We start from the raw sequence: 110,734 nt of genomic DNA, 5'->3' as shown, positions 1-110,734 counted from the left end.
TTCTCACGCTACTTGCCTGGCCGTTGGCTGATGAAGAATCAGAACGACGCATGGTCGAATCTTTTATCGGGAGGTGATTGCCCCTTCTGCCTCCGCAGCGATGCGTAGATCGCGCTTGAGGACCTTACCGGCAGCAGAGAGGGGCAGAGCGTCGACGAACTGCATCGAGCGGGGTGCCTTGTACGCGGAGACAAGCGATTTCACGTGATCGCGAAGTTCCTCGAACTCGACGTGAACGCCGGGATGCAGAACCACCACGGCATGTACTCGCTCGCCCCACTTCGGATCGCGCACTCCCACAACAGAACACGCAGCGACAGCAGAATGCCTGGCCAGCGCGTTCTCCACCTCCGTGGAATAGACGTTCTCACCTCCGGTGATGATCATGTCCTTGATCCGGTCGACGATGAACAGATAACCGCGTTCGTCGAGGTATCCAGCGTCGCCGGTGTGCATCCAGCCGCCGGCGAGAGCCTCGGCCGTCTCGGCGGGAAGATTCCGGTATCCGAGCATCAGATGGTCACCGCGAGTAACTATTTCGCCGACGGTTCCGGTTGGTGCCTCGTTTCCGGCGGGATCGACGATCTGCACTTCGCAATGCGGAAGTGCGCGACCGGCAGAGCGAAGCAATTCGCCGCCTTTCAGGTGATCTGCAGCGCTCAGGACGGTGATGTGCGCTGTTTCGGTCATCCCGTAACCCTGAGTGAAACCGCTATGCGGAAACACCTCCATGGCGCGTTCGAGCAGAGCCGGCGAAATGGGGGAGGCGCCGTACCTGACGACTTGCACACTCGAACGGTCGTAGGAATCGAGATCGTCTGCGGCAACCAACATGTGAAGCATTGTCGGTACGACGCCCACCGTGGTGGGACGATGTCGGTCGATCGCCTCGAGCATGGCCCTGGCCGAGAACACCGGCAGGAATACCTGCGTGCCGCCCATGAGGTTCTGCGCCATCCAGCTCGCGATGCCGGCGATGTGGAACAGTGGATTCGCAAGCAGATTCACGCCGTCGGCGATGGCGGGTTTGCCGGCAGCCAGCGTTCCGAACGTCGACGTCATCAGGCCTTTGTGGCTGACCATCACCCCTTTGGAACGGCCAGTCGTTCCACCTGTGTAGAGCAGAAGCGCAACGGCGTCGTCGCCGATCCGTAGGTCGGGGACAGGTTCCGATTCGGCGATGAGACGGTCGTAGTCGATCATGCCCGTGGGGACAGCCCCCGAGCCGGCGTACACGACGCGGTCCAGGGTGGGGCAGAGTTCGCGGAGTTCGGGAACCAGTGGGGCGGAATTCTCGTCGACGATCAGAATCGTGGATCCGGAATCCTCGAGGGCAAAGGCGATTTCCGGCGCGGTCCACCGTGAGTTGAGCGGGCTGACCGTTGCGCCTGACCACCAACCAGCCAAGATCGTCTCGTGACATCGATCCGAATTGAGCGACAGGAGTGAGACGCAATCGCCCGTACCGGTGCCCAGTCCGTTCGCGAGTCGCGCCACGCGATCAGCAGATTCGGTGGTGCTGAAGGTTCGATCGCCGAACACAGTCATGGGGCGTCCCGGCGATTCGCGCAGGGACCGATGAATGAACTGGGTCAAAAACATGACTGTCCTCCGGCGGCAGTGAATCAACGACTCCGAAATCATCGCATCAGGCCTCCACCGAGCGATTTTTCGGACTATTCCGACTGGTTTCGAAATCCTGGTCTATTCGAACAAGATTTCGATTAGAGTGGGGGGATGTTCGATTCGGGGGTGGGGAGTTTCGGTATCTCGGCACAGCTGAGTGGTACCGAAACTGATTGCGCCCTGGTTGATTTGATGGCCGAATTGCATTCGTGCGAGGCGATGTTGGTCGAGCGGAAACTGGCCGTGGTGGCGGAGTTTTTCACCCGCCGCAGCGCCGAGCATGTCGAGGGTGGCACGTGGACGTCGTCGGCGCACGAGCTCGCCGAATCCGAGGTCGGCGCGGTCCTGACGATGGGGCGCGCTGCTGCCGGGAAGCTCATCGGTTTGGGTTTTGCGTTGAAGACGCGGTTGCATCGCACTCGTGCGGCTATGGCCCGCGGTGAACTCGATTTCTACCGGGTGGGGTTGATCGAGTCGGCGACTGCGAATGTCAGCGACGGGTTGATCGACGAGGTCGAACGCTTGTTGCTCGAGCAGGTGTTGGCTCCACCGGTGGACGGTGGGATGGGGTTGACGGGTCGCCGGTTGACGGCGGCGATCGACCGGATCGTCGCCCGCGTCGATCCGGAGGGGATGCGGGAACGACGCCGCCGGGCCCTGGCGGATCGGTTCGTGGGGGTCAGTGCCGCCGAGGACGGGATGGCCCGCATCTTGGGCAGTATCCCGGCGGAGCAGGCCCGCGCCTTTGACGGCCGGTTGCGGGAGTTGGCGATGTCGGTGTGTCGCCGTGATTCCCGTACGTATGAGCAGCGGCGCGCGGATGCGTTGGGCGCTTTGGTGAGTGGTTCAACGGTGTTGGTGTGCGACTGCGAGCGCGGTGATTGCCCGCAGGACCGCAGTGGTTTGGTGATCATGCGCCGGCCGTTGGTACATGTCGTAGTACACGATTCCACCCTGAGCCCAGGATCGAACGAACCTGCACATCTCGACGGCTTTGGCGTCATCAGCGCAGAGCATGCCCGCAACATCGCGAAAGACGCAGACGTTCGGGAAGTGCGAGTCCCGGCAGATGCTGAACCTGAACCTGAACCTGAACCGACACCTGAGCCGGCATCGGCGTTGGTGTACCGCCCCGGCGCGGCACTCGACACGTGGCTGCGGATCATCTCGGGCAGCTGCCAATGGCCGCACTGCGATGTCCCCGCCTGGAATTGCGACCTCGACCACAACGACCCGTTCAACCACACCGACCCCGCCCAGGGTGGCAAGACGGTTGCGTCGAATCTGAGCGCGTTCTGCCGCAACCATCACCGCCTCAAGCACTCCGGGAAGTGGCAGCTCAATCCGAACCCGGATCGGAGCATCACCCTGACCTCGCAGACCGGTCATTGCTACCGCACCAGAGATGCCGGACTACTCGCCGGTCAACAGGAACCGCCGCCACCGGAAGGCGGAACCCGGCGACGGACACGACTCGAAAACAAAGTGGCCCAAATCCGAAGCGAACGAAAACACCGTCGCGTCAAGATTCAACACCGGGCGGCACAACATGCCGAACGGAAACGCCGCCAAACCTTCCCGATTTCCACACCCCGCAAGCCCATGCCCCGAGAAACCATCGACTACGGCAACGACCCACCCCCATTCTGAGGTGTCACAGCCTCCACGAATTTGCCACGACAGGCACAATGGGCACATGCGCAGTGTTACGTGGAACCCCGAAATCTACGGTCGATACGCCGACGAACGCTCACGCCCCTATATCGACTTGACTTCGCGGATAGCGGCGCAGGCGCCGGCGCGAGTCGCGGACCTCGGATGCGGATCAGGGTCACTGACCGGGATACTCGGTGAGCGTTGGCCGGATGCTCGTGTGGTGGGGACTGATTCGTCGCCCGAGATGGTGGCACAGGCGCCCACCGATCTGCCCGGCAACGTCACCATCACGCTGCAGGACATCAATGAGTTCGATGCCACCGGCTACGACGTCATTGTGAGTAATGCTGCATTGCAATGGGTTCCGAACCATCGTGAGCTGATCGACGGATGGGCCGAGACCATGGCGCCCGGAGCGTGGATTGCGTGGCAGGTTCCCGGTAACTTCGACGCCCCGTCGCACGCTTTGATGCGTGAACTTGCCGAGTCGTCCACATGGCGTGATCGTGTGGGTGGAGTTTTGCGTGGCCCTGAGGGTGTTGACGACCCGGCGCACTACGCAGCCAGACTGCAGGCTCACGGGTTCGACGTCGATGCCTGGGAAACCACGTACATCCATGTACTGACTGGCGAAGACCCTGTGCTGGGCTGGGTTCGGGGGACAGGCCTGCGTCCGGTGCTTGATGTGCTCAGTGAAGCCGACTCGCTCGAATTCGAGCAGGAGTACTCCGCAAGGCTCCGCGAGGCCTATCCCTCCACGGCCGCAGGCACACTGTTCCCGTTCCGAAGAGTCTTCTGCGTGGGGCGAAAGAATGAGTGACTAGTCCGCTGTCACAAACCCTTCCGACACCATCCAATCTCGGGCAACTTCTGCGGGTTCCTTGCCTTCGACGTCCACTTGGCGATTCAGTTCGGTCATCACCTCGTCGGTGAGACGAGCCGAAATCGGCGCCATGACCTCAGCTACCTGCGGATGATCCTCGGCAAAGCTCGCACGCATGACAAGGGCTGGATTGTATTTGGGGAAGAAGGACAGATCGTCCTCGAGGAGTTCGAGGTCGAGGGCGATGATGCGTCCGTCGGTGGTGAACACCTCGCCGAACTTGCACTGATCACCGTCGGCTGTCGCCTGGTAGATGATGCCGGTCTGCAATATCTGGCGCTGGGCACGCGAAGCGTCGAATCCGTATTTTTCTGCGAGACCGGGGTATCCGTCTTGACGGACGTTGAACTCGGTCTCGACGCATGTCACCGCAGCACCGGGATCGGATTCGACCAACTTCGCGTAGTCGGAGACGGTCTTGACTCCGGTCTTCTCGGCCGTCTCCTTGCTCATCGCCAAGGCATACGTATTGTTCATCGGCGCCGGATCGGTCCACACCATGTCGTTTGCAGCCAGATCCGCATCGCGGACTGCCTCGAACTGAGCCTGCGAATTGGGAAGCGGGGTCTCGTTACCGAGGTAGTTGATCCATCCGGTGCCCGTGTACTCGTAGGCAAGATCGATCTGCCCGTTGAGTTGCGCGTCGCGGGTGCTGTTGGAGCCCTGGATGTTGGTGAGGTCGCGAACCTCGGCGCCGGCCGCAGACATCGCGAATTCGATGATGTATCCCAGGATGATCTGCTCGGTGAAGTCTTTGGAACCGACGGTGATCTTCACGCCTTCGAGTTCCGGAACTGGCTGGATACTTCCCGGACCGACCGCGAGGGGTAGTGCGCCGCCGGATTCCAAACCACACGACGCCACAAGGGCAAACCCGAGTGCGGCTGCGGTAATTTTCCAACCGCGTGTGCGTCGTCGATTCATCGCAATCCCTTTGGCCCGAGGAACTGTTCGGCGAGTGCGCCCAACCAGTCGATGAGCAAAGCGAGCGATACTGCAAGCACCGCGCCTACTACCAGCGTCACGTTGTCGCGCAGTTTGTACCCGGTGTCGATCATGATCCCCAGTCCGCCGGCACTGACCAGGAAACACAGCGTTGCTGTTCCTACGGCAAGAACCAATGAAGTACGAAGACCGGCAAGGATATAGGGCACTGCCATCGGGAATTCGAGCTGTCGCAAAATGGTGAACGTTGACATGCCTTGGCCGCGCCCGGCGTCGATCAGTGTCTCGTCCACCTGCTGATAGCCGAGAATCGTGTTGCGCAGCACCGGAAGCAGTGAATAGAACGCGATGGGGAATACACCGATCCAGAATCCGGTGGTGCGGGTGGCGAGATAGAACAGGACCAGTAGGCCGATGGCCGGTGCAGCTGCGCCGATGTTGGCTATTCCCACGAAGAACGGCGCCAGACGGGTGAATCTCGGTCTGGTCAGCAGCGTGCCGAGCGGCACGGCCACCGCGACGACGATGATGACCACCGCGGCCGTGAGCAAGATGTGCTGCCAGGTGAGCGTCGTAATGTTGTCGACGTTGATACTGGCTTTCTGCGTTGCGTTGAGATCGCGGCTGAAGGCCCAGACCAGTACTCCGACTACAAGTATCAGGACGACAACCGGCTGAACCAGTAGCCGGATCCTCTCTGCTCTACGTGTGGCGGCATTTTCGGCGGCACCGAGATCCGCGCCGCCATCGAGATCTGCGGCTCCAGCAGCGGGCGGCGCTGCCAGGTCCTCCGTCGACGCGCTCACTCCGGAACATCCTCGTCATGATCGTGTGCGTGTTCCTCACGCATCTCCGAAAGATGGCTGACCAGTGTGTCGATGGTGATGAGACCGACGTATTCGCCGCGCCGGCCCGTGACTACCGTCGATGCATTGCTTTCGGCAAGCAGCGCTTCGAGTGCATCTTGCAAGGTCGACTGAACGGACACGGCCTCACCGATCTCGTTGCCAACGCCACGCAGCGACGACGCGTGTGCCAGATGTGACGGTGAGACCCAGCGGAGTGGGCGTCCGCGCTGATCGAGAATGAGGGCCCACTTCCACTTACGTGCTGCGAGTGAACTTCTCAGCTCGTCCACCGAGTCGGTCTCCCGCGCGGTGAGGCATTGCTTGAGTTTGATCTGCCGCACCCGCGTCAACGTCAGCTGCTTGAGGGAGGCGTCGGCGCCGACGAAGCCCGCGACCATGTCATTGGCCGGATTGGCGAGGATCGCTTCTGGAGTGTCGTACTGCATGATCGTGGATTGATTGCCCAGCACGGCAATTCGATCGCCGAGTTTGACTGCTTCGTTGAAATCGTGGGTGACGAATACGATCGTCTTCCCGAGTTCCGTTTGCAGACGCATCAACTCGTCCTGCAGGAGTCCGCGCGTGATGGGGTCGACAGCACCGAAGGGCTCGTCCATCAACAGGACTGGGGGATCAGCGGCAAGTGCCCTCGCGACCCCGACACGCTGCTGCTGACCACCGGACAGCTGCCGGGGATAGCGGTCTCGATACGTATCCGGATCCAGCCCCACGAGGTCCAGCATCTCGTCGGTGCGGGCAGCAATCCGCTTCTTGTCCCAGCCGATCAATCCCGGCACCGTCGCCACGTTCTTGGCAATCGTGAAGTGTGGAAACAGGCCGGCCTGTTGGATCGAGTAGCCGATGCCGCGTCGCAGCTTGTCCGGGTCGATCGACAAGGCATCTTTGCCGTCGATGGTGATCTTTCCGGACGTGGGTTCGATGAGACGATTGATCATGCGCATCGTGGTGGTCTTGCCGCAGCCGGACGGGCCGACGAAGACAACGATCTCACCTGCAGGAACAGTGAGGGACACGTTGTCGACTGCCGCGTCTTTCTGTCCTGGGTATCGCTTGGTCACGGATTCCAGAACGATCTCGACTCCGGAAACCGTGGGATCGCTGGTGACGTCATGGGGGATGGTTTCAGTCACTGGAGACCCTTCGAGGTAGTGAGCCGACCGATGACGACGTAGATGGCGTCGAGTATCAGAGCCAGAATGACGATGAGTACCGTGCCGGTCAGTGCTTGAGGAACAGCTGTTGGGCTGCCGACGCGAGATAGTCCGGAGAAGATCAAGTTGCCCAGACCTGGGCCTTTTGCGTACGCCGCGATAGCCAGAATGCCCATGAGCATCTGAGTGCTGACCCGCATACCGGTCAGGATCGACGGCCACGCGAGAGGCAGTTCGATGCGGCCGAGTACACGCAGTCGATTCATACCGACACCGCGTGCAGCATCGGTGATGGCCGGATTCACCGAGTCGAGACCGATGATGGTGTTTCTGATGATCGGAAGTAGTGCATAGAGAATCAGTGCGGTGATGGTCGGCGCGACACCCAGACCGAGAATCGGAATGAGAAGTCCGAGAAGAGCGAACGACGGAACCGTCAAGATCGTGCTGGCCAGCGCTGTTGCCACTGATGAACCAATAGGACTGCGATACACGAGAATTCCGATGGCAACCGCGGCAATGGTTGCAATAATCACCGACTGAATGACGGCCGAAACATGGAGATACGAATCGGTCAATAGCTGTTGTCGTCGTTCGACGACAAATTCCCACAGTGCGCCCATTTTCCGAACCGACCCTCTTTCGGACTGTTGCTGACTCGAACGTGTACCCATCCCGCAGTTCGGATACACAGGCGTCGTTCGAGTCGTGAAGTGTTTACGTCGACCCTCGTCCAAAAAGTTCAGTACTGCAACTATTTCGGATAGCTGCGTGTCGGATGTTGCTCAACAGACGAAAAGCCGGCGTCACCCGCAGGTATATGCGGTGTGACGCCGGCTGTTCGGCAATCGTAGGTTCGGGTCAGATTGTCGCTCTGGATAAATGACGGACTACGGGCTGGAAGTTCCTACTGCAACTGGCTCGTCCGCTACTTCGCTGGAGGTGGCCTTGGCTCGTCTGAGGTTGTCCAAAGCAGCAGCGCCCGGCCCGATGAAGACCAGCAGGAGCAAGGACCAGCAGAACAGCACAACCGAGTCTCCCTCGTTCTGGATGGGGAGCAAGCCGTCGGGCTGATGCTTCCAGAAGTAGGCAACGGCCATGGAACCCGAGGCAATGAAAGCTGCTGCGCGAGTGCCGAGTCCGATGATGATCAACGTGCCGGCCACCAGCTCGATCGTCGCTGCCCAGCCGCCGGGCCAGTCCGTCCACGACGATGTGTTTCCGCCCCATGGAGCTACCGGCCATCCGGTCAGTGTCGACAGGCCATGGCAGAGAAACAGGAAACCGACAACGATGCGGAATGCTGCAATGCCCCACGGCGCCGCTGCGCTGGAAATGTTTTTCACCGGAGGAGCATTACACACTCGAGTATGGTTTGCCTACCCTAAAAACTGGACGGGTGTCCGAGGTCCTTCCGTGTGGGTTTACATCCCAAATGTGCGGCAAGGTAACTGAGGCAAGGGCGTCGGAGATTTTGCTGCGAGTTCAAAGAATGCGGCCTAGGGTAAATCCACCAATCCGCCCTTATGGGAGTGTGACATGGACAAGCCGAATACGGAGACCACACCCGAGCCCGACAAGTCTGCAGTCAAGAACAAGTGGGCCGCCCTGATCGTACTGGTCGGCGGTCTGGCGATGATCGTCATCGACGGCACCATCGTCGGAGTAGCGCTCCCGGTTCTGATCGACGATCTGAAGTTGAATTTCGACGACGCGCAATGGGTCAACAGTCTCTATTCGGTGATCTTTGCTGCGCTTCTGCTCACTGCAGGTCGGTTAGGCGACAGATTGGGCCGCCGACGTCTGTACGTCGTCGGTATCGCGATATTCGTGGTCGGTAGCTTGTTGGCCTCTACCGCGGACGGCGCAACCAGCCTGATTGTGGCCAGAGCGATTCAAGGCGTCGGTGGTGCGTGCGTACTGCCCGCCACGCTGTCCTCGATGAACTCGATCTTCAGAGGCAAGGACAGGGCGGTGGCGTTCGGCGTGTGGGGTGCCGTCATCGCCGGCGTTGCTGCGATAGGTCCGCTACTCGGTGGCTGGATCACCACGTACTTCACCTGGCCGTGGATTTTTGTCATCAACGTGCCGATCGGCATCGCCCTGATGATCGCGACATACATGGTGGTTCCCGAAACCCGAGCCGGGGTCGTCGAACCGGGGCTCGATGTTCTGGGACTGTTCTTGAGCGCCTTCGGTTTCGGTGCGTTGATCTTTGCACTTATCGAGGGTGGCACACTCGGTTGGTGGACTCAGAAGGCGGATCTGCATCTCTTCGGTATCACGTGGTCCGCCGACGCACCACTATCCGTGGTTCCGACGATCGGCACGATCGGTATCCTCCTGCTGCTGGGATTTGTGTTGTGGGAGAGGCATCGTGGACGAATTCACCGATCTGCGATTCTGGACATGAATTTGTTCTTCACGCCCACCTTCAGCTGGGGCAACGTGACTGCCATGACGGTCGCGATCGCCGAATTCGGCTTGTTGTTCGTACTGCCGCTCTATCTCGTCAACGCATTGGGCCTGAGTACGATGGGCGCAGGCTTCGTGCTTGCCGCGATGGCCGGTGGCGCTTTCATATCCGGTTCGCTCGCAAGGCATCTCACTGCGCTGATCGGCGCACCCCGAACAGTGATTCTGGGATTGCTCCTGGAAGTTGTCGGTGTTGTCGTAGTTGCTGTTTTTGTCAGTTCGACTGTCGCGCCGTGGCTTCTGGCGCTGCTTCTGGTGGTCTACGGAACCGGCCTCGGATTGGCCTCCGCGCAGCTCACCGGAATTACCCTGGCAGACATACCGACCGAAGAATCCGGTCAGGGATCAGCGACGCAGAGCACGGTTCGCCAGCTGGGCTCGGCCATCGGAAGTGCCGTCGTCGGCGCAGTATTGGCGTTCGGGTTGTCGAGAAACATGCCAGGCACGCTCGAATCAGGGGGAGTGCCGTCGTCCGAAGCAATCCAACTGTCCGACGCGACACGAGAATCCGCAGGCAGTTCTATCGGAGTCCTGCGGGAGCAGGGGACGCACGGACAACTGGGCGAAGCCGGCCCAGATGTCGTGCGTCTGCTCTCCGACGGATTTGCGGAAGCGACGCGCTACTCGCTTTACGTGTCGGCGGCGTTCCTCGTCCTGGGTCTGATCGGAGCGTTTCGAGTGCAGGCGAGCGCCAGACTCAGGCCCAGCTGAGTGCGTCTTCGTTGGACAGGCGCGGCAGGCGGTCGAACCACGGGTTCTCGCCGGGATGGCCGATGTTGACCACGAGAGTGGTCTTGAAGCGGCCGTCGGCGAAGAACTCGCCGTCGATGCCCGCAGCGTCGAATCCGGCCATCGGGCCGGCGACCAGGCCCTGTGCGCGGATCGCGAGAATCACGTAGCCGGCCTGCAGGGCGGCGTTGAACCGACTGGTCGACGTGGCAGCAGCCTCGTCGGACGCGAAGTGGTCCTTCATTTCCGGGCGGATCGGGAAGAGCGCCGGGATGTGCTCGTAGAACTTGGTGTCGACAGCGAGGACCGCGACTGCCGGCGCGGAAGCAGTCTTGGCTTTGTTGCCGTCGGCCATGTGCTCTACAAGGCGCGCTTTACCCTCCTCTGTCCGTACGAACAGCACGCGAAGCGGGTTGGTGTTGGCTGCGGTCGGCGCCCACTTCGCGAGTTCCCAGATCGCGGTGAGTTCGTCGTCGGTCACTGGTTCGTTGGAGAAAGAGTTGGCCGTGCGAGCTTCGGTGAAGAGAAGTTCGCGGCTGGCGGTGTCGAGCTGCTTTGCGGTAAATGGGGTGGCTGCGTCGATTGACATCGGTGGTTCCGTTCCGTGATGGCTTGCCAGGCATCTCCGGCAAGACGAGTTGCTAGTAAAAACAAAGTGACTATGAGTACGTTAGCACTGACGCTAGGATGGTGAAGTGGAGAGTAAGAGTGGAACTGATCATCAACCCCGCGTCTGTGATGCGGCGTTGGCACGGGCTTTCCGCTTTCTCGGCAAACGCTGGAACGGTGTCATCCTCGCAACGCTGCTCGGTGGGCCTGCGGGATTTGCCGAACTCAAGCGTGCTGTCGGGGGAATCAGCGACTCCGTGCTCTCGGACCGATTGACCGAACTGGCTGGTGCCGGCCTGGTCACACGGACCGTCGACGCCGGTCCGCCCATCGCGGTGGAGTACGAACTCACGGCGTCGGGGCAGGCGCTGCTCCCCGCTCTCAGCGAACTGACAACGTGGGCCGCCGAAAACCTGCCACCCGAGAGTTGCTCGAACTGACCTACTGCGTGTGAATAGTCTTGTGAGATTCGTACCAGGTGTCACCTGTCGGTTCTCCGCCCAAGTTCCAACTCCACGAGACCGTCGGTGTGATGCGTGAGTAGACCCCGGGGCCGACCATGCCCACCCTGTCGATCGGCGGTTCGGCAATGCCGTAGATCCTGATTCCGCGCGCGACGAATGGCTCGAACGACGGCATGTCATCGATGACCAGTGCAACCTCGTAGTGCCCTGAGCGGATGTTGCGGAATTTGCGGGTATTGACGACGGCCTCGCCGACCCCACCTATCCATAGGTGAGTGCCGTCGTATTCGAAGGCCAACGGCACGACGTCCGGTTGACCGTCTGGGCCCACAGTGGCAACTCTCGCAAGAGGTTGCGACGCCATGTACTCGATTTCCTGGTCTGTGAACGACATCAATTGATCCTTCCGCAGGTTCGCGACAAGTCCGCAACGTAGTTGCAACGTATGCGCCAATAGTGTTCTGGATCACACCGAGTTTCCACCTCGGAAACTGGTGCGCAGTATCGGTCCAGGTTCGCTACCGGTGGCGATCACGGACAAGGCTCCGTGGGTTGAGAACACAGCCCACGGAACCGTCCCCTCCGGCCAGGTGGGGCGAACCGCCCGGACACCGGCCGACAAGGAGTCCAGGTGTCTGTCGCGGCGGATACGTCTGTAGTGGAGCTCGGGTGCTCCGAGCTTCCCGAAACTTTCCCCGAGCTTCTTCCCGGCCCGCCGTCGTTGGCGATGTGCCTGACGGAACCGCCGCGCGGGCTCGCCGACATTGCGTCGCTGGTGCTCGCGGCACCGTGGTTGCTCCGTTCGCCGCGAGGTGACGGACACCCGATTCTGGTCCTGCCGGGATTGTTGGCGTCCGACACGTCGACGATGGCACTGCGCGCGTACTTGCGGTTTCTCGGATATCGAGTCCACGGCTGGAACCTCGGCATCAACACCGGGCCGACGCCTCAGGTTGTCGACGGTCTGCCTGGGGTCCTCGCAGGTCTGGCGGATCGCTACGACAAACCGGTGTCGGTGATCGGGTGGAGCTTGGGCGGAATCTATGCCCGCCAACTTGCGCGGGATCTCCCGCACGCCGTGCGCCAGGTGATCACCCTGGGAAGTCCATTCGGGCTGAGTAACCTGCAGCAAACGCGTGTCGGTGCGCTGTACTCACGTATGTCCGGCAACCATGCGATTCTTCCACCCGTCAACGGTATCGAGTGGGAACTCGGTCACCCGTTACCCGTTCCGGCAACGGCGCTCTACTCCAAGCGGGACGGTGTGGTTCCGTGGCAGGTGTGCCGCGACTTCCCGTCGGATCGTTCGGAAAGTGTTGCGGTACATGGCAGTCACATGGGGTTGACGCACAATCCTTCGGCGTTGTGGGCCGTGGCCGACCGGCTCGCGCAGGCCGCAGATACCTGGAATCCGTTTGTCGTTCCCAGGCATCTGCGGCGACTGTATCCGCGCTGAACCGTCGTCTGGCCTCTAGGCCTTGGGTACGCGGACGATCAGTGCGTCGCCCTGCCCGCCGCCGCCGCACAGTGCGGCCGCGCCGATGCCGCCGCCGCGGCGCGCCAACTCGAGTGCCAGGTGCAGCGCGATCCGGGCACCGGACATCCCGAGGGGATGCCCGACGGCGATGGCGCCGCCGTTGACGTTCACCTTCGCCGGATCGAGGCCGAGCTCACGCGTGGAGGCGATACCGACGGCCGCGAACGCCTCGTTGATCTCGACGAGATCGAGATCGGCGGGCGCGATGCCTTCCTTCGCGCAGGCCTTCGCGATGGCCCGCGCCGGCTGGGACTGCAGAGTCGAATCGGGTCCGGCGACCACACCGTGGGCACCGATCTCCGCGATCCACGCCACACCGAGTTCTTCGGCCTTGGCCTTGCTCATCACGACCACGGCGGCGGCGCCGTCGGAGATCGGCGACGCGGAGCCGGCGGTGATGGTGCCGTCCTTGCTGAACGCGGGACGCAGTTTGCCGAGGGATTCGACGGTGGTGTCGGCGCGGATGCCCTCGTCCTGCGTGAAGACGATCGGATCGCCCTTGCGCTGCGGGATGGAGACGGGGACGACCTCGTTGTCGAAGAGGCCGTCTTTCCAGGCGCGGGCGGCGTTCTGGTGTGAGGCCGCGGCAAAGGCGTCCTGCTCCGCGCGGGTGATGTGGGTGTCGTCCTGCTGGTTGACCTGTTCGGTGAGCAGGCCCATCGCCTGGTCGGTGAAGATGTCGTGCAGGCCGTCGTACGCCATGTGGTCACGCATCGTGACGTCGCCGTACTTGAACCCTTCGCGGCTTTTTTCGAGCATGTGCGGTGCGCGGGACATCGATTCCTGCCCGCCGGCGACGACGACGTCGAATTCGCCGGCGCGGATCAGCTGATCGGCCAGGGCGATGGCGTCGACACCGGAGAGGCACACCTTGTTGATGCTCAGGGCGGGAACGCTCATCGGGATGCCCGCGGCGACGGCGGCCTGGCGGGCCGGCATCTGACCGGCGCCGGCGGTGAGAACCTGACCCATGATGACGTACTCGACCTGCTCCGGGGCGACACCGGCCTTCTCGAGGGCGCCCTTGATGGCGATGCCACCGAGATCGGACCCGGACAGGTCCTTCAACGAACCCATGAGTCGACCCATCGGGGTACGGGCTCCGGCAACAATCACAGAACTGGTCATGTCAGGTCTACTTTCAATTCGGTGCCGGTGGCACTGACAACGTCATCGACAGTGACGCCGGGGGCCAATTCACGCAAGGTAAGTGTGCCGCCGTCGGTGACGTCGATGACTGCAAGGTTGGTGATGATGCGATCTACGACGCCTTGGCCGGTCAGCGGCAGGGTGCATGCGTCGACAATCTTGGGGTTGCCGTCGCGATCGGTGTGTTCCATGACGACGATGACACGGCGGGCACCATGGACAAGATCCATCGCGCCGCCCATGCCCTTGACCATCTTGCCGGGCACCATCCAGTTGGCGAGGTCGCCGGTCTTCGAGACCTGCATGCCACCGAGAACTGCGGTGTCGATGTGGCCGCCGCGGATCATGCCGAAGGAAAGAGCGGAATCGAAGTATGCCGCACCGGGATTGACGGTGACGGTTTCCTTGCCCGCGTTGATGAGATCCGGGTCGACGTTGTCCTCGGTGGGATACGGGCCGGTGCCCAGGATTCCGTTCTCCGAGTGAAGAACTACCCGAACGTCCGAGCCGAGGTACCCGGGGATCAAGGTGGGGAGACCGATTCCGAGGTTCACGTATTCGCCGTCGATCATCTCGGCCGCGGCACGGGCCGCCATGTCGTTGCGGGTCCAACCGGTCACTGTTGCTGATGCGGTCATCGTGTTGCTCCTTCGGACGCGCTGACGGTTCGCTTTTCGATTCGTTTGTTCTGGGGCCCGGTGTGGACAACACGCTGGACGAAAACCCCAGGAAGATGAACTGAAGCCGGGTCGATCTCGCCAGGCTCGACAAGCCGTTCCACCTGGGCGATGGTGATTCGCCCCGCCATAGCAGCGAGTGGGTTGAAGTTCATCGCCGTCTTGTCGAAGACGAGGTTGCCCTCGGTGTCACCCATGACGGCGTGAACCAGGGCGTAATCGGCCGTGATTGCTTCTTCCATCACGTATCGCTTGGTTCCGAAGGTGCGAGTTTCCTTGGGCGGGGACGCAATTGCGATGGAACCGTCGCTGTTGTAGCGCCAGGGCATGCCGCCGTCGGAGATAGGGCTACCGACACCTGCCGGAGTGAAGAACGCCGGGATTCCGGTTCCGCCGGCGCGCAGGCGTTCTGCCAGTGTTCCTTGCGGTGTCAGTTCCACTTCGAGTTCGCCAGCCAGGTACTGACGCGCGAATTCCTTGTTCTCGCCGACGTACGACGCCGTCACGCGCCGAATCCGACCGGCAGACAGCAGGATTCCGAGTCCGTGATCGTCAACGCCGCAGTTGTTGGAGAACACTTCGAGTTCCCGTGCGCTGGTTGCCGCGATCGCTTCGATCAAGGCGTCAGGGATTCCGCACAGTCCGAATCCGCCGACGGCCAGGGTCGCGGCGTCGGTGATGTCGGCGACCGCATCGGTCGCGGACTGGTACACCTTCGTTGCCATCGTCATCTCCCCATCTTGCGTTCATCTGACGAACGCATTGTTTTTCTCTGGATGAATTCAACTATGCGCAGATCCAGCAATCAATGACGATGGGAAAGATGATAGAAAATGGTCTCTGGGCGACCAATTCTCGTTGATACGTTCATTCAGTGAACGCTAGGATGGACACATGGCATCGAGGGAGCAAGCGCCGCACATGGTGGCTCGGGTGGCAGCGGTATTGCGTGCGGTCGCCGCGTCGGAACCAGACGGTGCAACGACCACTGAGCTGAGCAAGGCGGCCGATCTCGCTCGTCCGACGGCTCACAGGCTGCTTACGTCGCTGGCGGAAGAGGGTCTGGTGGACCGCGACGCGAAGAGCGGTCGTTGGTCTCTGGGGCCGGAGTTGTATCTCCTCGGTACCGCTGCGGGCAGTCGATATGACATCACCGACTCGGCGCGCGATGTTCTCGAGGATCTGGCCCGATTGACGGGGGAGAGTGCCTTCTTGTCCGCACGGCGCGGCGACGAAACAGTGTGTGTCGTGAGGCAGGAGGGGAGCTTTCCTCTGAGATCCCATGTGCTCTATGAAGGAAAACGATTTCCACTAGGCGTCGCGTCGGCTGGTCTGGTGATCCTGAGTCACTCGCCTGCCAGTGAGGTCGACAGTTATTTCGCGCGTAGAGATCTCGCCGCGGAGTGGGGAGACGGCCACAGTGAGGAAGCCGTTCGCCGTCGAATCAGCCTGACCCGCGCCGCCGGCTACGCGGTCAATCCGGCTCTCCTCGTCGAGGGGAGTTGGGGAATGGGCGCCGCCGTCTTCGACCGACGGGGACGGCCGGCGTGGGCCCTGAGCTTGACCGGTGTCGAGACTCGGTTCCGGCCGGACCGGATCCCCGAACTGGGAAGACTCCTGCTCGAGCAGGCACATGTCCTGACGACTCGGCTCAAAACCCACTCCGTACCGTAGAACTTGCCGCGTCACTACCGGAGGAGGAACTCGAGCGTGACTCGTTCGAATGCTTCTTTCGCTTCGACCATGACCCAGTGCCCGCAGTTCGGGAAGATGTGCAACTCGGCGTTCGGTATGAGTCGCATCGGGATCATCGGCATGTCGGGCGGGCACTGACGGTCGTCGAGGCCCCAGGTCAGCAATGTCGGGCATTGCACGCCGTGCATCATGGACCAGTACGGTGGCCGATTCGACTCGGACGTCATTTTCTGCTGCGCGGCAAAGGATTTGGACCCGTACATCGCTGCGAGGCTCTTGTGGGATTCCGGATCCTTGGCGCTCTCCCAGCGTTCCTCGATGCGTTCTTCGGTAATGATGCCGGGGTCATGCACCATGCATCGAAGCCATCGAATCAACTTCTCCCGAGTGGGACCGTCGGCAAATTCCTGAAGCAGTCGAGTGCCCTCGCTCGGGTTCTGGCTGAAAATGTTGGGGCCAACACCGCCGATCGTGACCAGTTTCTTCACTCGCTCGGGGTGCCGCATCGCCACGTTCGACCCGACGACACCGCCCATCGAGTTGCCGATCATCGCAGCGGATTCGATGTCCAAAGCATTCATGAAGCGAGTGACTGAGGAACCTGCGGTGACGACGGGATGCCCGTCGACGGGATCGCTGATGCCGAAGCCGGGGAATTCCAGTACGTAACAATGGAAGTGCTGCGCGAAGGTGGCAAGATTGCCGCGGTAGTTTCGCCATCCACTGACTCCGATTCCGGATCCGTGTAACAGAATCAGCGGTGGACCGTCGCCCGCCTCGTGATAACGCAATACCCCTTTGTCGGTAGCGATTTCTCTCTTGGTTCCCTCGTAGCTCACATCCATTCGGCAATGCTAGAACAGGTTTCAGTTTTGAGGTGTGTTTCTGTCGGGGTCAACCCTGATTGCGACTCGGGGTAGCACTGATACCTGAGGATGAGCCGCGGCCGGAAAGATGGGTCCTGCGCCCGATGTGCGGCGCGGCAGTTCGGCGGATAGTTGATGTCAACGCGGCAGTCGCCGCGACACGTACCGAAAGGTCAGTCCATGACGTCATCGATGAAGACCCGCAAGCTCACTCGTGCACGATCGGGTGCAATGTTCGGCGGTGTCTGCGCCGGCATTGCACGCTACTTCGGGTGGAAGGCGTCGACTGTTCGGTTGCTGTTCGTACTGTCGTGCTTGCTGCCCGGACCGCAGTTTCTGATCTACCTCGTGATGTGGATTTTCATTCCGCGCGAGGCGATCTGAGCGCGCTGTTCAGCGTTTGCGCGACTTCATGATCAGCTTTGCCTGATGCAGCTCGTCCGGCGTCAGGGGCGGCAAAGGTAAGGGGTCTCGGTGTTTGCCCTCGGCGCGGAGTCCGTCGAGCATCACCGACAGGAACCGGCGCCACACCGTCGGGTTGACGGGTTGGGCGAACTCGGTGACCGCTCCCACCATGAAGATGAGTCCGAAGAGATCGGTGGACACCGCATCGGGGCGCAGCATTCCGGCGTCTCGTGCTCGCCGAAAGATCTCTTCGACGGCAGGTTCGATGATGGATCGCTGACTCGCGACCTGCTCGCATCCCTCGTCTGTTCCGTTGAGTACGTCCTTGAGCCCGCGGTTGACAGACATTCGGCCACAAGCGAATTCGGCAAATGTCACCAAGGCGTCCCAGGGGTCCGGGTTGGCGAGTGACGCCTCGGTGGCAGCGGCCATGTCGGCGAAGTTCTGCTGGAAGACGCCGTCGATCAATTCTTCTTTGTTTGAGAACCGTCGGTACACCGTGCCGACGCCGACGCCGGCTCGGCGAGCCACGTCGTCGAGTGTGACGTCGATGCCTTCTTCTGCGTACAACTCACGCGCGGCGTCGATGATCAATCGCCTGTTGCGGGCGGCGTCGGCGCGAAGAGGGCGCTCCATTGCGGTGCTCATGATGTCCAGTTTACTCGCCAAGTGGAGACATGATCTCCATTTGGGTGTACCGTTTTTGCTAACCGGAGAAGCCATCTCCGCATAGCTCGGGCGAGGGAACATGTCAGAAACTGCTGAGTGGACTGAAATCGACAAGTCCCCGGCGCCTTCAGGGGACAACCACGCAAAACGGTGGCTGATTCTCGCGGTTCTGGGAATTGCGCAGCTCATGGTGGTCTTGGACGCCACCATCGTCAACATCGCGCTGCCGGCAGCGCAGCGTTCATTGGAATTCGGTGATTCCGATCGTCAGTGGATCATCACCGCGTACGCCTTGGCCTTCGGCAGCTTGCTGCTGCTCGGTGGCCGGTTGAGCGACCTGTTCGGCCGCAGGCGCACCTTTATCGTCGGGCTGATCGGATTTGCGGTTACCTCGGCAATCGGCGGCGCGGCGGTCAATTTCGAAATGCTGGTCGCCGCGCGTGCAGGTCAGGGCGTCTTCGGTGCGCTACTTGCTCCGGCGGCACTGTCACTACTGTCGGTGACCTTCACGGATCCGGCAGAACGGGCAAAGGCGTTCGGCATCTTCGGCGCAGTGGCCGGCGGCGGCGGCGCTATCGGATTGCTCCTCGGCGGTGCGCTTACCGAGTGGGTGGACTGGCGCTGGTGCCTGTATGTGAACCTGTTCTTCGCGGCAATCGCGCTGGTCGGAGCCGTGCTGCTGTTTGCGCCCCACGTCACTACCGGAGCCAGGCCGAAACTCGACATCCCCGGAACCGTTCTGGTGTCGATCAGCCTCTTCAGCATCGTCTTCGGATTCTCGAAGGCTGAATCGAACGGTTGGGGTGCCGGTACCACCATTGCGTGGCTGACCGCGGGCGTCGTATTCATGGCCGCATTCATCTACTGGCAGACCAAGTCCGACCATCCGCTGCTCCCGCTGCGAGTGGTCACCGATCGAATCCGCGCCGGCTCGTACCTGGCTATCTTCCTTTCCGGCGCAGGCATGTTCGCGGTCTTCTTGTTCTTGACGTACTACATGCAGTTGATCCTCGGATACACGCCGATCGTGACCGGTCTGGCCTTCATGCCCATGGTGTTCGGAATCGTCACGGCGGCAACGCTGTCCACGGCAGTACTTCTGCCGAGATTCGGTCCTCGTATCCTGATCACCAGCGGAATGGTCATCGCCGCAATCGGAATGACAATTCTGGCGCAGATTTCGGTGGACAGCACGTACGCCGTCCACATTCTGCCCGGACTGGTCGTCACCGGCCTCGGTATGGGCAGCATCTTCGCGCCGTCGATGCAGGGCGCAACCTCGGGTGTGCGCTACGAAGATGCCGGAGTTGCGTCGGCAACGGTCAACACGATGCAACAGGTGGGCGGTTCCATCGGGACAGCGCTACTGAGCACCATCGCGGCATCCGCGTCTACGAATTACCTCGTCGGTCGTGAGGTCAACCCCATCACGCAGGCGCAGGCCGCCGTCGAAAGTTACACCACGACGTTCTACTGGGCTGCAGCCATTTTTGCGGTCGGCGCTGTGCTGACGGCATTGGTTGTTCGGAGTGGACTACTCCCGACGGCACCTGAGGGTGAACCGGTTCTGGTGCACTGAGACAATGGTCGGGGCCGCTGTCTGAATGAACTGGTCAGCGGGCGGCCCCGACCTCCTCGACTCAGCAGGGGCCGTCCGGTCCACTTCCGTAACGGTGCATGACGTGGTCGAGTTGTTCGGTCGTGAGGGCCGGCACGGGAAGTTCACGGTGCGTGGTCCGCGATGCCCGCAAGCCGTCGATGATGAAGCCGAGAACGCGGCGGTATGCCTCCGGAGCATCGTCGCCCGTGAAATTCTGCGACAGCTTGATGGTCTGGATGAGAAGTGGAACGTCGCTGATTTCGAAGTCGTCGCGCAAGGTGCCCTCATCCTTCGCACGGTTGACGAGGGCGGCGGTACTGCGAGTGATGCTGGCACGGGCACGGGTGAACGCGTCGGACGTGAAACGGGCGTCCATCAGAATGTCGCCGAATCCGCGACTGTCTGCCATACGACGCGAGATCGCTTCGAGGTAGTGGACAAGCCCGTCCCAGGCGCCGGGAATCTCGAGTGACGTTGTCGCAAGGGATTCGATCTCCGCGCAGCGGGAGTCGAACAAGGCCTGGATCAATTCGTCCTTGCTGGCGAATCGTCGGTAGACGGTGCCGACTCCGACGCCCGCGTGACGAGCGACATCCGCCAGCGTGGCATCGAGGCCCTGGGCCCCGAAGACTTCACGCGCGGAACAGAGGATGCGTTCGAGGTTCGCTTGGGCGTCGGCACGCAGACGTGGCTGTCCGCAAATGTCCGACGATCCCACTAGTGCATCGGGGTGACTTGTCGGCATCCTCACAGTCTACGACACTAAGCGGAACATACGGTTCCGCTAGTGTTATATTGCTAAGCGGAACGAATGGTTCCGATTAACTTCACGAGAGAAGCCATTTATGAGCACGTCTGACATCTGGGTCGGGAGTAAAACGACCTCGATGATGGGTACGCGGAATATCGGCTTCTCGGGCCGCGCACTGCGGGCTCTCTCCGGTGACGGTGCGTTCATCCAGCTCATCCGATTCGCTCTTGTCGGCGGCATCAGTAACATCCTGTACTTCGCCGCGTTCCTTGCTCTGCATGGCGACGGAGTCCTTGTCGCCAACGCCGTGGGCGCGGTGCTCAGCACTATTCTTGCCAACGAACTTCATCGGCGGCTCACGTTCCACGCCGCTGACCGCGTCCACTGGTTCACCGCGCAGTGGGAAGGCGGCGGACTGGCACTTGTCGGACTGCTCGCCAGCTCGGCTGCCATCAGCGCACTCGGTTTCCTGTTCCCCGGCGCAACTGGCGTTGTACAAGCCGGCCTCGTGATCGGAGTCAGCGCACTCGTCGGAGGCCTGCGCTTTGTCGCCCTCCGCGGATGGGTGTTCTGACCGAACCAGACGCAGCGTGCGGAACACTGTGAGTCATGAGCATGTCGATAGCCGACTCCGGTATCCGTCTCGGGCTGCTCTGTCTGGCGATGGCGGTGTTGGCGGCGCTCGTTTATCGCTTCACTCGCATCGGCAGTGTTCGTGTCGTCCCCGGTGCGCTGGTGCGCGGCGCCATCCAATTGGCAGCGATTTCCTTGATCCTGGCTGCTGCTCTCGCTCACCTCTGGTCGGCGGTACTCGTGCTGATCGGGATGTTTGCGGCCGCGTCATTCACGGCTGCGCGTAGATCGAACTCCGGTCGCTCCGGCGTTTGGCTGAGTGCCGCTGTGCTCGCGGGCATCGCCGTTGTGCTCCCACTCATGCTCATATCAGGGGTGGTTCCCTTGGAGGGGGTTGCGATCGTGCCGATCGGCGGGATCGTGATGGGCGGCGCTATGACCGCGACATCGATGGCCGCTAAACGTGGACTCGACGCCGTCGACTCCCGATACGGTGAGGTCGAAGCTGCCCTCAGCCTTGGTTTTTCGCAGCGCGACGCCCGGTGGGAGGTGGCGAGAACTGCCGCCGCCGACGCTTTGCTGCCAGGAGTCGACCAGACGCGAACCGTCGGCCTGGTGACTTTGCCCGGAGCGTTTGTCGGCGTTCTGCTTGCGACGGGATCCGCGGTGCAGGCCGGGGCTGTGCAGATCCTCGTATTGGCAGGGCTGTTGTTGGCGCAAACCTGCGCGGTAGCTGTTGCCGTGGAGTTGGTTGCGCGAGGCCGCGTCTACCGAGGTAGGAGAGTCAGAGCTGCGCGAGTTCGTTGATCTTGTTGCTGCGCAGGACCCGATCGGGCAGATCAGGGGCGTTCGACGCGAGAGTGATCATTGCCGTACCGATGTTCTCACTTGTTGTGACGCTTGCCGGCAGCACAATGCGCAGCAGTGGGTACAACCCCGCTGACAGTTGATAGAACGCCTTGTACCACCACGTCTTCGACGGTGATCCGGGGTGCGGGCGGATAAACCCCGGCCGGAAGATGTAGACGGTCAGAGGTAGTGCCAGCAGTGCGTTCTCGGTTGCGCCACGTACCCGCTTCCACATGGTCGTGCTGGTCTCTGTGGAGTCGGCACTCTCGCCGGAAACGTAGACGAACACCATGTGCGGATTCAGCCGTGCGAGTGTCGTCGCGGCAGCGAGTGTGAGGTCGCGGGTGATCCGGGTGTAGTCGGTTTCGTTCATTCCGGCAGACGAGGCACCGAGGCAGAAGAAGCAGGCATCGGCGCCGATGAGGTCTCCCTCGATGCTCGTGAGATCAAGCAGATCGCGATGAACGATGTCGACTATTTTTGCGTCGCCGATCGTGATCGGATTACGGCCGACGGTCACTACCGTGTCGATTCGCGAATCCGTCAGGCACTCGCGCAGAACACTGTTGCCCACCATTCCCGTTGCCCCGAAAATTACGACCTTCATCTGTGTTGCCCCCCGTTGTCGAATTCTGCGTTGTCGAATTCTGCGAACACACTACGCAGCGGTGTCGGGGCGGAGTATGCCGGAGCGCCAACTGAACGTTTGACCTGCAACGATTGGTCTCTTTCATCCAACTTGCGACCAAAGTCCCTACAAACCGTCCGGACGGTAGGGAGAGGATGGGTGCATGGACGAAGCGGGGGACGAGCTACATGTGCTCGGGTCGGAAACCGCCGGTCGATGTGTGGAGGCGTTGACCATCATCGTTTTCGGCGCGCTGTGTGCTGTTGTCGCAGGTTCCGCGATGTGCCTTCTCATCGGTGTGGTGGTGGGACTCGTTCGACTGGTCTACCTGTTTGCGCGCGAGTTGTTCTTCGAGAACGACATGTGGTCGTTGATGCTCCCGAACGTCGAGTGGAAGCGATCCAGGATGTAATTCTGACGCATGTTCCAGGGCGACTTCGATCCTTGCTTCGGGAATTGTTCGACGGCACGCATCACATATCCCGACTCGAGATCGAGAATGGGGCGTTGATCCATGTCCTCGGTTACCTGCGGAACGCAGGTGGAGTATCCGCGCTTGTCCATCTCGGCGAGCAGGCGGCACACGTACATAGACGTCAGGTCTGCCCGCAGCGTCCACGACGCGTTGGTATACCCGACGCACATCGCGAGATTCGGAACTTCGCTGATCATCATGCCTTTGTAGACGTATCGATCGCCAAGGGATACCGGCTCACCGTCTACGTCGAGGGACATTCCGCCACAGGCTTCCATCTTCAATCCTGTTGCTGTGACCACGATGTCCGCGTCGAGTTCAGTGCCGGACATCAAGCGAATCCCGGACTCGGTGAACGTCTCGATGCGATCGGTTTCGATGGAGGCCTTGCCGGATTTCAGCGCCTTGAACAGATCGCCGTCGGGTACGACGCATAGTCGCTGATCCCACGGGTCATAGGCGGGCGTGAAGTGCGGATCGATCGGAACATCATGGGGGAGTTGCCGCTTGGCGGCTATGCTCAGTAGCTTCTTCGCGCGTGCCGGGCTGCGACGGCACAGTTGGTAGAAGCCGAGATTGACCAGGACGCTTTTCCACCGGGCCACACTGTGTGCCACCTTGCTCGGCAGGTACTTGCGGAAGGAATCCGCGATCTTGTCTTTCGACGCCAACGTGAGAATGTACGACGGCGACCGCTGCAGCATCGTGACGTGCTCGGCGCTCTTGGACATCGTGGGGACCAAAGTGACTGCGGTAGCGCCACTTCCGATCACAACCACCTTCTTGCCGGTGTAATCGAGATCGTCCGGCCAGAACTGTGGATGCACGACGGTTCCGCCAAACGTTTCCAAGCCTGGGAAATCGGGTGTGTATCCGGCGTCGTAGCTGTAGTAGCCGCTGCAGAGATAGAGAAAATTGCAGGTGAGTGTGTGTTCCCGATCCTCGGACACGACAGTGAGCGTCCAGACCGACGTTTCCGACGACCAGGACGCGGCAGTCACTTTCTGGTTGTACCGAATCTTCTGATCGATACCGTTCTCCCTGGCGGTGTCCCGGACGTATTGCAGGATCGACGGGCCGTCGGCGATTGCCTTGGCATCGGTCCACGGGCGGAACGGATACCCCAGCGTGAACATGTCGGAGTCGGAGCGAATGCCGGGATACTTGAACAGATCCCAGGTTCCGCCACTGTTCGAGCGAGCCTCGAGAATGGCGTACGACTTTCCGGGAAGCTCGGTTTGAAGGCGATACGCAGCACCGATACCCGACAGGCCTGCACCGACGATCAGTACATCGAGGTGTTCGGTGCTCATCTGTGTACTCCGTATCGAGTGCGCCGTCCCGGTGAAAAGGTGGTCGAAACCCAGCCTACTGACCGATGCGCCGGCGATCGAAATCGGAACCTCGCGCCGCGAAGCTCCACAATTCACGGCTGTTATGGCAGATGATGGGATGTCCGAGTACACGTCATGGGCATTGTTATGGAGAAAAGAAACATGGGCTGTTCGAGTAGGGTCGGCGCGGCACTGGTGGTTGTGTGTACAGCGCTGTCACTGAATGCGACAGTTGCGCGCGCGGAAGAACCGATCGCGGGATCGGTTGTCTCTCATATGCCACTCGCCGCGGCGACGCTACCGATTGGAGCCGCCGTTTCCGAACAGATTGTCTACCGAACTCTTCGGACGGCCGATCGGCAAGGAATCTCGTCGGGTTCGATATTCCTGCCGGAGGGGGCACCGCCGACGGGTGGGTGGCCGGTGATCTCGTACGCCCACGGAACGGTGGGCAGCGCTGATCGCTGCGCGCCTTCGGTGGCCGGGTTCTACGAGACCGAACGACGCCCCATCGAGCGATGGTTGGCGGAGGGCTACGCAGTTGTGGCGACGGACTACTCGGGACTCGGGACCGAGGGCGCTCTGGCCTACCTCGACGGCCCAGCCGCGGGTGCCAACGCAATCGACATCGTTCGCGCCGCGCACGAGGTGTACGGCGACGTGCTGGACGAACGCTGGATGGTGGCGGGTCTGTCGGAAGGTGGGCATGCTGCCTACTTCGCCGGCCATGAAGCAAGTTCCCGCGCACCGGAATTGGATTTCCGGGGCACAGTGGTTGTTGCCGGACCTACTCACCTGGAGGGGTTGTTCCCGCTCGGTGGCCCGTTGTTCCCGGAGTTGGGTATTCCCGGCCTCGTGGTTTATGTCCTCTACCTTCTCGGTGGGATCGATGATCAGCGCCCGGAAGAGAATGTCCGACAGTATCTTTCGCCCCTCGGAATTTCGTGGATGGAGAAGGCTGCGACGCAGTGTGCGGTCGATATCGGTAAGACTGTTGCAAGCGAGAGGGTTCCCTTGGGCGCTCTCTTTTCTCAATCGCTGTGGACGCCACACATTTACGAATTGATGCGAGAGATGCTTCAGGTTCCTGTCGACGGTTACGACCGGCCGTTGCGCATCGTTCAGTCCACCGCCGACACAACACTCCCCATTCCGTTCACCTGGGCGCAACTCGTCGATCTACGTTCCAGAGGTACGCAATTCGAGTATCAAGAAATCCAGGGAGTCCCCCACAGTCAGTCCGTGATTGCATCGATGGATCAGACTGTCGAGTTCACGCAGCGAGTATTGCGCTAGCGCATGCGGCGATGAAAATCGCTGTCGCCGGTCTGCGCGAACCACACTATTGCCGCGATCGCGTACAGGATGACGAAGATCAACAGCAGCCCGCCCGCTATCACGAGTGATATCTGTCCAAGCCTCTTGACCCGGTCCGATGCGTAGCGTGAACCGTCCGCGTCGCCGTCCGCCCACAACGGATACACGTTGAACGCGTGGTTGAAAGCCGAGAAGGCCAGCGGCCAGAAGAAGAGCAAGGACACCACCGCCCACCCGGCATTGACCGGTGGGCGGTCGGGGTTCCGCGGGAAGGCTGCAGACGTGGGTTGCGCAGCGGTGGGTTGCGCAGCGGTGGGTTGCGACCGAGGGGGTTGTTCCGAACTTGTCATGATGGGCTCCTGACATGAGGGTTCTCCTCGACGCTACTGCGATTCAGCTCGAGAATCATCGGAGTAACCCAACTAGGCGGAAACCGATGTGTGATCCGCGAGCAACCTGGCTACCGGAAGAACGTCCTTGACGGCCATGTCGATACGTTCGAATACCTCAGGGTTGAGGATGGTCGTCCCGTCGAAATCACCGGCGCTGAGATAGATGCCGACAGGAGCCGTCCATGCTTGGAAGAACGCAAAGAGTGGCCGCAGTGCCTGGTCGAGAACCAGTGCATGCCGATCACTTCCACCGGTTGCCGCGAGAATGACAGGCGTGTTCGCGAGAGCATATTGATCGACGAGATCGAAGAAATGCTTGAACATTCCGGTGTACGAACCGCGGAACACAGGCGACGCCGCAATCACGATGTCTGCGTTTTCGACCGCGTTCAGCGCGTCGGCGGTGGCTGCGTCGACGTGGTCACGATCGAGTGCGCCGGCCAAGCCGGGTACCAGATCCACGATCTCGATCACCCGAGCGTCGACTTGCTCGACATCTCCCATCGTCTCGATGACGAGGTCGACCAGTGCCCGGGTTTTCGACGGCCGGGACATGCTGCCGACAACGGCAACAACTTTCAGGGGTGTTGTCATGAGTTGTCCTACTTCTCGGTTGGTGTCAGGGATTCGATTTCCTTGCGGACGACGGGAGCGACTTCGGTGCCCAGGATCTCGATGGCTCGGAGCATGTCCTTCTGGGGAACGTTGCCGAAACCCATCTGGATCATGATCCGGTCGTGGTGAAACAGTTCGTACTGCGCCATTGTCTTGTCGATGATCTCTTGCGGACCACCGAGGAAGAAGGCTCCGGCTGTTGTCGCCTGCGCTTCGTATGCCCTGCGCGGCATGGGAACTCCATTGCCACGCTGGTGGTGGTTCTGCATCCAACCGGCTTGGAAGTACGGGTACGACGTATCGAGAGCGGCCTGCTTCGACGTGTCGACGAAGCCTGGCGACGCAATCGAAACCTTCAGGTTCTTCGGGTCGTGGCCGAACTCCACGGCGGCCCGGCGGTACAGGTCGACAAAGGGCTCGAACTGCTGGTAACTACCGCCGATGATGGCCAGCGACAACGGAAGTCCCAGCTTGGCTGCCCGAACTACCGACGCCGGGGTGCCGCCGACAGCGATCCACACCGGGATCTGACGGTCAGGCCGAGGTGTTACGTCACCGTCGACGAGGCTGGGACGCAGGTGTCCCTCCCACGTGATCGGATTCTCGTCCCGCAGTTTCAGGAGCAGATCGAGCTTTTCGGCAAAAAGCTCGTTGTACTGGGACAGGTCGTATCCGAACAGTGGGAACGATTCGGTGTAGGACCCGCGTCCGGCGATGATCTCCGCTCGTCCCTCGGACAGGAGGTCGAGCGTCGAGAACTGCTGGAAGACGCGGACCGGATCGTCTGAGCTGAGTACGGTGACAGCGCTGGAGAGTTTGATGGAGTCGGTGGCCTGCGCCATCGCGGCGAGCACCACAGCGGGCGACGAGACCGCGAAGTCCGTCCGATGATGCTCGCCGACTCCGAAGACGTCCAACCCGACCTGGTCGGCAACGGTTGCCTGCTCCACCAAATGTCGAAGGTGGACACCGGGGTTCATCGTCTTGCCGGTTTCGGGGTCGGGCGTGAGTTCGCCGAAATGGTAGATGCCGAGTTCGAATGCCATGGTGATTCTCTCTATCGTGTCGTGGGGGTGATGGGGAGGCGCGTGCCGCCGACATCACAGGTGTCAGTTGTTGTGGTGTGGTGAGCCGCGAGGCGGCTGAAGAAGCGATCGAGGACCGGAAGTTCTTCCGCTTCGACCAGGTCGGCGAAGTACTCCGCTATTCCGCGCGAATGAATGGCAGATGCGGCTCGCAGAGTTTCCTTGCCTGCGGGCGTCATCGAGACCGTGACGACCCGTCGGTCGGCGTCGGGGCGCACCCGCTCTACCAGTCCGGCGTTGACTAGTCGATCCGCGACTCGGGTGACGCCACTGGTGGTAACCAGGACTTGCTGGGCGAGGTCGCCCATACGCAGTGAATTGCCGGGGGCTTCGTGCAGTCGCAGCAGTACGTCGTACTGACCGAGCGTCAGCCCGGTGCTTGCGCGCAGGTCAGCCTCCATTTTTCCGAGGATGACGCTGTGCGCGACGACAAGATTGCGCCACACCCGGCCGCGCGTCCGTTTGTCCTGGTCCATCGCCCGCGCTCCTCGATTTATTTGCTTACGCAAGTATTGCTTACTCAACTATTACGCCGGGAGTGTGGAATCTATTCCCGAACGCTCTGAGAGGTCCGGATCTCGATAGTGTTCCCGCATGGAGTTGGTACGCGGAGCGAACACAACGGTCGACGGACACACGCTGAGAGTGGCGGTGACGGGTGCCGCCCCTGGCAGCGTCGACCTGATGGTTTTCCAGCTCGACGGCAACAACAAGGTCCGCAGCGACGCGGATTTCATCTTTTTCAATCAGCCGAATTCGCCGGAAGGTGCGGTACGCCTGAGCGACGGAGGAGTTGTCGAGATCGACAGCGCCGGCGTGCCGGCCGACATCATGATGCTCAGCGTTGCGGTCGCGCTCGACGGCAATGTGTCCGGTGCTCTTGCCGACGTGCCGCAGTTGGGGGCCATGGTTGATCAGGCAGGGGGCGATCAGGCAGGCGGTGAACGGATCGCTGCCCCCGCGCTGGGCTTGACCACCGAACGGGCGGCTGTGCTGGTCGAGATCTACCGCCGCGGTGAGGCATGGAAGATCCGCAACGTCTCAGCCGGGTGGGACGGGGGATTGGCGGACCTGGTAACGACTTTCGGGGTCTCGGTAGACGATGAGCCTGCAGAAGCGTCGACGGACGGTATTCGCAGCGTTCCCGACGAAGCCAAGCTGTCGATGGTCAAGCGCGAGAAGCTCGACCTTCGTAAACGCGAAGTCGCGAAGGTGCTGTTGACCAAGGGCGGCAACGGAATCCGCGCCCGCGTGATCCTGGTGATCGACAAAACCGGCAGCATGAGCAAGCAGTACAGGTCGAAGGTGGTGCACCGGGTCGTCGAGCGAATGGTCCCCGTCGCGATTCAGCTCGACGACGACGGCAAGCTCGAGCCGTACCTGTATGCGGTTGGCTTCCGCAAACTTCCGGAGATATCGGTGCACGACGCCGAATCCTGGTCGGAGGAATACCTGCACCTGCGCGGATCGCACGGCGGATTCGACTACGACGCGATCGGTGCGTCCAACCGCGAAATTCCGATCATGACGGAAATCGTCTCCGGCTTGCGCTCCGGTACGGCGCCAACGCTTGTCCTCTTCTTCACCGACGGAGGATTCACCGAGCGTCGGGAAATTACGGCTCTGATGCGCGACGCGTCGGCGCTACCGGCGTTCTGGCAGTTCGTCGGGATCGGCAAGGCCAAGTACGGAGTGCTCGAGAAGCTCGACGACATGGACGGGCGAGTGGTCGACAACGCCGGGTTCTTTGCCCTCGACGACATCGATTCCGTTTCCGACTCCGAGCTCTATTCACGGTTGTTGAGCGAATTCCCGGACTGGCACAAGAGTGCCGTCGCAGCCGGAATCACGAGATAGCGTCTCGCGGTTCGAGTGCTTCGGCGATGAAACGTAGAGCGTCGTCGAAGCTGCCGGTGTTATCCGTGTTGTCGGCTGCTGGCGGCCGCGAGTACTGAACCGATGAGATATACACGGCAGCAGCTGTCTGAGCGAGAAAATGGGCCGAGAAGTCCGTGCGCACTTCGCCGTCGACGATTCCGCGATCGAGTAGTCGACGGATTTGATCGTGGAACTGCTCGGTGCGTTCGGGACTGATCTGTTCGCGCGCCGGGTCTCGCTCGAGTTCGCCGGCGCGGAGGTACTCCCTGAATCTGTGCGTTGCGTCGGTGACGTCTTCGAGGACGAGGCGAATCCGTTCATTTGTCGTCATTTCACGCTCGAGCAGTCCGTCGATCAGAACGCCCAGCTTCTGCATGTGGCCGTCGTGTAGTGCCGAGACCACCGCATCCTTGCTGGGGAAGTAATTGAAGAACGTCGCGCGCGAGACATCGGCTGCCTCGGCGAGGTCGTCGATCGTCGTACCTGAAACACCCCTTGCGGCAAACAACGTGCGGGCTGCGCTCAGGAGTCGCTGGCGTGTCTCGTACTTGTTGCGCTCGCGGCGTGAGAGCGGCATCTGTTCGTCGGTCATCAATTCTCCCGAAAACCTTCCACAAAACTAAACTCAAGTCTATATTTGGCCTGCAGTACAGAAAGTTTAGCCCAATCACGGAACTTTTGACGCTGCCGGCGATTTTCTCGGAGTCGAAGATGCGGCGCGAACGTGAATCAAGTGAAGGAAGGCTCCCTGAAGTGACAACGAGCATGCCGGACGACGTGGAAGCGTCGATCACCACAACGGAGACCGACCTCGAGGTTGTCTCTGCGCAACTCGAAAAGTGGCTTGTCGGAACGCTCGGCGCCGCCACCGATGTGCGTGTGTACAACGTGAGCAGGCCGGCCCATTCGGGAATGTCCAGTGTCTCAGTGCTGTTCGATCTGGACTGGACCGAGGAAGGAGCCCCGCAGTCGGCACAGTTGGTGGCGCGACTGGCACCTGAGGTCTCGGCATTTCCTGTTTTCCCCACGTACGACCTCCAATATCAGTTCGACGTCCTGACCGCGGTACGCGAGCGAAGTGACGTGCCCGTCCCGCACGTTCGCTGGGTCGAGACCTCGTCGGAAGCCCTCGGGACCCCATTCCTGGTCATGGACCGAGTGACCGGCGCAGTCCCGGTGGACAACCCGCCCTACGTATTTGGTGGATGGCTTCTGGAATCGAGCAGTGAAGACCAGGCGCGTGTTCAGTCGAGCAGTATCGATATTCTGGCGCGGATTCACGGAATCGGCGCAGAACTGCCCTTTCTGAGTGGCATGTCAGGCCTGTGCCGACACTTCGAGGGCGAGCGTGCATACTACGACTGGACCCGCCGCGACGACGGACTACGAATCCCGCTGTTGGAAGCTGCTTTCGAATGGCTCGAAGCCCACTGGCCGAAAGAGCCGAGTGCAGATGTGTTGTGCTGGGGTGACTCTCGGGTTGGCAATATCATGTTCCAAGGGACCACTCCGGTCGCGGTCCTCGACTGGGAATCAGCAGCCGGGGCGCCGCGCGAAGTTGATCTCGGTTGGTTCATATTCTTCCACCGTCAGTTCCAGGACCTGGCGGAACAGTTCTCCATGCCCGGATTGCCGAAGATGTTCCGACGCGAAGACGTAGTCGCACAATACGAGCAGGCGACGGGTGTGACGGTTCGTGACCTCGACTTTTATCTGGTGTACGCGGCGTTGCGGCACGGAATCGTCATGTCACAGATCGCTCGACGTCGAATCCACTTCGGGGAGATAGAGGCTCCGGAGAATCCCGACGAATACGTACTGCATCACCGCATGCTTGCAGACCTCATCGATGGAACCTACGAATGGGACAAGAAATGAAGCCGATCGATCTGGACGAATACCCAGTGCACCAGGCGCCGCTGTCCATGGCGCGCGTTGCCAGCACGGACCGCAATTTCTACGACCGATGCTACTTCAACGCCCACGACCGCACCGGGGACGTCTTCCTCGTGACCGGACTCGGGGTGTACCCCAACCTCGGCGTCGTCGACGCATTTGCCACCGTCCGCACCGGTGATACGCAAGTGGCAGTGCGGTTTTCGGATGCGCATGACGGTGCATCGACCAAAACCGAAGTGGGTGGGTACCGGGTCGAGGTGATCAAGCCGCTGCAGACCTTGCGGGTTGTCTGCGAACATGAAGACCTTTCCTTCGACATGACATGGGAGGGTGCCTTCGATTCGGTTCTCGAGGAACACCACACTTTGATGTCGGGTCCGCGAGCGATCCTCGACGCCACCCGCTTTGCGCAGGTCGGAAGCTGGTCCGGCACGATGAGCGTGCGCGGCACCGATATTGCCGTCGATCCGGCAGTCTGGACGGGAAGTCGTGACCGCTCGTGGGGGATCAGACCCGTCGGCGAGCCGGATCCAGCGGGCCGCATGGGCGACGAGCCCCCCGGCGGTCACTGGTGGACGTATGTGCCGCTTCGATTCGACGATTTTGCGCTGATGATCATCGTGCAGGAAAGCCCCGACGGCTACCGCACTCTGAGCCACGCGACGCGGACCTTCCCGGACGGACGAGTCGAGCAATTGGGTTGGCCGCGTACCGAAATCGCGTACCGACCCGGGACCAGGCATCCCGAGAGCGCACGTATTCACCTGACTACGCCGGCCGGTGAGGCTCTGGTTGTCGATATCGACACCATCGGATTTGTTGCTCTCAACGTCGGTGCCGGCTACGGCGGCGACAGCGACTGGACGCATGGAGAATGGCGCGGCCGTAACTGGAGCTCGTCGTCGGTGTACGACCTCACCGACCCGGCGATCGTTGCCAAGCTTCCCTACGGAACAATCGACCACATCGCGCGGGCAACCTGCAACGGGTCCGAGGGGTGGGGCATGTTCGAACACGCCGTCATGGGGCGCCACGACCCGTCCGGCTTTGTGGGTTGGCTCGACATGGCGAAGTGAACGTGTATCTAGAGAGCCGTAACCATCTGCTGGGTAACGTCTTTCAAGAAGCTGTCGATGTGCGCCCAGGTGGAGTTCTCTGACGTCGGGCCGGCCACAATGCCGAGGTGGCTTCCCGGCACCTCCTCGAATCGAACGGACGGTGATCCGGTCAGGACCGACCGGATTGCCGCCACCGAGGCGGCGGGTGCGATGACATCGGATGTTCCGCCGATGGCGAGTACCGGCACATTCAGTTCGGACAGGTCGATGCTTCGGCCTCCCAGAACGATTGTGTTCTTGTACAACCCGTTTCCCAGGATGAGTTGCCTACAGATCTGCCTGAATGCCCGCCCGGGGTAGCCGGGCATGTCCGCCATGAAGGTGTCGATCGATTCCATGCGGGCAAGGGTCTCGGTGTTGTGCAGGTTCTTGGCGATGAACCACGGCTTGAGTAGTTCCCGTTGTGGCGCGGTCACGCGATAACTAGCTTGCACCAGGGGAGCAGGAAGCCCGCCGATCAGATCGGTGGCCGTCGTGAGTGGGCGATCGCCGGTGTATCCACCGATCAGCCGAAGTGGGCTGATTGTGGGAATTTTGGTGTAGTCGACCGGGGTGCCGATCGCTGTGATCGACGCTATCGGCAGGTCGGAGTGAGCCGACGCGGTCAACAGCGTCATGGTTCCACCGAGGCTCCATCCGATGACGGAAATGTCTGTGCCGTCGTGCAATTCGGAGACCGCGCGTATGGCGTCGGGGATGATGCCGTCGATCCAGGATTCAAATCCCATGTGCCGATCTGTGTATTGCATCGTTCCGTAGTCGAGCGCGTACGGCGTATGTCCACCTCGAACGAGATGGGAAGCGAGACTCTGGCCGGGCCGGAGATCGTAACAATATGCGGGGACAGCCAACGGGGGCACCAGGAGTACGGGTCGTCCCTGGATTTCTCCGAAGCGGTACAGATCGCGGTGCGGACCTTCGGAGATCAGGGTGGACGGGGAGTGCCGGCGCCCTTCGATGCCGTCGCCGAAGGTCAGACCCCACGCGTTACGTGCACTCGTGATCAAACGCCTCGTATCCAACACAGCTGTCCCCTCGCAGTCGGCAGCCGTGCTTCGGCCACAACGAGTGTATGTTACCTACGATCACATACACCCGCTGCAGTGTGTTCGAATCAGTCCAGGAACAGATCAAGCTGCGGATTGTCGCCGCCGCCGTAGACCGACAGGTCCGTGATTCCCGACTCGATGAGTACATCGGCGTCGATGAAGCAGTTGCCGGTGGTCTTCGTGGACGGCTGGGAGAAGATCTCGACGGCTGCGTCGGCCATGATTTCCGGACTACGTGACGAGGACAGCAGGCTGTCTCCGTCGGCCATGTTGGCGACCGCTGCAGTGGCGATGTACGTCTGTGGCCACAAGCAATTCGCGGCGATGCCGGCGTCGGCAAATTCTGCCGCAAAGCCCAAGGTGAGCAGGCTCATTCCGTACTTCGAGAGCGTGTATGCGGGGTGCGCGCCGAGCCAGTACGGGTTCATGTTCACCGGTGGTGCGATGGTGAGGATGTGTGCGTTTTCCGACTCGCGCAGGTGTGGCAGGGCGGCCTGTGTGAGTAGGAACGTGCCTCGCGAATTGATTTCCTGCATGAGGTCGTACTTCTTTGCCGGCAGGTTTTCCGTGCTTTCGAGGGCTATTGCACTCGCATTGTTGACGCAGATGTCGACGCCACCGAAATTCTCGACCGCGACGGCGACAGCGCGCCTGGCGTCTTCTTCTTTCCGGACGTCGCCGACGACGGCAACGGCCTTTCCGCCGGCAGCTTGGATGCCTTCGACGGCTGTGTGCACGGTTCCCTGAAGTCTCGGGTGTGGTTCGCCTGTCTTGGCGAGCAGAACGACGTTCGCTCCGTACTTGGCTGCTGCGGTGGCGATGGCAAGGCCGATTCCACGGCTTCCGCCGGAAATGACCAAGGTGCGATCGGTGAGTGCGTTCTGGCTGGGCATCGTTCTCCTAAGTTCTCGTTCTCTGGAATGGTATTGGCATTCTCATTTTTTGCAAGTACCGTATTCAACGATGAACGACTTCACGGAAACCTCGTCCGGCATCCCTCTCGCTCCGGTCTACGGACCGGAGGACAGGACTGTCGATCCGCCCGCACCGGGCGCGTACCCCTTCACCCGCGGCAACTTCTCCTCGGGATATCGAGGGCGCTTGTGGACTTTTCGGCAGTACTCCGGGTTCGGCACCGCGGAAGAGTCCAACGCTCGCTATCGCTATCTCCTCGCGCAAGGCGGCACCGGACTCTCGGTTGCCCTCGACCTGCCCACCCAATGCGGCTACGACTCCGATGACCCAGAGGTCACCGAAGAAGTCGGGCGCGTCGGTGTAGCCGTCGATACCCTTGCCGACGCGGAGGTGCTGTTCGAGGACATCCCGCTCGACAAGATCAGCACCAGTTTCACGATCAACGGAACGGCCGCGATTCTGCTGGCGTTCTATGTGGCTGCTGCTGAACGCAAGGGTGTTCCGCGGGAGAAGCTCACCGGGACAATCCAGAACGACATCCTGAAGGAATATGCCTCCCGAGGTACGTGGATCTGGCCCCCGGAGCCGTCGCTGCGGTTGATTGCCGACACCATCGAGTTCTGCGCTGCCGAGGTGCCCAGGTTCAATGCAATCTCGGTGGCCGGAGCGCACTTCCGTGATGCCGGCGCCACCGCCGTCCAGGAGATGGCCTTCACACTCGCGGACGGTGTCACCTACTGCGACACAGTGGTCGAGCGTGGACGCATGACCATCGACGAGTTTGCGCCGCAGATTTCGTTCTTCTTCTACACGCACGGCGACTTCTTCGAGGAGATCGCCAAATATCGTGCCGGACGCCGTCGTTGGGCCACTATCGTCCGGGAGCGTTACGGCGCCACCACCGACAAGGCGTCGATGTTCCGCTTCGGTTGTGTCGCCGGTGGCGCGTCGCTGTACGCGCCTCAGGCGCAGAACAACCTCGTGCGTGTGGCGTACGAGTCCATGGCGTCGGTACTCGGCGGCGTCCAGTCCATGTTCACAGCGGCCTGGGACGAGCCCTTTGCCCTTCCCAGTGAAGAGTCCGCAACGCTGGCCCTGCGTACCCAGCAGATCCTCGCTTACGAGACCGGAGTGACGCGGGTGGCCGACCCGCTCGGTGGGTCCTACTTCGTCGAAGCCCTTACGGACGCAACGGAAGAGCGACTCATCGAGATCATGGCGGATCTCGAAGCGCACGGCGGCATGGTTCGAGCCATCGAGGACGGCTACCTGCAGGGGCTGATCGCCGATGAGGCCTACCAACTCCACAAGGACGTCGAATCGGGCGTAAAGCCGGTTGTCGGTGTCAACCGGTTTGTCTCCGAGGAACCCGCGCCGGAGATTTCGACTTACGAGCTCAACGCCGAAGGGCGTGAGCTGCAACTGAAACGGCTCGCGAGGGTCAAGGCGGACCGTGATCCTGACGAGGTGGCGAGGTCACTGACGGCACTGTCCCGAGCAGCGGAAGGAACGGACAATCTGATGCACAAGTTGATCGACTGCGCCAACGCGTACTGCACAGTCGGCGAGATGGTTTCGTCCCTCAAGGCAGTATGGGGCGAATTCCAGCAGCCGGTGGTGTTCTGATGAGCGCCCGCGTTCTTGTTGCAAAGCCAGGCCTCGACGGCCATGACCGTGGTGCCAAGATCGTCGCACGAGCGTTGCGCGACGCCGGATTCGAAGTTATCTATACCGGTATCAGGCGGACGGTCGAAGACATCGTCACCATTGCGCTGCAAGAAGATGTGGCCGTTGTCGGACTCAGTATTCTCTCCGGTGCCCACGTCGCGCTCACAACTCGAACCGTCGAGGCCCTTCGGGCTGCGGACGCAGGAGACATCAAAGTTGTTGTAGGAGGCACAATCCCGCAGTCGGATGTGCCGCGCCTGCTCGAGGCCGGTGCCTCGGCAGTGTTTCCCACCGGCGCTTCACTGGAAGAACTGGTCAGCGGAGTACGCGCATTGACTGAAACATCGGCAACAGCAAATCTGGAGGAACCGTGCGCATCGGAGTGATGATCGGCCCCGAGCGGGGCGACTCCGCGAAGAAGGTCGCCCGCATGATGGCGGACGTGGAGTGGGCAGAGGCCGCCGGTCTCGACAGTGTCTGGGTGCCGCAGGTTCCCAGCGACTTCGACGCGTTGACGGCTGTGTCCCTGATGGGCACGCGGACGTCGAGAATCGAAATCGGCACAGCCGTGGTTCCGCTGCAGGCACAACATCCGATTGCACTGGCGCGGCAAGCGCTCTCGGCTCACGCAGCAACCGACGGGCGGTTGGCGCTCGGTGTCGGTCCGTCGCATCACTGGATCATCGAGGACATGCTCGGCTTGCCCTACGACAAGCCGGCCGGGCTCACCCGCGACTACCTCGAGGTCCTTGCCGCTGCCCTCAACGGCCCCGGTCCGGTAGACGTGGAGAACTCGACGTTCACGGTGCACAATCCGCTCGAGATCGGTCCCGTATCTCCGATGCCAGTTCTGGTTGCCGCTCTCGGACCAGTCATGCTGAAGATCGCCGGCGAGCGCGCCGACGGAACCATACTGTGGATGGCAGACCAGCGTGCGATCGAAGATCACGTCGTTCCTCGGATCAGCAAGGCAGCAGCCGACGCCGGCCGTCCCGATCCGCGCATCATCGCCGGCATCCCGGTCTGTCTGTGCAGTCCGTCCGAAGTCGACAAAGCGCGCGAGCGAGCCAACCGGATCCTCGGTGAAGCCGAGGTGTCGCCGAACTATCAGAAACTCTTGGAAAAGGGTGGCGCCAAGGACATTGGTGATCTGTGCGTTGTGGGTGACGAGAATGCGATACTCGAGGGATTCCGCAGCTACGAGGCTGCCGGGGTTACCGATCTTTCGATGCGACTACTCCCCATCGGTGACAACCGGGACGAGCTGATCGCCTCCAAATACCGGACGCGCGAAGTGATCGCACAGATCGCAGCGGAGTTCCGGTGACCTCCGGGCCGCTGGCAGGCATCCGGATCCTCGAGATCGGGCACATGCTCGCCGGACCGTACGCGACCATGATGCTGGCTGATCTCGGCGCCGACGTCATCAAGATCGAACCGCCGAGCGGAGACATATCGCGCCAGGTCAGCGATTCCTACTTCGCGAGCCTCAATCGTGGCAAGCGGAGTATCTGCATCGACCTCACGACAGAGGCCGGGCAGGCGCGTCTCGGCGAATTGGTGGAGGAATCCGATGCGCTGCTGGCAAACCTGAAACCGTCGGCCATCCACCGGTACGGCCTGACCTACGAGGCTCTGCGTAAATGGAACGAACAAATCGTATGCGTTGCACTCACCGGATTCGGGCTGGCCGCCGGTGACGATCCTGCCTTCGACTACGTCATTCAGGCAGCAACCGGCGTAGCTTCGCTGACCGGTGACCCGTCCGGTCCGCCGACGCTTCCCGGATACTCCTCGGCAGACAATTCCTCCGGGCTTACTGCGGCTCTTGGACTTCTGGCGCAGATCGTATCGGGTAGTGGGGGACAGGTCGAGGTGTCGTTGCAAGACGTCATGCTCTCGCAGCTCAACTATCGAGCGTCGTCCTACCTCAACGACGGTGTGGAGCCGCGTCGACTTCCTTCAGGCGCGCATTCGTACTATGTTCCCGCTCAACTATTTCCGACGGCAGACGGACACCTCGCACTGTTCATCACACACGACGGTTTCTGGCGCTCGTTTGCCGGCGAAGCCGGCATCGTGGGATTCGAGACGATGGCTGAGCGAGCTGAGCGCAGAGACGAGGTACTGGGCGCCGTTACCGAAGTGTTGGCCACGGACACCGCCGCCAACTGGGAATCTCGCCTGCGCCCATTAGGAGTGCCCGCATCTGCAGTGCGTTCACTACCGGATGCGCTGAATGCCATTCCGGAGGCGATAGTGACCGCCGGGGACTACCGTCTGGTCGGAAGTCCGATCCGCGTCGCTGGTTACGAACCCGAGTACGGCCCGCCGCCCCTGCTCGGTGAGCACGGGGACATTCCTGCTCGCATTTGACGTCACGCCGGCCGTGCACCGAGCTCGAATTGCGCTACTTGCGGAAAGTTGTCCGTGAAATATTCTCGCGCAAGGGATTTGAATGCGTGCACGGTCGGGGGAACCGAGTGACTTCGGTTGATGACTCCGATCTTCGTGGGAATCGGGGGATTGATGGAGTCGATTCGAAACCCCGGCAAGCCGAGTACCGATACTCGGTCTGCAATCGTGGAACCCAAACCCATTCGTGCCATGTCCACGCGTGACTCGAAATTCTCGCTCTCGATGCAGACCTTCATCTGCAATGACTGTTCGATGAAGATACGCTCCAACCCCACCCGCACAGGGCTGCCCGCAGACGGTGCGATCAACTCCAACTCCGCGACGTCTGGCCAACTGAGAACTCTCGGCGGGCAGTCGTCGGCAGTAGCGGCGCTCAGCACCACCAGTTCGCTCTCGTACAAGACCTGGAAGTCGAGCCCGGGTAAACGTCCGCCGATCCGGCAGAACCCCACGTCGCACTTGCCTTGATCGACAGCGCCGAAGACCTCCTCGTCGGTCATCGGATCCGTGACGTCGATGGAGACCAATGGGTACTTCTCGTGAAAGCGGCGCACCAACTCGGTGGTCGTACGCATGAACGTCCGGCGTGTGGCGATCCGCAATGCACCCGTCGTGACGCCTTTGATGCTGTCGACGACGGAATTCAATTCGCCGAGACTGTGCAACACTCGCCGGGCTGAATCGACAACTCTGGCGCCGTCCACGCTCACTTCCGCCCCGCGCGGGGTCCGAACGAAAATCTTGAGCTCTAGTTCCTTCTCGAGCTTCGCGATGGCATTGGACAGTGCCGGTTGAGTGAGGTGCAAAGACTGTGCGGCGCGGGTGAAATGGGCGTAGTCGGCAACGGCGACGATGCAGCGGAGTTGCTGTACTTCCATGCGCGCGAGTCTACCTGCCGGGATGTCGTGTCCCGGCAGGTAGAACGGTGCCCCGCTACTCGACCTGGAGCGCGATTCTGATGACATCCTTCTCCGGAATGATCTGCGTACCGGCCTCGATCCGAACCTGGTGCAGCACTCCGTTCCACGCGAAAGGCGGACGGTAGCTGTTACTGACCGGGAGGCCGCGGTCGCACCCGAGCGTCATCGATGTGCCGCCGTGTTGCCAGGCATGGGGCAGAGAATGATCGCTGTGCCCGGTCCCGACAATGTTGCCGTCGATAAAAATCTGCACGCGCGCACCGCCTTCGGGTACAGGACTGAGAACACACCCGAGCTGATGACGTCCACTGGTGAGTTTCCGATCGGCGGAGAGCAGGATCTCCCCGCCCGGCGTCGCCACCGTGACGGTAAGGACCCCGTCGCAGACGTACGCCGCGAAGCCACCGGTCCAATCTCCGAGAGCAAACAGAACGCCCTCGGGATTCTCGGCTGCCACATCGACGTCGGCGGTGATACGCCCGCCGGCAAAAAGACGGGGAATCGCCTCGTCCGAGACCGGACCGCCCTTCGGATAGAGCGTGATGTCCGAGCCGACGGGATAGTCCCGCGGCACAATGCTTGCTGTGCGGCCCCGCAGGTTGTCGGCGATCGGTGTGACGTTGTTGCGTTCCGCCTCGGCGAACCAGAGCTGCTCGAGTTTCGCTACGACTTCGGGGAATTCGTCGGCCACGTCGTTGGCTTCGGAGAAGTCGGATTCCAGGTTGAACAACGACCAACGGTCGTTGTCGAAATCGCGACTGCCCTCCATCAGCAGTTCCTCGTCCATCACACCCATCGACACGTGATTGGTTGTTGCCTTCCACCCGTCCGCCACGATCGATCGTGAACCGAGCATCTCGAAATACTGAACAGTCCGCGGGTCGGGAGCAGATGCGTCGCTGAACGTCGACAGCAGGCTTGCCCCGTCGACCGACTGCTGTGCGACGCCTCCGACTGTATCGGGAGCGGTGACGCCGCAGGCTTCCAAGATTGTGGGGAAGACGTCGATAACGTGCGCGAACTGCCCACGCACCGCGCCGCCAGAGCTGATGCCCTTGGGCCAGTGCGCAATCATCGGGACACGAGTACCGCCGAGCCAGGTGTATCGCTTCCACAGTTGGAACGGAGTGTTACCGGCCCAGGCCCAACCCCAGGCGTAGTGCGGGTATCCGTGAATTCCACCCCAATCCTCGAGTTGATCGAGACTCTCCTCGATGTTGTCGTGAATGCGGTGCGTGAACCGGTGTTCGTTGGATGTGCCGGCGACCCCACCCTCAGCACTGGCGCCGTTGTCTGACATCACGAATATCAGTGTGTTGTCGAGGATCCCCAATTCCTCGAGACTGTCCACGACGCGGCCGATCTGAGCGTCGGTGTGTGTCAGGAACCCGGCGTACACCTCGTGCATACGTGAGTACAGGCGCCGCTCGTCAGAGGTGAGCTGCTCCCAGTCCGGAACCCACGACGGTCGCTCCGTCAGTATCGTATCGGCGGGGACGATTCCTTCGGCCACCTGCCGCTCGAAGACGTTCTGGCGCCATCGATCCCAGCCGAGGTCGAATTGACCGGCGTAGTCGTCCGCCCATTTCCTCTCGACATGGTGCGGCGCATGCATGGCGCCGGTGGCGAAATAGAGGAAGAAGGGTTTGCCCGGCGCCGACTCCTGCTGGTTGACCACCATCCGAATAGCCTCGTCTGCAAGATCTTCGGTGAGGTGATAGCCGTCCTCTGGGCCGCTCGGAGGATCTACGTACGAGTTGTCGCGGACCAACTCGGGAGCCCAGTGGTTGGCGTCGCCGCGCAGGAAACCGTAGTACTTCTCGAAGCCAAGTCCCGACGGCCACCGATCGTACGGTCCGGCGCTGCTGCGTTCACCGGACGGGAGTAGGTGCCACTTGCCGACGGCCATCGTGTTCCACCCAGCGTCACGCAGGATGCGGGGGACGGTTGCCGCTTCCGGCGGAATCTTGGCGGTGTAGCCGGGATCCGACGTCGGGATATCGGCGAGAAACCCCATTCCAACGGCATGGTGATTGCGCCCGGTCAAGAGGGCGGCACGCGTCGGCGAGCACAGAGCGGTAACATGAAATCGGTTGTAGCGCAGTCCACCCTGGGCCAGTTTGTCGATGTTCGGAGTCTCGATATCCGAACCGTAGCAGCCGAATTGGCCGAAGCCCAGATCATCGAGAACGATGACGACGACGTTGGGTGAACCTTCTGGTGCCTTGCGGCTGTGCGCATTCGCGGACATCCCACTCCTTCGGTGAACGGTGTGTTGACGGGTCAGTTCTGGAACCAGAGTTCCTCGGGTAGGGGAGATCCAAGGCCGTACATCTGCGCGCCATGTACATTTTTGCCGGTGATGACGGACGGCGACGACCGCACGTACCAGATCCCGGGATTCAATGCGACCAGACGATTCTGCACTGTTTCGTACGCTTCCTTGCGCGCAGCCGGGTCTTCGGCAACGCGGCCGGCGTCCAGCGCAGCGGTGAGCTCTCGATCGTCGACGCCGATCGTGTTTCCGCGTGAGGTCGAGTGAAAGGCGTTCCACAGACCGGAATCCGGATCCTGGATGAGCGCAGACGTGATGGTCATATCGAAATCGTGCGCCGCGGTGCGCGCCGTGGCGGCAGCAAAGTCGACGACATCGATCTTGGCTTCGACGTTCTCGAATGCACTCAACTGGGCCTGAACGCTCTCGGCCGTTGCTTTGGCTTCCGGCGTCGGGTAGGTGGTGAAGGCAAAGGAGACAGGCTTGCCTTCTGCTGCCAGTTCGTCGAACAGTTTCTGAGCTTCGGCCTTGTCCGGACTCGGCAGCGCAATATCGGTGAAGTAGGGGGAGTTCTTCTGGAACAGGGTGGCGGGAACTTGCCCCTTGCCGTTGTACACGGCGACATTGACCGATTCCGGATCGATCGCGAGAATGACTGCCCGGCGAGCCCTGGGATCGTCGAAAGGTGCTCGGCGGAAATTCATTCCGATGAACTGGCCGCCGCCCAGCGGCACCGTCTGAGTGGGGAATCCGGCCTCTTCTGCCTTTGCGAGGTTCGCCCAACTCGTTTCTGCAGCGACGTCGACAGCGCCCGTCGTGACCGCGTTGAGTCGCTGAGCGTTATCGCTCGCGGCGCGGAGGGTAATGCTGTCGAGGTATGGACGTGGCGCGTCCCAGTAACCCGTGTTCTTCGACAGCTCGATGACATCTTGGCGCATCCACTTGGTCAGGGTGAATGGACCGGCTCCGACGGGTTCCGCGTCGAATGCCGCCTGTCCTTTCTGTAGTGCCGTGGGTGAGGCTATCCAGTTCATGGCGCCGGCGAGCAGGTTCTGCGGGAAGTGCGGACTAGGGGAGGTCATGGTGACGCGAAGTGTGGTTGCGTCCACCACATCGTTGCTCGCGACCTGCGCGGCCTGTCGGAGCGACGTCGATGCCAACGCAGGGTCGCGCAATCGGTCCCAGTTGAACTTCACGGCAGCGGCATCGAGCGCAGTGCCGTCGGTGAACTGAAGCCCCGGGCGAAGTTTCAACATGAAGGTCCGGCCACCGTCGGTGGTAGAGAAGTCCGTGGCCATCTTGTACTCGATCGCGAGGGTATCGACGTTGTTGACGATCAACGTTCCGTACAGTGCGTTACCCAGAACCGCCTGGTGTGCCCACGTGTTGGACAGTGCTGCAGGGTCGAGGGTGCGAGGCTCGCTGTTGTACGTGAGCGCTGCGCTGCCGCCGGCCACCGGATCTCCTGCAGTGGTCGATGTTTGATCGACAGCAGTTCCGCCGCCGCAAGCACTCAGGAAGAGCACCGCCGCACACGCCAAGACTAGTGTCGTTCTTGCTTGCCGTGTGGGTCGAAACTTTCTCAAAGACACTCGCTGCGCTCGAGTCATCGTCAGCCTTTCGGAGGAATCGCGTGCCGGGGAAGTTGCCTGATCGGCAAGGGATGCTTGTTATTACAAGTCAGCGCCAGGCGGTACGTCCAATAGACATTTCGTATCGAGACAATCATTGGAATGTATCGACGCCGCGTGTCCTGTGACTTCGGCCTTGCCGGACGACGAAGATGGTCCCGCGAGTTCGCAACTCGCGGGACCATAGTTGTGTCTTCAGTTGTGTGGAAGATCAGTTGGTCATCCAGAACTCCTCGGGCAGTGGTGATCCGAAGCCGTACATCACAACGCCATGTGCATTCTTTGCAGTGATGACCGACGGTGCAGACTTTGCGTACCAAATACCCGGATTGAGTGCTACCAGACGATTCTGCACGGTTTGGTACGCCGCGCGGCGTTCCTCGATCGTCTTCCCGACACGGCCGGCGTCCAGGGCGCCGGTGAGTTGCTGGTCGCTGATTCCGGTGATGTTTCCCTGCGAGGAGGAATGAAATGCGGTCCACAGCGCGGCATCGGGATCCTGGAACAATGCCGATGCAATGATCATGTCGAAATCGTGAGTGGCATTGCGGGAATTTCCGGTGGCGGCGTCGACAACCTCGATATCCATCGAAACGTTCTTGAAGGCGCTCAGTTGCGCCTGCACAGTTTCGGCGGTTGCCTTGTTCTCCGGCAGTGCATAGGTGGTGAAGGTGAAGGACAGGGGTTTGCCCTCGGCTGCCAACTCGTCGAAAAGTTTCTGCGCCGTTTCCTTGTTCGGAGTTGTCAGTGGAATGTCGGAGAAGAACGGTGACGTTTCCGGGAAGAGTGTTTGCGGGACAACGCCTTTGCCGTCGTTGATCACGGTGTTGACTGCTTCGAGATCCACAGCCATGGAGACTGCCCGACGGGCGCGTTCGTCGTCGAACGGAGCGCGCCGCACGTTCATGCCCATGTAGAGTCCGCCGCCGAACGATACTGTGTCGGTGGACAAACCGGCGTCCTGCGCCTGAGCCAGGCTCGCCCAGTTCGTTTCCATGGCAAAGTCTGCGCCGCCCGCGATCATCGTGTTGAGGCGTTGCGTGGCGTCAGCGACCGTTCGGAGGGTCAGCCCGTCGAGGTACGGCTTCGGTGCATCCCAGTACCGCGGGTTCTTCTTCAGCTCCATGACGTCCTGGCGTGTCCACCTCGTCAGCGTGAAAGGCCCGGCACCGACGGGGTTTTCGTCGAAGGCGGCTTGCCCCTTCTGCAATGCAGTTGGTGAGGCGATCCAGTTCATGGCACCGGTCACCAGCGCCTGTGGGAAGACCGGACTGGGCGCTGCCATCACGACGTTCAGAGTCGTCGCGTCCACCACCTCGGTGGACGCCACCTGCGACGCCTGCCTGATCGAATCGGATGGATTCGCAGGATCACGCAGACGATCCCAGTTGAACTTCACGGCAGCCGCATCCAACGGTGTTTCGTCGGAAAATGTCAGCCCGGGGCGAAGTTTCAGTGTGAACGTCGATCCACCGTCGACTGTGGAGAAGTCTGTCGCCATGGTGAACTTCATGTCGAGCGTCGAGGGATCCTCGATCATCAACGTCCCGTACAGCGCGTTTCCGAGAAGGCTTTGCCGCGTCCACGAATTACCCAGTCCAGCCGGGTCGAGAGTGCGAGGTTCGCCGATGACAATGGCACGCGCCACCCCACCCGCTACCGGTTCACCGGCATCGGCGCTGGTTCCTGTGGTTTCTGCGGGGCTGGTGCCGCACGCACTGACAAAAACTGCCACGGAACACACCGCGGCCAGAGTCGCGGCTAGTGCGCGCCTCGTTCGGATCATGGTCGACCTTTCAGAAGTAATGCAGCTGGCAAGTCGAGTTCACCCGGCGACGCTGTCCACCAGAAGGTTCTTGCTCGCCGGAGCCAGGGGGAAGTGACACGCTGCGAACTGGCCGGGACGAACCTCTCTCATCTCAGGTTCCTCCGTAACGCAACGTTCTTCGACTTGGGGGCACCGGGTGCGGAATCGGCATCCGCTCGGCGGTGAAAGCGGCGACGGCACATCCCCTTCCAGCGCTGGCCCGGCAAAGCCCTTCTCCGGATCGGTCAGCGGTACGGAATCGAGTAGTGCGCGGGTGTAAGGGTGTGCGGGGTCGTCGTAGACCTCGACGGAGTCGCCGAATTCGCAGACTTTGCCCAAGTACATGACCATGACGTTGTCGCTGACCGTTCGCACCACACCGAGGTCGTGGGCGATGAAGACAACGGTGAGGTCGAACTCGCTCTTGAGTACCTCGATGAGGTTCAGGATCTGTGCCTGCACGGAGACGTCGAGTGCGGAGACGGGTTCGTCGCAGATCAACAGTCGTGGGCTCAGTGCGAGTGCGCGCGCGATCGCTACACGCTGTGCCTGGCCGCCGGAAAGTTGGCGCGGCAACATCTCTGCGAACCGCGTACCGGACAGGCCGACCTGTTCGAGTACCGATGCCGAGGTGGTGACTTTTTCTGCGGTGGGGGCGCCGGCGACTGCCATGCCCTCGACGACGATGTCCTTGACGGAACGCCGCGGGTTCAGCGACGCTACCGGATCTTGGAAGATCATCTGCATGTCGCGGCGCAGTTTACGCATCTGCGATTCGTCGGCGTTTTCGATCCAGTCCTCGCCGAAGCGGATTCGGCCTGCGGTGACTCGGTCCAGACGCAGAACTGCGCGTCCGGTGGTGGACTTTCCGCAACCGGATTCGCCGACGATGCCGAGGGTTTCGCCGGGCAGGACGTCGAAACTGATCTTGGATACGGCCTGAACGGTTCCGGAACTTGTGTGGTATTCCACGACAAGATCTTGAACACTCAGGAGAGCGTCGTCGCCCCGTAGATGGGCGCTACCACTACCAGCCATGAGATTCTTTACCTTCCGGACATTGCCGACGCCGGAACGGCGACCGGGTTGAGGCACGCCACGTCATGGTCTGCGCCAACTGATTCCAACTGCAGGCCGGGAGTGGAACACTCTGCGACGGCCTGACCGCAGCGTGGCTCGAAGCGGCAACCCTCGGGTGGGGATGTGGGGTCGGGGAGCGATCCGTCGATCAAACGCAACGGTGAGTGGCGTTCGTGGTCGATGGTGGGCGTTGCTCCCAGGAGGGCGTGGGTGTAGCGGTGGCGTGGCTCGTCGAATACTTCTCGGGTGGAGCCGATTTCGGCGATCTTTCCGGCATACATGACGGAGACGCGGTCGGTTCGGCCGGCGACGACAGCCAGGTCGTGGCTGATCAGCAGCATCGAGGTGCCACGTTCGCGTTGGATGCGTCGCAGCAGGTCCAGGATCTGGCGCTGAATCGTCACGTCCAATGCCGTGGTGGGCTCGTCGGCGATCAACAGATCCGGCTCGCACGCGAGTGCGATCGCGATCATGACGCGTTGGCGCATGCCGCCGGACATTTCGTGGGGGTAGTTGCTCAGACGTCGTTCGGGGTCGGGCACCCCGACCTCCTTGAGGAGGTCGAGGGCCCGACTGTGAGCTTCGGAACGGCTGACTCCGAGATGGCGGCGCATCCCTTCGGTCATCTGTCGTTCCACTTTGACTACAGGGTTGAGTGATCGGCCCGGATCTTGGAAGACCATGGCGATCTGGTTGCCCCAGATCTCGAGCTTTTCCTTCTTCGTCAGCGACAGTAGATCACGTCCTTGGAACGTGACTTCCCCTGATCGGCCCGAACGCGGTGGCATCAGGCCCATGATGGCCCGTGCCATGACGGACTTGCCGGAGCCGGATTCACCGACGATTCCCAGTGCTTGACTTCGGTCCAAGGTCAAGGAGACCCCGTCCACGGCACGCACGATTCCGCGTGGTGTGCCGATGTGGGCACGTAGGTTCCTCACTTCGAGGAGTGGCTGAGAGTTCATGGTGATCCGGCCCTTTGATCTGTAGTCGGCTACTGCGTCGAATTGCTTTCGGCTACTTCGCGATCCACATAGCGTCGGTGAGCGGCGAGCCCGAGCCGTACATGGTGACGCCCTGTACGTCCTTGCCCGTCACGGTCGACGGTGCTGCGCGGATGTACCAGAGTCCGACGGTGAGGTCGGCGAGGCGCTCCTGCACGGTCGTGTACGCGGCCTTGCGCTCGTCCTGCGACTGCGAGGTACGGCCGACATCGAGTGCGTCGCTCAGTTCCTGATCGTCGACACCGATGATGTTGCCAGGGGACTTGTTGTGGAAGGTCGACCACATGGAATCCGGATCCTGGATGATCGCGGAGGAGATCACCATGTCGAAGTCCTTGGTGCCCATCTTGGCGGTAGCGGCGGCGTAGTCGACCACGTCGACCTTGGCCTCGACGTTCTTGTAGGCGCTCAACTGTGCCTGCAGTGCCTCACCGGCGGTCTTGCTCTCTGCCGTCGGGTACGACGTGAAGGTGAACGAGACAGGCTTGCCTTCAGCGGCGAGCTCGTCGAAGAGCTTCTGCGCTTCGGCCTTGTTGTACTCGCCCAACTTGATGTCCGCGTAGAACGGGGAGGATTCCTGGAACAGGGTCTCCGGGACCTCGCCCTTGCCGCTGTAGACGACGGTGTTCATGGCGTCGAGGTCAACTGCGAGTGACACTGCACGACGGGCACGCTCGTCGTTGAAGGGGGCGCGTCGGAAGTTCATGGACAAGTACTGGCCGCCGCCCATCGGAACGATTTCGGTCGGGAAGCCCGCGGTCTCGGCGGTATCCAACGTCTGCCAGTTCGATTCGTTGATCAGATCAGCGCCACCGGTCGAGAGTGTGTTGTAACGCTGATTGGTGTCAGCGGCCACACGGATGGTGAGGGTATCCAGGTACGGGCGCGGTGCGTCGTAATACGTGGGGTTCTTTGCCAATTCGATGGAGTCCTGTCGCGCCCACTTGGTGAGCGTGAACGGTCCGGCACCGATGGGGTTCTCGTCGAATCCGGCCTGACCCTTCTGCAGTGCGGCCGGTGAGGCGATCCAGTTCATCGAGCTGGCGATGAGGGTCTGCGAGTAGTGCGGGGTAGGCGTAACCATCGTGACCGCGAGGTTGGCCGGATCGACGACGCTCAAGTTGGCGATCTGTGCGACGTAGCGAGCGGACGTCGAACCGAGAGCCGGGTCCTTGAGGCGCTCCCAGTTGAACTTGACCGCCTCGGCGTCGAGAGGTGTTCCGTCCGAGAACTTCAGGTTCGGGCGAAGTTTCAGGTTGAACGTGGCACCACCGTCGGCGGTCGAGAAGTCCTCGGCCATGGTGTACGTGACATCGAGGGTCTTGGTGTCGTTGATCATCAACGTGCCGTACAGCGAGTTGCCGAGGATGCCCTGGTGTGCCCAGGTGTTGGACAGCGTGGCCGGGTCGAGGGACCGCGGCTCGCCCGCCATGATCGCGCGGCCGGCACCGCCGGATACGGGATCGCCTGCAGCCGTGGTGCCCTCGTTGCTGCTGCCGGAATCGGAGCCGCAGGCGGTCAGCACGAATGCTGCGGTACACACCATCGCGACCGCTGTCAGTAAGCGTCTTTTTCGGATCATGGAAAGCCCTCTCAGGTGGAACGTGGAAATGAGTACGTCGTGTCGAGCGGGAAAACGGTCTTGGTCGTTCAGTCGTGCAGTCCTCGAGGTTCAGTCGTGCAGAGTGCGGTCGAACTTGTTGCGGAGGAAGTCACCTGCCTGATTGAGGGCGAACACCGTGAAGAAGATCGCCAACGAAGGAACGAAGACCAAGTATGGGTAGTCGGCAATGTAGTTCTTGCCGTCGCCGATCATTCCGCCCCAACTGGGCTGTGGCGGTGGGATTCCCAGGCCGAGGAAGCTCAGTGAGCCTTCGGCGACGATCAGGGCGGCCATGATGATCGGCAGGAACGCAGCCAGGGGAGCGAGGACGTTCGGCAGGATTTCCTTGAACAGGATTCGCCAGTGGCCGGCGCCCATGTTCCGTGCGGCCCGGACGAATTCCCTCGAGCTCCACGCCATTGTGTTGGCTCTGGCCAGACGGATGAATCCGGGGATGACGACCAAGGTCAGTCCGAGCAGCATGGTCGGAATGGAGGGTGTCAGGACGGACGCCAGCGCCAGCAGCAGGATCAACGGCGGGAATGCGAGCATCGCGTCGGCAAGGAGGGTGACGCCGGAATCGAGACGCCTACCGAAGTAGCCGCCGATCAGGCCGATGAAGGAGCCCAGCACAAATCCGATCAATCCGGCTACAGTGCCGACAAGGAGCGAGACACGGGCGCCGTAGATGATGCGGGAGAGCATCGATCGCCCGAGGGTGTCCGTCCCCAGCAGCAGATCGAGGGATTCGAACGACGGTGAAAGGCGCGGTGCGCCAACCGGAACGGAGTAGGAAGCAATGGGCAGGACATTTGCCAGCGCCGCTGCGAGAAGCACAGTGACGAGCCAACCGAAGGAGAGGTACACCAGAATGGATCGTGACTTCTTCGCCGGTGGCACCAGAGGTGCCGGCGGGTCCGACGGTTGCTCGTCCTGCGAGCCGGTCCGGTCTTCGACTACTGATCGCGTCATGCTCCGACAACCTTCCTGACCCGTGGGTCGATCAATCCGTAGCTGAGGTCGACCAGGGTGTTGATACCCACGTACACAATCGCGATGAAGACCACGATTCCCTGGACCATGATCACGTCGCGCGACGTGATGGACGAGGAGATGAGCTGTCCCAAACCGGGTAGACCGAAGAGTGTTTCGACGATGACGGTGCCACCGATGAGTCGACCGAGACTGATGCCGGCAACGGTGATCAGGGAGAACGACGACGGTCGGAGCGCGTGCCGGAACATCACGTACCACCCGGGCATTCCCTTCGCCCGAGCCGCTGCCACGTAGTCCTCGCGCAGGGTTCCGATCAGGTCGGTGCGCAGCAGACGGTGGAATGCGGCGATCTCGGTCAACGCGATTGCGATCGCGGGCAGCAGTGCGCTCTGGAGGTTTGCACCGAGGCCTTCGCTCATACGCGACCAGCCTGTCACCGGGAAGAGCTGGAATTTGATCGCGAAGTAGTAGATCAGGACCGGGCCGGCGATGAACGCGGGAACCGAGAGGCACACAGCCGAAACGACATTGATGCCGCGGTCGAGCTTGCTTCCTGGGCGCGACGCGGAGGCGACGGCCATCAGGACGGCAACAACCAGAGCAATGATCAGGCCCATAGCGGCCAACTGCAGAGTGACAGGGAGGCGCTCGACGATCGCCTCGCTGACTGACTGTCCGGTGAGCGGTGAGGTTCCGAAGTCTCCGCGGAATGCGTCACCGAGCCAATTGAAGTACTGAGTCCAGACGGGAACGTCGAGTCCCATCTTTGCTTCCATCGCCGCAACGGCCTCGGGGGTAGCGTTTTCACCCAGGATCACCTCGGCGGCAGACCCGGGCGCCAGGCTCAACAGCAGAACAGCTGCTGCCGCTACCAACAAGACGACCACCAAGCTGCGGCCTACACGCCTCGTAATTGTGAGAATCATCCAACTCGACTTTCATCATGCAAGCACGGCCAAAGTTCCTTGTATGCAGAGATTTTGGACTGTTACGAAGCTTGCGTGTGATTATGCGCACTCTTGGCGCACCTGGATTTGTTGTAATATATTCAATGATCGCTGCGAATAGCAAGAGAAACCTGGATCGAACTCCCGTTGGTGCATTTCGACGTTCGCTGATTTCCAGTTAATGATCTTGTAATTCAACAGGATTGAGGGTCTTCAAAGTAGCGCCCTCAGCGTGTCTGCCGAAATTGGGCGCGGCGATGTTGCTCATGTCGGCGAGCTGATGGCCCCGAGCGAATGCGTCAATTCTGTTGTTTTACAACGACTTTTGGCCTGGAATCTCCTGTCTCACTCGTACTTCACCGTGATCGACTCGGAGTCGGGTATTGCCTGGCAGGTCAGAACGTAGCCGTCCGACACCTCCTCGTCGGTCAGTGCGTCATTGATTCTCATCACGGCGCTTCCCGAGGTGACGTGTGCCATGCAGGTTGCGCAGTTTCCGGCTTCGCAGGAGAACGGCGGCGTAAGTCCAGCGCGCCGAGCACTTTCCAGCAGAGTCTCGTTGGGGTGTCGTGGTACCGAGGTCTTCTTTCGCCCGAGAACGATGGTCACTGTTCCGGTGACTTCGGTGGAAGTTGGTTCGGTAGCGGCAGATTCACCGGTGCTCACCGGTTCGGCCACAATCGGTTCGGCCACAATCGGTTCGGCCGCACTGCCGAATCGTTCGCTGAAGACGCGGCCCGGTCCGGGTAGGGCCGATTCGATCAGGTCCATGAAGGGTTCGGGGCCGCACAGGTAACTGTCGGCTCCCACGTGCTTGCCGACAAAGTCGAGTACTGCGGCCTTGTCGAGGAATCCGTTCTTGTCGTCGAGGTGGCGTGTGACGGTGAGTCGACCGGGGTAGCGGTCGACGAGTTCCGAGAGAACGCGCTCGAAGATCATCGAGTCGTGATCACGATCGGCGCACAGAAGGTGAACCTCGCGATCGGTGGTGGCGAGAGTGGTCTTGGCGAGCGACAGGATCGGGGTGATGCCGCTGCCGCCGCTGAACCCGAGCAACGGCGCCTCGGATTCGCGAAGGCGAAACGTGCCGGCCGGCCTGGTGACGACCACCTCGTCGCCTTCGGAGACATTGTCGTGTAGCCAGTTCGAGACCTTGCCTCCGGCGACACGTTTGACGGTGGTCATCAATTCGTTGTCGGTGTCCGGTGAGCTCGACATCGAGTACGAGCGGAACAGTTCGGTGCCGTCGACCTCGACGCGGAACGTGCAGAACTGCCCGGCGCTGTAGGTGAACGGACCGTCTGCCGGAGCGAGAACAAATGTGCGCGCGTCGGAGCTCTCTTTGACGATCCGGGTGACGGTCGCTCGTTGGAACAACGGTGGTCTCGCCATGGCTACCTCCTGCTGATATTGAGATTCTATAAGTTTGAGAATACTATTCTCTCAAACGAGATAGGATCTTCTCAATGAAGCATTTGTACACGCGAGACGGGGGATGCGCTAGCCCCCATCCCCCAGTGAGGAGCCAAGGATGAGCGGGCAGAGCGTCCTTGTGTTCGACGAACAGAAATACAGCCGAGACGAGCTGGAGGCGCTAGCCGACGCGCTTGCATCGCGGCTGGTTCGGGATGGTGTCACTGCTGGTCAACGCGTTGCTCTCATGTCGTCGAATCGTCCGGAGTTTGTCGTCGCGGTACTTGCGATCTGGCGCGCGGGCGCCGCTGTCGTGCTGATCAGTCCGGCGTGGAAGAGCGTCGAGGTTGCGCACGCACTGGCGACAACGAGCCCCGTGTATGCAATCGGAGACAATCCTGTGCTAGCGGAACTGATGCCGATGCTGAGCCTTGACGAGTCGGTCACGTGCAGCGCCGATACCGAAACGTTCGGCGAGCCCGATCCCGCGTCGGATGCCGTTCTCGTCTTCAGTTCGGGAACAACCGGCTTACCCAAGGCAGTCCGGCACACTCATGCGTCGTTTGCCGTTGCCGTCGAGCAGTGGCGAGACGTGCTGGAGCTGACGGAACGCGATCGCATGCAGATCGTGACTCCGCCTTCGCACATACTCGGGCTGCTCAACATCGTGACGGCACTCGAGTCCGGTGCATGGCTGCGGCTTCACCGCCGATTCGATCTCGATACGATGCTGCACCACATCGAGGTAGACCGGATTACCGTCGAAATGGCCGTGGCGCCCATCGCTCTGGCAATCGCCTCGCATCCGAAACTCGAATCGTACGATCTCTCGTCGCTGCGCTACATCATGTGGGGCGCAACGCCGGTGACACCCAGCGTTGCCGAGGAAGTCACGCGGCGAACAGGTGTCGGGTGGATGCCGGCGTACGGTGCCAGCGAGCTGCCCGTCATCGCGTGCAACCCCGTCGAGGGTGCACAACTCGACAGCGTGGGGCGTGCGGCACCGGGCGTGAGCCTTCGAATCGTGTCCACCGAAACCGGCGAGGTGCTCGGCACCGGCGAGACCGGAGAAATCCAGGCACTGTCGGCTTCGGTCATGGCTGGGTATCTTCCCGACGAGGAAACCGCCGGTGCGTTCGCCGGCGGTTGGTACCGCACCGGTGACGTCGGACATCTCGACGACGGCGGTTGGCTGCGAATCACCGACCGCCTCAAGGAAATGATCAAGGTTCGCGGCTTCCAGGTAGCCCCGGCCGAGATCGAAGCAGTCCTCCACGGACACCCCGACGTCGCGGATTGCGCGGTGTTCGGAATCCCCGACCCGAAAGACGGCGAAGCGATCGTCGCGGCTGTCGCGACAAGCGGCTCGATCGGGGAAGTGGAACTCATGGAACTCGTAGCCGGCCGGATGGCCGGCTACAAACGCCTGCGGCGAGTGGTGTTCGTGCCCGAAATTCCTCGCCTGCCCTCCGGCAAGGTGTTGCGCCGAGAACTCAAGGAGCGCTATGGACGTACGTCTGACTAATGAACAGCGGCAGCTGCGTGACGCTGCCGCAAAACTGGCCGACGATTTGGGACCGGGTTCGGTCCTCGATTTGGAGGACGGCTCTCGCATCGCTCGTCTGGAGAAGGCGGTGGCCACAACCGGCTGGCGTTCACTCCGCTCGGACGGAGCGTCTGGCGTCGAAGTTGCTATCGTCGCAGAGGAATTCGGCCGCGGACTGGTCGACGTTCCATTTCTCGGACCGGTGCTTGCCGACGATCTACGTCGTCATGTCGCCGATGATCAGCTCACGTGGGCAATAGCTGTCGGTGACGAGGCGGTCGACGCGACCGGTCTCGACCACGCTCTCGTCTTGCGTGAGAACAAGGCATTTGCCGGCCGCGTCGGACCGGTAGCTGCAGGCGCCGATCTGACCAGAGGTTTTGCCGAGTTGCTCGATCCGACGGATTCCCTCGGGGAGATATCGACGGACGACGTGACGCGGTGGGAGGCACTTGCGCTCGTCGCTACCTGTGCCGATCTGGTCGGCACGGCGCGGGGTGCTCACCATGTTGCGACCGAGTACGCCAAGGTCCGTGAGCAGTACGGCACGGCGATCGGGTCGTACCAGGCTGTTGCACATCTGCTGGCCGAAGGCCTCGCGCTGATCGAAGGATCGGTGAGTGTGCTCCGGTACGCGGCGTGGGCCGTGGACGAGCTGCCGCCGACCGAGGCGATCGCAGCGGCGCGGATCGCAAAGATCTACTGCGCGCGGGCAACTCGAACCGTGTGTGAAACCGCAGTGCAGGTGCACGGCGGAATCGGCAACACGTGGGAGTGCCTCGTGCATGTGTACCTGCGGCGGGCATTGACGTCCACCGAACTGTTTCCCGTAAGGCTGGAGGAGATCGACCTTGGACTTTCGTGATTCGCCGGAAGAAGCCACTTTCCGAGACCGACTGCGGTCATGGGCAGCTGAGCGGGCAAAGACATTCCCGAGCTCGGGAGACGAGTACTGGGCACGGCAGGGCGAGTGGCATCAGGCGCTCTACAGCGGCGGATTCTTCGGCGCATCGTGGCCCAAAGAATATGGCGGACAGGAACTGCCGCCCGTCTACGACGTCATCGTCGACGAGGAACTGGCCATAGCGGGTGCTCCGCCTCGGCCCAGCCTCGGATACCTGGTACACGGACTCGGCCGGCACGGCAGTGAGGATCTTCGGAGTCGTTTCCTTCCCGGAATGATCAACGGCACCGAACGCTGGTGCCAGGGATTCAGTGAGCCAGGTGCCGGTTCGGACCTTGCCTCGCTCACGACCACTGCCGTCCGTGAGGGCGACGAGTACGTCATACACGGCCACAAGATCTGGACAAGCTACAGCGATGTCGCCGACTGGTGCCTGCTCTTGGCGCGGACGGAACCCGATGCAAAGCGTCACCGCGGACTGACCGCATTCATCGTCTCGATGGACCAGTCCGGTATCGAGCAGCGTCCGCTCAAGATGATGAACGGTGTCACCAAGGAGTTCGGCCAGGTGCTCTTCGACGGTGCTCGTGTGCCGGTCGATCAGATGGTCGGTGCTCCCGGTGAAGGCTGGGCGTTGGCCATGACGGTTGTCGGGCACGAACGTGAACCCTCCACGCTGGGCTATGCGGCGCGCTACGGCAAACTGGTCCGCCAGCTCGCAGCCAGGAGCGACGGACCGCCGTCGACGGAATTAGCTTGGGCTGCAGTGGAAACGGAGATGTTGCGGCTACACGTGCGTCGCCGGTTGTCCGAGCAGTTGGACGGACTCTCCCACGGTTCTGAGGGCTCGCTCGACAAGCTCCTGATGACCTGGGTGGATCAGGCCGTCGGGCACGCAGCGTTGACGGAGGCGGGTAGCCGCGACACCGAGATGCTCGGTTCGTACCTGTACAGCCGCGCCCAGAGCGTCATGGGTGGGACATCACAAATTCAGAAGAACATCATTGCCTCGCGCATTCTCGGATTGGGAGTTTGACATGTACGACATGCCCGAAGAGATTGACGTCCGCGCAGAAGGCTCGCTGCGGATCATCACTCTCAATCGACCGGACGCGCTCAACGCCGTCAACGACAGTCTGCATACCGGCTTGGCGGAGTTGTGGCCACGGCTCAGCGCGGATCGTGACGCCCGTGCCGCAGTACTCACCGGCAACGGTAAGGCTTTCTCGGCGGGTGGCGATTTTGCCTACCTCGCAGAGTTGGCCGAAGACTCCGAAATGCGGGCTCGCACAATCGCGCACGGTCGTGATCTGGTGCTCGGAATGGCTCGGTGCCGGGTTCCGGTGATCGCGGCTGTCAACGGCCCGGCCGTCGGCCTGGGATGCAGCCTCGTTGCACTGAGCGACATCGTCTACATCGCAGAATCCGCCTACCTGGCCGACCCGCACGTACAGGTCGGACTGGTTGCCGCCGACGGTGGACCGCTGACGTGGCCGCTGCAGATCAGTCTGCTGCTGGCAAAGGAATACGCATTGACCGGGACGCGCATCGGAGCGGAGAAGGCCTGCACGCTCGGCCTGGCCAACCATGTGTCGCTCGATCCACTTGCCGACGCCATCGAATGCGCGAAAAAGATTGCCTCGCAGCCGCGCCAGGCCGTCGAGAGCACCAAGCGACTGCTGAACATGCACCTCGAGCGGGCGATTCTCGCGACACTCGACTTTGCGACGACGGCCGAAGAGCTGACATTCCAGAGCGAGGATTTCCGGGACAACATCGCGAAGCTCACCGCCGTCAAGAGCTGAATCGGAGAAAGTGGAAGAGGCTGGGCACCAGGGGATCTGTGCCCAGCCTTTTCTTTCACGTCACAGGCACTTGGAGACGATCTCTTCGGCGAACTTCTCGATCGGCGCTCGGTACTGCTCCGCGCTTCCCTTCAGGTGCGAGTGGTCTCCGCTGTGCTGGAGGTCCCAGTTGGCCCACGGTGAGCACATGACGCCGGTGATCCCGATGTCTTCTGCCCGCTTGTACAGGTCAGGTGTCCGCTCGTCGAACAATCCGAGAATGATCTCGAAAGGCTCGTTTTCGCGTCCGTATTCGCGGCGGTAGCCCTTGATTCGGTCGATCCACACTGTGGCTTCTTCGAGCGTGTACGCGGTCCCGACCCAGCCGTCGCAGTAACGTGCTGCGCGTTTGAGGGCGGCAGCGGATTCGCCGCCGCAGAGGATCGGGACATGGGCAGGCGGGTGCGGTTCGATCATCATTTCCGGGATGTCGTAGTACTCGCCTTTCCACGACACCCAGCCGCCCTTCCAGAGGGCCCGCAGTGCCTGGATCATTTCGTTGAGTCGTGGTCCACGGTTGTCGAAGTCCTGGCCGAGTAGTTCGAATTCCTCACGCATCCAGCCGGCTGAGAGTCCGATGGACACGCGTCCGTTGGACAGTGCACCCGCGGTGCCCACCTGTTTGGCGACCTCGAGGATGGGGCGCGCGGGAGCGATGTAGACGTTGTTGCCGAAATGCAGGTTCTCCGTCACCGCGGCCATTGCGCCGATGAGAACCCAGGCATCGGGCCACTCGGTGTCGGGTTGCCAGTACGGCACGCCGCTTTCCGTTGCCGGATAACGTGTTTTGAGTTCACGCGGGAAGATGAGGTGGTCCGATACGAGGACGCCGTGGTAGCCGTTTTCGTCGAGCATCTTTGCGACGGAGGGCATCTCGGCGGTGTTCATGAAGGCTGTGCCGGTCCAGAATTTCATGCTTCTGCCCTACGCTGGCCGCTGGTTGTCGAATGTATGGAAGTCATGCGGACACAGTATGGGACTGGCATTCAAGTTGTCGGATAACCAGAATCTTTGATTGTTATTGCAGAACAAAGGTTTTCATAGTGTTTCGCGAACGGTCGGGGGCGTCGCACTGGCGTCGACGCCCCCTGGCGTCGCGGTCCGGCAATTTACTTCGGGGGGAACCGCAGTGCGCCGTCGAGGCGGATGACCTCGCCGTTGAGGTAGTCGTTCTCCACGATCGAGGAGACCAGCGTGGCGTACTCCGGCGAGCGGCCCATGCGCTGGGGATGCGGAACCTGCGGTCCCCAGTACGCCTCGAGCTGATCGCCGGCCTTTCCGTATGCGGGCGTCAGGAAAGTGCCGGGAGCGATCGTCACGACGCGGATGCCGAGCGGCGAGAGGTCGCGTGCGGCAACAAGAGTCATGCCGACAACGCCGCCCTTGGCTGCGGAGTATGGCAGCTGGCCGATCTGGCCTTCGTACGCGGCGATGGACGCCGTGTTGATGATGACGCCGCGCCCACTCTCGAGAGCCTCCTGACGACCCATCGCTGCTGCCGACAGGCGCATCACGTTGAACACCGAGATCAAGTACGAATTGATCGTGGTCGTGAACGCCTCGAGGCTCATGGCGCTGCCGTCCTTGCCGACCAGGCGGCCGCCACCGGCGGGGCCGCCGTGGCAGTCGACCGAGATGCGCAGCGGACCCAGTGATTCGGCTTCGGCGATTGCGGCAAGAACGCTGTCTTCGTCGCCGGCATCGGTGCGGACGTATCGAACGCCGAGTTCGCGTTCGAGTTCCTTGCCCTTGTCGTCGGCAACGTCGGCCACGACGACCTTGGCTCCCTCCGAGTGGAGACGGCGAACCGTAGCCTCGCCGAGCCCTCCGGTGCCACCGACGACGATGGCGGAACAACCGTTGATCTGCATTTTGATTTCCCTTCTTGCAAGTATTGATCTCTGTTGAGAGAATAATGTTCTCATGAACATCACCATGATTGCAGAAATGGCCGCATCGAGTTGCGATCGGGCCGTAGTGACCGTCGAAAATCGGTCATTGACCGCCGCGCAACTCCTTGCCCTTGCCCGCCGCGCCGCCGACCGATTCCGGCAATACCCTGCCGTGCTCTACCTCGGCACCAACCACCTCGCGTACCCCGTCGCGCTGTTCGGCGCCGCGATGGCCGGGGTTCCGTTCGTGCCACTCAACTACCGATTGGGCGATCAGCAGTTGACTGCCCTGATCGACCGCCACCCCGGTGCACTGGTGCTGCGTCTCGACGATCTCGACGAACTGATCGACATCGAAGCGATACAGCAGGATTCGGCCGAATCCGAAGCTCCGGCTCCATCCGATGCTCCGGCTCCACAGTGGGACGGGGACAGCATCGCCGCAATCATCTACACCAGCGGAACCACCGCTGATCCCAAGCCCGCGATACTTCGGCATCGGCATCTACTCGCCTACGTGCTCAACACCATGGAGTTCTCGTCGGCCGACGAGAGCGACGCGTCGTTGGTCTCTGTTCCGCCCTACCACATCGCAGGTCTGACGAACCTGCTCTCGAACCTCTACACCGGGCGTCGGATCGTCTATCTGGCCGCTTTCGACGCCAACGTGTGGCTCGACACCGTCCGGAGCCAAAGCGTCACTCACGCAATGCTCGTTCCCACGATGCTGGCGCGTGTTGTCGCCGAATTGGGGGAGAACGATGCAAATACTCCCTCGCTGGCAAGTTTGGCGTACGGCGGATCGAGAACACCCCGGCCGGTACTCGAGCACGCGCTGCGAAGCTTCCCGGATACCGGATTCGTCAATGCCTACGGACTCACGGAGACAGCGTCGTCGGTGGCAGTTCTCGGCCCCGACGATCACCGGATTGCGTTTGCCTCTACCGATCCGGCAGTGCGTGATCGTCTCGGATCGGTCGGAAAAACGCTGCCGGGCATCGAAATCGAGGTGCGCAGCGAGGACGGTGATCCGGTCGGTGCCGGGGTTACCGGCCTGGTGTTCGTTCGAGGCGAGCAGATTTCCGGTGAGTACGGAACTCGGAGCGTCCTCGACGAGAACGGCTGGTTCGCCACGCGTGATCTCGGCCGACTCGACTCCGACGGTTTCCTGTTCATCGAGGGGCGCGCGGACGACACCATCATCCGAGGGGGTGAGAACATCGCCCCCGCAGAAATCGAGGACGTGCTTCTTGCGCATCCCGCCATCATCGAGGCTGCTGTGATCGGCGTTCCGGATCCTGAATGGGGACAGCGGATAGTTGCTGTTCTCGTCGGTGAGGTCGATCAGGCAGAGATCAAGGCGTGGGTCAAGGAACGACTGCGTTCGTCCAAGACTCCCGACATCGTCGTGTTCCGACACGAACTCCCGAAGACCGAAACCGGAAAACTACTGCGCCGCGTTCTGCTGGCCGAATTGGAGAACACCCATGCCTGAAGCAATTATCGTCTCCGCTCTGCGAACCCCCATCGGTACCGCGGGTAAGGGAACGTTGCGAGACACCACCGCTCACGACCTCGCGCACCATGTCGTCGCGGCGGCAGCAGAAACTCTCGACGCGAGTCAGATCGACGACGTCATGCTCGCCGAGGGACTGTACGGCGGCGGCGTGATCGCCCGCCACGCGGCAATTACCGCGGGCCTGACTACGGTGCCAGGCCTGGCACTGAACCGGCACTGTGCGGCTAGCCTGGGCGCCGTGCAGGCCGCTGCAGGGTCCATCCGTTCCGGGATGGACAAGCTGATCATCGCCGGTGGCGTCAACTCCTCGTCGACCAGCCCGCGGTCGTTGTTCCGCGTCGACGGCGAATTTGTGCCGTGGATGTCCCCGACGCACCCGGATCGCCCCGATGCGCCGAACAAGGACATGTCGATCACGGTGGGCTGGAATGCCGCGGTGAAGGCCGGAGTCTCGCGCGAGGACATGGACGCGTGGGCTCTGCTCTCGCACCAGAAGGCAGTGAGCGCCATTGACGAGGGGCGGTTCAAAGAAGAGATCGTGCCCATCAGCACACCGCACGGACTCTTCTCCGTCGACGAGCATCCGCGCCGTGAGACGAGCCTGGAGAAGCTCGGCTCGCTCAAGGTGCTGCACCCCGAGATCGAAGGCTTCAGCATCACCGCCGGAAATGCGAGCGGCGCCAACGATGCTGCTGCGGTTCTCACCATCGCCAGCAGCGATCTGGGGATGCCTGGACTGGGAACGGTAAAGTCGTGGGCATCCGTCGCGGTCGATCCCGCATTCACGGGTCTGGCTCCTGTCGAGGCAATTCCGAAGGCGTTGGCACGCGCGGGAATGTCGCTGGCCGACGTGGATCTGTTCGAGATCAACGAGGCGTTCGCAGCTATGTGCGTGGCGACGATCAAGATGCTCGGAATCGATGCCGATCGTGTAAATGTCAGCGGCAGTGGATGTTCTCTCGGGCATCCCGTGGCAGCCACCGGTGCGCGCATGCTGGTGACCCTGGTGCACGAGCTGCGACGCCGCGGCGGTGGAATCGGTGTGGCAGCTATGTGCGCCGGTGGCGGTATGGGTTCGGCGGTTGTCATCGAGGTTCCGGCTCCGTGATGTCGACTCCGGATATCGACTGGCACCGAGAGGTATTCGAGTAATCGATGACGGTCATTACTGTTGCAACGATCGAGGATCTTGTCACCGCGGCGCGCTCAGGTTCACTGCGCGCCGCGGGTCGGCTGTTGAGTCTGGTCGAGAGTAGTCGGAGAGAAGAAGTTCTCGACATCGTCGGCTCACGACCGGTGCGGGTGGTCGGAGTGACCGGTCCGCCGGGCGCAGGCAAGTCGACCACCATCGCAGTCCTCGTGCGGGCCTACCGTCAGCGCGGACTGCGGGTTGCCGTTCTTGCGGTCGATCCTTCCTCGCCGTACAGCGGCGGGGCATTGTTGGGCGATCGAATCAGGATGGCAGAGCACATCGACGACGCCGACGTCCTCATCCGCTCGGTGGCCACTCGCGGTCACCTGGGCGGTCTGGCCGTTGCCGTACCCGCAGCGATCCGCCTCCTCGCGGCGCTCGACTACGATCTGATTCTGCTCGAATCGGTGGGCGTCGGGCAGTCCGAAATCGAGATCTCGGCCATCGCCGATCCCGCAGTGGTCGTTCTCAATCCCGGTGCGGGGGATGCAGTTCAAGCGGCCAAGGCCGGACTGCTCGAGGTTGCCGACATCCTGGTAGTGAACAAAGCGGATCGAGAGGGCGCGGATCAGACCGTCCGGGACTTGCGCGCCGAGGCCGGCGTCCCCATTCTCAAGCTGATTGCGTCCAAAGGTGTTGGTGCGGAAGAACTGGCTGATGCCATCGACGCTCACCAGCGTGCAGACACCCTTGCCCGGCGAACGGCTCGGGCAAGGGTGCAGATTCTGTCGTTGGCGCAATCGAGGTTGCGTGCCCACGCAGACCTCGACGAACTTGCCGCTGCCGTCGCAGCGGGCCGCAGCGATGCGTACACCGCTGCGGCGCGACTGCTCGGAACGTAGGAAAGCCAGCTAGCTCAGATGCGCGACAATCTGCGGAAGATCGTGTGTCGTACGAATTCCCGGAGCTGCATCACAGACAGAAGGAATGGCGTTGACTGCCCGGTTTGCCGTGTAGGCCGGGGCGGTCTCGCTCATCCTCTCCAAGGGGATGGGGAAACGAAGATCGATGTCGAGTGGCGCATCGCCGTCGACGTCGATGTGCCAGCCGGTGTCACGAATCTTCCAATCCACGTCGAGTTCGCTCGAGCAGTACCACGTTGCGCAGAAGCTCAGCAGTTCTCGGCCGGCATGTTTGCCGCTCACGGTGATCCGTTGAGCGGCAACGGTGCCCGCCTCCAGGGTTCCCGCTGCGATCTGGACTGTAGTTCGGGTGGTGGCCAGCTCGCCGTGGGCGTCGACGGAGTCCAGTGGCATACCGATCGACTCGGCGACCAGCTGGAGAGACGGACCGAAGTTCGACTTCACGTGTGCGATTCGGTTCTCGTCGAAATCGGTCGGGGTGAGCCCGAATCCCATGACATCGAAGAGTATCCCGGGTGAATTACGTTGGGAGAGATCGGCGAATTCACTGATCGCGAGGTGGTTCAGGCGACGTTGAATCGAGCTCAACACCAGGGGGAGTGCCTCGGTCACGAATCCAGGACTGCTGCCGGTGCTGTGGATCGACGTTCCTCCGGTTCGGCACGCGGCTTCGATCCGCTCGCGCAGTGCTGGGTCCATGCCGGCAGGGTAGTGAAATTCTCCACGAGTGGTGACGATGTTCGAGCCGGCCGCGAGAATGCGGCATACTTCGTCGGCGTCGAACTGGCGTGGCATGTACAGCACACAATCCGCGGCCAGTCCGATGACGTCGTCGATGCTGTTGGTGGCCACCACCCCGGCGTCGTCGATACCGCACAGTTCACCGGCGTCTCGACCGGCCTTGTCAGCCGAATGCACGTATACCCCGGCCAATTCCAGATTTGAATGTTCGATGACGCCGCGCAACGAGCGGGTGCCGATGTTGCCGGTCGCCCACTGAACCACCCGGTAGGGTCTCACGGCAGAGATTCTCTGAACAGAGCTGTCGGACAGTGTATTTGAACTCATGTCACACCTAACTGATCGGTCGGTGCTACCGAGAATCGGTTGTCACGGTAGGCGGAGCAGGGCTTCCTGTGCATACGAGGCAACGAGGTTGCCGTCCTCGGAGTACACGTCGCCGCGGCCGAAGCAGCGCCCGTGAGCAGTCACGGGGCTGTCCTGACGCAGCAATAGCCACGAGTCGGTCGTGAAGGGTCGGTGAAACCACAGATTGTGTGAGGTGACTGCGGACGTGAAGGTGGTTCCGTTGCCGAGTTGGCTCAATCCGTCGACCGGGCGTAGGGCGGTGCCGATCAGCGTGAGGTCGGTGGCGTAGGTGGCGATGGCGGGCGCGAGGTTCTGGCTGACCGGTGGGGTGCGCATCCACATTTCGAACTCGGGCGCGCCGGTGTCGGTGGAGTTGAGGTCGACGTCGGTGCGTATTTCCCACGGGATCAGGTCGACGTCGGTCCGGAACTCTTCGCCGAGTGGCGACGCAATTGTGTTCTCTGACTGACGATCCGGGCCGTCCTCGGGAGCATGCATGGAGATCAGGGACGTGGCGATGACGCCTTTGGATTGGCGCGCAATGATGGTCAATGTTGCGAAGGAACGGCCTTCGTGTTGACGCGTCACTTCATAGCGGACGGTTTCGTCGGCGCTGCCTTCCCTGGCAAACAGGGAATGAAGCGACTTGATGCTCTTGTTCGGACAGGTCAATTCGGCCGCGCGGACGAACTGACCGAGAATTTGCCCGCCGAAAAGTCGGTGGTACGTCAAATGCAGGTTGGGACCCTCGAAAACGAGGGTTGTCGCATTCTCGTCGGTATCAGTTCGTCCGGTCTGCGGTTGCAGGTCGAGGCAGGCGAGGAGGTCGTTCCATAACTCGGACATCGGCCGAGTGTATATAAAATTTCCTCAATTGAGAATGAAGTTCTCAATCCTGTTTTTCAGCCCTTGTGTGCGAACCCCTGTGAACAGAAGGCCCAGACCTCGTCGGAGGAAATGGGATGGACGGTCGCGTCGTCCGGGGCGCCGCTGGACTGCGCAATGAACATCACCGTCTGCATGGTCATGGCGGCAATTCGGCGGGGGTTGACGCCCTCGCGCAACTGTCCTGCTTCGCTCACCTTCTCCATTAGTTCGACAAAGAACGCGAGAAGCGAGGAGTGGGCAACCTTGACCTCGGCCGGATGCGACAGCAGCAACTGGGGGGCGAAATCGGTGAACAGTGGACGCTGAGCAGCCGGGTCGGGACGACAGAACTCGAAAAGAAGCTCGACTGCGATCTTGAGTTGGTCCATCGGTTCGGATGTGCCGGCGGTCGCTGCACGGATCTGTTCGGCGCTACGGCTCAGGGCGTCTTCGAACAATGCCAACAGTAGTTCGTGCTTACCGTCGAATTGGAGGTAGAAGCTACGCAAGGACAGTTTGGACCGGTCGACCACCTCTTGCACGGTGAAGTCGGTGGTGCCTTTTTCGGTGATGATCGACTGTGCCGCATCGAGAAATCGCTGCACGCGTTGCTCTGCGCGAAGCTTTGCGGTCTTGATGGAACGCTCGACCGACCGTTGCTTCCATGCCGGCTCTTCGCTGGGCGTGGTCACCACTGCACCAGCCCCCTTCCGATTGTCAAAAACATGTTTGCACTGTACCGGAGATGTCTGTGTCACAGTGGAACGACCAAGTGTTATTTACATTTTCGAGACTATTACTATCGCTGAGCGAGAATGCTATTCTCAAACAATAATGCACCGCAGCTCCGACAGGGAGGCAGTTCGGGATGCTCTTCGAGTTCGACTCCGATCAGCGACTATGGCAAAACACCGTGCGCGAAGTGACGGCAAAGGAATGCCCGTCGTCGCTGATCCGGGACGTCGTCGACAACGACGCCAACCCGATACAAATTTGGAAAACTTACGTTTCGCTCGGTTGGACCGAGTTGACCGATCCTGATACCGCAGTTGAATTGGCAATCGTCTTGGAAGAGTTGGGCCGAGCGACGGATCCCACTCCCTACCTGGCGACAATGACACAATTTGCTCCACTTTCGAGTGAGCCGATCGATCCTGAGCAGCCGGGAACGGCAGTATTCGAGGGCGTCAGTGCCAGCCGTGACGGAAACGGGTGGCGTCTGGACGGCACGGCGCACCGCGTACTCGACGGTGATCGCGCCGAGAAGTTGGCCGTCGTCACGTCGGCGGGAGTCTTTGTTGTTCCGGCCGCGGACGTCACAGCGACGCGCAGTCCGATTTTCGATCCAGTGCTTCACGTTGCGGAAGTGTCGTTCGACGGCGTGCGGGTCGGCGTCGACCAGCGCAGTAGCGCAGATCCGGCACGGGCCATGGACCTCGCGCTCACCGGAATGGCGCTCACGACAGTCGGAGCGTGTCAGCGCGTCCTTGATCTTGCACTCGACCATGTGCGGAACCGCAAGCAGTTCGGTTCCCTCATCGGATCGTTCCAGGCTGTCCAGCACAAAGCTGCCGACATGCACCTTGCAATCGAGCGTGCCCGCGCCCTCGCGTACTACGCAGCGCTGACGATTGCCGAGAACGACCCGAGGCGGCGGCTGGCCGCGTCCATGGCCAAGGCTGCAGCCGGGGAGTGCCAATCGTTGGTGTTCCGCAACGGAATGCAGCTGTTCGGAGCGATGAGCTTCACCTGGGAAAACGACCTACAGTTTGCGCTCAAGCGTGCCAAAGCCGGTGAGCTACTGCTCGGCGGTGCGGCACAGCATCGGGCGCTGATCGCCGAGGAGTACCGTGCAACTCAACTTTGACGCCGACGTCGAGGAATTCCGGGCAGAGTTCCGCGCTTTCCTGGACGAGAATCTTCCCAGCGAGGCGCAGGCCGCGGAGCGCGCCGGATCCAGCGCGGATATACCGCAGTGGGCGCGCGAATGGCAGCGTCTGCAGTTCGACAACGGTTGGCTGTTACCGGGCAACCCGCCGGAATTCGGTGGGCGCAATGCTGGGATCCTCGAGCAGTACGTGCATCTGGAGGAACTGTCGAAGCGGCGGATCTATCACAGCTTCAATCCGCAAGGACTGGGCATCATCGCCGCGTCGTTGCTCTCGTTCGGAACCGAGGAGCAGAAAAAGCAGTGGGCCGCACCGATTTTGCGTGCTGAGATCACCGCTGCACTCGGCATGAGCGAGCCAGGCGCAGGTTCGGATCTTGCGTCGCTGCGCACCCGTGCCGATCGTGACGGTGACCATTTTGTGGTCAACGGTCAGAAGGTCTGGACATCCGGCGCGCATGACGCCGACGTGATCCTGACCTTCGTCCGCACCGATCCCGACGCCCCCAAGCATCAGGGCATCAGTGTGCTGATGATCCCCACCGACTCACCAGGCTTGGTTCGCCGGCCCTTTGCATCCATCTGCGCAGATGATGATCTCGATTTCAACGAAGTGTTTTTCACCGATGTGAAAGTTCCGGCAGAGAACCTGATCGGTGAACTGAACAAGGGGTGGTCAGTGGCAACCGGTTCGCTCGGACACGAGCGAAACTTGTTGTGGCTCAGCTTTGCCGATCGCCTGCAAGATCTGATGGCGGACTTCCATCCGGCGACGGACATCGACCGGGATCACTACGCGACGCTCGTGATGGACCATCAGGCGCTGCGTCTGCTCGGTTCGGCAGCGTTGGCGCGCGCTGCTCGCGGTGAACAGGACGTGGCCGCCCTGTCGATACTCAAACTGCTCGGTTCCGAAGCGGTACAACGCTCTTCGGAAGAGGCCTTGATCGCCGCCGGACCTGAAGGTTTGGTTCATCCGGCTTTGACGTCGGCGTACAACCCGATGGACAACGAGGCCTTCAGTTCGAGTTGGTTCGAACGTTATGCACGAAGCTTCGCCGGCACGATCGCCGGTGGAACCTCCGAAATCCAGCGCACTATCGTCGCCGAGCGCGTGCTCGGCCTTCCCCGAAGCTGAGGAGCCTGACATGTACATTCTCTACGAGGTGGCCGACAAGATCGCGACCATCACCCTCAACCGTCCCGAAGTTGCGAACGTCCAGAACATGCAGTTGCTCGACGAACTCGACGCAGCCTGGACCCGTGCGGCCGAGGACGACGACGTCGCGGTGATCGTAGTTCGCGCCGAAGGCAAGCACTTCTCGGCCGGTCACGACCTCAATGATCGTTGGCCCTCGCCCAAGGAAATCACCTTGGAATGGATCTACCGCGCCGAAAGCCGTCGATACCTGGAATACACGTTGCGCTGGCGCAACACTCCCAAGCCGTCGATCGCAGCGGTTCAGGGGCGCATCATCGCGGGTGGCTTGATGCTGTGCTGGCCGTGCGACCTCATCATTGCTTCCGAGGACGCATTGTTCTCCGATCCGGTTGCGCTGATGGGCATCGGCGGCGTCGAATACCACGGTCACACTTGGGAACTCGGCGCCCGTAAGGCAAAGGAAATCCTCTTCACCGGTCGTCCGGTGACGGCCGAAGAGGCTGAGAAGACCGGCATGGTCAACAAGGTTGTGCCGCGCGATCAGCTCGATGCCGAGGCGCGCGCCATGGCCTTGCAGATTGCCGAGATGCCGTCATTCGGCCTCCGTCAGGCCAAGCGCGCAGTCAACCAGACACTCGACGTGCAGGGCTTCTATGCTGCCGTGCAGTCCGTGTTCGACATCCACCAGACCGGTCACGGCAATGCCCTCAGCGTTTCGGGCTACCCGATCCTGGTGAAGTTGGACGAGATGAAGGAAAAGATCAAGTAGGGCCTTCGGCCCTATGCGCCTTTCTGGTAGTTCGCGCTACCGGAAAGGCGCACAGGGTTATTCCCACCTTGCGGGGGCAGGCTTCTCCAACGTCAGCGGACGTTCGTATGACAAATCCTCGCGGTCGCGGGTGCCGACGAGGTAGCCCTTTTCTGTGAAGAAGGGCGATTGCAGCACCCGTGCGTCGGCGATGAACATTGCCTCGACGGTTGATCTGCGAACTGCAATGCGCCACTGACCCTCTCGCCGTTCCAGGCGATCGAGATAGCGTCCACTGATGAATTGCGCGCTCTTGCCGTCATTGCCGACGAGGACAACGATGACGTAGCTTTCGGCATGTGCGACCTCGCCGTCGATGTCGCACGAGTGCGTGGTGATGTTGTGCGTGTGTACCTGCGAGGTTTCGGCGTGGGCAGTGTTCGCCCATTCACCGTATTCGGGACCCGTATTGGTTGCGAACCCATGTTCGTCGACGCCGTTGTCGTGGTACGCGGCGGTGATGAGATCGATGTCGTGTCGATCGCATCCGCGGGCGTGCCGGCTGATGCAGTCCAGGATCGCGGTGCGATCCATGAGATAGCGAACATCTTTCTGTAGTGTCTCGAGCTGCTGGGTCTCGGTGGAGTTGTCGAGGGTCATCCTCTGCTCATTTCAGCTGATGTGATGTCGGTGGGAAGTCTGCCGCGATAGACGTATTGGACTATACAGTTGTATAGTCCAATCGTGGCGTGATTCGGCCGGGGGTCGTCTTTCTCCGTCGAGGCCAACCCAATTCTCTGGCAGCGTGATTCGCGCCAGACGGTGGCCGGGATCAGCCACTCCAACATTGGAGGAATCATGCGAATCGGATTGACCGGCGGCGCTTCGTCCACCGACAAAATTGTCCAGCAAGCACAACGAGCAGAGGCAGACGGTTTTACCTCACTCTGGTACGCCAGCACGGTAGCCGGTGATCCGCTGACAGCCCTTGCGGTAGCCGGCCGGGCCACGACGTCGATCGAGCTCGGAACTGCTGTTCTGCAGACCTATCCGTGCCATCCGCTACTGCAGGCGAATCGCGTTGCTGCCGTAGCAGAGGCCATGGGACGCAAGGGATTCACATTGGGGCTCGGACCTTCGCACGAATCGCTGGTCCGGGACGTGTACGGCTTGTCCTACGACCGCCCAGGTCGCAATACCGAAGAATATGTACAGATCGTCACCGCACTGCTTCGCGGTGAAGACGTCGACTTCCGCGGCGCGGATTGGTCGACGCGCAGTGCCGGCCGGATGGCCAAGGTCGTCCACGACGTCCCGGTGCTGCTCTCCGCCATGTCGCCCCGCATGTTGCGGGTGGCAGGACAATACGCCGATGGCACGGTGTTATGGATGGCGTCGGGCAAGGTGATCGAGTCCCACATCGCTCCGGCGCTCCATACTGCTGCGGAATCTGCGGGTCGCCCAGCGCCTCGAATTGTCGCCGGGTTGCCCGTGGCGGTTCACGACGACGCCGACGAAGCTCGCGCCGCTGTTGCGGCAAATGCCACCGCGTATGCCGGAATGCCCAACTATCAACGGGTTCTCGACGCCGGCGGAGCAAGCAGCCCGGCGGATGTGGCGATTGTCGGCAACGCTCGATCGGTGCGCGCACAATTGCAGTCTCTGGTGGACGCCGGCGCGACCGATATCTGGGCTGCCGTCTTCCCCGTCGGTGCGGACCGGAAGGAATCCGTCCGCCGGACCACTGATCTTCTTGCCGAAATGGCAACTCCGGTAACAGGGTAACTGCCGGGAGGAACCGAATGAGGTACGACGTGGACACGGTGGCACAGCAGGATTCGGATGAGGTTGCCCGAGCTGTTGCGTCCGTGCGGCGGCTGACAGCGGCTGTAGCGGCCGCCCGCTCCGACATGCCGGGGCTCTCTGCCGTGGCCTCGCGGATACATGCTCTCGCTGACGATCTCGAGGCGCGCTCCTGCTCTGCCGCGGAGCGGGTGAATCAGATGAACACTATCGGCAGGATCGTCCGATACAGTCCGGTAGTCGGATCCGCCAATGTGCTTGCAGCTCCGCTCCACTTGCGTCACATCGGCGACGGTAACGAGGGGACAGTCACTTTTTCGGTCGCGCATCAGGGTTCCCTCGGAGTAGTGCATGAGGGTTTTGCTGCGATGGTCCTCGACGTTGCTCTCGCGGAAGCGAACATGGCAGCAGGAGTCCCCGCCATGACAGCAGGTTTGACGCTTCGCTACCACCACCCGATGCCGGTGTGCTGCGACCTGACGGTGCGGGCCTGGCATGTGTACGTAGACGGCCGAAAGTCGTGGTGCCGTGGAGAAATCTGGCGGGAACACGACCTGTGCGTGAGTGCAGAAGGGCTGTTCATCGTTCCGCGCGAAGGAGGGGCTCGTGGCCAGGATCGACAGGGCTGACGTGTTTAACCCGTCACCGATCGACGACGCGGCGGACGGACTGCGGCGATTGACTGACCTTCTCCTGAGGGTGGACGAGAACGATCCCTCTCTGGTGGCGGTAGCCGACGAACTCGACCGCATCGAAGCGGCGCTCGAGCAGAACGCTGGACCCGCGGAGTTCCGTGACCCTGTGAGTGGAAGAGGCAATGCCCTCGCACCGCCCCTGGATATGGAGAGATTGCCTGACGGCACTGTCCGGGCGACCGGCTCGCTCGGCCTGCCCTACCAAGGGCCGCAGGGACTTGTGCATGGTGGGATGTCTGCTCTGATGCTCGATCACGTACTCGCCCTGGCACACCCGGACGAATTCGCCCTGATCGAGGAACTGGTGGTGCGCTACCACCAGCCGCTCCCGCTCTTCGAAGACGTTGTGATCACCGGTTGTCAGATGACCGATGCGGACGAGAAGACCCGCGCTCGCGGTGAGATCACCGTGGACGGGTACCTGGCGGTGTCGGCGGAGGCGCTCTTCCGTGACGCGCCTCCGCCGACGACCTGACTTGTGTGAGCTCAGCTCAGTTGCGTCAGACGTGGAGCAAATCCCTGAGTTCGGATGGTTGCCCCCGCCTCACGGGTGAGTTCCCGTGCACTGCCGAGCAATCCGTCGAGAAGCATGGCCCGACGGACGTGACGGTGAAGGTCGTGTTCGGCAGTGAAACCGATCCCGCCGAGTACTTGCTGGCAGTGGCGGGCCGTTGTCAGAGCGGCTTTGCCGGCCGCGGCCTTCGCCAGCAGCGAGCCGAGGTCGTCGGTGGCGGTATTCAACGTTGCTTCCGCGCCCTCGATGGCGACCAGCGTCTCGGCAAGCCGATGACGAACAGCCTGGAACGATGCCACCGGCTTACCGAACTGCATGCGGTTCAAGGCATGGGTGCGGGCGAGATCGAGCATTGCGCGACTGGTACCCACCAACCACCATCCGAGTGCCCGGCGACCCGCCGCGAGCGGGACGGCATCACCGGCCTCCACGACGCGTAGCGGAACATCGGTGTCCAATGTTGTTCCGGGTCCCTCGCTCCGTTCCCACAGGACCCAGCGCCCACCGGAGTACGGCAGCGCGACGGTACCGCCCACGGGCAGACTCAGCGCGGTATCGGCCAACACCACGTCGTTGACCAGTGGTGCATGGGCGCCGGTCTCGCCGAGCAGGCGAAATACCAGAGGCACTGCTACATCGGGCATTTCGGTGAGCATCTCGGTCCAACCGAGTTCGGTCATGGCGGCATCGAGTTTGCTGCCGGACACACTGAGCATTGTCTTGCGGAGCGTTTCGGTGAGCAGATTCAGCTCGTCGTCGTGCATGCTCATTCCTTCCCCAGATCCAGCAGCCGCCGCGCGATGATGTTGCGCTGAATTTCAGCTGTACCGCCGTAGATGGTGGCTGCACGCGAGTACAGGAACTCCGACCGCCATGGCGTCTCGTCGAGTTCGATGGTGCCAGGCAACAAGTCGCGCACGGTATCGAACAACTGCTGCTCGGAGGTCGCCAGCAGAACCTTGTCGATCGATGTCTCCGGGCCGATCTTTGCGCCCTCCGCCAATCGGGTTTGTGTCGCGAGGGACCGGGCTCGCACGGTGTGCAGTGCCAGGTAGGCGGCGCCGAGTTCGGCGTCATCTGTTGCGTCTGTGTCGGATTCGGCGAGCAGCTGATCCAGACGGGAGAACAGGTACGCGATCCGATGCCAGAAGCACGTGGAACGCTCATGGGGCAGTAGATCCATCGCCACTCGCCAACCGTCGCCCGGCTTGCCGAGCATGCGGTCCGCCGGAACGACGACGTCGTCGAAGTAGACCTCGGCAAACTCGTCGACTCCGTGCATGGTGCGCAGCGGCCGGACGGTGATGCCTGGAGTGTCCATGTCGACGAAGAAGGCGGTAATTCCGTCGTGGCCCGGCCCGGTACGGGTGAGCAGGACACATCGCGCCGAATACTGAGCCAGCGACGTCCAGACTTTCTGACCGTTGACAACCCAGTTTTCCCCGTCTCGGACTGCCCGGGTGCTCAGCGACGCGAGATCGCTACCCGAACCGGGTTCGGAGAAGCCCTGGCACCATTGCTCACGTCCACTGAGAAGTCGCGGAACCATTTCCGCTGCCAACTCCGGCCGGGCGTACGAAATCATCGTGGGAGCAAGGACTTCGATCATCGAGTAGATGCCGGGCTCGGCGAGGTCGCGAGTGGCAACTTCCTCGCCGAGAACCGCACGCAGGACAGCGGGCCCACCGAGCCCGCCGACCTCCTCGGGCCAGCCGTACCGCATCCAACCCGCGTCGAACAGTGCACCTCGAACGCGGCCGAGCTGTTCTACCTGACCGTCGAGCGAATGATCGGATCCGGGGGAGAGATCGTTTTCGGCCAGCCAGGTCTGAACGGCCGACCGAAATTCGGGGACGTTCATGCCCCCGGACGATCGAAAGCGTGAGGAATACCCGAATCATGATCGCCGTTGCGGCGCAGGAACGTCATCGCGCGCGTCTGCAGCCGCCAACCGTCTTCGGTGCGCAGGTACGTATCGCTGTAGTAGCCGATCCGCATGTCGTGCGTTGCATGATCGACGAAGCACAGTGTCTGGCTTCCGGTTGCCGTGTCGGCACCGGTGAATTCGACGACGGGTGTCCCCGTCATGAACAGCCCCTGGGGAGCGGCCGCAACCAGAGCGGGAAACTCGTCGAGTGGGTACTTGTCGCCGAAAGCGCTGTACGTGCCGTCCGGAGTGAACACAGCGACAACACCGTCGACATCGCCCTTGGTCATGTTGACCGCATAGCGAGCGAGAAGTTGCGAGATCTCCATGATCTCGTCAGTTGTTGACATAAATCTTTCCGCCCTTCATGACGAAGCCGACTCGCTGGGTAACCGTGATGTCCTCCAACGGATCTCCGGGTACCGCAATGATGTCGGCGAGTAGACCTTCGGCCAGACGGCCACGGTCGGTGACGTTGATGAGATCTGCGGCGACGGTGGTGGCCGCCCGCAACACCGCGATATTGCTCATGCCGCGAGAGACGAGGGCAACCAGTTCGTCTGCATTCTTTCCGTGCGGGATTGCCGGCGCATCGGTGCCTACGGCGATCTTCACACCGGCGTCGTATGCCGCCTTGACCGAAAGTCGTGCACGCGGGAACATTTCGGCTGCCTTGGCCTGTAGCTCCGGCGCGGCCTTGGAGGTATCCATGGCGTCGGCCAAGCGCGTGGTCGGCACCAGGAAGGTGCCGTGCTCCACCATCATTGCGATGGCCTCGTCGTCGACCAGGAAGCCGTGCTCGATGCAGTCGATGCCGGCTTCGATTGCCGCCTTCACTGCTTCTGCGCCGTGCGTGTGCGACGCGACACGCAGACCGCGTCGGTGCGCCTCGTCCACGATCGCACGCAGTTCTTCGTTGGAATAGTGTTGCGCACCAGGTAGTCCGGTGTGTGACATGACTCCACCCGAAACGCAGACCTTGATCAACTGAGCGCCGTGCTTGATCTGGTAGCGAACAGCCTTACGGCACTCGTCGACACCGTTGGCGATGCCCTCTTCGATAGTCAGGTCCAACACGCCGGGAGCAAACGCCGCGAACATCGTCGGATCGAGGTGGCCACCGGTGGGAGTGATCGCGTGGCCGGCCGGGATGATTCGCGGTCCGTCGACCCAACCCGCATCGATTGCCTTGCCGAGAGCCACGTCGAGCAGGTAGCCACCGGTTTTCACGAACAGTCCCAGGTTGCGCACAGTGGTGAAACCCGCGCGCAGAGTGCGACGTGAGTTGCCGACGGCACGCAGCATCCGGAGCGGCGGATCATCCTGAACCGTTGAGTAGACCGGCTTTTCGCCGCGTCCACCCATCAGCAGGTTTACCTCCATGTCCATGAGTCCGGGAAGAAGAATCTGGTCGCCGAGGTCGACGATTTCGCCTTCGGGTGTTCCGCCGATTCCGACGATCTTGCCTTCGTCGACCTTGATGACGGCCGGCCGGACGATCTCGCCGCTGTCGACGTCGAGCATTCCCGCTGCTTTGAGTGTGATCATGTTCAGTCCCTTTGAGATCAGAAGATCAGAAGATCAGACGATCGGTAGATCGGGTCAGACGACGGGTTCGACGGTGACGGCTACGTAGGCTGCGCCGCTGTCGGGGACGCGGGGTTGTTTCCAGACTTCGATGGGGAAGGTGACCATGACGAAGGATTGCATGAGGTGTACGAGTGCTCGTGCGTCGTCGGGTAGGTCGTCGAGGGGGAATTTGTCGCAGTAGGTGATGGCGTCTTCGAGTCGGTTGAAGGCGGCGTCGTAGAAGTCTTGCATTTCGGGCATGGTGGAGGCGAGGCGTTTTGCGTAGCGTTCGCCTTCGGTGGGGAGGATCCAGTCGGCGAAGCGTTCGAGGTCGGCGAAGTCAGTTGGTAGTGGCATCGCGGTGCTCCTTGACGTGTGTTCGTGCGGTGTGGTGAAGGTGGCGGATGAGGAGTTCTTGGTCGCAGAGGGGGAATTCGGTGACGGTGCGGGTGGCCATCATTGTTTGTGAGGCTTCGAGGGTGTTCGCGTCTTGGAGTGCGTATTCCTTGAAGGTGACTGCGGCGAGTTCGTGTGCGAGTCGTTCGCGGGTGTTCTTGGGGGGTACGAAGTAGAGGCTGGCTTCGAAGATGTGTTTGTCGACTGCGGTGGGCCAGTAGTGGTAGGTGAGGTACCAGCCTGGTGCCCAGATGAGGAGCATGAAGTTGGGGAAGATGGTGAAGCTGTCTTCGCCCCAGGCTGCGTGGCGTGCGGGGTTGAGTGTGGGGGGTAGGGGGTCGAGGCCTTCGATGTCGGGGCGGTCCCAGGGGCCGAAGAGTCCGCTGCGCAGTGCGCGTTCGATGGGTTTGACCATGTTGAGGTCTTTCGGCGGTGCCATTCCGCCCCATGAGGAGATGAGGGAGTGGGGTCCGTCGAGTTCGTAGTGGAGTGCTTCGAAGCCGGTGGCGGCGAGTTTGTCTGCTTCGGCCTTGGTTGCCTGCTTCTGGTGCAGGATGGGGGCGTGGTAGAACTCGGCGAATGCGTCGATGAAGAGTTTCCAGTTGCTGCCGATTTCGGCGCGGTAGCTGTAGACCTCGGTCATTTCGTGGAAGGGGTAGCCTTCGACGCCCTTGAGCATGGGGCCGAGGTATTCCTCGAGGCTTTGCTGGGGGTTGAGGTTGACGAAGATGAAGCCTTGCCAGGTTTCGCAGGTGACTTCGACGAGTCCGTAGTCCTGCTTGTCGACGTCGAAGAATTCGCCTTCTTGTTGGATGAAGGAGAGTTTGCCGTCGAGGTCGTAGCGCCAGGCGTGGTATTTGCAGGTGAATTGGCGGCAGGTGCCTGAGGTTTCGTCGCCGGGGATTTCGTTCCATACCAGCTTGTTTCCGCGGTGGCGGCAGACGTTGTGGAATGCGCGGATGGTTCCGTCGGCGCCTTTGACGATGATCAGGGAGGTGTTGACGGCGGCGAGTTCTTTGGTGAAGTAGCTGCCGGTGCGGGGGACTCGTTCGACGCGTCCGACGTTGAGCCAGGTGCGTTTGAAGATTGCTTCGCGTTCGGCTTCGTAGTGTTCGGGGTCGATGGAGTCGGTGTAGTCGACGGGTGCGGTGCCGAGGTGGGGATACTGTTCGGTCCAGCTTCCCGCGGCCGGTTTGGCGAAGTGTGGCACGGTCTACTCGCTTTCGTGGTCTGGCTCGATGCCAAATGAGTTGAAGGCCATGGCCATCAGGCCATAGCAGCCGACGGTGAAGACAAAATCCATCAGCTGTCGTTTGTCGAAATACTCGCTGAGTGCAGCCCAGGTTTCGTCGGAGACGATCGAATCGACTTCGAGCTCTTCGACGGCGCGCAACACCGTGATGTCGGGTTCGACGAGGGCTTCGCCGCGCATCGCCGATTCGATCTCGGCCGGCGTCAGGCCTGCTTCCTCCTGGGCGATGATGATGTGGTGGGTCTTCTCGTAAGCGCAGTTTCGGCGCGTTGCAACCCTCAGGATGGCGAGTTCGCGCAGGCGGGGCGGAAGGCTGTTGCGGTACAGCATTCGCGTGCTGAAGATGAGGAAGTCCCTGGTCAACTCGGGGTGATTCACCAGAGTGGACAGAGCCGGTCCGGCACCTTCCGGGTTCTGCCGCTCACGGGGCAGCATTCCGCGCAACGACATTCGGACCTGGTCGTCCCAATCTGCTTCGGGTAACGGAGATAGCCGCATCAGATGTTCGTTTCCTTTGCTGTCATCGAAAGGTGCAATATTTTCGATCTCATCTTTGAGAATCACATTCTCTTTAACTGAGCGCAATATTTCCACAGTCCTCACCCGTCGTCAACGTCGGCCGGGTTCGGTCGGTCTACACACAAAAAACACGCGGTGTTCGACAGACGAACACCGCGTGAGATTCAGGGTCTGCTCGACCCGTTAGAGGTCGACATCACCCACGGCGACTCGGCATCTCGAATCCTGACAGGATCACGGCATTGGTCTCGGCAGCACTCTCGCGCAACACCTTTGCCTCCTGGTACTCGTCGGACTCGTACCAAGTGCGGGCCGCCTCGACCGATGCGAACTCGAGGACGACTGTCCGGTCGCCGTGCCAATCGCCCTCGAGTACGCGAGGCGTCGTCTCGACCGACAGAACTGTGGCGCCGCCCTTTGCCAGTGAGGGCGCAGACGCCCGGCCATAGGCATTCATGCCGGCTTCGTCTTTGACGGCTTCGGTCAAGATGACATATCCCTTGGGCATTACGTACTCCTGGTAGACGTGATTGATGGTTGAAAGTGATCTCAGGTCAAGGTGATTGCGCGCTCAGGGCAGTTCGAGACAGCGTCGCGAACTGCACCTTCCGTGTCCGTCGGAACCACGTCGGTAATCGCCTCGGCGTAACCGTCGTCGGTGAGAGTGAAGACCTCAGGGGCGATGGTGAGGCAGACGCCGTGTCCCTTGCACCCGTCCGGGTCGACCGAAACCTTCATCGGCCTTCTCCCTCGGCGAGCGTGTACTCGAGATTCAGGTTGGTGAGACCGCGGAGGATGAACGTCGGAACATACTGGAAATTACGGTTATCCGCAGTTCCGTGAACGCTTTCCGAAATTCTGATGTCCGTGGTTCGGTCCAGAAGGCGCTCGAGGCAAATCCGGGCTTCCGTACGTGCGAGTGGAGCACCGGGGCAGCTGTGAATGCCGCGGCCGAAGGCGATGTGTGTCCGGGAATTGGGTCGATCGATGTCGAACGTCGCAGCATCCGGGAACTGACGCGGATCGCGATTGGCGGCGCCGTTGACCAGCATTACCGTGGTACCCGCCGGAATATCCACTCCGCCAATGGTTGTGGGAACTCGGGAGAGCCTGAAATCGCCTTTGATCGGGCTTTCGATCCGCAGTGTCTCTTCGATGAAGTTGGGAATGCGGTCGCGGTCCTTGCGTAGAAGTGCTTGGAGCTCCGGCTCTTCGGCAAGAATCTTCAGTGCGGAGCTGAGCAGGCGGACCGTGGTTTCCTGGCCGGCCGAGAAGAGGTTGGCAGCAACATGTACGACGTCTGCGACCTCGGGGGTCGAGCCGTCCGGGAACGTCGCTGTGGCCAAACCGGTCATGACGTCGTCACGTGGTTCGCGGCGACGGTCCTCGACGTAGGCGGTGAACTGTGCGTACAGGAACTCCATCGGGGTGTGTGCCATCGTGTCGTCGCCGGTGCTTCCGACGCCGCCGCCGCCACCACCGTGCGGTTGTCCGAGATTGCGAACAAAATTGTTCCGATCGTCCTCGGGAACACCGAGCAGATCGGCGATGGCCAACAACGCATACGGCAGCGCGAACTCGCTGATGAATTCACCTTCGCCGCCCTCGAGTGCCTTGTCCAGCAACTGGTCTGCGAGCGTCCACATCCAGTCCTCGTTCTCCTTGAGGCGCTTGGGGGTGATCAATCGCATGAGCAGCGCGCGGTGATCGGTGTGCATCGGGGGATCGAGTGTCGGAAGCTGATCGTTCATCGGGAGCTTGTGGCGGTGCAGTTCGATCAATTCCGAGACGTCATCGCCTTCGAGCGGGACCGGGAAACCTGGAAACGGCCCGGTAACCGACGTGCACGACGAGAATGTCGCGCTGTCCTGCAGTACCTCGACGGCTTCCTCGTACCCCGTCACCATGACTACGTCGTGGTGCGGTTCGCGCTTGACGGGGCATTGACCGCGCATCGCCTCGAAGTACGGATACGGGTCCACGACAAGATCGTCGTCTTTGAAAAAGTTCTTGGTCTCGAAGTCGGTCATGGCTACACCGTTTCCCGCGACATCGCTCGCGCGTATGTCTCGATTCTTGAGGCGAGGGGCTGCTCACCTGAGTCAGTGGGTCATTTCGAACAGTGGGACATTTTCAGAAGGATGGTTCGGTGAGACGGTTCAGGACCGCGTCGCCGCCGTCTACGACCTTGGGCTGATGCCAGATTTCGACGCACATCGCGACCATGATGACGGAGTGCACCAGGCGGAGCAGATTGCGCGCGTCGTCGGGGAGATCGTGGAGCGGAAACTTGTCGCAGTAGGCAAGAGCGTCTTGAAGGACGGGGAAACCGGCGTCGTAGAACGCCTGCATCGTTGCCATGCTGCTCGTCATCCGCATATTCCAGCGTTCAGCCTCCGTTTCGAGACTCCACACGGCGGCAAAACCCTCGAGTTCCGAGAATTGCTGAGGAAGAAGAGGATTGATGTTCGTCATGCATTCACCCCGGAGCCTTGGTAATTCGCGACCCAGTCGGCAACGGACTTGTGGAAATGCCGGACGAGGAGTTCCTGGTCGTTGAGTGGGAAGTCGCTCGAGTCGCCCAGAGCGTCGAGACCCTGTTGAGTTCCGACGAGGGTGCCGGCGTCCTGCAGAGCGAACTCCTTGAACATGACGACGGCGCATTCCTGTGCAGCGCGGTCGCTGGCGGTTTTGGCCGGTGGGAAGAAGAGTGTGCCCTCGAACCGGTGCGTGTTATGCGACGTAGGCCAGTAGCGGTAGACGAGGTACCACCCGCTCGCCCAGATCAGGATCTCCAGGTTGGGGAAGATCTGGAAGTTGTCGGCCGCCCAGGCCTTGATGCGTCCAGGGTTGGTTCCGGACAGCTCGCCCCCGAGATCGGGTTCGTTCCACGGGCCGAACAAGCCGCTGCGCGTTTCCATTTCGATCGGATACTGGAAATTGGCCGGCCACAGTCGACGCGGAACGCTGGACGTGGACACCATTCGATGGGGCCCGTCGAGTTGATAGTGCGGCGCCTCGAAACCCTTCATCATCTGGGGCCTGGCGTCGGGGGTTGCTTCCTGGGTATGCAGCGACGGGACGTGGTAGTACTCCTGGAATGCGTCCAGGAAGACCTTCCAGTTGCAGTCGATGTCGGCGCTGAAATCGTAGCGCTCGGGCATCTCCTCGAACGGATACCCCGCCAGATCGGTGATCATCGAACCGAGGAATTCGGTAAGAGTGGTGGGCGGTTCCTTGGCGAGATTGACGAAGATGAACCCTGCCCAGACATCGCAGTGCACCGGGACCAGTCCGTAATCGGCCTTGTCCAAGTCGAAGAACTCGCCCTCCTGCTGCACAAACGTCAGTGACCCGTCGAGCGAGTAACGCCACGCGTGGTACTTGCAGGTGAAGGCGCGGCACGAGCCGCTGGTCTCCGCACTGGGAATGTCGTTCCACACCAACTTGTTTCCGCGGTGACGGCAGATGTTGTGGAAGGCGCGAACCTGCCCCTCCAGATCGCGCACGATGATGAGCGAGGTATTGGCGACCTCGATTTCCTTGGTGAAATAGCGGCCTTTGTCGGCGACGTCCTCGACGCGCCCGACATTGAGCCACGCCTGCTTGAACACTGCTTCGCGTTCGGCTTCGTAGAATTCGGGCGAAATGCAGTCCTGATAGGACACCGGCCCGGTTCCGACGTCCGGATAGTGCTGGGTCCAGCTTCCTTCGGCAGGTTTGGGAAAGAGTGCCATGCGGATGTCCTTCTATAGTGGCGGCGCTTCCGATGCTTCCCAGCGCGCCGTCAATTGTCAAGAATTGCATTCTGTTACAAGAGTATTCGTATCCTAGGCAGTGATGCCAAGACTTTGTCCGTAATTGTGCATTGTGGTGCAACATATTTCGATATCTCGGGCAGTGCGGCGAAAATGAAAAGACCGCAACGCCCGGCATGCGTGAAGCTATGCATGCCGGACGCTACGGTCTGTACAGTTTTCTTGCTTCCCAACCACTCTCGTGGGAATCCGTGCCTAAATGATCAGCAGGTCAGACGACGGGTTCGACGGTGACGGCTACGTAGGCTGCGCCGCTGTCGGGGACGCGGGGTTGTTTCCAGACTTCGATGGGGAAGGTGACCATGACGAAGGATTGCATGAGGTGTACGAGTGCTCGTGCGTCGTCGGGTAGGTCGTCGAGGGGGAATTTGTCGCAGTAGGTGATGGCGTCTTCGAGTCGGTTGAAGGCGGCGTCGTAGAAGTCTTGCATTTCGGGCATGGTGGAGGCGAGGCGTTTTGCGTAGCGTTCGCCTTCGGTGGGGAGGATCCAGTCGGCGAAGCGTTCGAGGTCGGCGAAGTCAGTTGGTAGTGGCATCGCGGTGCTCCTTGACGTGTGTTCGTGCGGTGTGGTGAAGGTGGCGGATGAGGAGTTCTTGGTCGCAGAGGGGGAATTCGGTGACGGTGCGGGTGGCCATCATTGTTTGTGAGGCTTCGAGGGTGTTCGCGTCTTGGAGTGCGTATTCCTTGAAGGTGACTGCGGCGAGTTCGTGTGCGAGTCGTTCGCGGGTGTTCTTGGGGGGTACGAAGTAGAGGCTGGCTTCGAAGATGTGTTTGTCGACTGCGGTGGGCCAGTAGTGGTAGGTGAGGTACCAGCCTGGTGCCCAGATGAGGAGCATGAAGTTGGGGAAGATGGTGAAGCTGTCTTCGCCCCAGGCTGCGTGGCGTGCGGGGTTGAGTGTGGGGGGTAGGGGGTCGAGGCCTTCGATGTCGGGGCGGTCCCAGGGGCCGAAGAGTCCGCTGCGCAGTGCGCGTTCGATGGGTTTGACCATGTTGAGGTCTTTCGGCGGTGCCATTCCGCCCCATGAGGAGATGAGGGAGTGGGGTCCGTCGAGTTCGTAGTGGAGTGCTTCGAAGCCGGTGGCGGCGAGTTTGTCTGCTTCGGCCTTGGTTGCCTGCTTCTGGTGCAGGATGGGGGCGTGGTAGAACTCGGCGAATGCGTCGATGAAGAGTTTCCAGTTGCTGCCGATTTCGGCGCGGTAGCTGTAGACCTCGGTCATTTCGTGGAAGGGGTAGCCTTCGACGCCCTTGAGCATGGGGCCGAGGTATTCCTCGAGGCTTTGCTGGGGGTTGAGGTTGACGAAGATGAAGCCTTGCCAGGTTTCGCAGGTGACTTCGACGAGTCCGTAGTCCTGCTTGTCGACGTCGAAGAATTCGCCTTCTTGTTGGATGAAGGAGAGTTTGCCGTCGAGGTCGTAGCGCCAGGCGTGGTATTTGCAGGTGAATTGGCGGCAGGTGCCTGAGGTTTCGTCGCCGGGGATTTCGTTCCATACCAGCTTGTTTCCGCGGTGGCGGCAGACGTTGTGGAATGCGCGGATGGTTCCGTCGGCGCCTTTGACGATGATCAGGGAGGTGTTGACGGCGGCGAGTTCTTTGGTGAAGTAGCTGCCGGTGCGGGGGACTCGTTCGACGCGTCCGACGTTGAGCCAGGTGCGTTTGAAGATTGCTTCGCGTTCGGCTTCGTAGTGTTCGGGGTCGATGGAGTCGGTGTAGTCGACGGGTGCGGTGCCGAGGTGGGGATACTGTTCGGTCCAGCTTCCCGCGGCCGGTTTGGCGAAGTGTGGCACGGTCTACCTCTCGTTCTCATGTTCGTGTTCCGCCGCGATGCCGAAGCGTGAATTGGCTGTGCGCTGCGGCTGGTTCGGCTGGTACAGATTTCTGAAGGATGCACTCTCTCGAATGAGAATGCGATTCTCAACAACGAAATTCAGACTGCCATACGCGAATGTCGGTAGTCAACCGCTATCGCCGGAGTTTGGAGAAATCCCAGCTCACGATGTTCTCGGGAACGAGTTGGAGCCAGCCGTGCCGGCCGTCGTAACTGAAGTTCCCGTCCTTGCCGATGTACTTGTCGGCAAACAGGCGCTCGGGGGTGATCAAGGCGTCGTCCGGTTCCCCGTGGCGAGGTATTTCGCCTACTTGTCGCACCTTTCCCTCCAGCTCAACGCCGCGTAAGCCGAGGAAGTCCGTATCTCCCTCGTCGACGATGACGCTTACCCGGGGATCGAGTTCGAGATCGGTCCACCGTCTGCTCCGGGTGAGTGAATTGAGCCAGATCGAGGTTCCGTCCCAGGCGAACCACAGGGCGCTGACGTGCGGTCTTCCGCTCTGTCCGACGGTCGCCACTCGGCAGATCGGCTGCGCGGAGAGGAACGAATGGCGTTCCTCCTCTGTCATGGCGATGGCGGTTCCACGACGCTGTCCTGACATTTTTCCTCCTGCGAATAGTCAAAGAGAGCTTGATTCTCTAGTATGGAGAATATAATTTCCTAGGAAGTCGTCAATTTGGACGATCCACCGACGAGTACCTGTCGGCTCGGCCTGATTTCTTCGCGTCGACACTTGACGCCCACAGGTTCGGCCCTGCTCGGCGATCGACCTATCGAAAAGGGAGGTTCACCATGACCGCACCAATACCTTTGCGGCCGGGAGGCCAGCTCGCCAGTTCCGTGTGCACCACGCGGGTGATCGTCGTCCGCGCACCTGCAGCCGGAAACCCGGTAATCGCCTGTGGGGGTAGCCCAATGGTTCCCGCTGCGCCGGGGCAGGCGGCCGCCTCAACAGTCACCGACGCGGTCACGCTCATCGGGAAACGCTATGTAGACGCCGATCAGAGCCTCGAAGTGCTGTGCACGTCGTCCGGAGTAGGTGAACTGAGCTGCGACGGCGTTGCCATGACCCTCAAGGCTGCCAACGCGCTCCCCGCCTCCGATTGAACACGTAGACAGCAACGAAAGTCGGTGCGGGAGTTCGGGTAACCGGGCGCCGCACCGACGAGCCTTCAGGTGATGCACAGCAGAGGAGTCGATTGTGTCCGGCGGTATGAATTTCGAACTGACCGAGGATCAGGAATTGATCCGCAAGTCGGTCGCTGAACTGGTGAAGAAGTTCGACGATCAGTACTGGATGGAGAAGGACCGGGCGCACGAGTTCCCCGTCGAGTTCTACAACGCCATCGCCGAGGGCGGTTGGCTGGGAATGACCATCCCCGAGGAATACGGCGGTCACGGGCTCGGAATCACCGAAGCCACAATACTTCTCGAAGAGGTGGCCAGGTCCGGCGGCGGCATGAACGCCGCCAGTTCGATTCACCTGTCCATCTTCGGCATGCATCCGGTGGTGGTCCACGGATCCGATGAACTCAAAGCGCGAACACTGCCGCGTATCGCGTCAGGTGACCTGCATGTCTGCTTCGGAGTGACGGAACCTGGGGCCGGTCTGGATACGTCTCGAATCTCGACCTTCGCCAAGCGCGACGGAGACCACTATGTGGTCAACGGGCGTAAGGTGTGGATCTCGAAAGCACTTGAATCCGAGAAGATTCTGCTTCTGACCCGTACCGAGCGTTATGACGACGTCAAGAAGAAAACCGACGGAATGACGTTGTTCCTGACCGATCTGGACCGCAGTTGTGTCGACATCCGGCCGATTGCGAAAATGGGTCGAAACGCCGTCACGTCCAACGAATTGTTCATCGACAATCTTCGGATTCCCGTCGAGGACAGGGTTGGTGAGGAAGGTAAGGGGTTCTCGTACCTCCTCGACGGCCTGAATCCGGAACGCATGCTCATCGCGTCCGAGGCGCTCGGTATCGGCCGGGTGGCACTCGAGAAAGCAGTGAAGTACGCCAACGAGCGTGAGGTATTCGGTCGGCCGATCGGCATGAATCAGGGCATTCAGTTTCCGCTTGCGGACGCGCTTGCCCATCTTGATGCCGCAGAGCTGGTGCTGCGCAAGGCAACCTGGTTGTACGACCAGGGGAATCAGTGTGGTCGCGAAGCCAACACGGCCAAGTATCTGTGTGCCGAAGCAGGTTTTGCCGCTGCGGACCGAGCACTGCAAACTCACGGTGGGATGGGCTATTCCGAGGAATACCACGTCGCCCGCTACTTCCGTGAGGCCCGACTGATGCGGATTGCACCCATCAGTCAGGAAATGATTTTGAACTATCTGGGATCACATACTTTGGGAATGCCGAGGAGCTACTGATGACCGCAACCAATCCGATGTTCGACTTGACGGGACGATCAGCACTGGTCACCGGCGCGGCCGGCGGTATCGGCTCCGCCGTTGCGCGGGCGTTTGCGACGGCTGGAGCGACCGTGCTGGTCACCGACGTCGACGGTGACGCGGCAGCTGCTGTTGCAGAACGTATTACGGCGGCGGGTGGCAAGGCGGACAGTTTTGCGCTCGATGTCAGGGACCGTGCAGCCGCCGACGCCGCGGTGGCACGCGCCGCCGGTTTCACCGAGGGGAAGCTGCACATCCTGGTGAACAATGCCGGCGTGACCGCGCCCGCGATGTTCAAGGATCTTGCGCAGGATTCGTTCCAGCGGATGCTCGACATCCACCTGCTCGGCGCATTCCATTGCTCGCAGGCAGCTTTGCCGTTCCTGGCTACCGACGGGACAGGGCGAATCATCAACGTGACGTCCTCGGCCGGAATCACCGGAACGCTCGGCCAGGTGAACTACTCGGCCGCGAAGGCCGGGATCATCGGCCTGACCAAGTCTCTGGCTCGGGAACTGGCGCGTAAGAACATCCTGGTCAACGCACTTGCCCCATTGGCTGCAACGCCGATGACCGAGACCATTCGCACCGACGAGAAGTTCGCCGCGAACATGATGACGCGAATCCCGTTGCGCCGCTGGGCGGAGCCCGAGGAAATCGCGGGTGCCTTTGTGTTCCTGGCGTCGAATGCTTCTTCCTTCGTCACCGGGCAGGTGCTGCCGGTGGATGGTGGCATGGTGATGTGATGTCGGGTTCGGAGCCTGCCGCGGGCTCCTCTGCTACATCAGGGGGGCCGCTCGCGGGAATTACCGTGGTGACGTTGGAGCAAGCCGTGTCCGCTCCGATGTGTACGCGTACGTTGGCGGATTTCGGCGCCCGCGTGATCAAGGTCGAGAATCCGCAGGGTGGCGATTTTGCGCGAGACTACGACGATGTCGTGAATGGTCTTGCCGCACATTTTGTCTGGGCCAATCGCGGTAAGGAATCAGTCACCTTGAACTTGAAATCCGAGGCCGGGATCGAAACCATGCACAGGCTGTTGGACAAGGCTCACGTGTTGGTGTCGAACTTGGCGCCGGGCGCGATGGCACGACTTCGTCTGTCGGCGAGTGATCTGGCCGAACGGCATCCGGATTTGATCACGGTGGAAATCGACGGCTACGGCGCCGGTGGTCCGCTGTCGCACAAGCGGGCGTACGACCTTCTCGTCCAGGCAGAGTCCGGTGCATGTGCCGTCACCGGACGCCCGGGCGAGCCGGCAAAACCCGGACCGCCCGTCGCCGATATCTCCTCGGGACTGTATGCGGCGCTGTCGATCCTGGCGCTGCTGTGCGGCAAGGGTCGTGGAAACGGCGGCGAACTGTCGTCGGTGTCGGTGAGTCTGTTCGACACCATGACGGAGTTGATGGGCTACCCGCTCACGTACACGAAGTACTCGGGGATCGATCAGCAACCATTGGGGATGAGTTCGCCTGCCGTATCACCGTACGGTTCGTACGGGACCCGAGACGGGCAGACGGTTGTACTCGGCACGACCAACGACCGTGAATGGCAGCGACTTGCCCGCGAGATACTGGAGCGTCCCGACCTGGCGGACGACACGCGGTTTGCCGGCAACTCCGGGAGGGTTCGTCATCGGGAGGTTCTCGACGAGGCCATCGAATCATGGTGTGGTCGACACGATCTCGAGCACATTCAGAAGACTGCCGACGCTGCCGGAATCGGAAACTCTCGCTACAACCTCCCCAGCGAAGTGCTCGAGCACCCACAACTGAGTGCTCGTGACCGCTGGCGGCAGGTCGACACATCTGCCGGCCCGATCGAGGCACTGCTGCCACCGCCGATCATTGCGGGCTTCGAGCCGCCGATGGGGGCGGTACCGGGACTCGGGCAGCACACGGATCGTGTGCTCGCGGACTTCGGTTTCACCGGAGACGACATCGCGGCGTTGCGCGGCGACGGCGCGATCGGACCGGCGTACTGCTGATGGCGCACGAGAAAAACACATCGGTGGCGCCCGGCCCCGTCCTGCTGAGCGACGACCGCGACGGCGTTCGGACACTGACGCTCAACCGCCCGCACCGTAAGAATGCGATCAATCCGGAACTATGGGCAGCACTGCGCGATTCGCTGGTATCCCTCGAGACCAACCGCGATGTTCGGGCGCTGGTCATCGAGGGGGCAGACGGCGCGTTCTGTTCGGGTGCGGATCTGTCGGAAATCGCCGACATCCACCCCATGCACAAGTTGCGCGTCCTCACCGATGTTGCCCTGCTGCTCCACGAACTGCCGATACCGACCGTCGCCAAGGTGTCCGGAGTGGCCGTCGGTGCAGGGTGGAATCTGGCGCTCGGGTGCGACCTGGTGGTGGCCACACCCGAATCGACGTTTTCGCAGATCTTCTCCAAGCGCGGGTTGTCCTTGGACCTCGGCGGATCATGGCTGCTGCCAAAACTTGTCGGTCTACAACAGGCCAAACGCCTTGTATTGCTCGCCGAGACCATCGGCGCCGAGGAAGCCGAGGAACTTGGCCTGGTGACCTGGGTTGTGCCGAAATCGGAGATCGACGGATATGCCCGCGACCTGGCACAGCGATTGGCGTCAGGACCACCTATCGCGCTGGCACAGAGTAAATCGTTGTTGCACGAAGGCGCCGACCGCACGATGCGGGATGCGCTCGCCAACGAGGCACGCGCGCAGGCAATGAATTTCGGTACCTCCGACGCACCGGAGGCGTACGCCGCATTTGCGGAGAAACGTGAACCACGATTTGCCGGCCGCTGGGCCGTGCCGCGAATCGGTAGTTGAACAGAATCAGTTCGGAGAGTGGAGAGACATGCGTGAAGTTGTAATCGCCGAAGCAGTTCGGACTCCGGTGGGGAAGCGCAACGGCGGGTTGTCGAGCGTACATCCGGCGGACTTGTCCGCAGTGGTCCTCGCCGCCCTGGCCGAGCGCACCGGAATTGATCCTGGGATCGTCGACGACGTGATCTGGGGTTGCGTCTCCCAGGTCGGTGACCAGTCGAGCAATATCGGCCGCTACTCAGTACTCGCAGCCGGATGGCCCGAGTCCATCCCGGGTACGACGGTCAACCGGGCGTGCGGTTCGAGCCAGCAGGCACTCGATTTTGCGGTGCAGGCCGTCATGTCGGGTCAGCAGGATGTTGTTGTCGCGGGCGGCGTCGAAGTCATGAGTCGGGTTCCGCTGGGCGCCGCCAAGGCGTCCGGGCAGCCGTATGGCCCCAAAGTCTTCGAACGCTACGACAATTTCTCGTTCAATCAGGGATTGTCGGCCGAGGCCATCGCACAGAAGTGGGCTCTCACGCGTACACATCTCGACGAGTTCTCCGCGCTTTCACACGAGCGCGCCGCCGCAGCCCAGGACGACGGCGCTTTCGAGAGCCAGATCGTCTCGGTGACAACCGATTCCGGAGTCGTCTCGGCTGACGAAGGTATTCGCCGCGGAACCTCGGTGGAGACTCTCGCGAAGTTGAAGCCCGCATTCGCAGATGACGGAGTCATTCACGCGGGCAACTCGTCGCAGATTTCCGACGGCGCCGCAGCACTGTTGGTGACGACGCCGGAGCGGGCACGCCAGCTCGGACTGACGCCGATTGTTCGCTACTGCGCAGGCGCTGTGACCGGTTCCGATCCGGTGCTCATGCTCACCGGTCCGATTCCGGCGACGGACAAGGTCTTGAAGAAGGCTCGAGTCGACCTGAACGAGGTCGGAGTGTTCGAGGTCAACGAAGCCTTCGCGTCGGTGCCACTGGCGTGGCTTGCGGAAACCGGTGCGGATCCGGCATTGGTCAACCCCCTCGGCGGCGCGATCGCGCTCGGACATCCGCTCGGTGGTTCCGGAGCGGTTCTGATGACTCGAATGATTCATCACATGCGCTACAACGGAATTCAGTACGGATTGCAAACAATGTGTGAGGGTGGCGGCACCGCGAACGCCACGCTCGTCGAACTGGCTGTGTGAGGAAGAGACAAAATGCGCAGAGAAGTGTTCACTCCCGATCACGAGTCATTCCGTAAGCTCGCCCGCGATTTCATCGAGAAGCACGTTGTCCCCGAGTACCCGTCGTGGGAAAAGGCCGGCCAGATGCCGCGGGCAACTTTCGAACAACTCGGCTCGTTGGGGCTGCTCGGTACCGCAATCCCCGAGGAGTACGGGGGAGCGGGAATGCCCGACTATCGGTACAACGTCATTTTGCAAGAGGAGTCGGCGCGCGCCCTGGTCACGTTGAGCACGGTCCGCACACAACTCGATGTGATCCTTCCGTATTTCCTTGCCTACGCTAACGAGGAACAGCGATCACGTTGGTTCCCCGGGTTGGCGGCAGGAACACTTCTCTCGGCGATCGCGATGACCGAACCGGGTACCGGTTCCGATCTTGCGGGCGTACGCACCACTGCGGTGCGCGACGGGGACGAGTACGTGGTCAACGGTGCCAAGACATTCATCACCGGCGGCTTGCTCGCTGATCTCGTGATCGTTGTCGCGCGCACGTCGACGGATCCGGAGAATCGACGCGCCGGTCTTTCACTGCTGGTCGTGGAGGATGGAATGCCCGGGTTCACCCGCGGGCGTGTCCTCGACAAGATGGGCTGCAAGGTTCAGGACACAGTCGAGTTGTCGTTCGACAATGTGCGAGTGCCTGCTGCGAACAGATTGGGCGACGAAGGCGCCGCGTTCGGCTACCTCGGTCGCAATCTTCCGCAGGAGCGGATGACTGTTGCTGTCGGTTCGGTGGCTCAGGCTCGGGCCGCGGTGACGGCAACTATCGAGTACGTCAAGGAGCGCAAGGCTTTCGGGACACCGGTTGCGTCGTTCCAGAATACGAAGTTCGAATTGGCGGCTATGTCGGCGGAGATCGAGGCCGGGCAGACGATGATCGATCGGGCGGTTCTCGATCTGGTCGACGGCGAGTTGTCGGGTGCTGATGCAGCACGGGTCAAGTTGTTCTGCACCGAAATGCAAGCGCGCGTGGTCGACCGATGCCTTCAGCTTTTCGGTGGTTACGGCTACATGATGGAGTATCCGATCGCGAGGTTGTACACAGATGCCCGGGTGGCACGTATTTATGCAGGTACGAGCGAGGTTATGAAGGTGATAATCGCGAAGTCCCTCGGGTTGTAAGCGATTTAGGGGTCTTTGCGCGCGCGGCGACCGAAAAGCGGCACATTAGCTGTGTCCTGTTGCACAACTTCATCTTTGATGAGACGCTTGTCACAGAGCTGAAAACAACCTACTGTGTGTTCAGTAGGTTGCTTTGAGCAGAGGAGTTCGATGACCGCGCAGCGCCCGTATGCCACTCTTTTAGCAAAGGGCGAAGACCGGAAACAGCTCATCCTTTCCGCTGCTCAGCGACTACTTGCACTAAACGGGTGGCGCAGCACGACGCTTGCGCAGATCGCCGGTGAAGCCGGTGTGACGTCGGCTGGACTTTTGCACCACTTCGAGTCCAAAGAACAGTTACTGCATGCCGTGCTCGACGCGCGGGATGCAGATGACGATGCTCATGCTGATCGAACTGGCGATGTCATAGAACAGCTCGAGCAAGTGGGTGCGCGGTTCGAACGCTCGCCTCACTTGATCGGGATGTACTCGGTGCTTCTGATCGAGAGTTTGGATCCGGAAGCCCCGTTGCATGGTCGCCTGCTCGCTCGGCAGCGTGCGGCAATCGACACGATTGCCGCAGGTATTCTGCGCGGTCAACGCGCAGGAAAATACCGCAATGATATTGACCCGGCCGTCAAGGCCGTAGAGATTGTCGCGTTTCTCAACGGAATGGAGACCTCATGGCTGCTCGATCGTTCGATTCCACTGACCGAAATCTTCAAGGACTACACGCAATCGCTGACTCGACAGCTCGCGCTCGCCGGCACAGCCTGAGGTACCGTCTGGCAGTCCTCGCGCCCAGCGTTGCCGACGTGGTGCGCCATGCCGGCGGGTGGATGTTCGACCAGGTAATGGCTGGCTGGGACGTCACGGTTATCGTCGAAAAGCACGAGAACACCCGGCCGTTGCAGATTCTCGGGGCAACCACGTTGGATTTGGACTCCGTGATGGCCGCGCCCAACGGGCCGCGCCCGCAAGCGATTGCTCTGGCAGGTGATCTGTTCGAGTCCAATGCGATGGTGCGTGAAGGATTGCTCGATACCCTCGATCGCGGCATTATCGACGTCACGTTGTGGGGCGATAAGGTCCCGAGCGATCTGGCTCATCACTTCGGGCCGAGCTCGCACCAGTTAAGCCGCGCTGCAATGGTTTTCAAGTCCCACGCCCTCGCTGCCGCATCCAGCTCGCCCGATCCCGTCAGCGCGACCGAAATGTTTCGTGGGGTCAGCCTGTTCGGCAAGTGTCCGGCAGACGGAGTGAACCTCGTGTCAGTCGGTTAGTGAACTACTTCCCGCGCACAGTCCGGTGCGGGAAGGATCGAGAAGCCGCATGCTCCGGCTGTTGATACGCGTGAACGCGAATCAACAGGCGGAGCATTGTTGTGAGAAAGCAGTGCATGTGAACAGTAACGACTTTGTCAGCAGATATGGCCCGGTAGCGCTGGTGACTGGTGCTTCCTCCGGCATCGGTCAGTCGTTTGCCGAACAGTTGGCGGCCATGGGCCTGGATGTGGTCTTGGTTGCGCGCCGGGAATCGCTCCTGGGGGAATTGGCCTCGAGATTGCGAGCAGAGCACGGCGTCGAAGTAACTGTCTGCTCTGCAGATCTTGCTGAAGTTACGGCGACGGCGTCGATTCTCGACGCGACATCAGGCCTCGATATCGGGCTGGTTGTGAGTAATGCCGGTTACGGGTTCAAAGGAGAACACTCCGCCATGGACCCAGCAGAGCTGGCGGACATGGTGACGGTGAACTGCACAACGCCCATGCTGCTGACCCGTGGTTTCATTCCGCGCCTACGAGCGCGTGGACGTGGCGGCATCATTGTGACCAGCTCGATCGAAGCATTGTTGGGTTGCCCGTATTCCACGGCCTATTCGTCGAGTAAGGCATTCCTGAACAGTTTGGGAGAGGGCCTGTGGGGTGAGCTGACGCCGGAAGGTATTGACGTACTGACGATTTGCCCGGGGGCCACCGATACCGAAGCGCTGCGGCGGAGCGGGATCGACCCGGCCACGATGAATAATGTCATGTCACCGGACGAGGTGGTGACGCTGACCTTGGACAACATCGACAACGGGCCGACGCTGTTTCCCAGCGACCATCACAAAGCGGTTTTCGATCAACTCCTGTCGATTCCTCGGCGAGATGCTCTGACGGCGATGGCTCGGGGTATGAAGGTGAACTCGGTCCAGCCCAACTAGTCGGGACGGGCAAATGGCTTGGTCGCGTGTTGTTTTGCGGGGATCGCGAGATTTCCTTGCATTCCGCGCGTCCGGGTGAGAATATTCTTCTCATGCCAAAGAATCTTGTTCTGGGTGTTTTGGGCGCACGGGTGTCACAGGCGCCGCGGATCGAGGTGACCGCGGAATGAAGGCCGAGGATCTTTTCCATCTCGGGATCGTCACCGAAACGTTCGAGCAGACCAGGGACGAACTGTCGTCGCTGTTCGGGTACGAATGGGGCCCTGAGGTCGGTGGCCCGATCAACGTCACATTGCCGAGCGGCGATGTCACCGTTGATCTGCGATGTGCGTATTCGGTGACCGCGCCGCGCGTGGAAATCGTTCGCGCTGTTCCGCAGTCGACTCTGTGGGATGCAAGTAGAGGGCAAGGCATTCATCATGTCGGGTACTGGTCCGACGACGTCGCGGCAGATTCTGCAGAGCTGGCGCGTCACGGATACGTCACCGAGGCAACACGTCTCGGGTCTGATGGCATACCGTTCTTCTCGTTCCAGCGTAGTCCTTGGGGATTTCGGATCGAACTCGTGAGCAGAACCGCGAAGACCGGCCTCGAACAGTGTTGGGCGACACCGGTCGCGCGGGAAGCGGAAGTTGGTGCGAAGTCATGACTACTGTCGGAATTGTGACCGGCGCGGGACGTGGCATGGGTTTTGCCTGCGCGCGGCGTCTGACCGACTCGGTGGACCGTTTGGTGCTGGTCGACATGGATCCGGAAACCGTGGCGGCGGCAGCAGCTGAACTTTCCGGGACCGGCCGCGCCGTTGTAGAACCGTTTGTTCTCGATGTCACGGACCCTGCTGGCCTTGCTCGTCTAGTCGATCGAGTGCGTGAACTCGGAACCTTGCGGTCGGTCGCACATGTCGCCGGAATCTCGCCGACCATGGCCGACTGGCGCAGAATCTTTTCTGTCGATCTTGTGGGTACCGCCTTGCTCGCGCAAGCGTTGCGCCCGCTCGCCACGGCTGGCACGGCAATGGTGTGTTTTGCATCCATGGCGCCGACACTGGCGTCGCTCGAGCCGGACGCTGCCACCGCTGCGGCACTGGAAGATCCTCTGCGAGAAAACTTTCTGGACGAGATCTACGAAGCGGTCGGGCCCGCGATCGAACACACCGGCGCCGCGTACGCATGGGCGAAATACGGTGTTCAGCGTTTCGTGAAACACGAGGCCGTGCGATTGGGCGCCGTCGGCGCACGCGTCTGCTCGCTGTCACCCGGATTGATCGACACCCCTCAAGGCCGACAAGAAGCCGAGAACAACGCGCATCTGAGTGCGCTGGTCACACAGACGCCTCTTGCCCGGACCGGTACTGCTGACGAAGTAGCAGCAGTCGTGTCGTTCCTGCTCTCGGATGACGCCAGCTTCCTCAACGGAACAGATATTCTCGTCGACGGTGGAATCTGCGCCGCGGTGCATACCAGCGGTGGACTGAGTGCGGCTCGTTCGTGACGGGGTATCTTCTTCCGATGGACATGAGTGGTTCGACCACCGAGCCGACACAAGATCTGGCAACCCGAATTGCTGCGCGGGCCTTGGCAGATCGAGGCGCTGTGTACGCCAGCGAGGTTCGTCGATTGCTTGACGCCGCGCTGGTGGTCATCAGGTCACTGGGAACGAACTCCCGCCCTCGCGTCGCGGATATCGTGGCACAAGCGGGACTGTCCAACGATGTCTTCTATCGGCACTTCAAGTCGAAAGATGCACTGGTTTCGGCGATCTTGGAGGATGGTTCCGAGCGTTTGGCAACGTACGTTGCGCATCAGATGGACAAGGAGAACACCCCAGAGGGGAAGATTCGGCGGTGGGTCGAAGGTGTCCTGTCCCAGGCCGACGAAGATTCGGCGGCCACCACCCGAGCGGTGCTCTGGAACGCGGGTGGGACGGGCGTCGGCGCAGTTTCGGGGCCACCGTCGGCGAGCGGTCCACTGGCGACCCTGCTGCGTGGTCCCCTTGCGGAACTGGGCAGCGCAGCACCGGAGTTCGATGCCACATTGGCGGCACACGCGACAGTCGGAAAGCTTTCCGACTACCTCTGGCAGCGGATTCAGCCTACCGATTCGGATATCGACCGGATCACCGAATTCTGTTTACGCACAATAACGCCCGCCTAGTCGATCTCAATCAGGTCTGAGACTTCGAAGAAACAGTGCTACCGCGGACTGAACATGCCGTTCTTGATCTGCGGGGTCATGCACAATTCCGAACGAGGCCAGGCGGGCCGGACCGCCGGACGCCATGCCGAGAAAGAGTTCGGCGAGTACGTCCGGTTCCTCGGCGACGATCTCGCCGGCCTCGGCATGCCGCACGAGTAGATCTGTGACCAACTGTTTGCGCGGCCAGAATCCCGTGCCGTGAGTTCGACGAGCGATGTCCGGAAAGCGCTCAGCGTAGGTGATCGCGATCTGTTCGAGTTTGATCATGGACGGGTTCAGGGCGCGGCTCAGTGCCGTCCTCGCGATGGTGGTCAACGCGACTTCCAGATTGTCGAGATCAGGTGCAGGTGGTTCTGGCACAGGCCAATCCGTGCGTTGGACGGCCCAGCCGAGAACCGAGCGGAAGACTGCTTCCTTGGTGGGGAATCGTGTGTACAGCGTCGGTTTGGTAGTGCCGGCCGCGGCAGCGATGGCATTCATCGACGTCCCCTCGTATCCATGCTCGAGGAACATGGCGAGGGCGCCTTCACGTATGGCGTGATCCAGTGCGGTGGCTTGCTCGAGAGTGGGGCGCCCCCCGCGGCTTCGGCGTGCTCCGGCTGCGCCCGGTTCGGACCTGTGCGACGTCATGAACATCAGTGTGCCAGTCGAACTCAGCTATAGACAGAAAACTAAACCCATGGGTAAAGTTAATTCCGGGGGGCAACATCGACTGGAGGCACAATGTCAGGGACGACCACACAGCGAGATGAGATTGTCGAGCGACTCGACGCGCGATTCCAGGAACTGCGTCAGCAGGTACCGGTACTGAAGCAGCGGGCGGACGACGAGGGGATCACCGAAATCGCACGGCGTGAGGACATGATTCCTCTGCTGTTTCCGCATACCACGTACAAGAGCTACCCGGAATCGTTGATCGCTAAAGGTCAATGGGCGCAGCTTAATCGGTGGCTCGATTCGCTTTCGGCGCATCGCGTCGAGGGAGTGGACGTGTCGGACGTCGTCGACGTCGACGGGTATATCGATGCCCTCGAAGCTGTCGGGCACCTGGTGTCGAGTTCGAGTGGGACCAGCGGGAAGAGTTCCTTCCTCAACAAGTCCGTACAGGATCGCGAAGTGTCCATGCAGAACATGCTGGACTGCCTGACGGACTTGGGGATTCATCGCGACAACTCGTGGCACGTTATCCCGGTCGGGCCGGAAACGGGTCTGAGTGGACACAACGCCCTGCGTGATCTCATCTACAAGGAGTACGGCCGACCGGACGGAATCGAGCGGCCGTCGGGCGCGGAGGCAAGCGGTCACTATGCGTATATGGCGCGTCTGTCTGCCATGCGTAAGGCAATGGCAGACGGGACCGCGGCACCGGACGAGCTAGCTACCCATGAGGCGTCAGCCGCTGCGCGCCAGGCGGAAAACGAACGCCGTCTGCGGCATTGGGCAGAGCAGATCATCGAACACCGCACCGAGAAGATCTTCTTCAATTCTCAGTTCCCGAACCTGTTCCGCCTCACCGAGATTCTGCGAGAACTCGGAATGAAGGAGGGAGACATCACGGGGGAGAACGCGATGACTGCGGGCGGCGGGCTCAAGGGCATGTCACTGCCGGCTGACTACCAGAACCAGATCTTTCGAATGCTGAATATCGATCCGAGCCGGTTCTTTCACTACTACTCGATGCAAGAGTTGAATATTCGTTTGCCGAAATGCGCGTCGGGTCGGTACCACGTTCCTTCGGAGCTGGTTCTGTTCGTTCTCGACAAGAACGGCGAAGCGCTTGCACCCGAGTCGGATGGCAAGGTGGAAGGCCGCGCCGCGTTCTTCGACACTACCGTCGACGGACGTTGGGGCGGAACGATCACCGGAGACAAGATCTCGGTCGAACTCGGTGACTGCTCCTGTGGCCGAACCGGCCCCACGGTTGACGCAGACATCACCCGCTACTCCGATCTGGCAGACGACGACAAGATCACCTGTGCCGGCACCACGGACGCGTACGTCCGCGGATTCCTCGAGGACTGAGAGAAACTTCAATGACTACGTCATCAACACTCGCACCGAGTAAGTCCAAGATCCGTGTACCTCATTTCATCCGAGGCAAGCTCGTCTGGGGTGAGGACACCGAGTATCTGTCGCGGGACTTCGGGGTTCCGTTTGTCACGCCGGCTCTGGAACTGAACAGATTGTTCGTGCCACGCACCGAACCCGGACCGGCATTCGACGTGCCGGTCACGGACATCATCGACTTCCTGGTCGAGACGGCAAAGCATCTCACTCTCGAGACAAACGAGTACCTGCAGGAATCCCTCGAGATGACCCTTCAGGTCAGTGCGCTGCCCAGGAGAATCATCGAGAACACCTTCGCGCGGCCGGGCCAGTTCCTGACGCGGGAGGCGCTGGAATACCGTCTTGACCGCACCTTCGGTGATCGCAACCTCCTCGACGGATGGGTGGAGCGCACCGACCCCAACGGTCGTGTGAGCCGGGTCCGGGCATTCCCACCCCGCCTCGTGCACATGCTTGCCGGAAACTCGCCGAGCGCCGCTATGACATCGATCGCAGACGCGGCGCTTGTCAAGGCAGTCAACGTCTTCAAGATGCCATCGGCCGACCCGTTCACCACCGTGGCGGTACTGCGCACCATGTCCGACATCGAACCCGATCATCCGATCCTGCGCTCGATGTCCGCCGTGTACTGGCGCGGCGGTGACGAGAAGGTCGAGAGCGTGCTCTACCGCTCCCAGTACTTCGACAAGCTTGTGGCGTGGGGTGGTGGCCCCGCCATCGAGAACGCCGCGAAGTACGCCGGTCCCGGCTTCCAGCTGATCTCCTTCGACCCCAAGGTCTCGATGTCCGTCATCGGACGCGAAGCCTTCGAGTCCGAAGAGACCCTCCGTGAGGTGGCGGAGCTGGCAGCGTCCGATGCCACGATCTTCAACCAGGACGCCTGCCTCGCGGCGCGTCACATTGCCGTCGAGGGTGACATCGAGCAGGTGGATCGCTTCTGTGCGTTGCTGTGTGAGCGTCTGGGAGTCGACCGCGACTTTGCCGAGGCCGTTGGTCCCAAGACGCCGCGCGATATTCGCGAAGAAGTCGAGGGCATGCGGTTCCTCGAGCCCGACTACCGCATCTGGGGCAGCTACGACGGCAGTGGTCTTGTTGTCCGCTCACCGGAACCGGTGGACTTTCACCCGACCAACAAGACGGTCAACGTCGTCCCCATTGCATCGATGGCCGACGCGGCGCATTTCGCGACGGTGGCAACACAGACCGTGGGTGTTTACCCGACACACCGCAAGGCCGAGGTACGAGATCGCCTGGCAACAGCAGGAGTTCAGCGTGTGGTGAAGCTCGGTAGCGCGTTGACCGGCAGTATGGGCAGCCCGCACGACGGCATGTACCCGTTGCATCGATTCGTCAACTGGGTAGTGGACGACGATGCCTGAAGCCGTGAGTGGTGCAGGCATGCCGCTGCGAGTGCTCGGCAGATCCGGACTGCGAGTCAGTGAAATGTGTCTGGGCGCCATGACGTTCGGAACGGACTGGGGCTTCGGAGCCGACGAGTCCATTTGTCAGGATATCTACAAGGAGTTCCGCAGTGCCGGCGGTAATTTCATCGACACAGCAAACAATTACACCAACGGTGCGAGCGAGACGATTCTCGGGCGGTTGATCGCTTCCGAGCGTGACGATGTTGTCGTGAGTACCAAGTACACGCTGCCGACACATCCGGGTGATCCCAATTCCGGTGGAAATCATCGGAAAAGCTTGCGTCGCAGTGTCGAAGAGAGTCTGCGACGCCTCGGCACCGACTACATCGACTTGTTGTGGGTGCATGCGTGGGATCGGCAGACGCCGGCCGAGGAGACGCTCCGCGGACTCGACGATCTGGTCCGCAGTGGCAAGGTCTTGGCGATCGGTATCACCAATACTCCGGCCTGGGTGGTTGCCCGCTCGAACGCAATCGCCGAGTTGCGCGGTTGGAGCGCCTACTGCGCCATGCAGGTCGAATACTCCTTGGTGGCACGAAGTCCTGACCGTGAGCTTCTTCCGATGGCGAGCGAATTGGATTTAGCCCTGTGTGCGTGGAGTCCCTTGGCTCGCGGCCTACTTGCCGGAAAGGGAGACCCCGAACGACTCTCGCCTGCCGGTCGGGAGGCCCGAACCGTTGCCCAAGACATTGCAGCCGAACTGGGAGTCAGCCCCGCGCAGGTTGCCTTGGCGTGGGTCATACGTCGGGGGCTCATGCCGTCGATCGGCGCGCGCACGGTGGAACAGCTTCGAGACAACCTCGGCGCTCTGCAGGTGATGCTCGACGAAGGGCAGCAGGAGCGTCTCGACGCAGCATCGCGGGTGCGACTCGGCTATCCGCACGATTTCCTGAACGAGCGGCGCGCGGTGTTGGAGCCGCAGGAGTTGTAGCAGCTTCAATTTCTGAAAAGCATCGACAAAGGGTCGGCACTTTGTTAGATTCTCGACATTAGAGTCGGCTTATTACGTCATCTTGTAGATGGGAAGTGCGTTGGACAAGCTCGATCATTGGATCGCCGGTAGTGCGGTGATGCCGACCAGTGTCAACTACATGGCTGTCACAGACCCGGCAACCGGATGTGAGGCAAGGCAACTCGCGTGCGGTAATGCTGACGACGTCGACCTGGCGGTTCAGGCCGCATCTGCTGCCGAAACGGCATGGAAGCAGATACCGGCGCTTGCTCGGGCGCGGTTGTTCGGTGACCTCGCCCGGGCCATGCGCGCCGATTCTGCGGAGTTGGCCCGGTTGGAGATCAGTGAAACCGGTAAGCCGGAGGCCGTTGCACTGGCTGAAGTCGAGAACTCCGCGACGTACTTCGATTTCTACGGCGGGTTGATCGGCATGCCGGCCGGTGACACTCTCGACGTGGCACCGGATCAGCATGTGTACACCCGCCGTGAGGCTTTCGGAGTAATCGGAGTCATCACGCCGTGGAATGTGCCACTGAACCAGGCAGCGAGGGCGTGCGCACCAGCTTTGGCTGCCGGCAACACGGTGGTGGTCAAGCCGTCGGAGAGCACGTCGGCGTCGACGGTTCGGTTGGCTCAACTCGCGACCGAGGTGGGTTTTCCGGCCGGAGTCTTCAACGTGGTTCTCGGTACGGGTCAGGATGCGGGTGCCGCGTTGGTGGCCCATCCGGATGTGTCCAAGGTGGCATTTACGGGTTCCGTGGGCACCGGCCGTGCGATCGGGCATGTTGCTGCAGACCGAATCATCCCGGTGACACTGGAATTGGGTGGAAAGTCCGCCAACATCGTCTTTGCCGACGCCGATGTGGAGAAGGCGGTTGCAGGTTCGCTGCTTGCTTTCACGGCCAATGCCGGCCAGGTGTGTTCCGCCGGCACAAGGCTCCTGGTTCATCGATCGATCCACGACGAGGTCGTACAGAAACTGGCTGCGGGTGCCGCAGCGGTGCGTCCCGGGCGCGATATCGGTCCACTCATTACCAGGGCGCAGTTCGAACGAGTGCAGGAATACTTCAAGATCGCGGAATCCGAAGGTGCACAGGCTGTAACCGGAGGAACAGTCTCTGTGGTGGCACAGGAGACCGGCGGCTTCTACATCGATCCCACGGTGTACATCGGAGTCGACAACTCGGCCCGGATCGCGCGCGAAGAGATATTCGGACCCGTGGTTCTCGTGCTCGCGTTCGATACCGAAGACGAGGCGATCGAACTGGCCAACGACTCGGATTACGGACTGGTAGCCGGTGTTTGGACCAGCAATGTGTCGCGGGCACTGCGGGTCAGTGAGCGGATCCGAGTTGGTCAGGTGTTCGTCAACACCTGGTCAACCGGATCCGTGCAGACTCCGTTCGGCGGGTGGAAGAACAGCGGTTACGGGCGCGAAAAAGGTGTGGAGGCACTCCATCACTACAGCCAGGTCAAGTGCGTGACCATCAAATTCGAGGGAGATTCACAGTGACACAAGATAGCCCGCTCGATCTGGCTCACCAGACCGTCTTCGAGGCCGGTTTGGCAGTGCGTAGGGAAGTCCTCGGTGCCGAATACGTCGATGCGGCAATGACCCGTAATGCCGGGACTGACGGCGAAGAGTTGCAGAAGTTCGTGAGCGAGTTCGTGTGGGGCGGTGCCTGGACAAGGCCAGGCCTGGACCGACGGAGTCGTTCGCTGATCAATCTCGGAATACTGATAGCCCTCAGCCAGCCCCATGAGTTGTCCGTCCACGTTCGCGTGGGTCTGAGCAACGGCCTGACTCGCACAGAGATCACCGAAGCGGTTATCCACGCCACCGCCTATGTGGGAGTGCCCATGGGTATGGCGGCGATGCGTGTGGTTCAGGAAACCCTGACTGCCGAACTGGGCCCCCTCACCGCGGAGGTTTCGGTATGAGCGTGATTCCGTTGCCGGGCAAAAGTGTCGGTCTTGTCGGGCTGGGTGCGATGGGTGGCCCGATAGCCCGCAACTTCGTCAACTCCGGCCAACCGTTGATCGTCCGTGACGCCGATGCCGCGTCGCAGCAACGATTTCTCGACAGTCATCCGAGCGCTGTGGGCACAACGGATTTCGCGGACTTCGCGAAGCGCGACGTGGTGGTGCTGGTCCTGCCGACCAGTGACATCGTCGATGCCGTGGTTCTCGGTGAGGGGGGACTACTGTCGCAACTGCAGGCAGGTAGCACCATCGTGGACATGGGGTCGAGCATTCCGGACCGCACTCAGAAGTTGGCCGGAATAGCCGCCGAGCAGGGTGTTCGAGTTGTCGACGCCCCGGTCAGTGGCGGAGTCGGACGTGCACTGAAGGCGGATCTTGCCGTGATGGCGGGCGGTGACGCCGATGTGGTTGCAGAGGTTCTGCCGCTCCTGCGTGCCACCGGAACGGCAATCATCCACGTCGGTCCGGTTGGGTCGGGGCACGCTGCAAAGGCACTCAACAACCTTCTTGCAGCCAACGGTCTTGTTGCCGCAGCGGAGGCCATGTTGGTGGGCCGCAAATTCGGTATCGATCCGGCGACGCTCCTTTCGGTGATCAATGCCAGTAGCGGCCGGAACCAGGCAACGGAGACGAAGTATGAAAAGTTTGTTCTGTCAGGAACATTCGACTCAGGATTCGCCGCAACTCTGATGCGCAAGGACATCGGAATCGCTTTGGATTTGGCTCGTTCTCAGGACGTATCCACTGTTCTCGGCGACACGCTCGGCAAGATCTGGGAAACCGCTGTCGACGGCTTGGCTCCAGGAGCAGACCAAACCGAGGTTGTGCGATACCTCGAGGAGCTTGCGCAGGTGTCGCTTCACGATTAGCTCCATGTAGGTGATGCGAGGCGCGTACCCCTCATTCCACGACACCCCGTCGGATGCGAAGATGATTCGAATCCAACGGGGTTTCGAATTCAGCGGAGTGAGGTGGTCATGGCTTCATCGCCGCGGCGCGTGGGTGCCGAGAAGTCGAAGACGCGAGATGTTCTGCTGGACAGTGTCGAGAAGATGATGCTGGACACCGGCTACGCCAGCGTGACCTATCGATCTTTGGCAGCAGAGGCCGGTGTGACCGCGAGCCTGGTCCAGTATTACTTTCCCACTCTTGACGACATCTTCCGCGCCGCAATTGCGAGGTACACCGACCGCAACCTCGCGGTACTGCAATCTGCGCTGCAGAAACGAGCCGAAGATCCGCTGCATGTGTTGTGGGAGTACAGCTGGGATGAAGCCACAAGTGCTCTGATGACGGAGTTCATGGCTCTCGGCAATCACCGTGAGTCAATCCGTGCTGAAATCGCCGAAGTCACCGAACGGGTCCGGCAACTGCAGATGGAGGCCGTGGCTCGCAAGTTCGGGCCGGGTGCTCGACCGGACGGCCGGCTGTCTCTCGGCGCAATGGTGTTGCTGATCACCGGGATTCCCAAGTTCCTCAATCTGGAATCGGGTATCGGCGTCGACACTGCGCATGCCGAAGTGGTGGAAGCACTCGAGGGCTACATCGATTCGGTGGAGCCTCGCATCACGCAGACTGCGCGCACCAAGCGACCGCGGACGTAAGAAACGGATCGCGAACTTTTCTCGAAAATTGGTACGACTGTATAGCAAGTGCGGTACTGTCCTGTAGTGCGCGAGCTCGCTTGACCTCAGACTGCTTACCGAGCGCCAAAAGTACCTCTTCCCAGTATTTTTCGAGAAACGTGCCGATCGAGGAGTTCTTCTTGCCTGCTTCCATACGTCCCATCACGTCGACCGTCGGACTGGAGGTCACAGGTCTGACTGCCGACGAGCTCATGAAGTCGGACTCTGCCCGAGAGATTCGGCAACTCCTGGACCGGCATGGGGTCCTGGTGTACCGCGAGATCAACATCGACGACGACGCCCTGTTGGCTCTCAGTCGTGCACTGGGCACCGTCGTAGTCCAATCCACCGGCGAGCACCGCCTCCCGGAGATTCAGACCATCACCATGGATCCGTCCAAGACGAATGCAATTCTCGCGTCGTATCGAGCGGGGAACTTCCACTGGCACATCGACGGTGCCACACAAGTCATTCCGCAGCAGGCGACGCTCCTGAGCGCTCGAGAGGTCGATCCAGCCGGGGGCGACACCGAGTTCGCCAGTACGTACGCGGCCTATGACGGCTTGAGCGACGAGGAGAAGGCCGAGTTCGAGTCTCTCGAGGTTGTGCACACGTTTGGGCATGCACAGTCGCTGGCGAACCCGGATCCCGACGAAGCAACCAGGCGAGCCTGGGCACGGGTACCTGCGCAGGTTCATCCGTTGGTATGGACCAGAAAGAATGGACGGAAGTCGCTGTTGCTGGGCGCTACCGCGTCCGAAGTTGTCGGTTGGCCGATCGAGCGAAGTCGTGCGTTGTTGGATCGACTGCTCGAGTGGTCCACACGCCCCGAATACGTACTGCGCCAGGTGTGGCGCAAAGGTGACCTGGTCATCTGGGACAACACCGGAATGCTGCATCGAGCGACGGAGTTCGAGCCCTCGTCTCAGCGGCTCATGCACCGCACGACCTTGGCGGGGGAGGAATCTGTCTGTCGTGGTTAAGGTCTGTGGTGGTTGAGGATTGGCCGAGTCCGTGAACACTATTTGCGACTATGACATGCGTGTGGGCTTCGCATCGTCTTGACTGGTGATGCGAAGCTTGCACGCCGTATATGGTTCTGGCAGAGTCGGGTTCAGTCTCGGTGGACTGGTCCTTGGCGGGTGGTGGAGCGTCGGCGTCGTTGTTTCGGGTCGATCGCGGCTGGTGGGATGAACCAGGGTTTGTGATCGTCGCCCATTTTGATTTCCCAGATTCCGCGGAATCCGCTGGTGCTGTGAATCAACCGATGGTGGCTACGGCAGAGGAGGGTGAGGTTGTCCATCACCGTCAAGCCCCCGGTTGACCAGGGTTTTATATGGTGCGCGTCGCACCAAGCGGGTACGGCATCACAGTTCGGGAAGGCGCAGCCTTTGTCCCGGGCGATCAGCGCGGTGCGTTGCTCGGGTGTGACGAGGCGTTTGTGCGGGGTCGCATCCAGCGGTGCGCCGTTGCCGTCCATCAGGACGGTGGAGAGCATGCAATCGCAGGCGAGCATCCGGGTGAGGCTCACACTGAGTGGTCCATCCAGGGCATGTATCCGACGTCAAGATCTTCGACATCAGGCTCATCGAAATCCGCTGCGACATCGTTGCGCATGGTGGCGCATTCCCGATGCTCCGCAAGATCTTTCGCAGTGATGTGCACATTCACATGCGGACGCTGGCCACCATCAACACCGGTCATGGCGTTGTCGAGGTACCGGCGAATCAGTTCCGTGAACGCGTCGGCGGTGCGCTTGGCTGCCGACCGCTGATCCGGGGTTCCGTCCGCGGCCGGTTTCGGCATCGACAAACCCGAGAGAGCCGACAACAACATTTCACCAGTGAGCGCGTCGAAATCGCCCTTGATCGCGACCCGACCGTTCAACGTCGGCGAAATCCGCAAGACGTTGAGGTCATCATCCTCACCAGGCGGGATCTCGTCGGATTCGAAAATCCGCTCCAGAACCGCAATCGCATACCGCAGCTTGATAGTGGTCGCCTCCACACCGGATGCCGCAGCGAGCAGTGTTGCCATGCAGGACGGTAGAGCGTTCTCCGGCGTACCTTTTGGTGGGGATTCACAGAACGCGGCAATTATTGCCGCATGATCGAGCGAGAGATCACCGGCCTCGAATTGGGCAGCAATGTCGGGGAACCCCCCGCAGCGCGGCACCGAGAGCGGCGAGCTTGTTGCCGGCCGCATTCTGCAGCATCGTGTTCGCCGCCAGCCAGCGACCGACGCCGCGGTAGCACAGCACCTGCTCATCCGGATTGAGCGCCAATTCGTCGACTGCGGCAACTCGAATCGCTTCCAGCCGAAGGATTTCCGCAGATACACAGACTGCAACGTCTCGAACCTCGGCCGGTCGCAATTGCCACAACCTGCCCCGCACACCCGCAGCCGCACCGGCTACAACATCCTCCACCGAAACAAAATCGCTCACCGTAGTCATCAAGGCCTCCCCACCCTGACCCAATTATAGTCGAACATACATTCGAATCAAGAGACATTTCGGGCACATTTCGGCCGAATGATATTTGTAGCCAGAATCTTTGACCAAAGCCGAAGTGGTTTCAGGAGCCGTGACGACCGGCGCGCTGAATCGAGAGTCGATGCTCGTACCGTTCCGACGCATGCACCGTCAACGAGATCTCGACCGGAACTCCATTGCCGTTCCGGTAGACCCGCTCGATGTGCAGGGCGGGTCTGCCCGGCGGGGTGTGCAGAATTTCGGCGATGTCGTCGGATACGAGAATCGCGGTGACAGTTTCTTCAGCTCCGGCAACAGGACCCGCGACGCTACCGACCGAGGCAAGGATGGTCCCGGGAGTACGGACTGTCGGGATCAGGTTCTCCGATATCAGTGTTTCGGCGACGTCGGGCGGAAGAATGATCGTGTTGACCGCATACGGCTGGTTGTCGATCCATCGCCGAACCTTCAACTGCGCCACAACAAGACTGTCGAGTTCGAGCTTCTCGGCGTGGACACGGTCGCGTTTGAGTTCGAGAGGCGAGATGACTTCCATCTCGGTGCCCGGCCACTCCTCGAGTTGTTCGATCGAATCGGTGGAGCGGACGGAGCGGCCGGTGCTGGGCTGATCCGTCGGAAATGTTCCCCGACCGCGGACGCGATATACCAGTCCGTCCGCCACAAGCTCCTGAAACGCTCGCCGCACCGTTTGCCGTCCGAGGCTGTACTCGGTCATCAGTTCGGTATCGGTGGGCAGCGGAGTGTCCTTGTCGTACCTGCCGGCAGCGACCGCTTCGGCGAGCGTCAGAGCCAGGCGCCGGTACCCCGGTAGATCGGTACTGCCCGACAGGACTGACCCGCCCATCTTGTTCTCCCAGATCATGGTCGATTGACTGCCGATAGTGTCATCGGCAACGCTATCCCATTCGGAAGAACCGGCGTGAGTCAGACGCGATTCGGTAGAGCGGCGTTGACTGCGTCGTCGAGCAGTCCGAGATTGCCGTCCAGCTCGGTGACGATCTTTCGGACGACGCCCACGTCCTTGCTCAGGAAATCTCCGACCGAATCTGCGAATGCGGACACTGAGCCCTTGGCTGAAACACTGGTCAGTGCACGGCTGTTGGAACTGCCGTATGGCAGGGCCGCGAGCAGATCGCCCTCGTCGATGCCGAGTTGTGTTCCCAGTGCGACAGCTTCGGTGAGAAGGCCGATCTGAGCGGCGAACAGAGCATTGTTGACTAGCTTGACCCGCTGTCCGTTGCCAGTGGGGCCGACATAGAGAACTGGATCTGCGTAGCTTTCCAGGGTCGGCTGGATGCGTGCCAGGGTGTTGGCATCGCCGCCGACAAAGAGGGTCAACCTACCTGCGGCGATATCGTGCGGTCCACCGCTGACCGGTGAGTCCACGACTGCGACACCAAACTGTGCTGCGTGCTCGGTTACGGCTTCAGCTGTGCGCGGGCTTCCCGTTGTATGCAACACCAGGGTGGATCCGCGAGGCATCGACGCGAGCAAGTCGCTGCCGAGACATATCTCGCGAACCTGCTCGTCCGTGAAAACGCAGATGATCACGAGGTCGGTATCGCCGCCGACCTCTGCGAAGGTGGACACGGCCTGCGCACCGGAGGCTTCCAGCGCAGTTTTTGTTGCGGCGGAGCGTGCAAGCCCGCGAACCTCGTGACCGGCTTCGACGAGACGGCTGACCATCGGTCCGCCCATCCGCCCGGCGCCGATGAACCCGACGCGTGTCATCGGCGGTGATCCATGAGTTCGAGGGTGGCGTCAGCTGCGGTCAGGACGACTCCGGTGGGTGCTTGGGCTGTTGTCGCGAGATCTGCAATCAGCCCGACGTCCTTCTGCAGCAATGTGCCCGCGTGCTGGGCGATACGCTCGAGCGTTCCACCGGCAGAGACGATCCGGCTCAGCGCGAAGCTGTTTGCCGTGCCGTGTGAGATCACGTCTCCGAGGCGGTTGGGATCAACACCGAGCGACTGGCCGAGCGCAAGCGTGTTCGCGGCTGTAGCCAAATTTGCCGTGAAGAGGAGATTGTTGAGCAGCTTCGTGATCTGACCGGACCCCAAAGGTCCAAGGTGAACAACAGGATTCGCGTACATCGAGAATACGGGACGGACGCGTTCGAAGTCTTCGTCGCTGCCGCCCACCATCACCAGAAGGCGGCCCTCGGTTGCGGCGATGCCACCGCCACTGACGGGAGCGTCAACGACGGAGATTCCTCGAGTAGCCGCTATTTCCCCGAGTTCGCGACAGGTATCCGGGTGAACCGTGCTGTGCACGGCAATGATTCCACCTGGCTTCATGCCCGCGAGGACGCCGTCCTCACCCGTGACAACGTCGAGAACATCGGCGTCGCTGCCGACGCAGATGCACACGAGATCGCTTGCCGCGCCTAGTTCCGCCGCAGATTCGGCGAACTTGGCTGCGGTGTCGGCAAAGGGAACGCGGGCTTCGGGACGTCGTGCCCACAGCGTGGTTTCGTAGCCGGAGTGGACGATTCGCCGTGCCATCGGCGCGCCTTGGCTACCGAGTCCGATGAATCCTACGTGCATCGCGGGTCCTCCTAGAGTGATCATGAAACCTCCTGTAGCTGTGGCCGCCAGAACAAGCCGAGAAGTACGGCGGTGCCGACCGCGCCCACTCCGAGGGCGATACCGCCACCTGCCCACCCGGAGAGTTCGATGTTCAGTGCGCCGTCGAGCGATATGCTGCCTGGCCCGAGCATGGCTGCGGCGAGCGCTACAAGCGCGAGCACCATCACATACTCGTAGCCGTCACGAAAGATGAAGAATCCGTTGGGGCGGTGTGCCAGTATCCCGGCAACCAACATGACCGAGATGACCGCCGCACAGGCAAACGGATTCAGGAATCCGACGATCAGCAAGACACCGGCACCGACTTCGGTGACCACGCTCATCCAGGCCTGGAATGTGCCGTTGCGTAGTCCCAGTCCGCTGAACCAGCGAGCCGTGCCCTCGATCTTTCCGCCACCGACCCAGTGATTGACTCCGTGAGCAATCATGGTCGAGCCCACGGCCAATCGGATCAGTAGAAGTGCAACATCTGCGGAATTCATGGGGTCACCTTCCGTGGCTCGCGTGCGCGGCCGTGCTGTCGTCTGTTGTCAGGTCTGCGAATTCGGATCGGCCGGCGATGCATTCCTCGACAAACGCCAAGACGCGGAGGTGATATGCAGTCGCGGTGTAGCCAAGGCTGAGGTTGTGTCCACCGTCGAACTGCTTGTCCACGACTACTCTCGGCGCAGCGGTGAACAACTCGGCGACGGTGAGCAACGCCTCGGGATCGTTACGCCACACATGCTCGTATTCGCCTGCAGTGAAATGGACGGGAATATTCACGCGTGCAGCAAGATTCGGAAAGTTCTCGCGGGGCCAACTTCGCACCACGTCACCCTCGTACTTCGGTGTCCGGGATGCGATCGGAAGACCGCCGAACAGTTCTTCCGGGTACAGCCGACTCGGCTGCCACAGCAACTCGCGCACGGCGATCGGATCGGCGTTGCGGGCGGTGACGCCCAGGATTTCCTGGGCAAGGGGCTGTTGCTCTCGGCCGGTGCCGGAGAGTTCGATTCCGAGGAAGGCGTCTCCGCGATCGTCCGCGGCCAACCTGGTGGCCAATTCACAGCCGATGGAGTGAGCCAATACGAATACTCCTGCGCCGCGGTCGATTCCCTCGAGGTGACGCTCGAGCGCCGCATACGTTACATCGACGCGAACATCGGGATCGACCAATTCGGTCGCATGGGGATTCGAGCTGCCGTAACCCGGCCGGTCGAGCGCCAGCACGGTGAATCCGAGGGCTGCTGCGGTGTGCAACAGCGACAGACGGGGGTGCCCGGGGCAGTCGAAGTACGCAGAGTTTGTTGCTCCGCCATGCACAGCGAGAATGACTGCGCGCGGTTCTGGAACCTCGATCAGCAACGCGGACATGGGAATACCGTCGACATCGACGATCCGGTGTACGGGAACGGGGCCTGAAGCGGTCGTGCCAGCCGAACTGGCTACTACGGTATTCGTGGTGCTCATGTATCCGTCCTGAAAAATAGCGAGCAGGGTGAGCATTGAAACTTCGCCTTCACGAATGCGTTTCGTGAAGGCGAAGTCTCGAATCAGATGTGGTAGTCGTACGACTTCAGGTAGCCGCCGCCGTCGACGCGCATCTGCATGCCGGTGACGTAACGAGCTTGCTCCGACGCGAGGAAGAGGACGGTTTCGCTGATGTCCTCGGGCTCGACCCACGGGATCTGCATTGCCTGCTGAACCGGGAAGGACAGCACAGCGTCTTCACGGCCCGGGTTCTCGAGGTCGGGGCGGAATGACTTGTACATCGATTCGTTGTGCAGCATGTCGGTGTTGCAGTTGGTGGGGTGCACAACGTTTGCGCGAATTCCGCGCGGTGCGAGGTGCGTCGCCAGCTCGTGTACGTAGTGGGAGAGTGCACGCTTGGAGAACACGTAGGCAACTCCGCCGAGGTCCTTACCTGGTACATCGACCTTGCTGGTGTCGATCATGGACGCCGTCGAACCGGTGGCGATGATCGAGGCGCCCTTGCCCAGGTAGGGCAGCGCTGCCTGGATGGCATTGATGGTGCCGACGAGGTTGGTGTCGACGGTGTCGGACCAGGCCGCGATATCCGGTTCGCCGCGCATTCCGGCGACGCCTGCCTGCGCGACAACGATGTCGAGGTGACCCAACTCGGCAACGCCGCGCTCGAGTGCCGCACGCAGTTCGTCGACCTTACGGACGTCGGCCTTGGCAGTGACGATGCGGCGACCGTGCTTCTCGACGAGACGAGCGGTCTCCTCGAGATCCTCAGGAGTGGCCATCGGGTAGGTGATGGAATCGAAGTCGGCGCAGATGTCGACGGCGATGATGTCGGCGCCCTCTTCGGCCAAACGAACCGCATGGCTTCGGCCCTGACCTCGTGCTGCGCCGGTGATGAACGCAACCTTGCCTTCAACGCGTCCCATGGTGAATCCCTTCGTTTGATGTGTTGGGTTGTTCAAACTGGTTGCGTAACAGTGTTATTTGCCACGCGTGCAGCGGAAGGACTTAGGTGTTGCGGCCGCCGTTGACGCCGAGGATCTGACCGGTGATGTAGCCGGCCTCTTCGGAGATGAGGAACGCGCAGGCTGCGGCGATGTCTTCCGGTCGGCCGACGCGCCGAACCGGTGTCTTGGCAATGTGGTCTTCGACGGTGCCGCCCAGGAGACGCTTGCCTTCGGCCGTACGCAGCATCGGGGTGTCGATGAATCCCGGTGGCACGGCGTTGACGGTGATTCCTTCGGGGCCGAGTTCCAGCGCCAAGGACTTGGTGAGTCCGTTGACCGCGGACTTGGATGCGACGTAGTGAGTCATGAACGGCTGCCCGGAATGCGCGCTGGACGACGAAATATTGACGATGCGTCCCCAGCCGGCTTCGAGCATGTCGGGGAGCGCCGCCTGGCAGCAGTGGAATACGCCGTCCAGGTTGACGTCGAGGACGCGCTTCCAATCGTCGAACGACAGTTTCGTGAATCGCTGGAATCCGTCGAGGCCGGCTGCGTTCACCAGAATGGTGACGGGACCCAACTCGGTGCGGATCTCCGCCAGAACCTCGTCCAACCGCGCGCGGTCCGTGACATTAGCTGTGTACGAATACTTTTCGTCCGACGGTGTGAGGTCGATCGTGGCAACGTTGTAACCGTCGGCGCGCAGGCGTTCTGCGACAGCGCGGCCGATACCCGAACTGCCACCGGTGACAACTGCAGTTCGCGTGATCTGAGTACTCACGT

Annotated in this window: 116 protein-coding genes and 1 pseudogene (1 of these 117 cut by a window edge); 54 read left to right on the top strand and 63 right to left on the bottom strand. The window is 61.3% G+C overall.

Features of this window, described 5'->3' with window-relative positions; all coding sequences use genetic code 11:
• Positions 1-77, top strand: partial view of a TetR/AcrR family transcriptional regulator gene (locus CJ178_RS15635; RefSeq protein WP_095888001.1) — the final stretch only. 478 nt of this gene lie to the left of the window's left edge; 77 of the gene's 555 nt are visible here — the last part of the coding sequence; its start codon lies off the left edge, out of view; its stop codon occupies positions 75-77.
• On the opposite strand, the gene CJ178_RS15630 is transcribed toward CJ178_RS15635, so the two are convergent.
• Complete coding sequence (locus CJ178_RS15630; RefSeq protein ID WP_045064851.1) at positions 64-1,602, bottom strand: AMP-binding protein; 1,539 nt, start codon at positions 1,600-1,602, stop codon at positions 64-66. The two genes, CJ178_RS15635 and CJ178_RS15630, sit on opposite strands and share 14 nt — an antisense overlap.
• 135 nt (positions 1,603-1,737) lie before the next feature.
• On the opposite strand from CJ178_RS15630, the gene CJ178_RS15625 reads away from it, so the two are divergent.
• Both CJ178_RS15625 and CJ178_RS15620 read left to right on the top strand, forming a co-directional pair.
• On the top strand, positions 1,738-3,276 hold the full coding sequence (locus tag CJ178_RS15625) for an HNH endonuclease signature motif containing protein (RefSeq protein ID WP_095887086.1): 1,539 nt from the start codon (positions 1,738-1,740) through the stop codon (positions 3,274-3,276).
• A 46-nt stretch (positions 3,277-3,322) separates the two neighbouring features.
• On the top strand, positions 3,323-4,102 hold the full coding sequence (locus CJ178_RS15620) for a trans-aconitate 2-methyltransferase (RefSeq protein ID WP_095887085.1): 780 nt from the start codon (positions 3,323-3,325) through the stop codon (positions 4,100-4,102).
• On the opposite strand, the gene CJ178_RS15615 is transcribed toward CJ178_RS15620, so the two are convergent.
• From CJ178_RS15615 to CJ178_RS15595, 5 genes are all read right to left on the bottom strand, one after another.
• Positions 4,103-5,089: a glycine betaine ABC transporter substrate-binding protein gene (locus tag CJ178_RS15615; RefSeq protein ID WP_095887084.1), complete on the bottom strand. Its 987-nt coding sequence runs from the start codon at positions 5,087-5,089 to the stop codon at positions 4,103-4,105.
• A complete protein-coding gene (locus CJ178_RS15610) occupies positions 5,086-5,802 on the bottom strand; it encodes an ABC transporter permease (RefSeq protein WP_372472413.1) in 717 nt (238 codons plus the stop codon). Before CJ178_RS15610 ends, CJ178_RS15615 begins: the two co-directional genes overlap by 4 nt.
• A 110-nt stretch (positions 5,803-5,912) precedes the next feature.
• On the bottom strand, positions 5,913-7,109 hold the full coding sequence (locus CJ178_RS15605; RefSeq protein ID WP_033237348.1) for an ABC transporter ATP-binding protein: 1,197 nt from the start codon (positions 7,107-7,109) through the stop codon (positions 5,913-5,915).
• On the bottom strand, positions 7,106-7,753 hold the full coding sequence (locus tag CJ178_RS15600; protein ID WP_033237349.1) for an ABC transporter permease: 648 nt from the start codon (positions 7,751-7,753) through the stop codon (positions 7,106-7,108). The genes CJ178_RS15605 and CJ178_RS15600 overlap by 4 nt, the downstream gene beginning before the upstream one ends.
• A gap of 267 nt (positions 7,754-8,020) precedes the next feature.
• Positions 8,021-8,476: a DoxX family protein gene (locus CJ178_RS15595; protein ID WP_095887082.1), complete on the bottom strand. Its 456-nt coding sequence runs from the start codon at positions 8,474-8,476 to the stop codon at positions 8,021-8,023.
• A gap of 193 nt (positions 8,477-8,669) precedes the next feature.
• Between CJ178_RS15595 and CJ178_RS15590 the strand changes: the two genes are divergently transcribed.
• Positions 8,670-10,316 (top strand): MFS transporter, encoded by a 1,647-nt coding sequence (locus CJ178_RS15590; RefSeq protein WP_095887081.1) that lies wholly within the window; start codon positions 8,670-8,672, stop codon positions 10,314-10,316.
• Here the strand turns inward: CJ178_RS15590 and CJ178_RS15585 are convergent.
• Entirely contained in the window at positions 10,303-10,923 is a 621-nt protein-coding gene (locus CJ178_RS15585; RefSeq protein ID WP_033237352.1) for a malonic semialdehyde reductase, read from the bottom strand. The genes CJ178_RS15590 and CJ178_RS15585 overlap by 14 nt on opposite strands.
• A gap of 106 nt (positions 10,924-11,029) precedes the next feature.
• Here CJ178_RS15585 and CJ178_RS15580 point away from each other — a divergent pair, with 106 nt between their 5' ends.
• Complete coding sequence (locus CJ178_RS15580) at positions 11,030-11,383, top strand: winged helix-turn-helix transcriptional regulator (protein ID WP_095887080.1); 354 nt, start codon at positions 11,030-11,032, stop codon at positions 11,381-11,383.
• A gap of 1 nt (position 11,384) precedes the next feature.
• Here CJ178_RS15580 and CJ178_RS15575 read toward each other — a convergent pair whose 3' ends face one another.
• Positions 11,385-11,801: a PPOX class F420-dependent oxidoreductase gene (locus tag CJ178_RS15575; RefSeq protein ID WP_095887079.1), complete on the bottom strand. Its 417-nt coding sequence runs from the start codon at positions 11,799-11,801 to the stop codon at positions 11,385-11,387.
• Between the two features lie 333 nt (positions 11,802-12,134).
• On the opposite strand from CJ178_RS15575, the gene CJ178_RS15570 reads away from it, so the two are divergent.
• Positions 12,135-12,863 carry an esterase/lipase family protein gene (locus CJ178_RS15570; protein ID WP_095888000.1) on the top strand — a complete coding sequence of 243 codons (729 nt, stop codon included), beginning with the start codon at positions 12,135-12,137 and terminating at the stop codon, positions 12,861-12,863.
• 15 nt (positions 12,864-12,878) lie between these two features.
• Here CJ178_RS15570 and CJ178_RS15565 read toward each other — a convergent pair whose 3' ends face one another.
• The 3 genes from CJ178_RS15565 to CJ178_RS15555 are packed head-to-tail and all read right to left on the bottom strand — an operon-like array spanning position 12,879 to position 15,495.
• Complete coding sequence (locus CJ178_RS15565) at positions 12,879-14,072, bottom strand: acetyl-CoA C-acetyltransferase (RefSeq protein ID WP_095887078.1); 1,194 nt, start codon at positions 14,070-14,072, stop codon at positions 12,879-12,881.
• Positions 14,069-14,731, bottom strand: coding sequence for a CoA transferase subunit B (locus CJ178_RS15560; protein WP_095887077.1), 663 nt, complete (start codon positions 14,729-14,731; stop codon positions 14,069-14,071). The genes CJ178_RS15565 and CJ178_RS15560 overlap by 4 nt, the downstream gene beginning before the upstream one ends.
• Positions 14,728-15,495 carry a CoA transferase subunit A gene (locus tag CJ178_RS15555; protein ID WP_172937628.1) on the bottom strand — a complete coding sequence of 256 codons (768 nt, stop codon included), beginning with the start codon at positions 15,493-15,495 and terminating at the stop codon, positions 14,728-14,730. Before CJ178_RS15555 ends, CJ178_RS15560 begins: the two co-directional genes overlap by 4 nt.
• A gap of 169 nt (positions 15,496-15,664) precedes the next feature.
• On the opposite strand from CJ178_RS15555, the gene CJ178_RS15550 reads away from it, so the two are divergent.
• Positions 15,665-16,444: an IclR family transcriptional regulator gene (locus CJ178_RS15550; protein WP_084702460.1), complete on the top strand. Its 780-nt coding sequence runs from the start codon at positions 15,665-15,667 to the stop codon at positions 16,442-16,444.
• 14 nt (positions 16,445-16,458) lie between these two features.
• Here CJ178_RS15550 and CJ178_RS15545 read toward each other — a convergent pair whose 3' ends face one another.
• Positions 16,459-17,310 (bottom strand): alpha/beta fold hydrolase, encoded by an 852-nt coding sequence (locus CJ178_RS15545; protein WP_095887076.1) that lies wholly within the window; start codon positions 17,308-17,310, stop codon positions 16,459-16,461.
• 201 nt (positions 17,311-17,511) lie between these two features.
• Here CJ178_RS15545 and CJ178_RS15540 point away from each other — a divergent pair, with 201 nt between their 5' ends.
• On the top strand, positions 17,512-17,715 hold the full coding sequence (locus CJ178_RS15540; protein WP_033237019.1) for a PspC domain-containing protein: 204 nt from the start codon (positions 17,512-17,514) through the stop codon (positions 17,713-17,715).
• A gap of 9 nt (positions 17,716-17,724) precedes the next feature.
• Here CJ178_RS15540 and CJ178_RS15535 read toward each other — a convergent pair whose 3' ends face one another.
• Positions 17,725-18,384 carry a TetR/AcrR family transcriptional regulator gene (locus tag CJ178_RS15535; protein WP_257013195.1) on the bottom strand — a complete coding sequence of 220 codons (660 nt, stop codon included), beginning with the start codon at positions 18,382-18,384 and terminating at the stop codon, positions 17,725-17,727.
• A 100-nt stretch (positions 18,385-18,484) separates the two neighbouring features.
• Between CJ178_RS15535 and CJ178_RS15530 the strand changes: the two genes are divergently transcribed.
• Complete coding sequence (locus tag CJ178_RS15530; RefSeq protein WP_033237018.1) at positions 18,485-19,984, top strand: MFS transporter; 1,500 nt, start codon at positions 18,485-18,487, stop codon at positions 19,982-19,984.
• A gap of 61 nt (positions 19,985-20,045) precedes the next feature.
• Here CJ178_RS15530 and CJ178_RS15525 read toward each other — a convergent pair whose 3' ends face one another.
• Complete coding sequence (locus CJ178_RS15525; protein WP_045064834.1) at positions 20,046-20,750, bottom strand: TetR/AcrR family transcriptional regulator; 705 nt, start codon at positions 20,748-20,750, stop codon at positions 20,046-20,048.
• A gap of 142 nt (positions 20,751-20,892) precedes the next feature.
• Here CJ178_RS15525 and CJ178_RS15520 point away from each other — a divergent pair, with 142 nt between their 5' ends.
• Positions 20,893-21,330, top strand: coding sequence for a GtrA family protein (locus tag CJ178_RS15520; RefSeq protein WP_045066699.1), 438 nt, complete (start codon positions 20,893-20,895; stop codon positions 21,328-21,330).
• Positions 21,331-21,365: 35 nt separating this feature from the next.
• Positions 21,366-22,136: an ABC transporter permease gene (locus CJ178_RS15515; protein ID WP_045064832.1), complete on the top strand. Its 771-nt coding sequence runs from the start codon at positions 21,366-21,368 to the stop codon at positions 22,134-22,136.
• On the opposite strand, the gene CJ178_RS15510 is transcribed toward CJ178_RS15515, so the two are convergent.
• A complete protein-coding gene (locus CJ178_RS15510) occupies positions 22,114-22,785 on the bottom strand; it encodes an NAD(P)H-binding protein (protein ID WP_095887074.1) in 672 nt (223 codons plus the stop codon). The genes CJ178_RS15515 and CJ178_RS15510 overlap by 23 nt on opposite strands.
• Positions 22,786-22,969: 184 nt before the next feature.
• Between CJ178_RS15510 and CJ178_RS32490 the strand changes: the two genes are divergently transcribed.
• Entirely contained in the window at positions 22,970-23,218 is a 249-nt protein-coding gene (locus CJ178_RS32490) for a hypothetical protein (RefSeq protein WP_133637934.1), read from the top strand.
• On the opposite strand, the gene CJ178_RS15505 is transcribed toward CJ178_RS32490, so the two are convergent.
• A complete protein-coding gene (locus CJ178_RS15505) occupies positions 23,131-24,594 on the bottom strand; it encodes a flavin-containing monooxygenase (protein WP_095887073.1) in 1,464 nt (487 codons plus the stop codon). The genes CJ178_RS32490 and CJ178_RS15505 overlap by 88 nt on opposite strands.
• 183 nt (positions 24,595-24,777) lie before the next feature.
• Between CJ178_RS15505 and CJ178_RS15500 the strand changes: the two genes are divergently transcribed.
• Complete coding sequence (locus tag CJ178_RS15500; protein WP_257013194.1) at positions 24,778-25,911, top strand: alpha/beta hydrolase; 1,134 nt, start codon at positions 24,778-24,780, stop codon at positions 25,909-25,911.
• On the opposite strand, the gene CJ178_RS15495 is transcribed toward CJ178_RS15500, so the two are convergent.
• From CJ178_RS15495 to CJ178_RS15480, 4 genes are all read right to left on the bottom strand, one after another.
• Complete coding sequence (locus tag CJ178_RS15495; protein ID WP_095887071.1) at positions 25,908-26,282, bottom strand: CD225/dispanin family protein; 375 nt, start codon at positions 26,280-26,282, stop codon at positions 25,908-25,910. The two genes, CJ178_RS15500 and CJ178_RS15495, sit on opposite strands and share 4 nt — an antisense overlap.
• Positions 26,283-26,354: 72 nt before the next feature.
• Positions 26,355-26,918 carry an FMN reductase gene (gene msuE / locus CJ178_RS15490; RefSeq protein ID WP_045064822.1) on the bottom strand — a complete coding sequence of 188 codons (564 nt, stop codon included), beginning with the start codon at positions 26,916-26,918 and terminating at the stop codon, positions 26,355-26,357.
• Between the two features lie 8 nt (positions 26,919-26,926).
• A complete protein-coding gene (locus CJ178_RS15485) occupies positions 26,927-27,985 on the bottom strand; it encodes an LLM class flavin-dependent oxidoreductase (RefSeq protein ID WP_033237011.1) in 1,059 nt (352 codons plus the stop codon).
• 11 nt (positions 27,986-27,996) lie between these two features.
• The gene (locus CJ178_RS15480; protein WP_092803581.1) at positions 27,997-28,500 is read right to left on the bottom strand and encodes a MarR family winged helix-turn-helix transcriptional regulator; all 504 of its coding nucleotides are present in this window, start codon (positions 28,498-28,500) and stop codon (positions 27,997-27,999) included.
• Positions 28,501-28,618: 118 nt separating this feature from the next.
• On the opposite strand from CJ178_RS15480, the gene CJ178_RS15475 reads away from it, so the two are divergent.
• Entirely contained in the window at positions 28,619-29,881 is a 1,263-nt protein-coding gene (locus CJ178_RS15475) for a vWA domain-containing protein (protein WP_095887070.1), read from the top strand.
• Here CJ178_RS15475 and CJ178_RS15470 read toward each other — a convergent pair.
• On the bottom strand, positions 29,871-30,494 hold the full coding sequence (locus CJ178_RS15470) for a TetR/AcrR family transcriptional regulator (RefSeq protein WP_095887069.1): 624 nt from the start codon (positions 30,492-30,494) through the stop codon (positions 29,871-29,873). The genes CJ178_RS15475 and CJ178_RS15470 overlap by 11 nt on opposite strands.
• A gap of 161 nt (positions 30,495-30,655) precedes the next feature.
• Here CJ178_RS15470 and CJ178_RS15465 point away from each other — a divergent pair, with 161 nt between their 5' ends.
• Positions 30,656-31,780, top strand: coding sequence for a phosphotransferase family protein (locus tag CJ178_RS15465; RefSeq protein WP_257013192.1), 1,125 nt, complete (start codon positions 30,656-30,658; stop codon positions 31,778-31,780).
• Complete coding sequence (locus CJ178_RS15460; RefSeq protein ID WP_257013191.1) at positions 31,765-32,877, top strand: hypothetical protein; 1,113 nt, start codon at positions 31,765-31,767, stop codon at positions 32,875-32,877. Before CJ178_RS15465 ends, CJ178_RS15460 begins: the two co-directional genes overlap by 16 nt.
• Before the next feature lie 8 nt (positions 32,878-32,885).
• On the opposite strand, the gene CJ178_RS15455 is transcribed toward CJ178_RS15460, so the two are convergent.
• Both CJ178_RS15455 and CJ178_RS15450 read right to left on the bottom strand, forming a co-directional pair.
• Complete coding sequence (locus CJ178_RS15455) at positions 32,886-33,944, bottom strand: alpha/beta fold hydrolase (RefSeq protein WP_095887066.1); 1,059 nt, start codon at positions 33,942-33,944, stop codon at positions 32,886-32,888.
• 89 nt (positions 33,945-34,033) lie between these two features.
• Positions 34,034-34,861 (bottom strand): SDR family oxidoreductase, encoded by an 828-nt coding sequence (locus tag CJ178_RS15450; RefSeq protein WP_045064808.1) that lies wholly within the window; start codon positions 34,859-34,861, stop codon positions 34,034-34,036.
• Between the two features lie 70 nt (positions 34,862-34,931).
• On the opposite strand from CJ178_RS15450, the gene CJ178_RS15445 reads away from it, so the two are divergent.
• The 4 genes from CJ178_RS15445 to CJ178_RS15430 are packed head-to-tail and all read left to right on the top strand — an operon-like array spanning position 34,932 to position 38,927.
• Entirely contained in the window at positions 34,932-36,509 is a 1,578-nt protein-coding gene (locus tag CJ178_RS15445) for a methylmalonyl-CoA mutase family protein (protein WP_033237029.1), read from the top strand.
• The gene (locus CJ178_RS15440; protein ID WP_095887999.1) at positions 36,509-36,937 is read left to right on the top strand and encodes a cobalamin B12-binding domain-containing protein; all 429 of its coding nucleotides are present in this window, start codon (positions 36,509-36,511) and stop codon (positions 36,935-36,937) included. The genes CJ178_RS15445 and CJ178_RS15440 overlap by 1 nt, the downstream gene beginning before the upstream one ends.
• Positions 36,922-37,878: an LLM class F420-dependent oxidoreductase gene (locus CJ178_RS15435; protein ID WP_033237003.1), complete on the top strand. Its 957-nt coding sequence runs from the start codon at positions 36,922-36,924 to the stop codon at positions 37,876-37,878. Before CJ178_RS15440 ends, CJ178_RS15435 begins: the two co-directional genes overlap by 16 nt.
• Positions 37,875-38,927 (top strand): CaiB/BaiF CoA transferase family protein, encoded by a 1,053-nt coding sequence (locus CJ178_RS15430; protein ID WP_095887065.1) that lies wholly within the window; start codon positions 37,875-37,877, stop codon positions 38,925-38,927. The genes CJ178_RS15435 and CJ178_RS15430 overlap by 4 nt, the downstream gene beginning before the upstream one ends.
• Positions 38,928-38,929: 2 nt before the next feature.
• Here the strand turns inward: CJ178_RS15430 and CJ178_RS15425 are convergent, their stop codons facing one another.
• The 10 genes from CJ178_RS15425 to CJ178_RS15380 all read right to left on the bottom strand — a co-directional run bounded on the left by CJ178_RS15425 (position 38,930) and on the right by CJ178_RS15380 (position 52,624).
• Complete coding sequence (locus CJ178_RS15425) at positions 38,930-39,847, bottom strand: LysR family transcriptional regulator (RefSeq protein ID WP_179300760.1); 918 nt, start codon at positions 39,845-39,847, stop codon at positions 38,930-38,932.
• 55 nt (positions 39,848-39,902) lie between these two features.
• Positions 39,903-42,140: an arylsulfatase gene (locus CJ178_RS15420; protein ID WP_095887063.1), complete on the bottom strand. Its 2,238-nt coding sequence runs from the start codon at positions 42,138-42,140 to the stop codon at positions 39,903-39,905.
• A 32-nt stretch (positions 42,141-42,172) separates the two neighbouring features.
• Positions 42,173-43,621: an ABC transporter substrate-binding protein gene (locus CJ178_RS15415; protein WP_257013189.1), complete on the bottom strand. Its 1,449-nt coding sequence runs from the start codon at positions 43,619-43,621 to the stop codon at positions 42,173-42,175.
• Between the two features lie 385 nt (positions 43,622-44,006).
• On the bottom strand, positions 44,007-45,581 hold the full coding sequence (locus tag CJ178_RS15410) for an ABC transporter substrate-binding protein (protein ID WP_095887061.1): 1,575 nt from the start codon (positions 45,579-45,581) through the stop codon (positions 44,007-44,009).
• A 39-nt stretch (positions 45,582-45,620) separates the two neighbouring features.
• Positions 45,621-46,640: an ABC transporter ATP-binding protein gene (locus CJ178_RS15405; protein ID WP_033236998.1), complete on the bottom strand. Its 1,020-nt coding sequence runs from the start codon at positions 46,638-46,640 to the stop codon at positions 45,621-45,623.
• A gap of 8 nt (positions 46,641-46,648) precedes the next feature.
• Positions 46,649-47,647: an ABC transporter ATP-binding protein gene (locus CJ178_RS15400; RefSeq protein WP_033236997.1), complete on the bottom strand. Its 999-nt coding sequence runs from the start codon at positions 47,645-47,647 to the stop codon at positions 46,649-46,651.
• A 52-nt stretch (positions 47,648-47,699) separates the two neighbouring features.
• A complete protein-coding gene (locus CJ178_RS15395) occupies positions 47,700-49,268 on the bottom strand; it encodes an ABC transporter substrate-binding protein (protein ID WP_033236996.1) in 1,569 nt (522 codons plus the stop codon).
• A 90-nt stretch (positions 49,269-49,358) separates the two neighbouring features.
• A complete protein-coding gene (locus tag CJ178_RS15390; RefSeq protein ID WP_095887060.1) occupies positions 49,359-50,261 on the bottom strand; it encodes an ABC transporter permease in 903 nt (300 codons plus the stop codon).
• Entirely contained in the window at positions 50,258-51,211 is a 954-nt protein-coding gene (locus CJ178_RS15385) for an ABC transporter permease (RefSeq protein WP_033236994.1), read from the bottom strand. Before CJ178_RS15385 ends, CJ178_RS15390 begins: the two co-directional genes overlap by 4 nt.
• Positions 51,212-51,577: 366 nt before the next feature.
• Positions 51,578-52,624, bottom strand: a complete 1,047-nt coding sequence (locus CJ178_RS15380) for a ferredoxin--NADP reductase (RefSeq protein WP_033236993.1) — start codon at positions 52,622-52,624, stop codon at positions 51,578-51,580.
• Between the two features lie 139 nt (positions 52,625-52,763).
• On the opposite strand from CJ178_RS15380, the gene CJ178_RS15375 reads away from it, so the two are divergent.
• Genes CJ178_RS15375 through CJ178_RS15360 form a run of 4 tightly spaced genes read left to right on the top strand, consistent with a single transcriptional unit; the run spans position 52,764 to position 56,900 of the window.
• Complete coding sequence (locus CJ178_RS15375) at positions 52,764-54,170, top strand: class I adenylate-forming enzyme family protein (protein WP_095887059.1); 1,407 nt, start codon at positions 52,764-52,766, stop codon at positions 54,168-54,170.
• On the top strand, positions 54,151-55,056 hold the full coding sequence (locus CJ178_RS15370) for an acyl-CoA dehydrogenase family protein (RefSeq protein WP_033236991.1): 906 nt from the start codon (positions 54,151-54,153) through the stop codon (positions 55,054-55,056). Before CJ178_RS15375 ends, CJ178_RS15370 begins: the two co-directional genes overlap by 20 nt.
• Positions 55,043-56,131: an acyl-CoA dehydrogenase family protein gene (locus tag CJ178_RS15365; RefSeq protein WP_033236990.1), complete on the top strand. Its 1,089-nt coding sequence runs from the start codon at positions 55,043-55,045 to the stop codon at positions 56,129-56,131. The genes CJ178_RS15370 and CJ178_RS15365 overlap by 14 nt, the downstream gene beginning before the upstream one ends.
• A 1-nt stretch (position 56,132) precedes the next feature.
• Complete coding sequence (locus CJ178_RS15360) at positions 56,133-56,900, top strand: enoyl-CoA hydratase/isomerase family protein (protein WP_033236989.1); 768 nt, start codon at positions 56,133-56,135, stop codon at positions 56,898-56,900.
• A 60-nt stretch (positions 56,901-56,960) separates the two neighbouring features.
• Here the strand turns inward: CJ178_RS15360 and CJ178_RS15355 are convergent, their stop codons facing one another.
• On the bottom strand, positions 56,961-57,854 hold the full coding sequence (locus CJ178_RS15355; RefSeq protein WP_033236988.1) for a TIGR03619 family F420-dependent LLM class oxidoreductase: 894 nt from the start codon (positions 57,852-57,854) through the stop codon (positions 56,961-56,963).
• Positions 57,855-58,048: 194 nt separating this feature from the next.
• On the bottom strand, positions 58,049-58,810 hold the full coding sequence (locus tag CJ178_RS15350) for an SDR family NAD(P)-dependent oxidoreductase (protein ID WP_033236987.1): 762 nt from the start codon (positions 58,808-58,810) through the stop codon (positions 58,049-58,051).
• Positions 58,811-58,862: 52 nt separating this feature from the next.
• On the opposite strand from CJ178_RS15350, the gene CJ178_RS15345 reads away from it, so the two are divergent.
• From CJ178_RS15345 to CJ178_RS15335, 3 genes are read left to right on the top strand one after another with little or no spacing between them, the layout of a single operon-like run.
• A complete protein-coding gene (locus CJ178_RS15345; RefSeq protein WP_095887058.1) occupies positions 58,863-60,326 on the top strand; it encodes a class I adenylate-forming enzyme family protein in 1,464 nt (487 codons plus the stop codon).
• Complete coding sequence (locus tag CJ178_RS15340; RefSeq protein ID WP_033236985.1) at positions 60,319-61,458, top strand: thiolase family protein; 1,140 nt, start codon at positions 60,319-60,321, stop codon at positions 61,456-61,458. Before CJ178_RS15345 ends, CJ178_RS15340 begins: the two co-directional genes overlap by 8 nt.
• 47 nt (positions 61,459-61,505) lie before the next feature.
• Positions 61,506-62,384, top strand: coding sequence for an ArgK/MeaB family GTPase (locus CJ178_RS15335; protein WP_033236984.1), 879 nt, complete (start codon positions 61,506-61,508; stop codon positions 62,382-62,384).
• Between the two features lie 9 nt (positions 62,385-62,393).
• Here the strand turns inward: CJ178_RS15335 and CJ178_RS15330 are convergent, their stop codons facing one another.
• The 3 genes from CJ178_RS15330 to CJ178_RS15320 form a co-directional block, all read right to left on the bottom strand.
• Positions 62,394-63,425 (bottom strand): NAD(P)H-dependent amine dehydrogenase family protein, encoded by a 1,032-nt coding sequence (locus tag CJ178_RS15330; RefSeq protein WP_230590429.1) that lies wholly within the window; start codon positions 63,423-63,425, stop codon positions 62,394-62,396.
• Positions 63,426-63,515: 90 nt separating this feature from the next.
• Complete coding sequence (locus CJ178_RS15325; RefSeq protein ID WP_033236983.1) at positions 63,516-64,340, bottom strand: acyl-CoA thioesterase; 825 nt, start codon at positions 64,338-64,340, stop codon at positions 63,516-63,518.
• A 56-nt stretch (positions 64,341-64,396) separates the two neighbouring features.
• Positions 64,397-65,053, bottom strand: coding sequence for a TetR/AcrR family transcriptional regulator (locus CJ178_RS15320; RefSeq protein ID WP_230590427.1), 657 nt, complete (start codon positions 65,051-65,053; stop codon positions 64,397-64,399).
• A gap of 176 nt (positions 65,054-65,229) precedes the next feature.
• Here CJ178_RS15320 and CJ178_RS15315 point away from each other — a divergent pair, with 176 nt between their 5' ends.
• The 3 genes from CJ178_RS15315 to CJ178_RS15305 are packed head-to-tail and all read left to right on the top strand — an operon-like array spanning position 65,230 to position 68,180.
• Entirely contained in the window at positions 65,230-66,228 is a 999-nt protein-coding gene (locus CJ178_RS15315) for an acyl-CoA dehydrogenase family protein (protein ID WP_045064781.1), read from the top strand.
• A complete protein-coding gene (locus CJ178_RS15310; protein ID WP_033236980.1) occupies positions 66,212-67,387 on the top strand; it encodes an acyl-CoA dehydrogenase family protein in 1,176 nt (391 codons plus the stop codon). The genes CJ178_RS15315 and CJ178_RS15310 overlap by 17 nt, the downstream gene beginning before the upstream one ends.
• Before the next feature lie 10 nt (positions 67,388-67,397).
• Positions 67,398-68,180 carry an enoyl-CoA hydratase gene (locus CJ178_RS15305; RefSeq protein ID WP_033236979.1) on the top strand — a complete coding sequence of 261 codons (783 nt, stop codon included), beginning with the start codon at positions 67,398-67,400 and terminating at the stop codon, positions 68,178-68,180.
• Positions 68,181-68,237: 57 nt separating this feature from the next.
• On the opposite strand, the gene CJ178_RS15300 is transcribed toward CJ178_RS15305, so the two are convergent.
• Positions 68,238-68,819 (bottom strand): nuclear transport factor 2 family protein, encoded by a 582-nt coding sequence (locus tag CJ178_RS15300; RefSeq protein WP_045064780.1) that lies wholly within the window; start codon positions 68,817-68,819, stop codon positions 68,238-68,240.
• Positions 68,820-69,017: 198 nt separating this feature from the next.
• On the opposite strand from CJ178_RS15300, the gene CJ178_RS15295 reads away from it, so the two are divergent.
• The 3 genes from CJ178_RS15295 to CJ178_RS15285 are packed head-to-tail and all read left to right on the top strand — an operon-like array spanning position 69,018 to position 71,132.
• Positions 69,018-69,944: a TIGR03564 family F420-dependent LLM class oxidoreductase gene (locus tag CJ178_RS15295; protein ID WP_033236977.1), complete on the top strand. Its 927-nt coding sequence runs from the start codon at positions 69,018-69,020 to the stop codon at positions 69,942-69,944.
• Positions 69,945-69,961: 17 nt separating this feature from the next.
• The gene (locus tag CJ178_RS15290) at positions 69,962-70,591 is read left to right on the top strand and encodes a PaaI family thioesterase (protein WP_095887057.1); all 630 of its coding nucleotides are present in this window, start codon (positions 69,962-69,964) and stop codon (positions 70,589-70,591) included.
• Positions 70,569-71,132 (top strand): PaaI family thioesterase, encoded by a 564-nt coding sequence (locus tag CJ178_RS15285; protein ID WP_143547522.1) that lies wholly within the window; start codon positions 70,569-70,571, stop codon positions 71,130-71,132. The genes CJ178_RS15290 and CJ178_RS15285 overlap by 23 nt, the downstream gene beginning before the upstream one ends.
• Before the next feature lie 11 nt (positions 71,133-71,143).
• Here the strand turns inward: CJ178_RS15285 and CJ178_RS15280 are convergent, their stop codons facing one another.
• The 15 genes from CJ178_RS15280 to CJ178_RS15210 form a co-directional block, all read right to left on the bottom strand.
• A complete protein-coding gene (locus CJ178_RS15280; protein ID WP_218833729.1) occupies positions 71,144-71,941 on the bottom strand; it encodes an acyl-CoA dehydrogenase family protein in 798 nt (265 codons plus the stop codon).
• Positions 71,938-73,032, bottom strand: a complete 1,095-nt coding sequence (locus CJ178_RS15275) for an acyl-CoA dehydrogenase family protein (protein ID WP_033236975.1) — start codon at positions 73,030-73,032, stop codon at positions 71,938-71,940. The genes CJ178_RS15280 and CJ178_RS15275 overlap by 4 nt, the downstream gene beginning before the upstream one ends.
• Complete coding sequence (locus CJ178_RS15270; RefSeq protein ID WP_045064773.1) at positions 73,029-73,448, bottom strand: nuclear transport factor 2 family protein; 420 nt, start codon at positions 73,446-73,448, stop codon at positions 73,029-73,031. Before CJ178_RS15270 ends, CJ178_RS15275 begins: the two co-directional genes overlap by 4 nt.
• A complete protein-coding gene (locus CJ178_RS15265; protein ID WP_033236973.1) occupies positions 73,435-74,646 on the bottom strand; it encodes a metal-dependent hydrolase family protein in 1,212 nt (403 codons plus the stop codon). The genes CJ178_RS15270 and CJ178_RS15265 overlap by 14 nt, the downstream gene beginning before the upstream one ends.
• A gap of 54 nt (positions 74,647-74,700) precedes the next feature.
• Complete coding sequence (locus CJ178_RS15260; RefSeq protein ID WP_033237421.1) at positions 74,701-75,024, bottom strand: hypothetical protein; 324 nt, start codon at positions 75,022-75,024, stop codon at positions 74,701-74,703.
• Positions 75,008-76,273: an aromatic ring-hydroxylating oxygenase subunit alpha gene (locus tag CJ178_RS15255; protein WP_033237420.1), complete on the bottom strand. Its 1,266-nt coding sequence runs from the start codon at positions 76,271-76,273 to the stop codon at positions 75,008-75,010. The genes CJ178_RS15260 and CJ178_RS15255 overlap by 17 nt, the downstream gene beginning before the upstream one ends.
• Before the next feature lie 3 nt (positions 76,274-76,276).
• Entirely contained in the window at positions 76,277-76,813 is a 537-nt protein-coding gene (locus CJ178_RS15250; protein WP_045066694.1) for a carboxymuconolactone decarboxylase family protein, read from the bottom strand.
• Positions 76,814-77,030: 217 nt separating this feature from the next.
• On the bottom strand, positions 77,031-77,342 hold the full coding sequence (locus CJ178_RS15245; protein WP_033237409.1) for a DUF1330 domain-containing protein: 312 nt from the start codon (positions 77,340-77,342) through the stop codon (positions 77,031-77,033).
• Positions 77,343-77,383: 41 nt separating this feature from the next.
• Entirely contained in the window at positions 77,384-77,572 is a 189-nt protein-coding gene (locus CJ178_RS15240) for a ferredoxin (protein WP_095887055.1), read from the bottom strand.
• Positions 77,569-78,864 (bottom strand): cytochrome P450, encoded by a 1,296-nt coding sequence (locus CJ178_RS15235; RefSeq protein WP_095887054.1) that lies wholly within the window; start codon positions 78,862-78,864, stop codon positions 77,569-77,571. The genes CJ178_RS15240 and CJ178_RS15235 overlap by 4 nt, the downstream gene beginning before the upstream one ends.
• 103 nt (positions 78,865-78,967) lie before the next feature.
• Complete coding sequence (locus CJ178_RS15230; RefSeq protein ID WP_095887053.1) at positions 78,968-79,309, bottom strand: hypothetical protein; 342 nt, start codon at positions 79,307-79,309, stop codon at positions 78,968-78,970.
• Positions 79,306-80,571 (bottom strand): aromatic ring-hydroxylating oxygenase subunit alpha, encoded by a 1,266-nt coding sequence (locus tag CJ178_RS15225; protein WP_095887052.1) that lies wholly within the window; start codon positions 80,569-80,571, stop codon positions 79,306-79,308. The genes CJ178_RS15230 and CJ178_RS15225 overlap by 4 nt, the downstream gene beginning before the upstream one ends.
• A 292-nt stretch (positions 80,572-80,863) precedes the next feature.
• Positions 80,864-81,187: a hypothetical protein gene (locus CJ178_RS15220; protein WP_033237421.1), complete on the bottom strand. Its 324-nt coding sequence runs from the start codon at positions 81,185-81,187 to the stop codon at positions 80,864-80,866.
• Complete coding sequence (locus tag CJ178_RS15215) at positions 81,171-82,436, bottom strand: aromatic ring-hydroxylating oxygenase subunit alpha (protein WP_033237420.1); 1,266 nt, start codon at positions 82,434-82,436, stop codon at positions 81,171-81,173. The genes CJ178_RS15220 and CJ178_RS15215 overlap by 17 nt, the downstream gene beginning before the upstream one ends.
• 175 nt (positions 82,437-82,611) lie before the next feature.
• The gene (locus CJ178_RS15210) at positions 82,612-83,079 is read right to left on the bottom strand and encodes a pyridoxamine 5'-phosphate oxidase family protein (RefSeq protein ID WP_095887051.1); all 468 of its coding nucleotides are present in this window, start codon (positions 83,077-83,079) and stop codon (positions 82,612-82,614) included.
• 191 nt (positions 83,080-83,270) lie between these two features.
• On the opposite strand from CJ178_RS15210, the gene CJ178_RS15205 reads away from it, so the two are divergent.
• The 13 genes from CJ178_RS15205 to CJ178_RS15145 all read left to right on the top strand — a co-directional run bounded on the left by CJ178_RS15205 (position 83,271) and on the right by CJ178_RS15145 (position 94,359).
• Positions 83,271-83,585, top strand: a complete 315-nt coding sequence (locus CJ178_RS15205) for a hypothetical protein (protein ID WP_033231790.1) — start codon at positions 83,271-83,273, stop codon at positions 83,583-83,585.
• 106 nt (positions 83,586-83,691) lie between these two features.
• Positions 83,692-84,858, top strand: coding sequence for an acyl-CoA dehydrogenase family protein (locus CJ178_RS15200; protein ID WP_033231878.1), 1,167 nt, complete (start codon positions 83,692-83,694; stop codon positions 84,856-84,858).
• Complete coding sequence (locus tag CJ178_RS15195; RefSeq protein WP_033231789.1) at positions 84,858-85,625, top strand: SDR family NAD(P)-dependent oxidoreductase; 768 nt, start codon at positions 84,858-84,860, stop codon at positions 85,623-85,625. The genes CJ178_RS15200 and CJ178_RS15195 overlap by 1 nt, the downstream gene beginning before the upstream one ends.
• Positions 85,625-86,866 (top strand): CaiB/BaiF CoA transferase family protein, encoded by a 1,242-nt coding sequence (locus CJ178_RS15190; RefSeq protein WP_045064751.1) that lies wholly within the window; start codon positions 85,625-85,627, stop codon positions 86,864-86,866. Before CJ178_RS15195 ends, CJ178_RS15190 begins: the two co-directional genes overlap by 1 nt.
• Positions 86,866-87,687 carry an enoyl-CoA hydratase/isomerase family protein gene (locus CJ178_RS15185; protein WP_051730291.1) on the top strand — a complete coding sequence of 274 codons (822 nt, stop codon included), beginning with the start codon at positions 86,866-86,868 and terminating at the stop codon, positions 87,685-87,687. Before CJ178_RS15190 ends, CJ178_RS15185 begins: the two co-directional genes overlap by 1 nt.
• Before the next feature lie 28 nt (positions 87,688-87,715).
• The gene (locus tag CJ178_RS15180; protein WP_033231788.1) at positions 87,716-88,861 is read left to right on the top strand and encodes a thiolase family protein; all 1,146 of its coding nucleotides are present in this window, start codon (positions 87,716-87,718) and stop codon (positions 88,859-88,861) included.
• A gap of 12 nt (positions 88,862-88,873) precedes the next feature.
• Positions 88,874-90,022: an acyl-CoA dehydrogenase family protein gene (locus CJ178_RS15175; RefSeq protein WP_033231787.1), complete on the top strand. Its 1,149-nt coding sequence runs from the start codon at positions 88,874-88,876 to the stop codon at positions 90,020-90,022.
• Positions 90,023-90,172: 150 nt separating this feature from the next.
• On the top strand, positions 90,173-90,778 hold the full coding sequence (locus tag CJ178_RS15170; protein WP_033231786.1) for a TetR/AcrR family transcriptional regulator: 606 nt from the start codon (positions 90,173-90,175) through the stop codon (positions 90,776-90,778).
• Positions 90,685-91,284: a hypothetical protein gene (locus CJ178_RS15165; protein WP_306453187.1), complete on the top strand. Its 600-nt coding sequence runs from the start codon at positions 90,685-90,687 to the stop codon at positions 91,282-91,284. Before CJ178_RS15170 ends, CJ178_RS15165 begins: the two co-directional genes overlap by 94 nt.
• Positions 91,285-91,402: 118 nt before the next feature.
• The gene (locus CJ178_RS15160) at positions 91,403-92,206 is read left to right on the top strand and encodes an SDR family NAD(P)-dependent oxidoreductase (protein WP_218833728.1); all 804 of its coding nucleotides are present in this window, start codon (positions 91,403-91,405) and stop codon (positions 92,204-92,206) included.
• Between the two features lie 166 nt (positions 92,207-92,372).
• Positions 92,373-92,855 (top strand): VOC family protein, encoded by a 483-nt coding sequence (locus CJ178_RS15155; RefSeq protein WP_095887049.1) that lies wholly within the window; start codon positions 92,373-92,375, stop codon positions 92,853-92,855.
• Entirely contained in the window at positions 92,852-93,697 is an 846-nt protein-coding gene (locus CJ178_RS15150; RefSeq protein WP_095887048.1) for an SDR family oxidoreductase, read from the top strand. The genes CJ178_RS15155 and CJ178_RS15150 overlap by 4 nt, the downstream gene beginning before the upstream one ends.
• A 17-nt stretch (positions 93,698-93,714) precedes the next feature.
• Positions 93,715-94,359 carry a TetR/AcrR family transcriptional regulator gene (locus CJ178_RS15145; protein ID WP_051730290.1) on the top strand — a complete coding sequence of 215 codons (645 nt, stop codon included), beginning with the start codon at positions 93,715-93,717 and terminating at the stop codon, positions 94,357-94,359.
• Positions 94,360-94,365: 6 nt separating this feature from the next.
• On the opposite strand, the gene CJ178_RS15140 is transcribed toward CJ178_RS15145, so the two are convergent.
• Positions 94,366-95,031: a TetR/AcrR family transcriptional regulator gene (locus CJ178_RS15140; protein WP_033231872.1), complete on the bottom strand. Its 666-nt coding sequence runs from the start codon at positions 95,029-95,031 to the stop codon at positions 94,366-94,368.
• A gap of 93 nt (positions 95,032-95,124) precedes the next feature.
• Between CJ178_RS15140 and CJ178_RS15135 the strand changes: the two genes are divergently transcribed.
• From CJ178_RS15135 to CJ178_RS15100, 8 genes are all read left to right on the top strand, one after another.
• The gene (locus CJ178_RS15135) at positions 95,125-96,423 is read left to right on the top strand and encodes a hypothetical protein (RefSeq protein ID WP_033231783.1); all 1,299 of its coding nucleotides are present in this window, start codon (positions 95,125-95,127) and stop codon (positions 96,421-96,423) included.
• A gap of 11 nt (positions 96,424-96,434) precedes the next feature.
• Positions 96,435-97,847: an acyl-CoA reductase gene (locus CJ178_RS15130; RefSeq protein WP_033231782.1), complete on the top strand. Its 1,413-nt coding sequence runs from the start codon at positions 96,435-96,437 to the stop codon at positions 97,845-97,847.
• Positions 97,840-98,823, top strand: coding sequence for an aldo/keto reductase (locus CJ178_RS15125; RefSeq protein WP_233365064.1), 984 nt, complete (start codon positions 97,840-97,842; stop codon positions 98,821-98,823). The genes CJ178_RS15130 and CJ178_RS15125 overlap by 8 nt, the downstream gene beginning before the upstream one ends.
• Before the next feature lie 88 nt (positions 98,824-98,911).
• Positions 98,912-100,357, top strand: a complete 1,446-nt coding sequence (locus tag CJ178_RS15120) for an aldehyde dehydrogenase family protein (RefSeq protein ID WP_257013180.1) — start codon at positions 98,912-98,914, stop codon at positions 100,355-100,357.
• The gene (locus tag CJ178_RS15115; protein ID WP_257013179.1) at positions 100,354-100,785 is read left to right on the top strand and encodes a carboxymuconolactone decarboxylase family protein; all 432 of its coding nucleotides are present in this window, start codon (positions 100,354-100,356) and stop codon (positions 100,783-100,785) included. Before CJ178_RS15120 ends, CJ178_RS15115 begins: the two co-directional genes overlap by 4 nt.
• On the top strand, positions 100,782-101,696 hold the full coding sequence (locus tag CJ178_RS15110) for an NAD(P)-dependent oxidoreductase (RefSeq protein WP_095887047.1): 915 nt from the start codon (positions 100,782-100,784) through the stop codon (positions 101,694-101,696). The genes CJ178_RS15115 and CJ178_RS15110 overlap by 4 nt, the downstream gene beginning before the upstream one ends.
• Before the next feature lie 108 nt (positions 101,697-101,804).
• The gene (locus tag CJ178_RS15105) at positions 101,805-102,431 is read left to right on the top strand and encodes a TetR/AcrR family transcriptional regulator (protein ID WP_175393527.1); all 627 of its coding nucleotides are present in this window, start codon (positions 101,805-101,807) and stop codon (positions 102,429-102,431) included.
• Positions 102,432-102,592: 161 nt separating this feature from the next.
• Positions 102,593-103,435, top strand: a complete 843-nt coding sequence (locus CJ178_RS15100; RefSeq protein WP_095887996.1) for a TauD/TfdA dioxygenase family protein — start codon at positions 102,593-102,595, stop codon at positions 103,433-103,435.
• Between the two features lie 131 nt (positions 103,436-103,566).
• Here CJ178_RS15100 and CJ178_RS15095 read toward each other — a convergent pair.
• The 8 genes and pseudogenes from CJ178_RS15095 to CJ178_RS15060 form a co-directional block, all read right to left on the bottom strand.
• A pseudogene (locus CJ178_RS15095) lies at positions 103,567-104,907 on the bottom strand (DUF222 domain-containing protein).
• A gap of 121 nt (positions 104,908-105,028) precedes the next feature.
• Complete coding sequence (locus tag CJ178_RS15090; protein WP_162487724.1) at positions 105,029-105,790, bottom strand: GntR family transcriptional regulator; 762 nt, start codon at positions 105,788-105,790, stop codon at positions 105,029-105,031.
• A gap of 80 nt (positions 105,791-105,870) precedes the next feature.
• A complete protein-coding gene (locus CJ178_RS15085; protein WP_033231778.1) occupies positions 105,871-106,677 on the bottom strand; it encodes an NAD(P)-dependent oxidoreductase in 807 nt (268 codons plus the stop codon).
• Positions 106,674-107,492: an NAD(P)-dependent oxidoreductase gene (locus CJ178_RS15080; protein WP_045064732.1), complete on the bottom strand. Its 819-nt coding sequence runs from the start codon at positions 107,490-107,492 to the stop codon at positions 106,674-106,676. Before CJ178_RS15080 ends, CJ178_RS15085 begins: the two co-directional genes overlap by 4 nt.
• Before the next feature lie 20 nt (positions 107,493-107,512).
• Entirely contained in the window at positions 107,513-108,016 is a 504-nt protein-coding gene (locus CJ178_RS15075; RefSeq protein ID WP_033231776.1) for a DoxX family protein, read from the bottom strand.
• 4 nt (positions 108,017-108,020) lie between these two features.
• Complete coding sequence (locus CJ178_RS15070) at positions 108,021-108,986, bottom strand: alpha/beta hydrolase (protein ID WP_095887995.1); 966 nt, start codon at positions 108,984-108,986, stop codon at positions 108,021-108,023.
• Between the two features lie 83 nt (positions 108,987-109,069).
• On the bottom strand, positions 109,070-109,930 hold the full coding sequence (locus CJ178_RS15065) for a mycofactocin-coupled SDR family oxidoreductase (protein WP_033231775.1): 861 nt from the start codon (positions 109,928-109,930) through the stop codon (positions 109,070-109,072).
• 82 nt (positions 109,931-110,012) lie between these two features.
• Positions 110,013-110,732 carry an SDR family NAD(P)-dependent oxidoreductase gene (locus CJ178_RS15060; RefSeq protein ID WP_230590010.1) on the bottom strand — a complete coding sequence of 240 codons (720 nt, stop codon included), beginning with the start codon at positions 110,730-110,732 and terminating at the stop codon, positions 110,013-110,015.
• Between the last annotated feature and the right edge of the window lie 2 nt (positions 110,733-110,734).

The sequence above is a fragment of the Rhodococcus sp. ACPA4 genome, from assembly GCF_002300185.1.
Taxonomy (GTDB): domain Bacteria; phylum Actinomycetota; class Actinomycetes; order Mycobacteriales; family Mycobacteriaceae; genus Rhodococcus_F; species Rhodococcus_F globerula.
Note: the sequence above shows the minus strand (reverse complement) of the source record. Positions and strands in the feature narration are given on the sequence as shown.

What these genes read in the sequence shown, in the direction of transcription:
- CJ178_RS15630 (WP_045064851.1), bottom strand. Translation starts at nt 1,602, where the DNA reads ATGTTTTTGACCCAGTTCATTCATCGGTCCCTGCGCGAATCGCCGGGA.
- CJ178_RS15625 (WP_095887086.1), top strand. Translation starts at nt 1,738, where the DNA reads ATGTTCGATTCGGGGGTGGGGAGTTTCGGTATCTCGGCACAGCTGAGT.
- CJ178_RS15620 (WP_095887085.1), top strand. Translation starts at nt 3,323, where the DNA reads ATGCGCAGTGTTACGTGGAACCCCGAAATCTACGGTCGATACGCCGAC.
- CJ178_RS15615 (WP_095887084.1), bottom strand. Translation starts at nt 5,089, where the DNA reads ATGAATCGACGACGCACACGCGGTTGGAAAATTACCGCAGCCGCACTC.
- CJ178_RS15600 (WP_033237349.1), bottom strand. Translation starts at nt 7,753, where the DNA reads ATGGGCGCACTGTGGGAATTTGTCGTCGAACGACGACAACAGCTATTG.
- CJ178_RS15590 (WP_095887081.1), top strand. Translation starts at nt 8,670, where the DNA reads ATGGACAAGCCGAATACGGAGACCACACCCGAGCCCGACAAGTCTGCA.
- CJ178_RS15585 (WP_033237352.1), bottom strand. Translation starts at nt 10,923, where the DNA reads ATGTCAATCGACGCAGCCACCCCATTTACCGCAAAGCAGCTCGACACC.
- CJ178_RS15575 (WP_095887079.1), bottom strand. Translation starts at nt 11,801, where the DNA reads ATGTCGTTCACAGACCAGGAAATCGAGTACATGGCGTCGCAACCTCTT.
- CJ178_RS15570 (WP_095888000.1), top strand. Translation starts at nt 12,135, where the DNA reads ATGTGCCTGACGGAACCGCCGCGCGGGCTCGCCGACATTGCGTCGCTG.
- CJ178_RS15565 (WP_095887078.1), bottom strand. Translation starts at nt 14,072, where the DNA reads ATGACCAGTTCTGTGATTGTTGCCGGAGCCCGTACCCCGATGGGTCGA.
- CJ178_RS15560 (WP_095887077.1), bottom strand. Translation starts at nt 14,731, where the DNA reads ATGACCGCATCAGCAACAGTGACCGGTTGGACCCGCAACGACATGGCG.
- CJ178_RS15555 (WP_172937628.1), bottom strand. Translation starts at nt 15,495, where the DNA reads ATGGCAACGAAGGTGTACCAGTCCGCGACCGATGCGGTCGCCGACATC.
- CJ178_RS15550 (WP_084702460.1), top strand. Translation starts at nt 15,665, where the DNA reads ATGGCATCGAGGGAGCAAGCGCCGCACATGGTGGCTCGGGTGGCAGCG.
- CJ178_RS15545 (WP_095887076.1), bottom strand. Translation starts at nt 17,310, where the DNA reads ATGGATGTGAGCTACGAGGGAACCAAGAGAGAAATCGCTACCGACAAA.
- CJ178_RS15540 (WP_033237019.1), top strand. Translation starts at nt 17,512, where the DNA reads ATGACGTCATCGATGAAGACCCGCAAGCTCACTCGTGCACGATCGGGT.
- CJ178_RS15535 (WP_257013195.1), bottom strand. Translation starts at nt 18,384, where the DNA reads ATGAGCACCGCAATGGAGCGCCCTCTTCGCGCCGACGCCGCCCGCAAC.
- CJ178_RS15530 (WP_033237018.1), top strand. Translation starts at nt 18,485, where the DNA reads ATGTCAGAAACTGCTGAGTGGACTGAAATCGACAAGTCCCCGGCGCCT.
- CJ178_RS15525 (WP_045064834.1), bottom strand. Translation starts at nt 20,750, where the DNA reads ATGCCGACAAGTCACCCCGATGCACTAGTGGGATCGTCGGACATTTGC.
- CJ178_RS15520 (WP_045066699.1), top strand. Translation starts at nt 20,893, where the DNA reads ATGATGGGTACGCGGAATATCGGCTTCTCGGGCCGCGCACTGCGGGCT.
- CJ178_RS15515 (WP_045064832.1), top strand. Translation starts at nt 21,366, where the DNA reads ATGAGCATGTCGATAGCCGACTCCGGTATCCGTCTCGGGCTGCTCTGT.
- CJ178_RS15510 (WP_095887074.1), bottom strand. Translation starts at nt 22,785, where the DNA reads ATGAAGGTCGTAATTTTCGGGGCAACGGGAATGGTGGGCAACAGTGTT.
- CJ178_RS32490 (WP_133637934.1), top strand. Translation starts at nt 22,970, where the DNA reads ATGGACGAAGCGGGGGACGAGCTACATGTGCTCGGGTCGGAAACCGCC.
- CJ178_RS15505 (WP_095887073.1), bottom strand. Translation starts at nt 24,594, where the DNA reads ATGAGCACCGAACACCTCGATGTACTGATCGTCGGTGCAGGCCTGTCG.
- CJ178_RS15500 (WP_257013194.1), top strand. Translation starts at nt 24,778, where the DNA reads ATGGGCTGTTCGAGTAGGGTCGGCGCGGCACTGGTGGTTGTGTGTACA.
- CJ178_RS15495 (WP_095887071.1), bottom strand. Translation starts at nt 26,282, where the DNA reads ATGACAAGTTCGGAACAACCCCCTCGGTCGCAACCCACCGCTGCGCAA.
- msuE (WP_045064822.1), bottom strand. Translation starts at nt 26,918, where the DNA reads ATGACAACACCCCTGAAAGTTGTTGCCGTTGTCGGCAGCATGTCCCGG.
- CJ178_RS15485 (WP_033237011.1), bottom strand. Translation starts at nt 27,985, where the DNA reads ATGGCATTCGAACTCGGCATCTACCATTTCGGCGAACTCACGCCCGAC.
- CJ178_RS15480 (WP_092803581.1), bottom strand. Translation starts at nt 28,500, where the DNA reads ATGGACCAGGACAAACGGACGCGCGGCCGGGTGTGGCGCAATCTTGTC.
- CJ178_RS15475 (WP_095887070.1), top strand. Translation starts at nt 28,619, where the DNA reads ATGGAGTTGGTACGCGGAGCGAACACAACGGTCGACGGACACACGCTG.
- CJ178_RS15470 (WP_095887069.1), bottom strand. Translation starts at nt 30,494, where the DNA reads ATGACCGACGAACAGATGCCGCTCTCACGCCGCGAGCGCAACAAGTAC.
- CJ178_RS15460 (WP_257013191.1), top strand. Translation starts at nt 31,765, where the DNA reads ATGGGACAAGAAATGAAGCCGATCGATCTGGACGAATACCCAGTGCAC.
- CJ178_RS15450 (WP_045064808.1), bottom strand. Translation starts at nt 34,861, where the DNA reads ATGCCCAGCCAGAACGCACTCACCGATCGCACCTTGGTCATTTCCGGC.
- CJ178_RS15445 (WP_033237029.1), top strand. Translation starts at nt 34,932, where the DNA reads ATGAACGACTTCACGGAAACCTCGTCCGGCATCCCTCTCGCTCCGGTC.
- CJ178_RS15440 (WP_095887999.1), top strand. Translation starts at nt 36,509, where the DNA reads ATGAGCGCCCGCGTTCTTGTTGCAAAGCCAGGCCTCGACGGCCATGAC.
- CJ178_RS15425 (WP_179300760.1), bottom strand. Translation starts at nt 39,847, where the DNA reads ATGGAAGTACAGCAACTCCGCTGCATCGTCGCCGTTGCCGACTACGCC.
- CJ178_RS15420 (WP_095887063.1), bottom strand. Translation starts at nt 42,140, where the DNA reads ATGTCCGCGAATGCGCACAGCCGCAAGGCACCAGAAGGTTCACCCAAC.
- CJ178_RS15410 (WP_095887061.1), bottom strand. Translation starts at nt 45,581, where the DNA reads ATGATCCGAACGAGGCGCGCACTAGCCGCGACTCTGGCCGCGGTGTGT.
- CJ178_RS15405 (WP_033236998.1), bottom strand. Translation starts at nt 46,640, where the DNA reads ATGGCTGGTAGTGGTAGCGCCCATCTACGGGGCGACGACGCTCTCCTG.
- CJ178_RS15400 (WP_033236997.1), bottom strand. Translation starts at nt 47,647, where the DNA reads ATGAACTCTCAGCCACTCCTCGAAGTGAGGAACCTACGTGCCCACATC.
- CJ178_RS15395 (WP_033236996.1), bottom strand. Translation starts at nt 49,268, where the DNA reads ATGATCCGAAAAAGACGCTTACTGACAGCGGTCGCGATGGTGTGTACC.
- CJ178_RS15390 (WP_095887060.1), bottom strand. Translation starts at nt 50,261, where the DNA reads ATGACGCGATCAGTAGTCGAAGACCGGACCGGCTCGCAGGACGAGCAA.
- CJ178_RS15385 (WP_033236994.1), bottom strand. Translation starts at nt 51,211, where the DNA reads ATGATTCTCACAATTACGAGGCGTGTAGGCCGCAGCTTGGTGGTCGTC.
- CJ178_RS15380 (WP_033236993.1), bottom strand. Translation starts at nt 52,624, where the DNA reads ATGGCGAGACCACCGTTGTTCCAACGAGCGACCGTCACCCGGATCGTC.
- CJ178_RS15375 (WP_095887059.1), top strand. Translation starts at nt 52,764, where the DNA reads ATGAGCGGGCAGAGCGTCCTTGTGTTCGACGAACAGAAATACAGCCGA.
- CJ178_RS15370 (WP_033236991.1), top strand. Translation starts at nt 54,151, where the DNA reads ATGGACGTACGTCTGACTAATGAACAGCGGCAGCTGCGTGACGCTGCC.
- CJ178_RS15360 (WP_033236989.1), top strand. Translation starts at nt 56,133, where the DNA reads ATGTACGACATGCCCGAAGAGATTGACGTCCGCGCAGAAGGCTCGCTG.
- CJ178_RS15355 (WP_033236988.1), bottom strand. Translation starts at nt 57,854, where the DNA reads ATGAAATTCTGGACCGGCACAGCCTTCATGAACACCGCCGAGATGCCC.
- CJ178_RS15350 (WP_033236987.1), bottom strand. Translation starts at nt 58,810, where the DNA reads ATGCAGATCAACGGTTGTTCCGCCATCGTCGTCGGTGGCACCGGAGGG.
- CJ178_RS15345 (WP_095887058.1), top strand. Translation starts at nt 58,863, where the DNA reads ATGAACATCACCATGATTGCAGAAATGGCCGCATCGAGTTGCGATCGG.
- CJ178_RS15340 (WP_033236985.1), top strand. Translation starts at nt 60,319, where the DNA reads ATGCCTGAAGCAATTATCGTCTCCGCTCTGCGAACCCCCATCGGTACC.
- CJ178_RS15335 (WP_033236984.1), top strand. Translation starts at nt 61,506, where the DNA reads ATGACGGTCATTACTGTTGCAACGATCGAGGATCTTGTCACCGCGGCG.
- CJ178_RS15325 (WP_033236983.1), bottom strand. Translation starts at nt 64,340, where the DNA reads ATGTCCGAGTTATGGAACGACCTCCTCGCCTGCCTCGACCTGCAACCG.
- CJ178_RS15315 (WP_045064781.1), top strand. Translation starts at nt 65,230, where the DNA reads ATGCTCTTCGAGTTCGACTCCGATCAGCGACTATGGCAAAACACCGTG.
- CJ178_RS15305 (WP_033236979.1), top strand. Translation starts at nt 67,398, where the DNA reads ATGTACATTCTCTACGAGGTGGCCGACAAGATCGCGACCATCACCCTC.
- CJ178_RS15300 (WP_045064780.1), bottom strand. Translation starts at nt 68,819, where the DNA reads ATGACCCTCGACAACTCCACCGAGACCCAGCAGCTCGAGACACTACAG.
- CJ178_RS15295 (WP_033236977.1), top strand. Translation starts at nt 69,018, where the DNA reads ATGCGAATCGGATTGACCGGCGGCGCTTCGTCCACCGACAAAATTGTC.
- CJ178_RS15290 (WP_095887057.1), top strand. Translation starts at nt 69,962, where the DNA reads ATGAGGTACGACGTGGACACGGTGGCACAGCAGGATTCGGATGAGGTT.
- CJ178_RS15280 (WP_218833729.1), bottom strand. Translation starts at nt 71,941, where the DNA reads ATGAGCATGCACGACGACGAGCTGAATCTGCTCACCGAAACGCTCCGC.
- CJ178_RS15275 (WP_033236975.1), bottom strand. Translation starts at nt 73,032, where the DNA reads ATGAACGTCCCCGAATTTCGGTCGGCCGTTCAGACCTGGCTGGCCGAA.
- CJ178_RS15270 (WP_045064773.1), bottom strand. Translation starts at nt 73,448, where the DNA reads ATGTCAACAACTGACGAGATCATGGAGATCTCGCAACTTCTCGCTCGC.
- CJ178_RS15265 (WP_033236973.1), bottom strand. Translation starts at nt 74,646, where the DNA reads ATGATCACACTCAAAGCAGCGGGAATGCTCGACGTCGACAGCGGCGAG.
- CJ178_RS15260 (WP_033237421.1), bottom strand. Translation starts at nt 75,024, where the DNA reads ATGCCACTACCAACTGACTTCGCCGACCTCGAACGCTTCGCCGACTGG.
- CJ178_RS15250 (WP_045066694.1), bottom strand. Translation starts at nt 76,813, where the DNA reads ATGCGGCTATCTCCGTTACCCGAAGCAGATTGGGACGACCAGGTCCGA.
- CJ178_RS15245 (WP_033237409.1), bottom strand. Translation starts at nt 77,342, where the DNA reads ATGCCCAAGGGATATGTCATCTTGACCGAAGCCGTCAAAGACGAAGCC.
- CJ178_RS15240 (WP_095887055.1), bottom strand. Translation starts at nt 77,572, where the DNA reads ATGAAGGTTTCGGTCGACCCGGACGGGTGCAAGGGACACGGCGTCTGC.
- CJ178_RS15235 (WP_095887054.1), bottom strand. Translation starts at nt 78,864, where the DNA reads ATGACCGACTTCGAGACCAAGAACTTTTTCAAAGACGACGATCTTGTC.
- CJ178_RS15230 (WP_095887053.1), bottom strand. Translation starts at nt 79,309, where the DNA reads ATGACGAACATCAATCCTCTTCTTCCTCAGCAATTCTCGGAACTCGAG.
- CJ178_RS15225 (WP_095887052.1), bottom strand. Translation starts at nt 80,571, where the DNA reads ATGGCACTCTTTCCCAAACCTGCCGAAGGAAGCTGGACCCAGCACTAT.
- CJ178_RS15220 (WP_033237421.1), bottom strand. Translation starts at nt 81,187, where the DNA reads ATGCCACTACCAACTGACTTCGCCGACCTCGAACGCTTCGCCGACTGG.
- CJ178_RS15210 (WP_095887051.1), bottom strand. Translation starts at nt 83,079, where the DNA reads ATGTCAGGACAGCGTCGTGGAACCGCCATCGCCATGACAGAGGAGGAA.
- CJ178_RS15205 (WP_033231790.1), top strand. Translation starts at nt 83,271, where the DNA reads ATGACCGCACCAATACCTTTGCGGCCGGGAGGCCAGCTCGCCAGTTCC.
- CJ178_RS15200 (WP_033231878.1), top strand. Translation starts at nt 83,692, where the DNA reads ATGAATTTCGAACTGACCGAGGATCAGGAATTGATCCGCAAGTCGGTC.
- CJ178_RS15195 (WP_033231789.1), top strand. Translation starts at nt 84,858, where the DNA reads ATGACCGCAACCAATCCGATGTTCGACTTGACGGGACGATCAGCACTG.
- CJ178_RS15190 (WP_045064751.1), top strand. Translation starts at nt 85,625, where the DNA reads ATGTCGGGTTCGGAGCCTGCCGCGGGCTCCTCTGCTACATCAGGGGGG.
- CJ178_RS15185 (WP_051730291.1), top strand. Translation starts at nt 86,866, where the DNA reads ATGGCGCACGAGAAAAACACATCGGTGGCGCCCGGCCCCGTCCTGCTG.
- CJ178_RS15180 (WP_033231788.1), top strand. Translation starts at nt 87,716, where the DNA reads ATGCGTGAAGTTGTAATCGCCGAAGCAGTTCGGACTCCGGTGGGGAAG.
- CJ178_RS15175 (WP_033231787.1), top strand. Translation starts at nt 88,874, where the DNA reads ATGCGCAGAGAAGTGTTCACTCCCGATCACGAGTCATTCCGTAAGCTC.
- CJ178_RS15170 (WP_033231786.1), top strand. Translation starts at nt 90,173, where the DNA reads ATGACCGCGCAGCGCCCGTATGCCACTCTTTTAGCAAAGGGCGAAGAC.
- CJ178_RS15165 (WP_306453187.1), top strand. Translation starts at nt 90,685, where the DNA reads ATGGCTGCTCGATCGTTCGATTCCACTGACCGAAATCTTCAAGGACTA.
- CJ178_RS15155 (WP_095887049.1), top strand. Translation starts at nt 92,373, where the DNA reads ATGAAGGCCGAGGATCTTTTCCATCTCGGGATCGTCACCGAAACGTTC.
- CJ178_RS15150 (WP_095887048.1), top strand. Translation starts at nt 92,852, where the DNA reads ATGACTACTGTCGGAATTGTGACCGGCGCGGGACGTGGCATGGGTTTT.
- CJ178_RS15145 (WP_051730290.1), top strand. Translation starts at nt 93,715, where the DNA reads ATGGACATGAGTGGTTCGACCACCGAGCCGACACAAGATCTGGCAACC.
- CJ178_RS15140 (WP_033231872.1), bottom strand. Translation starts at nt 95,031, where the DNA reads ATGACGTCGCACAGGTCCGAACCGGGCGCAGCCGGAGCACGCCGAAGC.
- CJ178_RS15135 (WP_033231783.1), top strand. Translation starts at nt 95,125, where the DNA reads ATGTCAGGGACGACCACACAGCGAGATGAGATTGTCGAGCGACTCGAC.
- CJ178_RS15130 (WP_033231782.1), top strand. Translation starts at nt 96,435, where the DNA reads ATGACTACGTCATCAACACTCGCACCGAGTAAGTCCAAGATCCGTGTA.
- CJ178_RS15125 (WP_233365064.1), top strand. Translation starts at nt 97,840, where the DNA reads ATGCCTGAAGCCGTGAGTGGTGCAGGCATGCCGCTGCGAGTGCTCGGC.
- CJ178_RS15120 (WP_257013180.1), top strand. Translation starts at nt 98,912, where the DNA reads ATGGGAAGTGCGTTGGACAAGCTCGATCATTGGATCGCCGGTAGTGCG.
- CJ178_RS15110 (WP_095887047.1), top strand. Translation starts at nt 100,782, where the DNA reads ATGAGCGTGATTCCGTTGCCGGGCAAAAGTGTCGGTCTTGTCGGGCTG.
- CJ178_RS15105 (WP_175393527.1), top strand. Translation starts at nt 101,805, where the DNA reads ATGGCTTCATCGCCGCGGCGCGTGGGTGCCGAGAAGTCGAAGACGCGA.
- CJ178_RS15090 (WP_162487724.1), bottom strand. Translation starts at nt 105,790, where the DNA reads ATGGGCGGGTCAGTCCTGTCGGGCAGTACCGATCTACCGGGGTACCGG.
- CJ178_RS15085 (WP_033231778.1), bottom strand. Translation starts at nt 106,677, where the DNA reads ATGACACGCGTCGGGTTCATCGGCGCCGGGCGGATGGGCGGACCGATG.
- CJ178_RS15080 (WP_045064732.1), bottom strand. Translation starts at nt 107,492, where the DNA reads ATGCACGTAGGATTCATCGGACTCGGTAGCCAAGGCGCGCCGATGGCA.
- CJ178_RS15075 (WP_033231776.1), bottom strand. Translation starts at nt 108,016, where the DNA reads ATGAATTCCGCAGATGTTGCACTTCTACTGATCCGATTGGCCGTGGGC.
- CJ178_RS15070 (WP_095887995.1), bottom strand. Translation starts at nt 108,986, where the DNA reads ATGAGCACCACGAATACCGTAGTAGCCAGTTCGGCTGGCACGACCGCT.
- CJ178_RS15065 (WP_033231775.1), bottom strand. Translation starts at nt 109,930, where the DNA reads ATGGGACGCGTTGAAGGCAAGGTTGCGTTCATCACCGGCGCAGCACGA.